Annotated in this window: 103 protein-coding genes, 5 tRNA genes and 1 pseudogene (2 of these 109 cut by a window edge); 38 read left to right on the forward strand and 71 right to left on the reverse strand. The window is 41.7% G+C overall.

All coding sequences use genetic code 11. The annotated features are described in order from the left end of the window. From ACGHVY_RS07545 to ACGHVY_RS07555, 3 genes are all read right to left on the reverse strand, one after another. A protein-coding gene (locus ACGHVY_RS07545; RefSeq protein ID WP_308747026.1) for a helix-turn-helix transcriptional regulator crosses the window boundary here: on the reverse strand, window positions 1-138 show its 5' end (the start). It extends 333 nt beyond the left edge of the window; 138 of the gene's 471 nt are visible here — the first part of the coding sequence; its start codon is at window positions 136-138; the stop codon falls past the left edge of the window. Between the two features lie 1,218 nt (window positions 139-1,356). Continuing rightward, the gene (gene holA, locus ACGHVY_RS07550; protein WP_390598180.1) at window positions 1,357-2,376 is read right to left on the reverse strand and encodes a DNA polymerase III subunit delta; all 1,020 of its coding nucleotides are present in this window, start codon (window positions 2,374-2,376) and stop codon (window positions 1,357-1,359) included. A 21-nt stretch (window positions 2,377-2,397) separates the two neighbouring features. Next, entirely contained in the window at window positions 2,398-3,174 is a 777-nt protein-coding gene (locus ACGHVY_RS07555; RefSeq protein WP_022137464.1) for an AMP nucleosidase, read from the reverse strand. Between the two features lie 62 nt (window positions 3,175-3,236). Between ACGHVY_RS07555 and ACGHVY_RS07560 the strand changes: the two genes are divergently transcribed. Then, window positions 3,237-3,686, forward strand: a complete 450-nt coding sequence (locus ACGHVY_RS07560; RefSeq protein ID WP_308747024.1) for a type I restriction enzyme HsdR N-terminal domain-containing protein — start codon at window positions 3,237-3,239, stop codon at window positions 3,684-3,686. Between the two features lie 162 nt (window positions 3,687-3,848). Here ACGHVY_RS07560 and ACGHVY_RS07565 read toward each other — a convergent pair whose 3' ends face one another. From ACGHVY_RS07565 to ACGHVY_RS07585, 5 genes are all read right to left on the reverse strand, one after another. Further along, the gene (locus tag ACGHVY_RS07565) at window positions 3,849-7,004 is read right to left on the reverse strand and encodes an efflux RND transporter permease subunit (protein ID WP_390598183.1); all 3,156 of its coding nucleotides are present in this window, start codon (window positions 7,002-7,004) and stop codon (window positions 3,849-3,851) included. A 47-nt stretch (window positions 7,005-7,051) separates the two neighbouring features. Next, entirely contained in the window at window positions 7,052-8,161 is a 1,110-nt protein-coding gene (locus tag ACGHVY_RS07570) for an efflux RND transporter periplasmic adaptor subunit (RefSeq protein WP_390598185.1), read from the reverse strand. 34 nt (window positions 8,162-8,195) lie between these two features. Further along, window positions 8,196-9,593 carry an efflux transporter outer membrane subunit gene (locus ACGHVY_RS07575; protein ID WP_390598187.1) on the reverse strand — a complete coding sequence of 466 codons (1,398 nt, stop codon included), beginning with the start codon at window positions 9,591-9,593 and terminating at the stop codon, window positions 8,196-8,198. Window positions 9,594-9,764: 171 nt separating this feature from the next. Beyond that, on the reverse strand, window positions 9,765-10,595 hold the full coding sequence (locus ACGHVY_RS07580; RefSeq protein WP_390598189.1) for a zinc ribbon domain-containing protein: 831 nt from the start codon (window positions 10,593-10,595) through the stop codon (window positions 9,765-9,767). 5 nt (window positions 10,596-10,600) lie between these two features. Next, window positions 10,601-11,695, reverse strand: coding sequence for a Nif3-like dinuclear metal center hexameric protein (locus ACGHVY_RS07585; RefSeq protein ID WP_390598190.1), 1,095 nt, complete (start codon window positions 11,693-11,695; stop codon window positions 10,601-10,603). A 108-nt stretch (window positions 11,696-11,803) separates the two neighbouring features. On the opposite strand from ACGHVY_RS07585, the gene ACGHVY_RS07590 reads away from it, so the two are divergent. Next, the gene (locus ACGHVY_RS07590; RefSeq protein ID WP_390598192.1) at window positions 11,804-12,217 is read left to right on the forward strand and encodes a DUF4891 domain-containing protein; all 414 of its coding nucleotides are present in this window, start codon (window positions 11,804-11,806) and stop codon (window positions 12,215-12,217) included. Between the two features lie 380 nt (window positions 12,218-12,597). Here the strand turns inward: ACGHVY_RS07590 and tnpC are convergent, their stop codons facing one another. From tnpC to ACGHVY_RS07620, 6 genes are all read right to left on the reverse strand, one after another. Next, window positions 12,598-14,187 (reverse strand): IS66 family transposase, encoded by a 1,590-nt coding sequence (gene tnpC, locus ACGHVY_RS07595; protein WP_195473342.1) that lies wholly within the window; start codon window positions 14,185-14,187, stop codon window positions 12,598-12,600. A gap of 73 nt (window positions 14,188-14,260) precedes the next feature. Next, on the reverse strand, window positions 14,261-14,629 hold the full coding sequence (gene tnpB, locus ACGHVY_RS07600) for an IS66 family insertion sequence element accessory protein TnpB (protein WP_167511782.1): 369 nt from the start codon (window positions 14,627-14,629) through the stop codon (window positions 14,261-14,263). After that, complete coding sequence (gene tnpA, locus ACGHVY_RS07605) at window positions 14,613-14,945, reverse strand: IS66 family insertion sequence element accessory protein TnpA (RefSeq protein ID WP_390597428.1); 333 nt, start codon at window positions 14,943-14,945, stop codon at window positions 14,613-14,615. The genes tnpB and tnpA overlap by 17 nt, the downstream gene beginning before the upstream one ends. A gap of 120 nt (window positions 14,946-15,065) precedes the next feature. Next, complete coding sequence (locus tag ACGHVY_RS07610) at window positions 15,066-15,344, reverse strand: hypothetical protein (RefSeq protein WP_308747069.1); 279 nt, start codon at window positions 15,342-15,344, stop codon at window positions 15,066-15,068. Further along, entirely contained in the window at window positions 15,341-16,135 is a 795-nt protein-coding gene (locus tag ACGHVY_RS07615; protein ID WP_308747070.1) for an ABC transporter permease, read from the reverse strand. Before ACGHVY_RS07615 ends, ACGHVY_RS07610 begins: the two co-directional genes overlap by 4 nt. 33 nt (window positions 16,136-16,168) lie before the next feature. Continuing rightward, window positions 16,169-16,789, reverse strand: a complete 621-nt coding sequence (locus ACGHVY_RS07620; protein WP_390598194.1) for an ATP-binding cassette domain-containing protein — start codon at window positions 16,787-16,789, stop codon at window positions 16,169-16,171. Window positions 16,790-16,875: 86 nt separating this feature from the next. On the opposite strand from ACGHVY_RS07620, the gene ACGHVY_RS07625 reads away from it, so the two are divergent. The 3 genes from ACGHVY_RS07625 to ACGHVY_RS07635 are packed head-to-tail and all read left to right on the forward strand — an operon-like array spanning window position 16,876 to window position 19,506. Beyond that, window positions 16,876-17,418 (forward strand): DUF2148 domain-containing protein, encoded by a 543-nt coding sequence (locus tag ACGHVY_RS07625; protein ID WP_308747072.1) that lies wholly within the window; start codon window positions 16,876-16,878, stop codon window positions 17,416-17,418. 58 nt (window positions 17,419-17,476) lie between these two features. Continuing rightward, window positions 17,477-18,592, forward strand: coding sequence for an agmatine deiminase family protein (locus ACGHVY_RS07630; RefSeq protein ID WP_390598196.1), 1,116 nt, complete (start codon window positions 17,477-17,479; stop codon window positions 18,590-18,592). Between the two features lie 29 nt (window positions 18,593-18,621). Beyond that, a complete protein-coding gene (locus tag ACGHVY_RS07635; RefSeq protein ID WP_308747074.1) occupies window positions 18,622-19,506 on the forward strand; it encodes a carbon-nitrogen hydrolase in 885 nt (294 codons plus the stop codon). A 94-nt stretch (window positions 19,507-19,600) separates the two neighbouring features. Here the strand turns inward: ACGHVY_RS07635 and ACGHVY_RS07640 are convergent, their stop codons facing one another. From ACGHVY_RS07640 to ACGHVY_RS07650, 3 genes are all read right to left on the reverse strand, one after another. Continuing rightward, the gene (locus ACGHVY_RS07640) at window positions 19,601-19,990 is read right to left on the reverse strand and encodes a GtrA family protein (protein WP_390598198.1); all 390 of its coding nucleotides are present in this window, start codon (window positions 19,988-19,990) and stop codon (window positions 19,601-19,603) included. Continuing rightward, window positions 19,987-21,750, reverse strand: coding sequence for an aspartate--tRNA ligase (gene aspS, locus ACGHVY_RS07645; protein WP_390598200.1), 1,764 nt, complete (start codon window positions 21,748-21,750; stop codon window positions 19,987-19,989). Before aspS ends, ACGHVY_RS07640 begins: the two co-directional genes overlap by 4 nt. Window positions 21,751-21,859: 109 nt before the next feature. After that, entirely contained in the window at window positions 21,860-22,885 is a 1,026-nt protein-coding gene (locus ACGHVY_RS07650; RefSeq protein ID WP_308747077.1) for a diacylglycerol kinase family lipid kinase, read from the reverse strand. Between the two features lie 221 nt (window positions 22,886-23,106). Here ACGHVY_RS07650 and spt point away from each other — a divergent pair, with 221 nt between their 5' ends. Next, window positions 23,107-24,291, forward strand: coding sequence for a serine palmitoyltransferase (gene spt / locus ACGHVY_RS07655; RefSeq protein ID WP_308747078.1), 1,185 nt, complete (start codon window positions 23,107-23,109; stop codon window positions 24,289-24,291). Window positions 24,292-24,384: 93 nt separating this feature from the next. On the opposite strand, the gene ACGHVY_RS07660 is transcribed toward spt, so the two are convergent. From ACGHVY_RS07660 to ACGHVY_RS07685, 6 genes are all read right to left on the reverse strand, one after another. Beyond that, window positions 24,385-24,741: a lipocalin family protein gene (locus ACGHVY_RS07660; protein ID WP_308747079.1), complete on the reverse strand. Its 357-nt coding sequence runs from the start codon at window positions 24,739-24,741 to the stop codon at window positions 24,385-24,387. A gap of 25 nt (window positions 24,742-24,766) precedes the next feature. Then, window positions 24,767-25,138 (reverse strand): hypothetical protein, encoded by a 372-nt coding sequence (locus ACGHVY_RS07665; RefSeq protein ID WP_390598202.1) that lies wholly within the window; start codon window positions 25,136-25,138, stop codon window positions 24,767-24,769. A gap of 102 nt (window positions 25,139-25,240) precedes the next feature. Further along, window positions 25,241-25,612, reverse strand: a complete 372-nt coding sequence (locus ACGHVY_RS07670) for an ABC transporter permease (protein WP_390599660.1) — start codon at window positions 25,610-25,612, stop codon at window positions 25,241-25,243. 188 nt (window positions 25,613-25,800) lie between these two features. Continuing rightward, window positions 25,801-25,875: transfer RNA gene (locus tag ACGHVY_RS07675), tRNA-Pro, on the reverse strand. A 35-nt stretch (window positions 25,876-25,910) separates the two neighbouring features. Beyond that, window positions 25,911-25,985 (reverse strand) — tRNA-Pro (locus ACGHVY_RS07680). Window positions 25,986-26,078: 93 nt separating this feature from the next. Then, on the reverse strand, window positions 26,079-26,852 hold the full coding sequence (locus ACGHVY_RS07685; RefSeq protein WP_390598204.1) for a class I SAM-dependent methyltransferase: 774 nt from the start codon (window positions 26,850-26,852) through the stop codon (window positions 26,079-26,081). A gap of 150 nt (window positions 26,853-27,002) precedes the next feature. On the opposite strand from ACGHVY_RS07685, the gene ACGHVY_RS07690 reads away from it, so the two are divergent. Continuing rightward, a complete protein-coding gene (locus ACGHVY_RS07690) occupies window positions 27,003-27,197 on the forward strand; it encodes a hypothetical protein (protein ID WP_308747295.1) in 195 nt (64 codons plus the stop codon). A gap of 36 nt (window positions 27,198-27,233) precedes the next feature. Here ACGHVY_RS07690 and ACGHVY_RS07695 read toward each other — a convergent pair whose 3' ends face one another. Then, window positions 27,234-27,944 (reverse strand): tRNA1(Val) (adenine(37)-N6)-methyltransferase, encoded by a 711-nt coding sequence (locus tag ACGHVY_RS07695; RefSeq protein WP_390598206.1) that lies wholly within the window; start codon window positions 27,942-27,944, stop codon window positions 27,234-27,236. A 217-nt stretch (window positions 27,945-28,161) separates the two neighbouring features. Between ACGHVY_RS07695 and lon the strand changes: the two genes are divergently transcribed. The 3 genes from lon to ACGHVY_RS07710 are packed head-to-tail and all read left to right on the forward strand — an operon-like array spanning window position 28,162 to window position 32,858. Then, window positions 28,162-30,630, forward strand: a complete 2,469-nt coding sequence (lon, locus tag ACGHVY_RS07700; protein ID WP_390598208.1) for an endopeptidase La — start codon at window positions 28,162-28,164, stop codon at window positions 30,628-30,630. Further along, window positions 30,627-31,757: a tRNA guanosine(34) transglycosylase Tgt gene (gene tgt / locus ACGHVY_RS07705; RefSeq protein ID WP_390598209.1), complete on the forward strand. Its 1,131-nt coding sequence runs from the start codon at window positions 30,627-30,629 to the stop codon at window positions 31,755-31,757. The genes lon and tgt overlap by 4 nt, the downstream gene beginning before the upstream one ends. A gap of 3 nt (window positions 31,758-31,760) precedes the next feature. Beyond that, entirely contained in the window at window positions 31,761-32,858 is a 1,098-nt protein-coding gene (locus ACGHVY_RS07710) for an LptF/LptG family permease (RefSeq protein WP_390598211.1), read from the forward strand. A gap of 161 nt (window positions 32,859-33,019) precedes the next feature. Here ACGHVY_RS07710 and ACGHVY_RS07715 read toward each other — a convergent pair whose 3' ends face one another. Further along, window positions 33,020-33,523 (reverse strand): thioredoxin family protein, encoded by a 504-nt coding sequence (locus ACGHVY_RS07715; protein ID WP_390598212.1) that lies wholly within the window; start codon window positions 33,521-33,523, stop codon window positions 33,020-33,022. A gap of 266 nt (window positions 33,524-33,789) precedes the next feature. Between ACGHVY_RS07715 and serB the strand changes: the two genes are divergently transcribed. Then, the gene (gene serB / locus ACGHVY_RS07720; protein ID WP_390598214.1) at window positions 33,790-35,019 is read left to right on the forward strand and encodes a phosphoserine phosphatase SerB; all 1,230 of its coding nucleotides are present in this window, start codon (window positions 33,790-33,792) and stop codon (window positions 35,017-35,019) included. Window positions 35,020-35,064: 45 nt separating this feature from the next. Beyond that, on the forward strand, window positions 35,065-36,324 hold the full coding sequence (locus ACGHVY_RS07725) for a DEAD/DEAH box helicase (protein ID WP_308747151.1): 1,260 nt from the start codon (window positions 35,065-35,067) through the stop codon (window positions 36,322-36,324). Between the two features lie 11 nt (window positions 36,325-36,335). On the opposite strand, the gene ACGHVY_RS07730 is transcribed toward ACGHVY_RS07725, so the two are convergent. The 3 genes from ACGHVY_RS07730 to rfbC are packed head-to-tail and all read right to left on the reverse strand — an operon-like array spanning window position 36,336 to window position 39,056. Further along, window positions 36,336-37,133, reverse strand: coding sequence for a DUF4738 domain-containing protein (locus tag ACGHVY_RS07730; RefSeq protein WP_390598216.1), 798 nt, complete (start codon window positions 37,131-37,133; stop codon window positions 36,336-36,338). 35 nt (window positions 37,134-37,168) lie between these two features. Next, a complete protein-coding gene (locus ACGHVY_RS07735; RefSeq protein ID WP_308747149.1) occupies window positions 37,169-38,482 on the reverse strand; it encodes a UDP-glucose/GDP-mannose dehydrogenase family protein in 1,314 nt (437 codons plus the stop codon). A 25-nt stretch (window positions 38,483-38,507) separates the two neighbouring features. Continuing rightward, the gene (gene rfbC / locus ACGHVY_RS07740) at window positions 38,508-39,056 is read right to left on the reverse strand and encodes a dTDP-4-dehydrorhamnose 3,5-epimerase (RefSeq protein WP_308747148.1); all 549 of its coding nucleotides are present in this window, start codon (window positions 39,054-39,056) and stop codon (window positions 38,508-38,510) included. Between the two features lie 90 nt (window positions 39,057-39,146). Here rfbC and ACGHVY_RS07745 point away from each other — a divergent pair, with 90 nt between their 5' ends. The 4 genes from ACGHVY_RS07745 to ACGHVY_RS07760 all read left to right on the forward strand — a co-directional run bounded on the left by ACGHVY_RS07745 (window position 39,147) and on the right by ACGHVY_RS07760 (window position 41,749). Then, window positions 39,147-40,229: an SPOR domain-containing protein gene (locus tag ACGHVY_RS07745; RefSeq protein ID WP_390598218.1), complete on the forward strand. Its 1,083-nt coding sequence runs from the start codon at window positions 39,147-39,149 to the stop codon at window positions 40,227-40,229. 17 nt (window positions 40,230-40,246) lie between these two features. Then, window positions 40,247-40,774 carry an FHA domain-containing protein gene (locus ACGHVY_RS07750; RefSeq protein WP_308747146.1) on the forward strand — a complete coding sequence of 176 codons (528 nt, stop codon included), beginning with the start codon at window positions 40,247-40,249 and terminating at the stop codon, window positions 40,772-40,774. Window positions 40,775-40,859: 85 nt separating this feature from the next. Continuing rightward, window positions 40,860-41,084 carry a DUF3791 domain-containing protein gene (locus ACGHVY_RS07755; protein WP_308747145.1) on the forward strand — a complete coding sequence of 75 codons (225 nt, stop codon included), beginning with the start codon at window positions 40,860-40,862 and terminating at the stop codon, window positions 41,082-41,084. Next, on the forward strand, window positions 41,081-41,749 hold the full coding sequence (locus ACGHVY_RS07760) for a DUF3990 domain-containing protein (RefSeq protein ID WP_390598220.1): 669 nt from the start codon (window positions 41,081-41,083) through the stop codon (window positions 41,747-41,749). Before ACGHVY_RS07755 ends, ACGHVY_RS07760 begins: the two co-directional genes overlap by 4 nt. Here ACGHVY_RS07760 and ACGHVY_RS07765 read toward each other — a convergent pair. Both ACGHVY_RS07765 and ACGHVY_RS07770 read right to left on the reverse strand, forming a co-directional pair. Further along, window positions 41,637-43,076, reverse strand: coding sequence for a tagaturonate reductase (locus tag ACGHVY_RS07765; RefSeq protein WP_390598222.1), 1,440 nt, complete (start codon window positions 43,074-43,076; stop codon window positions 41,637-41,639). The two genes, ACGHVY_RS07760 and ACGHVY_RS07765, sit on opposite strands and share 113 nt — an antisense overlap. Before the next feature lie 26 nt (window positions 43,077-43,102). Further along, on the reverse strand, window positions 43,103-44,170 hold the full coding sequence (locus ACGHVY_RS07770) for a substrate-binding domain-containing protein (RefSeq protein ID WP_308747142.1): 1,068 nt from the start codon (window positions 44,168-44,170) through the stop codon (window positions 43,103-43,105). Between the two features lie 198 nt (window positions 44,171-44,368). Between ACGHVY_RS07770 and uxaC the strand changes: the two genes are divergently transcribed. Continuing rightward, the gene (gene uxaC / locus ACGHVY_RS07775; protein WP_308747141.1) at window positions 44,369-45,775 is read left to right on the forward strand and encodes a glucuronate isomerase; all 1,407 of its coding nucleotides are present in this window, start codon (window positions 44,369-44,371) and stop codon (window positions 45,773-45,775) included. 345 nt (window positions 45,776-46,120) lie between these two features. On the opposite strand, the gene ACGHVY_RS07780 is transcribed toward uxaC, so the two are convergent. The 4 genes from ACGHVY_RS07780 to ACGHVY_RS07795 form a co-directional block, all read right to left on the reverse strand. Beyond that, a tRNA-Lys gene (locus tag ACGHVY_RS07780) sits at window positions 46,121-46,193 on the reverse strand. Window positions 46,194-46,226: 33 nt separating this feature from the next. Further along, window positions 46,227-46,299: transfer RNA gene (locus tag ACGHVY_RS07785), tRNA-Lys, on the reverse strand. A gap of 89 nt (window positions 46,300-46,388) precedes the next feature. Continuing rightward, entirely contained in the window at window positions 46,389-47,192 is an 804-nt protein-coding gene (locus ACGHVY_RS07790) for an MBL fold metallo-hydrolase (protein WP_390598224.1), read from the reverse strand. A gap of 82 nt (window positions 47,193-47,274) precedes the next feature. Continuing rightward, window positions 47,275-48,663: a peptide MFS transporter gene (locus ACGHVY_RS07795; protein ID WP_390598225.1), complete on the reverse strand. Its 1,389-nt coding sequence runs from the start codon at window positions 48,661-48,663 to the stop codon at window positions 47,275-47,277. Between the two features lie 99 nt (window positions 48,664-48,762). Here ACGHVY_RS07795 and ACGHVY_RS07800 point away from each other — a divergent pair, with 99 nt between their 5' ends. After that, window positions 48,763-49,185 carry a BT0820 family HAD-type phosphatase gene (locus ACGHVY_RS07800; RefSeq protein ID WP_390598226.1) on the forward strand — a complete coding sequence of 141 codons (423 nt, stop codon included), beginning with the start codon at window positions 48,763-48,765 and terminating at the stop codon, window positions 49,183-49,185. A 212-nt stretch (window positions 49,186-49,397) separates the two neighbouring features. On the opposite strand, the gene ACGHVY_RS07805 is transcribed toward ACGHVY_RS07800, so the two are convergent. Continuing rightward, a complete protein-coding gene (locus ACGHVY_RS07805; protein ID WP_308746891.1) occupies window positions 49,398-49,646 on the reverse strand; it encodes a DUF6965 family protein in 249 nt (82 codons plus the stop codon). Between the two features lie 169 nt (window positions 49,647-49,815). Here ACGHVY_RS07805 and ACGHVY_RS07810 point away from each other — a divergent pair, with 169 nt between their 5' ends. From ACGHVY_RS07810 to ACGHVY_RS07820, 3 genes are all read left to right on the forward strand, one after another. After that, window positions 49,816-50,265: a DoxX family protein gene (locus tag ACGHVY_RS07810; RefSeq protein WP_308746890.1), complete on the forward strand. Its 450-nt coding sequence runs from the start codon at window positions 49,816-49,818 to the stop codon at window positions 50,263-50,265. A 96-nt stretch (window positions 50,266-50,361) separates the two neighbouring features. Then, entirely contained in the window at window positions 50,362-50,913 is a 552-nt protein-coding gene (locus tag ACGHVY_RS07815) for a DUF3332 domain-containing protein (RefSeq protein ID WP_308746889.1), read from the forward strand. A 101-nt stretch (window positions 50,914-51,014) separates the two neighbouring features. Then, window positions 51,015-51,467, forward strand: a complete 453-nt coding sequence (locus ACGHVY_RS07820; protein ID WP_390598229.1) for a hypothetical protein — start codon at window positions 51,015-51,017, stop codon at window positions 51,465-51,467. On the opposite strand, the gene ACGHVY_RS07825 is transcribed toward ACGHVY_RS07820, so the two are convergent. Next, complete coding sequence (locus tag ACGHVY_RS07825) at window positions 51,421-53,730, reverse strand: BamA/TamA family outer membrane protein (protein ID WP_390598231.1); 2,310 nt, start codon at window positions 53,728-53,730, stop codon at window positions 51,421-51,423. The two genes, ACGHVY_RS07820 and ACGHVY_RS07825, sit on opposite strands and share 47 nt — an antisense overlap. A gap of 143 nt (window positions 53,731-53,873) precedes the next feature. Here ACGHVY_RS07825 and ACGHVY_RS07830 point away from each other — a divergent pair, with 143 nt between their 5' ends. Further along, on the forward strand, window positions 53,874-54,641 hold the full coding sequence (locus ACGHVY_RS07830; protein ID WP_308746886.1) for an RNA methyltransferase: 768 nt from the start codon (window positions 53,874-53,876) through the stop codon (window positions 54,639-54,641). Here ACGHVY_RS07830 and ACGHVY_RS07835 read toward each other — a convergent pair. The 5 genes from ACGHVY_RS07835 to ileS form a co-directional block, all read right to left on the reverse strand. Further along, window positions 54,592-54,969 (reverse strand): hypothetical protein, encoded by a 378-nt coding sequence (locus tag ACGHVY_RS07835; RefSeq protein WP_390598233.1) that lies wholly within the window; start codon window positions 54,967-54,969, stop codon window positions 54,592-54,594. The two genes, ACGHVY_RS07830 and ACGHVY_RS07835, sit on opposite strands and share 50 nt — an antisense overlap. Before the next feature lie 5 nt (window positions 54,970-54,974). Next, window positions 54,975-56,051, reverse strand: a complete 1,077-nt coding sequence (locus tag ACGHVY_RS07840) for a DUF4296 domain-containing protein (protein WP_308746884.1) — start codon at window positions 56,049-56,051, stop codon at window positions 54,975-54,977. Then, on the reverse strand, window positions 56,044-56,697 hold the full coding sequence (locus ACGHVY_RS07845; RefSeq protein WP_390598235.1) for a lipoprotein signal peptidase: 654 nt from the start codon (window positions 56,695-56,697) through the stop codon (window positions 56,044-56,046). The genes ACGHVY_RS07840 and ACGHVY_RS07845 overlap by 8 nt, the downstream gene beginning before the upstream one ends. A gap of 98 nt (window positions 56,698-56,795) precedes the next feature. Beyond that, on the reverse strand, window positions 56,796-57,176 hold the full coding sequence (locus ACGHVY_RS07850; protein WP_065538645.1) for a TraR/DksA C4-type zinc finger protein: 381 nt from the start codon (window positions 57,174-57,176) through the stop codon (window positions 56,796-56,798). Between the two features lie 35 nt (window positions 57,177-57,211). Continuing rightward, the gene (gene ileS, locus ACGHVY_RS07855; RefSeq protein ID WP_390598237.1) at window positions 57,212-60,700 is read right to left on the reverse strand and encodes an isoleucine--tRNA ligase; all 3,489 of its coding nucleotides are present in this window, start codon (window positions 60,698-60,700) and stop codon (window positions 57,212-57,214) included. Between the two features lie 212 nt (window positions 60,701-60,912). Between ileS and ACGHVY_RS07860 the strand changes: the two genes are divergently transcribed. From ACGHVY_RS07860 to ACGHVY_RS07880, 5 genes are all read left to right on the forward strand, one after another. Continuing rightward, on the forward strand, window positions 60,913-61,962 hold the full coding sequence (locus ACGHVY_RS07860) for a DUF2776 domain-containing protein (RefSeq protein ID WP_308746882.1): 1,050 nt from the start codon (window positions 60,913-60,915) through the stop codon (window positions 61,960-61,962). Between the two features lie 316 nt (window positions 61,963-62,278). Then, on the forward strand, window positions 62,279-62,518 hold the full coding sequence (locus tag ACGHVY_RS07865) for a DUF3791 domain-containing protein (RefSeq protein ID WP_390598239.1): 240 nt from the start codon (window positions 62,279-62,281) through the stop codon (window positions 62,516-62,518). Next, the gene (locus ACGHVY_RS07870) at window positions 62,515-63,006 is read left to right on the forward strand and encodes a DUF3990 domain-containing protein (protein WP_390598241.1); all 492 of its coding nucleotides are present in this window, start codon (window positions 62,515-62,517) and stop codon (window positions 63,004-63,006) included. Before ACGHVY_RS07865 ends, ACGHVY_RS07870 begins: the two co-directional genes overlap by 4 nt. Next, complete coding sequence (locus ACGHVY_RS07875) at window positions 62,981-63,229, forward strand: hypothetical protein (RefSeq protein WP_135999800.1); 249 nt, start codon at window positions 62,981-62,983, stop codon at window positions 63,227-63,229. The genes ACGHVY_RS07870 and ACGHVY_RS07875 overlap by 26 nt, the downstream gene beginning before the upstream one ends. A 342-nt stretch (window positions 63,230-63,571) precedes the next feature. Then, window positions 63,572-64,048 (forward strand): hypothetical protein, encoded by a 477-nt coding sequence (locus tag ACGHVY_RS07880; protein WP_390598242.1) that lies wholly within the window; start codon window positions 63,572-63,574, stop codon window positions 64,046-64,048. A gap of 719 nt (window positions 64,049-64,767) precedes the next feature. Here the strand turns inward: ACGHVY_RS07880 and xylE are convergent. The 4 genes from xylE to ACGHVY_RS07900 all read right to left on the reverse strand — a co-directional run bounded on the left by xylE (window position 64,768) and on the right by ACGHVY_RS07900 (window position 70,045). Continuing rightward, complete coding sequence (xylE, locus tag ACGHVY_RS07885; RefSeq protein ID WP_390598243.1) at window positions 64,768-66,222, reverse strand: D-xylose transporter XylE; 1,455 nt, start codon at window positions 66,220-66,222, stop codon at window positions 64,768-64,770. A 107-nt stretch (window positions 66,223-66,329) separates the two neighbouring features. Beyond that, window positions 66,330-67,646 carry a xylose isomerase gene (xylA, locus tag ACGHVY_RS07890; protein WP_308745271.1) on the reverse strand — a complete coding sequence of 439 codons (1,317 nt, stop codon included), beginning with the start codon at window positions 67,644-67,646 and terminating at the stop codon, window positions 66,330-66,332. A gap of 41 nt (window positions 67,647-67,687) precedes the next feature. After that, the gene (locus tag ACGHVY_RS07895) at window positions 67,688-69,211 is read right to left on the reverse strand and encodes a xylulokinase (RefSeq protein ID WP_390598244.1); all 1,524 of its coding nucleotides are present in this window, start codon (window positions 69,209-69,211) and stop codon (window positions 67,688-67,690) included. Window positions 69,212-69,313: 102 nt separating this feature from the next. Continuing rightward, the gene (locus tag ACGHVY_RS07900; protein ID WP_308745269.1) at window positions 69,314-70,045 is read right to left on the reverse strand and encodes an NrtR DNA-binding winged helix domain-containing protein; all 732 of its coding nucleotides are present in this window, start codon (window positions 70,043-70,045) and stop codon (window positions 69,314-69,316) included. A 342-nt stretch (window positions 70,046-70,387) separates the two neighbouring features. Between ACGHVY_RS07900 and thiD the strand changes: the two genes are divergently transcribed. Both thiD and fabD read left to right on the forward strand, forming a co-directional pair. Then, a complete protein-coding gene (gene thiD / locus ACGHVY_RS07905) occupies window positions 70,388-71,224 on the forward strand; it encodes a bifunctional hydroxymethylpyrimidine kinase/phosphomethylpyrimidine kinase (protein ID WP_390598245.1) in 837 nt (278 codons plus the stop codon). Window positions 71,225-71,274: 50 nt separating this feature from the next. Then, entirely contained in the window at window positions 71,275-72,162 is an 888-nt protein-coding gene (gene fabD / locus ACGHVY_RS07910; protein ID WP_308745267.1) for an ACP S-malonyltransferase, read from the forward strand. Between the two features lie 160 nt (window positions 72,163-72,322). Here the strand turns inward: fabD and ACGHVY_RS07915 are convergent, their stop codons facing one another. The 6 genes and pseudogenes from ACGHVY_RS07915 to ACGHVY_RS07940 form a co-directional block, all read right to left on the reverse strand. Then, window positions 72,323-72,568 carry an RNA-binding protein gene (locus ACGHVY_RS07915; protein WP_007755457.1) on the reverse strand — a complete coding sequence of 82 codons (246 nt, stop codon included), beginning with the start codon at window positions 72,566-72,568 and terminating at the stop codon, window positions 72,323-72,325. Between the two features lie 293 nt (window positions 72,569-72,861). Next, window positions 72,862-73,626, reverse strand: coding sequence for a LytR/AlgR family response regulator transcription factor (locus ACGHVY_RS07920; RefSeq protein WP_390599661.1), 765 nt, complete (start codon window positions 73,624-73,626; stop codon window positions 72,862-72,864). A gap of 168 nt (window positions 73,627-73,794) precedes the next feature. Further along, window positions 73,795-74,475 (reverse strand): annotated as a pseudogene (locus ACGHVY_RS07925) (histidine kinase); the annotation flags it as partial. Between the two features lie 23 nt (window positions 74,476-74,498). After that, window positions 74,499-75,395, reverse strand: coding sequence for a DUF6268 family outer membrane beta-barrel protein (locus ACGHVY_RS07930; RefSeq protein WP_390598248.1), 897 nt, complete (start codon window positions 75,393-75,395; stop codon window positions 74,499-74,501). A gap of 431 nt (window positions 75,396-75,826) precedes the next feature. Beyond that, on the reverse strand, window positions 75,827-77,329 hold the full coding sequence (locus ACGHVY_RS07935; RefSeq protein ID WP_308745263.1) for a glutamine synthetase family protein: 1,503 nt from the start codon (window positions 77,327-77,329) through the stop codon (window positions 75,827-75,829). A 180-nt stretch (window positions 77,330-77,509) separates the two neighbouring features. Further along, window positions 77,510-78,313, reverse strand: a complete 804-nt coding sequence (locus ACGHVY_RS07940; RefSeq protein ID WP_390598250.1) for a DUF4846 domain-containing protein — start codon at window positions 78,311-78,313, stop codon at window positions 77,510-77,512. Window positions 78,314-78,443: 130 nt separating this feature from the next. Between ACGHVY_RS07940 and ACGHVY_RS07945 the strand changes: the two genes are divergently transcribed. The 7 genes from ACGHVY_RS07945 to ACGHVY_RS07975 all read left to right on the forward strand — a co-directional run bounded on the left by ACGHVY_RS07945 (window position 78,444) and on the right by ACGHVY_RS07975 (window position 85,565). After that, window positions 78,444-78,980, forward strand: a complete 537-nt coding sequence (locus tag ACGHVY_RS07945) for a methylated-DNA--[protein]-cysteine S-methyltransferase (RefSeq protein ID WP_390598252.1) — start codon at window positions 78,444-78,446, stop codon at window positions 78,978-78,980. 265 nt (window positions 78,981-79,245) lie between these two features. Continuing rightward, window positions 79,246-79,755: an ECF transporter S component gene (locus tag ACGHVY_RS07950; RefSeq protein WP_390598253.1), complete on the forward strand. Its 510-nt coding sequence runs from the start codon at window positions 79,246-79,248 to the stop codon at window positions 79,753-79,755. A 16-nt stretch (window positions 79,756-79,771) separates the two neighbouring features. Beyond that, entirely contained in the window at window positions 79,772-80,707 is a 936-nt protein-coding gene (locus ACGHVY_RS07955) for a DUF362 domain-containing protein (RefSeq protein WP_390598255.1), read from the forward strand. Between the two features lie 7 nt (window positions 80,708-80,714). Beyond that, entirely contained in the window at window positions 80,715-82,268 is a 1,554-nt protein-coding gene (locus tag ACGHVY_RS07960) for a 4Fe-4S dicluster domain-containing protein (protein ID WP_390598257.1), read from the forward strand. A gap of 117 nt (window positions 82,269-82,385) precedes the next feature. Then, window positions 82,386-83,192, forward strand: a complete 807-nt coding sequence (locus ACGHVY_RS07965; RefSeq protein WP_308745257.1) for a patatin-like phospholipase family protein — start codon at window positions 82,386-82,388, stop codon at window positions 83,190-83,192. 51 nt (window positions 83,193-83,243) lie between these two features. Next, window positions 83,244-84,941: an alpha-amylase family glycosyl hydrolase gene (locus tag ACGHVY_RS07970; RefSeq protein WP_390598258.1), complete on the forward strand. Its 1,698-nt coding sequence runs from the start codon at window positions 83,244-83,246 to the stop codon at window positions 84,939-84,941. A gap of 135 nt (window positions 84,942-85,076) precedes the next feature. Continuing rightward, window positions 85,077-85,565, forward strand: a complete 489-nt coding sequence (locus ACGHVY_RS07975; protein ID WP_390598260.1) for a PepSY-like domain-containing protein — start codon at window positions 85,077-85,079, stop codon at window positions 85,563-85,565. A gap of 71 nt (window positions 85,566-85,636) precedes the next feature. On the opposite strand, the gene ACGHVY_RS07980 is transcribed toward ACGHVY_RS07975, so the two are convergent. The 6 genes from ACGHVY_RS07980 to ACGHVY_RS08005 form a co-directional block, all read right to left on the reverse strand. After that, window positions 85,637-87,649, reverse strand: coding sequence for an alpha amylase C-terminal domain-containing protein (locus ACGHVY_RS07980; RefSeq protein WP_308745254.1), 2,013 nt, complete (start codon window positions 87,647-87,649; stop codon window positions 85,637-85,639). A gap of 18 nt (window positions 87,650-87,667) precedes the next feature. Continuing rightward, window positions 87,668-88,114 (reverse strand): YhcH/YjgK/YiaL family protein, encoded by a 447-nt coding sequence (locus tag ACGHVY_RS07985; protein WP_308745253.1) that lies wholly within the window; start codon window positions 88,112-88,114, stop codon window positions 87,668-87,670. A 35-nt stretch (window positions 88,115-88,149) separates the two neighbouring features. Continuing rightward, the gene (locus tag ACGHVY_RS07990) at window positions 88,150-88,824 is read right to left on the reverse strand and encodes a DUF2461 domain-containing protein (RefSeq protein WP_308745252.1); all 675 of its coding nucleotides are present in this window, start codon (window positions 88,822-88,824) and stop codon (window positions 88,150-88,152) included. 277 nt (window positions 88,825-89,101) lie between these two features. Further along, window positions 89,102-89,698, reverse strand: a complete 597-nt coding sequence (locus ACGHVY_RS07995; RefSeq protein WP_308745251.1) for an aminotransferase class IV family protein — start codon at window positions 89,696-89,698, stop codon at window positions 89,102-89,104. Continuing rightward, window positions 89,682-90,683 carry an aminodeoxychorismate synthase component I gene (locus ACGHVY_RS08000; protein ID WP_308745250.1) on the reverse strand — a complete coding sequence of 334 codons (1,002 nt, stop codon included), beginning with the start codon at window positions 90,681-90,683 and terminating at the stop codon, window positions 89,682-89,684. The genes ACGHVY_RS07995 and ACGHVY_RS08000 overlap by 17 nt, the downstream gene beginning before the upstream one ends. 126 nt (window positions 90,684-90,809) lie before the next feature. Next, window positions 90,810-91,544: a hypothetical protein gene (locus ACGHVY_RS08005; protein ID WP_308745249.1), complete on the reverse strand. Its 735-nt coding sequence runs from the start codon at window positions 91,542-91,544 to the stop codon at window positions 90,810-90,812. A 287-nt stretch (window positions 91,545-91,831) separates the two neighbouring features. Between ACGHVY_RS08005 and ACGHVY_RS08010 the strand changes: the two genes are divergently transcribed. Beyond that, window positions 91,832-91,905: transfer RNA gene (locus ACGHVY_RS08010), tRNA-Arg, on the forward strand. Between the two features lie 49 nt (window positions 91,906-91,954). Here ACGHVY_RS08010 and ACGHVY_RS08015 read toward each other — a convergent pair. The 9 genes from ACGHVY_RS08015 to ACGHVY_RS08055 form a co-directional block, all read right to left on the reverse strand. Then, on the reverse strand, window positions 91,955-94,009 hold the full coding sequence (locus ACGHVY_RS08015; protein WP_390598264.1) for a glycoside hydrolase family 2 TIM barrel-domain containing protein: 2,055 nt from the start codon (window positions 94,007-94,009) through the stop codon (window positions 91,955-91,957). A 1-nt stretch (window position 94,010) separates the two neighbouring features. Next, complete coding sequence (locus ACGHVY_RS08020) at window positions 94,011-95,450, reverse strand: sulfatase (RefSeq protein WP_390598266.1); 1,440 nt, start codon at window positions 95,448-95,450, stop codon at window positions 94,011-94,013. Window positions 95,451-95,523: 73 nt separating this feature from the next. After that, window positions 95,524-97,338, reverse strand: coding sequence for a RagB/SusD family nutrient uptake outer membrane protein (locus ACGHVY_RS08025; protein ID WP_390598268.1), 1,815 nt, complete (start codon window positions 97,336-97,338; stop codon window positions 95,524-95,526). 28 nt (window positions 97,339-97,366) lie between these two features. Beyond that, complete coding sequence (locus ACGHVY_RS08030) at window positions 97,367-100,753, reverse strand: TonB-dependent receptor (RefSeq protein WP_390599662.1); 3,387 nt, start codon at window positions 100,751-100,753, stop codon at window positions 97,367-97,369. A gap of 133 nt (window positions 100,754-100,886) precedes the next feature. After that, complete coding sequence (locus ACGHVY_RS08035) at window positions 100,887-101,909, reverse strand: FecR family protein (protein WP_390598269.1); 1,023 nt, start codon at window positions 101,907-101,909, stop codon at window positions 100,887-100,889. A 78-nt stretch (window positions 101,910-101,987) separates the two neighbouring features. Then, window positions 101,988-102,575 carry an RNA polymerase sigma-70 factor gene (locus ACGHVY_RS08040; protein WP_390598271.1) on the reverse strand — a complete coding sequence of 196 codons (588 nt, stop codon included), beginning with the start codon at window positions 102,573-102,575 and terminating at the stop codon, window positions 101,988-101,990. A 99-nt stretch (window positions 102,576-102,674) separates the two neighbouring features. Then, the gene (locus tag ACGHVY_RS08045) at window positions 102,675-104,129 is read right to left on the reverse strand and encodes an AbgT family transporter (RefSeq protein ID WP_390598273.1); all 1,455 of its coding nucleotides are present in this window, start codon (window positions 104,127-104,129) and stop codon (window positions 102,675-102,677) included. Window positions 104,130-104,166: 37 nt separating this feature from the next. Next, complete coding sequence (locus ACGHVY_RS08050; protein WP_308745241.1) at window positions 104,167-104,895, reverse strand: DUF5932 domain-containing protein; 729 nt, start codon at window positions 104,893-104,895, stop codon at window positions 104,167-104,169. Between the two features lie 34 nt (window positions 104,896-104,929). Further along, window positions 104,930-109,243, reverse strand: coding sequence for a DUF5113 domain-containing protein (locus ACGHVY_RS08055; protein WP_390598275.1), 4,314 nt, complete (start codon window positions 109,241-109,243; stop codon window positions 104,930-104,932). A 181-nt stretch (window positions 109,244-109,424) separates the two neighbouring features. On the opposite strand from ACGHVY_RS08055, the gene ACGHVY_RS08060 reads away from it, so the two are divergent. Further along, window positions 109,425-110,363, forward strand: coding sequence for a ribose-phosphate pyrophosphokinase (locus ACGHVY_RS08060; protein ID WP_308745239.1), 939 nt, complete (start codon window positions 109,425-109,427; stop codon window positions 110,361-110,363). Between the two features lie 83 nt (window positions 110,364-110,446). Here the strand turns inward: ACGHVY_RS08060 and ACGHVY_RS08065 are convergent, their stop codons facing one another. The 5 genes from ACGHVY_RS08065 to ACGHVY_RS08085 form a co-directional block, all read right to left on the reverse strand. Continuing rightward, window positions 110,447-111,616, reverse strand: coding sequence for a phosphatidylinositol-4-phosphate 5-kinase (locus tag ACGHVY_RS08065; protein ID WP_308745238.1), 1,170 nt, complete (start codon window positions 111,614-111,616; stop codon window positions 110,447-110,449). Window positions 111,617-111,701: 85 nt separating this feature from the next. Further along, window positions 111,702-112,985: a M16 family metallopeptidase gene (locus ACGHVY_RS08070; RefSeq protein ID WP_390598277.1), complete on the reverse strand. Its 1,284-nt coding sequence runs from the start codon at window positions 112,983-112,985 to the stop codon at window positions 111,702-111,704. Between the two features lie 4 nt (window positions 112,986-112,989). Beyond that, window positions 112,990-113,742 carry a 3-deoxy-manno-octulosonate cytidylyltransferase gene (gene kdsB, locus ACGHVY_RS08075; protein ID WP_308745236.1) on the reverse strand — a complete coding sequence of 251 codons (753 nt, stop codon included), beginning with the start codon at window positions 113,740-113,742 and terminating at the stop codon, window positions 112,990-112,992. An 8-nt stretch (window positions 113,743-113,750) separates the two neighbouring features. Continuing rightward, window positions 113,751-114,119, reverse strand: coding sequence for a 2-amino-4-hydroxy-6-hydroxymethyldihydropteridine diphosphokinase (locus ACGHVY_RS08080; protein WP_390598279.1), 369 nt, complete (start codon window positions 114,117-114,119; stop codon window positions 113,751-113,753). A gap of 15 nt (window positions 114,120-114,134) precedes the next feature. Next, a protein-coding gene (locus tag ACGHVY_RS08085) for a transglycosylase domain-containing protein (protein WP_308745234.1) crosses the window boundary here: on the reverse strand, window positions 114,135-115,343 show its 3' portion. Its footprint extends 1,116 nt past the window's final position; the window shows 1,209 of its 2,325 coding nt (coding positions 1,117-2,325); the start codon falls outside the window, past its right edge; it ends in the stop codon at window positions 114,135-114,137.

Here is a 115,343-nt window from a genome sequence, read left to right on the forward strand (position 1 = left end):
TACTTCCAGACTCGGCTTATTCCTATCATTTAAAATATGAGAAAGAGTAGACTGCTGAACTCCAATTGTCTCAGCAAAAACTCTGGGGGGAACTTTTTCCCTCTCCATAATCATTCTAATTCTGTCTTTTATTTCCATACTGCCTTTATTGAGTTATAATTATATGTACCAAATGTTGATTTCACAAAAATACATATAAAGATTTTCATTATACAAAGGTAAATATTACAATTCACAAAAGCAAATTACAAATATAAAAATATGGATATTACAAAAGTATTCATAAATTCACTATTCTAATATCACGTCTATATAATAGATAAAACAGCATATTTTAAAACAATACCTTCAGTTTAACTAAAGTATATTAGATATTGATAATAAGCTAATTATACATGCATAATATTATATAAATACGAGCATTTACAAAAGTACCGAACATACAAACTACTAATTTATAGCAAAGAATCAAGCAAATCGCATATACATCTGATAATCATAGCAATAATATGTAATTAAATGAGTGTTAAACACTCTCCCACTACATTTATATCATGAAAATTATTTCTGTAAACTTATATTTACACATTTGTACTTATGTCGATCTTATTACATATGTATAGCATTTACATTAATACTAATCACAAGAGTATAATCATAAATACACAACTGTAAATTCAATAAGTTGCACCTGCAATAAAATAAAGGATAAACCTCATTATTTACGAATGTATTTCAAGATTTTATCAAATCATCTTTTACATTCCACTATAAAACTAAGAATCCTTGCGATATTTCCAGCCATTTACCCGATTCGCTGTTTTTTTTCAATTCCAGAAGACTCTTTTTACATATAATCATCTGTAATACAATAAATTATTGCATATTTTTCAATTATATTATTTAGTTGAAATAGAAAAATGAAGCTAATAGTCCTCTAATAATCCTAGAACTATCAAAATGATATTTTGAGATCACCATTAAAAAGAGAGTTTTCTACTTTATCACTAACAAATGGGAGTTATACTTACTATATCCGGCTCTACCAACCTTTTGGTAAAGAACTCAAATTTTTCAATGAAAAAGCGAATTCATCCAACTGAAAAATAACATTGTAAATAACGAAATGAAATTTTAATAAAAGAAATAAAGGCTACTGGAGGGGAAGCTATTAAAAGAGAATAAAGAAAAACAAGGAAAGAAATGCGGCTAATTTCTTGTTTGATTTTTTATTCAAAATATAAACGTATATTTCAGATAAAAGCTAGAAATCACACGAATATAAAAAAGGCATATACTCTATTCCATCTCTAGTAAAAGTATATGCCTTTTCATTATATCAGAAACTCGATTTTTCTAATGCAAAATATTAAACACCAATTCGCGGAGAATATCTCCATCTGTCATTGAACTGTTTTTTACTCCTTTTGATTTTGCGTCAGCATATCGTATTTCACCAACGATTTGCATCGTCTTTACTCCACTATATTTTCGCATAGCAGCTATGTAATCTTTAGCTTGCCAGGATGTCTTTAATCCCAGCATATTGGCAATTCCCTGCTCTGATTTATCAGGTGCATAATACGCCAGCATCAGGTTAGAATAAAAGCTGAATAACAGAGACAATGTCATCTGTATCGGATTCGTTTTCGGATTTTCTTCAAAATATTTTATTATCCTATTTGCCTTAAGAATATCCTTTTCTACAAGCGCACTCCGCAATTCAAAGTTATTATAATCCTTGCTTATACCGATATTCTTTTCTATTTGCTCAGGGGTTACACGTCGCTGACCAGCAGGCAAAGTGATAATCAGTTTTTCCAGTTCTCCAGTCAGGCGGCTTAAATCAGAACCTACAAAGTCAGCCAGCATAGCTGTCGCTTTAGGTTCCATATCCCCCCCTTTACGTTTCATATAAGACGAAATAAAAGCCGGCAACTGTGCATCTTTTATCTTTTTCGATTCGAACAACACACCTACTTTATCTATTTCGGCGGCCAACTTTTTTCTGCGGTCTAACGTACCGTGTTTATGACATATCACCAAAATAGTAGAGAGCAGCGGTTTCTGAAGATAGTAAGACAACTCCTCCATATTACGGATTGCCTGTGCTTCCTTTACCACTACCACCTGATGCTCAGACATCATCGGATAACGTTTCGCAGCATTTATAATAGTAGCTACATCTACATCAGCACCGTACACAACGGTCAGATTGAACTCCTTTTCCGTTTCGTTCAACACATTATCCGCAATGTAATCTGCGATCAGGTCGATATAGTACGATTCTTCCCCCATCAGATAATAGACAGGACGATACTGCTTCGCCCTCAACTCTTTGAGGATGTCATCACACGTCAATTCTTGTTTTGCCATATATATTTTTCAGACCGGGAGTTACCAGTCAAATTTCAAGTGTTTTACAGTTTTCTTTTCATCGATAATCATGCGCAAGGAAGCGATACCTATCTCCACATGCTCTTCTACGTAATTTCTAGTGACCAGATTATCGCTTTTATCCGTTTTCACTCCGTCAGGAGTCATCGGCTGGTCAGAAACCAAAAGTAACGCACCTGTAGGAATATGATTGGCAAAGCCACAACTAAACAAAGTAGCCGTTTCCATATCAACCGCCATGGCACGAGTCTTTTTCAGATATTCCTTGAATGTTTCGTCATGCTCCCAAATGCGTCGGTTGGTAGTATATACAGTACCTGTCCAGTAGTCACGCCCTTTGTCACGGATAGATGAAGAAACGGCACGTTGCAACATAAAAGCGGGTAATGCCGGGACTTCAGGCGGAAAATAGTCGTTGGAAGTTCCCTCACCACGAATAGCGGCAATAGGAAGAATCAAATCACCAAGCTGATTCTTCTTGTCGATGCCCCCGCATTTGCCAAGGAACAGACAAGCCTTCGGACGAATGGCACCCAGCAAATCCATAATAATTGCGGCATTAGGACTTCCCATACCGAAGTTAATCATTGTAATGCCTTCGGCAGTAGCAGAGATCATATTAGCGTCTCTACCCAATATCGGAACATCAAATTGATTGGCGAAAATCTCTACGTACTTGTTGAAGTTAGTCAACAGAATATACTCCCCAAAATCTTCCAGGTTACGTTTTGTGTAACGCGGCAGCCAATTAGCGACGATTTCTTCTTTTGTTTTCATAATTTCATTAAATTTGTGGTCCCAAATGAAGGAACCCATTATTTAACTTACAAAAATAATAAATGTTATCGTTAAACCTACCAGTATTCGACACTAAAATAAACGTACGAAACGGAAAAAATGTAATTTTCGACGTGATTCGCAAGCGATATGTCGCCCTTACCCCGGAAGAATGGGTACGGCAACACTTCGTTCACTTTCTTATTGCACATAAGGGATACCCGTCCGCACTCATTGCCAATGAAGTGATGGTAAAGTTGAACGGTACTACCAAAAGATGCGACACGGTACTTTACCGGAGAGATTTATCCGCCCGGATGATTGTGGAATACAAAGCTCCCCACATTGAAATCACACAAGCGGTCTTCAATCAGATTACCCGATACAATATGGTGTTGAAAGTAGACTATCTGATTGTCAGCAATGGGATGCAACACTATTGCTGCCGGATGGATTATGAAAATCAGAGTTATACTTTTCTGAAAGATATTCCTGATTACAATTCCCTATAATCATCCGTTTATCCCTCCCTCAAAACATACTTTATCCACAGTATAAAAATAGCGTCACTATCCGTCCAAGATAGTGACGCTATTTGCCTACTATAGTGACGCTATCCCGAACGGATAGCGTCACTATATCAACTGCTGTCCTGAATAGCCCTCAGGGCACTTTTACTCTTGCGTTACGATGTCTTTCTTCCCATTATCATCCACTTTCTTTTTGCTGAATCTCTCCTGCAATTTCTGCATCAATTCATAGAAGTTAGGAACATAAACCGTAGCCAACAGCGTATTCATTGCCATACCGAATACCACTGCGGCACCCAACGCAATACGACTCTCCGCACCTGCTCCGGTCGCAATCAATAAAGGCATCACTCCTAAGACGAAAGCAAAAGACGTCATCAGAATCGGACGTAGACGAACGTGTCCCGCTTCAAATGCCGCTTCACGGATAGAGTTACCTTCAGCACGGAAATCACGGGCAAACTCCACAATCAAGATACCGTTCTTTGCCGAAAGCGCAATGAGGAGAATAATACCGATCTGCGTATAAATACTCACCGGAGTCCCCATAACCCAACAACCGATCATCGCCCCCAACAATGCTACCGGCAATCCGATGACAGCCGCTACCGGACTCGTCCAACTTTCATATTGAGCCGCCAAAACCAGGAAAGCAACAATCAAAGCCATAATCAGGACGATGGTCGTTGTATTTCCCGCCTGCGTTTCCTGATAGGCGACAGAAGTCCATTCGTAACCAAATTCATCTCCCAGTTGCTCCTTAAACAGTGCTTCCACTTCCTGAATAGCCTGCCCGGTACTACTTCCGGGAGCTACATTACAAGTCAAAGCCGCAGTGGAATACATATTATACCGGTTAATCTGATCCTGCCCCAACTGCTCTTCCACTTTGGTAAAGGAAGAAAAAGGAACCATCTCTCCTGCCGAATTCGGCACACTCAACTTCAGCACGTCATCAATCACTCGCTGCGCCTGGTCGCGCGCCTCTATTTTCACCTGATAAATCCGTCCGAATTCCACAAAATCATTCACATATGCCGCTCCCATATAATATCCCAATGTAGAAAAGACATCATTCAGGGCAATTCCCATGAACTGGACTTTATCACGGTCTATATTGAGAAAATATTGTGGCACATTCGCCTGATACTGACTGGATATAGAGGCTAAAGCAGGCTTGCTGCGATAAGAAGCCAACAGAGCGTTGATAGCCTGTTGCATCTCCGTCGGTCCCAGATTTTTCCGGTCTTCCACTTGAAGTTGCAAACCGCCCGAAGCTCCCAAGCCGGGAATAGCCGGCGGAACCATCGCAAACACCTGCCCGCCTTGAATCGTCATATATGCTTCACCGTTGAAACGGTTGACAACGGCAGCAGCCGTATGCGCCTTCCCTTTCCTCTTACTCCAATTTTTCAATACAACAAAGTAGGTAGCCGAATTACTCTGTTCACCACCGCCCATAACGGAGAAACCGGAGATACCAATATAATTCTGTACCTCAGGATACGAATCAAGTATGGCGTTAATCTTATCGCCAACCGCCTGTGTACGTTCCAGACTGGCAGCAGGCGGCAACTGAACCGCAGCAATAAAATACCCGTCATCTTCATCGGGAACAAACGTAGAAGGCCAGTGCATAAAGAGCAGAACAGCAATAACTGACAAAATGGCATAAGACACAAAACTGAATCCCGGACGTTTGAGCAGCCACTTCACGATCCCGTCATACACCCCTTGCGTTTTATCATAAGCCTTATTGAACCCTCTGTATATGAAGAACTTGGAAGGCTTGCTCTTTTCAAGGAACAACGCACAAAGCGCAGGCGTCAACGTCAACGAATTAAAACCGCTCAATACAGTCGACGCAGCAATGGTCAACGCAAACTGCTTATACAACTGACCGGAAATGCCACTAATCAACATCGTAGGAATAAACACGGCAAGCAACACAAGCACTACCCCGACAATCGGACCCGTAATCTCTCCCATTGCCTTCGTCACCGCTTCACGAGGTGAATACTGTCCGGTTTCCAACAACCTCGAAGCATTCTCCACCACCACTATCGCATCATCCACCACAATGGCAACTGCCAAAATCAGTCCGAACAATGTCAGCGTATTGATAGAGAACCCGAATGCCGCCATCACAGCAAGCGTACCAATCAGAGAAACCGGAATGGTGAGACATGGAATAATAACCGCCCTCCAATTCTGAAGAAACAGAAAAATGACAAGCACCACCAGCAAAGTAGTCTCGAAGAACGTCACCATCACTTCATCAATAGACGCATGAATCACGTCCGTTGTATCCAATGTCACATTATAAGAGACTCCTGACGGAAAATTGGCAGCCAACTCTTCCATTTTGGCTTTCACTCCTTTTGAAACATCCAGAGAATTGGAACCCGGTTGCTGATAAATAGCGATAGCCGCCGTAGGTTTCCCATTCAGCCGGGACACCACACTATAAGAAGCAGACCCCAAATCAATCCGGGCGATATCCTTCAGGCGAAGCATCGCTCCGTCTTTCTCAGTCCGGATGATGATATTACCGAATTGTTCCGGTGACTTAAGCCGTCCCTGTACATTCAGACTATATTGAAACGCATTCTTATTATCCTGTCCGATAGGTTGCCCGATATATCCTGCGGAAACTTCCACATTCTGCGACTGGATGGCTTGATAGACCTGCTGCGGTGAAATATTGCGAATCCGCATGGCTTCGGGATCCAGCCAGACACGCATTGAGTAGTCCCCCGCTCCCATCACATTTACCGCGCCGACTCCCGGCACACGGGTCAACTGGTCGACAAGATTCAATTTAGCATAGTTTGTCAGATACAAGCTATTGTAGACAGAATCCTGCGAAGTCATCGTCAGAAACATAACAATATTCGAAGATTGTTTCTGCACAGTCACCCCCTGCACCACTACCGGTTCGGGAAGCGAAGATTGCGCGATACTTACCCTGTTCTGTACTTGCACGGTTGCCATGTCGATATCCGTACCGACAGCAAAAGTGATAGTCAGGGAGTACGCTCCCGACGAAGAAGAATTGGAAGACATATAGAGCATACCGTCTACACCATTCACTTGCTGTTCGATAGGAATACCTACCGTCTGAGCCACCGTTTCAGCATTTGCCCCCGGATAGACGGCAGATACCTGCACCGTCGGCGGTGTAATTTCCGGAAACTGCGCTACGGGCAATATATTTAGTGTCACCAGACCGGCCACCACAATGAGCAGGGCAAGCACTGTGGCAAAGATCGGTCGGTTTATAAAGAATTTAGAAAACATAAATCTATGAGTTTAGGATTAATACTTAAAATGAAAGGACTCCCCCTTTATGGTACAGGTTTTATCTTCATTCCGTCTCTGACTTTCATCAGAGCTTCCGTGACATACCGTTCTTGCGGAGAAATCCCGCTCAACACCTGACGCAAGGTATCCCCCATCAACTGCCCTATTTCGATATGGCGGTAATGAACTATATCCGAGTCATTTACAACATACAGATATTTACCCGACTGATCGGTCCCTATAGAAGCTTCCTTCACCAATACAGCCTTTTCAGCTTCTCCATAAGGAAGGGTAATGCTCACATACAATCCGCTTTTCAAAATACCTTTCGGGTTATCAAAATTGGCGCGCACCATCAAGGTTCCCGTACTCATATCTACATTCGGAGACAAATAATCCAATACGGCAGGATAAGACGTTGTTCCGTCTTTACCTAATTGTACCATAATCTTCTGCGGCAGATTCCTTGCCGATTGTCCATCATTCATCGCCATACCCAGCCACTGATTATCCGCTACATTAAAATACGCATACATTTGATTGTCCTTATAAATAGTGGCCAAGGTAACGGGCTGCAACGATCCGCCCACATAACTTCCTATGTCCACAGTCGACTTCGTGATAGTTCCGTCAAAAGGAGCGCGGACATAGCAGTATCCCAGATTCGTATGAGCCGTACTCAAAGCAGCTTCCGCATTATTCACTGCCGCAATGCCTTCTGTCACATTAGCTTCCGATTGAAGTAGCTGTATCTGACTTACCGCATCACTCTTTATAGCTTCCTTCATACGGCTATAATTACTGCGTGCATACTCCAGTTGTGCCCGGGCAGTCTGCAAATCCGCTTCCGCCTGTTCCACCTTATCCTTATATAAGGTAGGCTCGATGACAAACAGCAATTGTCCCTTCTTTACTCTCCCACCCGGAGTGTAGGAAATTGCCTGCAACGTACCGTTTACCCTCGCCACCAGGTTTACCGTCTGCTCCGTTGCCAGATAGCCCGGATAATCTTTCGTCAAAGTAATATCCTCTACTACTGGTTTGGTCACGCTAATTTCAGGAGCAGGCATCCCGCCCGTCGCTCCTACGCTCTTTTTCTCCTTGCATCCTGTCAATATCGGTAGCGCAAGAAAGATATACATCAGTTTTTTCATATCCGTTAGGTTATATTTTAATTATAGATTCTTTTTATTCTTGCCAGCCACCGCCCAGAGCTTTGTAAAGGGCTATGAGTTGCAACAACGAACTCCCTTCCGCCTGCACCAGTTGATTTTCATAAGACAACAGCGAACGTTGTGCGTCAAGCACATTCTGAAAAGGAGAAAGTCCTTGTTTATAAAGTTCCAAGGAAAATTTCAATGTCTCGACACCTTGATTGCGCACTTCTCTCAGCGCCACAATCCGCTTGATGGAATTTCGATAGGAATTCATTGCATTATCAGTTTCCTGCACAGCAGTCAGCACTGTCTGGTTAAATTGATTAATCGTTTCATCCAGTTGGGCTTTTGCCAGCCTTGTAGCGTTGACCAACTGCCCGCCGCTGAAAATCGTCCAACTCAACGCCGGAGCAATCTCATAAGTCATACTCTTACTTTTCACCAAGTCTTTTAAGTCACGGGCAGCATAGCCAAACGATCCTTTCAGAAAAACTTTCGGCAACCAGTCGGCCTTAGAGGCTCCGAGCAATGCCGCCTGCGCGTTTACATTCCGCTCCGCACTCCGTACATCGGGTCTTCGCAATAATAAATCGACAGGCATCCCCACTCCGATGGGTTCCATATAATCGGGTAATGTACCCGTTACCTCCAAGACTGGACGAATTTCCTGAGGATACATGCCTAACAAAACAGCCAACGTTGTAATATATTGATTGATACCTGCTTCCAGTTGCGGAATAGAAGCTCTCGTGCTATACAAAACGGACTTGGCTTGTGCGACATCCAATTTGGCGACAAGTCCGGTATTATAACGTACTTCCGTAATTTTCAACACTTTCTCCTGCGAATCGACATTCTTTTTCACCACTTCAAGTTGCTGCTGCAATTCCCGCAGGTTGATATAGGCTGAGGCTACTTCCGCTGCCATAGAAATCATCACTCCCGTATATTCTTCCTTACTTGCGGCAAAATTCTCCTTTTGCGCTTTCACCCGTTTGCGGATACTGCCGAAGATATCAATTTCCCAACTCATACTGAGCGAAGCATTGTAGTAATGCTCCGTAGACTGCGGCAAGGCACTGGTATTTCCGCTTGTCTCCTCACGAGTCCATCCGGCATTCATCCCGATGGAAGGAAAGAAGTTGCTGCGCTCCATCCAAAGATTGGCACGGGCGGCAGATATACGGTTGATAGCCATCGCAACAGAAAAATTACGGTCTACAGCCAGGGCAATCAAAGAATCCAGCTTGGTATCCCGGAAAGATTTCCACCAATGATCGTCCACCGGAAGCGTCTGTTGAAACACTTCTCCACTTTCTTCCCATTCGTTGGGAATAGCCGTTTTCAGATAACGGTTGGCAGTTTGTCCAACTGCAGACAGAGTTGAAAGAAACATAAGGAGCGATGTGCCCCACACTCGTATATTCATATCAGTTCAGGTTTTTATTAAAATGATATGATAACAACTAAAGGTTTAGTTTGTTTATTTCGGATAAGTACCGTACTTAAATCTGCATGACATACTTATATTAAGAAAGGAGCATAAAAAAAGCTCCGCCATAATGCGGAGCTTTGAAAAATATTGCGAAAATACAAACTCTTATTCTGCTGTTTTTCTTCTGATTGCTCTTTTGGTAGTTGGTGCCGGAGCTTCTTCCACCTTGTGTTCGAGCTGTACGCCAGCCAATTCCGGGTCAATCATGATACGTCCGCAATATTCGCAAACGATCACTTTCTTACGAGAGCGGATATCCAACTGTCTCTGAGGCGGAATCTTGTTAAAACATCCGCCACAAGCATCACGCTGTACGTACACGATACCCAGACCGTTGCGGGAGTTCTTACGGATACGTTTGAATGACTGCAACAGACGCGGCTCGATTTTAGTTTCCAAATCTTTGGCTTTGTCTCTCAGCTTCTCTTCTTCCTGCTTGGTTTCAGAGATAATTTCATCCAGTTCGCTCTTCTTCTGTTCGAGGTCTTTTTGTCTTTCGTTCAGAATCTGTTCGTTCTTCACCACTTCAGCCTCTTTCTCTTCTCTGTCCGCAGAGTATTCCTTGATTCTCTTCTCGCAAAGTTCGATTTCCAATGTCTGGAACTCGATTTCTTTTGTCAGGAAGTCATATTCACGGTTGTTGCGGACATTGTCTTGCTGTGACTTATATTTTTCAACCGAAGCTTTAGCCGTTTCAATCTCTACCTTCTTGCCGGAAATAGCTGTTCTAAGTTCATCTACTTCAGCCTTAATCTTGTCGATACGAGTACTCAAACCGGCAATCTCATCTTCAAGGTCTTGCACTTCCAACGGAAGTTCACCTCTCAATGTCTTGATCTCGTCAATCTTAGACAACATAGTTTGCAGTTGGAACAGTGTCTTCAACTTCTGCTCTACTGTCAACTCATTCGGATCTTTTTTTGCTTCTCTAGCCATTTTACTTATAAATATTTTATGGGATTCGTATTTATTTTACTCAATTGGAGCGCAAAATTAGGAAATAAATCCCGGATTATAGAATAAAAAATCTCTTTTGTATATTGTTCGCTTTCGTAATGACCGATTTCTGCCATCAGGATATCTTCTTCATGGCCGAAATAATCATGATATTTAATTTCACCCGTAATAAAAACATCCGCACCTGTCCGGATTGCCTGCGGAAGCAGGAAAGCCCCGGCACCGCCACATAATGCCACCTTCTGTATTTCTCTGCCTGTCAATTTGTTATGACGCACACAACCTACTTCAAAGGTTTTCTTGATGCGTTTCAGAAATCCGAGTTCCGTTTCCGGTTCGTCCAGCTCGCCTACAATTCCCGAACCTGCCTGTGTCCAGTCATTCTGCAACGGATACAAGTCGAATGCCGGTTCCTCATACGGGTGTACAGACAGTAATGTCTTGACAACTTCCACCTTCTTATATATAGGAAGAATGGTTTCGATTCTCACTTCATCTTCACGGTGCAGTTCTCCGACAGTTCCACAGAAAGGATGTGCTCCTTCGTTCGCCCGGAAAGTTCCCTCTCCTTTCAGATTATAACTGCATGAATCATAGTTACCTATGCTTCCGCATCCGGCTGCAAACAATGCTTCGCGTACAGCGTCTGCCTGTGCATTAGGAACAAAAGTCACTAATTTGACCAAGCTGTTCTCTTTCGGCTCGAGCACTTTCAAGTTCTTCAATCCTATTTTTTCGGCTATCTTATAGTTGACTCCACCCTGGGCATTATCAAGATTGGTATGTGCCGAATAAATTACAATATCATTCTTTATTGCTTTCAATATGCAGCGTTCCACATAATCCTTGCCTGTGATGGATTTATAACCTTTAAAAATGAGCGGATGATGCGATATAACGAGGTTGTACCCTAGCGCGATAGCTTCATCCAACACAGCTTCGGTAACGTCAAGACACAACAAAGCCCCTGTTGCTTCCGCTTCTGTCAATCCGATTTGCAGGCCGGCATTATCAAATCCGTCTTGCAATGGCAGAGGCGCGAATCGTTCAAGGGCGCTTACTATTTCCTTAATTTTCATTATTGGTAGAAAATTTGGTTGCAAAGATAAGAAAATAAAAGGGAACAACCGCTCATTGTCCCGCTTTTTTTAGTAAATTTGTCGCATATACTATAACAATTGAATACGATGAAAGCTATCCTGCCCTATTTTCTACTAGCCATCCTAATCGTCTCCTGTCAATCAAGAGCGAATAAAAACGGTGAGAAACAAGTTGCCGAAGGTATAAGCAACAATAACACGGAAGAGTGTATTGTGGATACAGTAAAAGCCACTGCTATCTTTTGGATAGACAAAACTGAGACGAAACACTGTAAGGAATGGGGCTTTCGCACCATTAAAGCAAAAGTGCTTGTCCATCAAAACGGAAAGGTTGATCTACAAGCCTTTGTCAAGAAGCAATCGCCGGACTTGGAGAAGTATATACGTCACCATCTCTCTAAATTTCAAGTCTCGGAGAAAATGCTGGAAGGCGGATATGTGCAACCGGGAGAACAGTTCGTACAGCTTCGTTGCTTGTATGAAAAACTCAAAGGAAAGTAAGTTGCCAGCGTTTCCTGCCATGGGAACTAGAGTTTCCCTAGTAGGAAACGCCAGTTTCCATAGATAGAAACTCCAGTTTCTCACCGCGGAAACTGGAGTTCCCAGCCTGGAAACGGGCGTTCCCGCGCAGGATACCGGCTCTTCGGATATAGCTCATGAACTTTATATCCGGTGAAAAGAAACTTTTATTTATACTGTGCCATCGGTATGTGTTGCAGATACCTTTATCTGCAACCTATCTGCAACAGTATCTGCAACGCTGTAAGCTATTATATGACAGAGTGTTATCTCTGTTTTGTTGTAAGCATCCGATAAAGTACACTATAAAAAATGGCTGTATCTCCTTTCCTGGTAAGCAGCCATCTATCGTTGTATCTCCATCATTCTTTATTCTTTTCCTTCCATTTGTGTGGCAACATTTGTAGCAGTTCCTCATAATTTGCCTTCTGCATATATGGCATTCTTGCTATAACGTCATTCAGATAAGTGCGCGGATTTACTTTATGCGCTTTGCACGTAGCCAGTAACGAACAGACGACACTCATGCTGACGGCCGCCTGATGGTCTCCACAGAACAAGTAGTTCTTTCTACCCAATGTGATTGGTCGGATGGCATTTTCCGCCAGATTGTTATCAATATGGATACGTCCATCCTGCAGATACCTCATCATATTCTCCCAGCGGGTATAGGCATAGGTTATCGCCTTTCCGGTCAGGCTGTTTGGGCTGTATTTTATCCCTTCTGTTTCCATCCATAGCTTCAAGGCATCCATAATAGGTCCAGCAAGTTCCTGACGTTTTCCCATTCGTTCATTTTCTGTAAGCTGCTTCTGGTCACAGTCATGTTCTATGCGATATAGAAGCTGTATTTCTTTTAAGGCATGTTCCGCCATCTGCCTGTTTTCAGCAAGTGCCTGCTCAAAATACCTGCGTATATGAGCCATGCAGTTAACAAGGCGCACATTCGGGTTGACCTTGAAAGCCGATTCGTAACCCTCAAAGCCGTCACATTGAAAATAACCCTTGAAGTTTTTAGCCAGTTGCCCTATCACCGTACCTGACCGTGATCCTTTGTCATAATGGAAAAGCACCAGTCGTTCGACTACTGCCCTGACCATCCACAAGTATTCCTTGTTGGTCTGATGTCCTGCCTTGTCCAGTACAGGTACGGTCGTTTCATCCCCCTGTATGTAGTCGGATTTCATGATTTCCTGCCTGAGTACCTCGTAAAGTGGCTTGAGAAGTTCAACCGCAGGCTTGAACCATCCGTCTATGGTACTTTCACTAGCTTTGAAGCCCAGGTGATGCAACTGTTTCACCTGGCGGTAGAAGGGAAGATGATACTCATATTTCTGCAGGAGTATCTCCGCCAAAAGTGTAGGTCCCGCTATTCCTTTGTATATAGGCAACAGCGGCATGGCGGCTATCTCCACTCCTTTTCTGCCGACCGGTGGAAGTGAAGTGTTGTCTTTAAGGGCATATTTGGGCCGTACAATCTCCTTTATATAAAGTTGTCCGGGCTTATGTTCCACCACACGGGTCACTTCCTCACCAATCTTCCTGTACAGTTCCAGGTCAATGTCTTCCGGCTCGATGATTACCCTTTCAAGTACGGGAAGACCTTCCATTATCCTGCGGTTATTCCGTTCCCGTTTCTTGCTCTCCACCGTTTCTTTTGTGATTGTCTGCACCGCTACTTCACGCGCTTTTTCCAGTTCAGCCGCGTTATCAGGAAGAAAGTCACCGAACAGGTCAGGCTGGTTGGAATCAAGAGACGGGAGTTTCTCTGACTTGTGACCGAAAAGCTGGCGGTTCAGCCATGCGACTTGAGCCGTCAGCTCATTGAGACGGTTCTGTAAGGATTCATTCTGCCGGGTAAGCCTGATAATGGTCTCAGCCTGGGATGCGTTCACCTGCTGCAGGGACTGCAGCATTGAGTTCATCTGTGAAAGCATCTCTTCCTGAGTCATAATCCGTTTCTTTTAATTACACTATAAATGTACAAAATATATCCCGGACAGACAAGGAATACGACATCTATTTTTATACAGTATATACATTTCGTTCCGCCCTCAGACGTCTCAAACGCTGCCCGGGAGATTCACGGATTCCTTCCACCATAATGACAAGATCGCGCCATTCCATCGGATAGCTGCGCGATTTCTCGTCATATTCGGGAATCTTGAAATGACCGGCTTCAAGGCGCTTGACATACATCACCAGACCGCCATCCTCGGCATGGAGAAGCTTCATCAATTTACGGCTGCTGCCAATGAAGATGAATACATCACCGTTCCTGACACTGCAGCCCATACGCTCGTGTACCACACCGCAGAGAGAACTGATACCCTTGCGCATATCAGTCCTGCCGGGGCAGAGAAAATACCGCATCGTATCATTCAGGCAGAACATGGCAACAGGCGTATTGGTTAATCAAACGGGAAGCGGCCTCTTCCATACCGGCACCCAAATGGGCACGGACACCATTAGGAAACAACAGGGTCATTCCGGAAACAGAAGAGGAGGAAGCAATACAGGGGGACTTCAGGCTGATGGGGGTTAAGACTGATTGGGGAGCAGATGTCTCGTGATCGGGAACACTGGAAGATTTACGTTTCCAATAATTGTACGTGGAGTAACTGACATGTTCACGTTGCAGAAATTTCAGAAGATTCAGACCGCTTAAACGATGCAGTTCCTGTAAAGAGGTAAATTGTTCTTTTGTCATAATGAAAATATGTTAGAAGTTCATGCAATATTGCACAGGCAAAGGTGCTATGAAAATATGATAGAGAAAACGGGTATTTTATCGGATGCTTACGTTTTGTTGCAGATGGCAGATCTTTTTTTATTTACCAAACTTTATAGAGGTTTTATTCTTGAGGGCATACCGTTCATCGACTACTCTGTCCGTAGGGAAAAAAGTGAAAATCAATCGCCATTCTCCTTCCCGATAGATAAATTTACGACCGCTTGCACCTTGAAGAATCGCCTTGTGCTTTTCCCGTAAAAAGGCTTCAAGATGTTCGGGCATCCCGCTACCCAATGCCGCAAATTCCACTGTAATAAAGAAATGCGGTATGGATATCCCGGCAACTTCCTGGAATATATGATCGATTATAGTCATTTCTTTGTTTCTTTCGATATTTCCAGGAGCTTCCCATATGCATCAAATGATTTTCGCGAGGCCAATGAAATGGTTATCATCAACGATAGCATGGATGCAGCGAATGTAATCACCATTATCATCATCTGATATTTAATGGCAACATTCGGAGTACTTCCGCCTAGAATCTGCCCAATCATTGTCCCCGGAAAAGCTACCAGTCCCATTACCGCAATATTGGCTATCAACGGACTGAATGATTTAATAATCGCCTGCCGGATAAACGGTGCCTGTGCTTCCTGTCTGGTTGCGCCGTTACCTAATAAATATCTATATAACTGTTGTTCACGTTTCAATCCGCTATAATAAGTATTCAAAGCGATAACATTGCTCGAAAGCATATTCCCCATCAAAATACCGAATATCGGAATAAAGTATTGGGCACTGAAAATATTATCCAGTTGAAGAACGACACCTATAAAATACAACCCCACCACCACGACACTACAAAGAAACCCGACGGAAATCGGAATCAGCAGAATACTGCGTTTTAACTGGGTACGTACCAAAGCCGTTTGTCCGGCTACGAATATCATAATAATCACCCAAAGGAAATTAATCCAGGGATTGTCCCACAAAAAAAGATATTTCAAATACATGCCGATGAAGAACAGTTGGATAATCATCCGCACTGTCCCAATCACGGCAGGTTTCAGTAATCCCGTCTTGAATTTCCATAGATAAAAGAACGGGATGGCAAGCAGAAGCAAGCCTATGGCCAAGTTATAATATGATATGTCAATCGTTCCCACGGTATGTATACTTACAATTCTAGCTGATTCGTGTTATAGTTCTATTACATAATGACATCCCGACGCAAAATCCTTGTCGTGAGACACTGCAAGTACGGCTGCTCCTTTTTCCGCCTGTCGCTGAAAAAAAGACACCACTTTATCTGTCGATCCGGCATCCAGTGCAGAGGTCGGTTCATCTATGATAATGAGAGGTTTATCAAGCATCGCAGCCACTGCAAGCATAATGCGTTGCCGCTGTCCGCCCGAAACCTCATTTACTCTTTTTGTATATAATTCATGTTCCAGTCCCAATTCGTCAAAGCAAGCGAAAAGCCTTTCTTCCGAGAAAGGAACCGAACGATTCACTTTCAACTCGAACGGCAGGGCAACCATCTCTTTCACCCATTCAAATGGCAATGCTAATTCTTGCGGAATCCACGCAATCTGACGCCGGACACTATCAATGGTGGATATGCCAAGTAATATTTCCCCCACTCGAATAGTCCCTTCTTTCAATGGTACGAATCCCATCACTGCATTCAGCAACGATGTTTTTCCGCAACCGGATTGTCCTACGATGCAGGCTGTTTCTCCCCGTTCCAGTTTCAGGTTGAAACCGGAGAAAAGCACTTCTGTCCCAAAGGTTATGCAGGCGTTATTGATATGTAACATGACGTTTTGAATTCTTTCTTTCCGGCAAAGGTACTATTTTCTTGAAAAACGTTATCTTTGCCCGACTAATTAATTCAAGAAAAGTTATGATACTGAACGAAAGAGACGCTCGCCATGAGCATATATTGCAGGTGGCACGTCAAATGATGACTGCCGCACGCACTGCTCCCAAGGGAAAAGGGATAGACATTATCGAAATGGTTTTAATCACTGACGAAGAGATTAAGCTATTGTCGGACACGATGGTAGCGATGGTGGAAGAACATGGAATGAAGTTTTTTCTACGTGATGCCGACAACATACTAAATGCCGAATGCGTTATATTAATAGGAACGCGCGAGCAAGCGCAGGGATTGAATTGCGGTCACTGCGGATTCGCAACTTGCGCCGGACGTACAGAAGGTGTCCCTTGCGCACTAAACAGCATTGATGTAGGTATCGCCATAGGTTCAGCCTGTGCCACGGCTGCCGATTTGCGTGTAGACACACGTGTGATGTTCTCTGCCGGACTGGCAGCCCAACGCCTGAACTGGCTGAAAGACTGCAAAATGGTAATGGCGATTCCGGTCAGCGCATCTTCCAAAAATCCGTTCTTCGACCGGAAGCCGAAACAGGAGAATAAAGATTAATACCGGTTGCCGGCGAATGAATAAACCGATTATATAAATAACTAAATAGAATAGTCTGATGGGAATTATGGTTGGACTGCCTAGTCCTAGTGGCTCGGAGAAAGATTTGCAATTGAATTTCGGTAAGAACATGACCGTACAAGTAGAAATGAGAGCTCCTCATTTGCCTGCCGAATGGCATATGCAAAGCGGCATACAATTGACATGGCCGCATGCCGGCACAGACTGGGCATATATGCTGGCAGAAGTACAAGAATGTTTCGTCAAGATAGCCAAAGAGATAGCGGAACGTGAGTTATTATTGATTGTCACTCCCGAACCTGAAGAAGTAAAGAAGCAGATAAGCGCTGTTGTCAATATGGATAACGTCCGCTTTCTGAAATGCGCTACCAATGACACATGGGCACGTGACCACGGAGCTATCACCATGATAGATACCGGTAATCCCTCGCTGCTTGATTTTACATTCAATGGCTGGGGATTGAAATTTGCATCCGAACTTGATGACAAAATCACTAAAAAAGCCGTAGAAGCCGGAGCCTTGAAGGGACAGTACATAGACTGCCTGGACTTTGTCCTTGAAGGCGGTTCCATAGAAAGCGATGGAATGGGAACTCTACTTACCACTTCCGAATGCCTGCTTTCTCCCAAGCGGAACGGAAAACTGAACCAGGTAGAGATAGAAGAATATCTGAAATCGACCTTCCATCTGCAAAAAGTTCTTTGGCTGGACCATGGCTATCTGGCGGGTGATGATACTGATAGTCATATTGACACTTTAGCACGTTTCTGTTCCACAGATACCATTGCTTACGTGAAGTGCACGGACGAAGCGGACGAACATTACGAAGCACTGCTTGCCATGGAAGAACAACTGAAAACATTCCGTACATTGGCAGGAGAGCCTTACCGGCTATTGGCCTTGCCCATGGCGGACAAGATAGAAGCAGATGGCGAGCGTCTGCCTGCCACATACGCTAATTTCCTGATTCTGAATGAGGCTGTCCTCTACCCGACTTATAATCAGCCGGAAAATGACAGGAGAGCCGGAGAAGTATTGCAACAAGCGTTTCCAAAACATCAAATAATCGGAATAGATTGTCGCGCTTTAATCAAGCAACATGGCTCTCTGCACTGCGTTACCATGCAATATCCGATGGGAGTTCTAAAATAATTAGGCATATTAAAAATAAATTATTCATCATGAGAAAGATAAAAGTCGGACTTATCCAACAATCCAACACTTCTGATATTCGGGTAAACCTGATGAACCTCGCTAAAAGCATAGAGGCTTGTGCCGCACATGGCGCGCAACTGATTGTGCTTCAAGAGTTACATAATTCACTTTATTTCTGCCAGACAGAAAACACAAACCTGTTCGACCTAGCCGAACCTATCCCCGGCCCTTCCACCGGATTCTATTCAGAACTGGCGGCAGCCAACAGAGTTGTTCTTGTGACCTCTCTTTTCGAGAAGCGTGCGCCCGGACTTTATCATAATACTGCCGTCGTTTTCGACCGCGACGGGAGCATTGCCGGCAAATACCGGAAAATGCATATTCCTGATGATCCCGCTTATTACGAGAAATTCTATTTTACTCCCGGAGATATAGGCTTTGAACCTATTCAGACCTCTTTGGGAAAGTTGGGCGTATTGGTATGCTGGGATCAATGGTATCCGGAAGCTGCCCGTTTAATGGCGCTAAAAGGTGCTGAACTATTAATCTACCCTACCGCCATCGGCTGGGAAAGCAGTGATACGGACGACGAGAAAGCACGCCAGCTCAATGCCTGGATTATCTCACAACGTGCCCATGCCGTTGCAAACGGACTCCCCGTCATCTCAGTCAACCGTGTAGGACACGAACCTGACCCGTCAGGACAAACCAATGGTATTTTATTTTGGGGAAACAGTTTCGTAGCAGGTCCGCAAGGGGAATTCCTGGCGCAAGCCGGAAACAACCGGCCGGAAAATATAGTAGTGGAGATTGACATGGAACGCTCGGAAAACGTACGCCGCTGGTGGCCGTTCCTGCGCGACCGCCGCATTGATGAATACGAAGGGCTGACTAAACGTTTTTTAGATTAGACTGAAAAGCGTACAGATATAAATAACAGAAAGGGCACAAAGTAAACTATAAATTTACACTCTGTGCCCTTTCTATATACTTTATTATTCTTTCTTATTGAAACGTCAGTTTCTTATTGGTCAGAAAATTTGCACCACCATAGATAAATAAGCCCAGGAATTGTGCCAGATATTCATTTACATCCAGTCCTTCCACCAATAAAATAAGGAATAGAAATTGTGCCGTATAGGCTAGACCGAAAGCAGAGCAAAAGAGCAGTATCTGTTTCCAGAGACTGTTCTTTTTATTTTCTACAGGGAATATCCAATATTTGCACCAGATAAAGTTATGAATCTGAGCGATCAGGTACGCTGTTATATTAGCCACCATATAGTCACCGTTGAATGACATCTCTCTCATCATTAACCATACAACCAATGCCATAATCAGGGCATTCATTGTACCGATTACTATAAAACGGAATATGCGTACAGATTCTTTCACTCTCCTTCTTTGATATCAACAATCAAATTCAGCTCGTCAAGTTGAGTCTGGTCAATTGCGGATGGCGCATCCAACATTACATCACGTCCGGAGTTATTCTTCGGGAATGCGATACAGTCGCGGATAGAATCCAGACCGGCAAATAAGGACACCCAACGATCAAGCCCATATGCCAAACCACCATGAGGAGGTGCACCATATTTAAAGGCATTCATCAGGAAGCCGAACTGTGCCTCTGCCTTCTCAGGAGTAAATCCCAAAATCTCGAACATCTTCGCCTGCAACTGTGCATCGTGGATACGGATAGAACCACCACCTACTTCAACACCGTTGACAACCATATCGTAAGCATCAGCGCGCACTGCTGCCGGATCAGTATCCAACAATGGAATATCTTCTTCCTTCGGATGCGTAAACGGATGATGCATAGCCATCAGGCGGCCTTCTTCTTCGCTCCATTCGAACATCGGGAAGTCGATAACCCAAAGGCAAACGAACTTATTCTTGTCACGCAAGCCTAATTGAGCTCCCATTTCCAAACGGAGTTCACAAAGCTGTTTACGTGTTTTCATCACATCATCGCCGGACAGAATCAGAATCAAGTCACCCGGTTTAGCACCAAATGCTTCCTTCATCTGCTGAAGAACTTCTTGTGTATAGAATTTATCCACACTTGATTTTACTGTACCGTCTGCTTCCACACGGGCATAAACCAACCCTTTTGCACCAATCTGAGGTTTCTTCACAAAGTCAGTCAAGGCATCCAGTTGCTTACGGGTGTAAGTTGCAGCGCCTTCTGCACAGATACCACCCACATAAGCAGCATTGTCGAATACGGAGAATCCGTGTCCTTTCATGATATCCATCAGTTCCACGAACTTCATGTCGAAACGCAAGTCCGGCTTGTCGCTACCATAATATTTCATGGCATCAGCCCAAGCCATACGCTGGAACGGTTCGGTCAGTTCTACCCCACGAAGAGTCTTGAACAGATGTTTTGCCATCCCTTCGAAAGTGGTGATAATATCTTCCTGCTCTACGAAACTCATTTCACAGTCAATCTGTGTAAATTCCGGCTGACGGTCGGCACGCAAATCCTCGTCACGGAAACATTTAGCAATCTGGAAATAGCGGTCGAAACCGGAAACCATCAATAATTGCTTTAAAGTCTGCGGTGACTGCGGAAGTGCATAGAATTGTCCCGGATTCATTCGGGACGGAACAACGAAGTCACGTGCACCTTCCGGGGTAGAACCGATCAGAACCGGTGTTTCTACTTCGATAAACCCAAGGCTGTCGAGATATTTGCGAACTTCGATTGTCATTTTGTGGCGCAGTTCCAAATTGGAGCGGACAGCGTTACGACGTAGATCCAGGTAACGGTATTTCATACGGATATCATCACCGCCATCTGTATTATCTTCGATCGTGAATGGTGGCGTCATAGCAGTGTTCAGTATGTTCAACTCGGAAACGATGATTTCAATATCTCCGGTAGGAATGTTGGCATTCTTACTGAAACGTTCGTTCACTGTTCCTGTGATTTGAATGACAAACTCACGCCCCAATTTATTGGCACGCTCACAAAGTTCTGCATTGATTTCTTCGTTAAAGACTAATTGAGTAATTCCGTAACGGTCGCGAAGGTCAACGAATGTCATCCCTCCCATTTTACGACTACGCTGTACCCAGCCGGACAGCGTTACTTGCTTGTTAGCATCAGAGATTCTCAGTTCTCCACAAGTGTGTGTTCTGAACATATATTTTTTTATTTAAACGATTATCACTCGCGTTTTTATTTTGGCTGAACCAAAACTCCGCAAAAGTACGCAATAATTTGTAATTCGTGATTAGTTATCCGTAATTTTCTCAGACTTTCTTTGTCAGCTTTTTCAATATTTTCTTGTTTCTGTCTGTTATATTGTCAACAATGGCTTCATTCATCAGTTTGATGCCATTCATATACTCTTGCGCTCTTTGAAGCACATTTGCCGCATCTTTTTCTGCAGCACGCGGCACTACTACACGCAATCCTCTTTGAATTAACTCAATATTTACATCGGCGTCCGTCTCCATGGGGTCACCGTCGAAATGCACCACGCCCGGAGTTGTCCGCCGAATACATAACTTCTTGCAACGGAAGGTCTTGATACGGCTATTCTGGTCGATTGTTTTATTAAATAACTGAAAAGCAAGCGAAGGTACATCCAAAACAGTAAACGGTTCTAATATGGTGACATCCAACAAACCATCCGTCAACGTGGCTTGCGGAGCAATATAAGCATTATTTCCATATTGTGACGCGTTTCCGCAGGCAATAAGAAAAGCCTTATATTTGGACACTCCGTTTTCAGTTTCCAGTTCGTAGGTTTCCGGCTGATACTTAAGACTTTCTTGCAGCGTTTTTTCCAAGTAAGTCAACAATCCCCGTTTACCGGCATGCGCAAATTTCAGACTGACAAAAGCATCAAATCCCACTCCGCAGGTACAGAAGAAATCTGTTCCGTTAATCTTACCATAATCTATTATATCCGTACATCCCGCGTTCAGCACTTCCAATGCTTTTTTCGGTTCCATAGGTATATGCAGATGCCGCGCCAGTCCATTGCCCGACCCACAAGGGATAATGCCCAATGCAGTATCAGTATGTACCAGCGAACGAGCTATTTCGTTGATTGTCCCGTCTCCACCGATAGCCACTGCCACGTCCGCTTTTTCTTTCGCAGCTTGGGCGGCTATCTCTACTGCATGACCGGCTCTCTCTGTATACACTACTTCCCAAGAGTATTTCGTCTTGTCTATTTTCTCATCCAGCAAGTTAAGAATCAATTCTTTACTTTGCGTTCCTGAAATAGGGTTGACGATGAATTTTATTTTTTTCATACTTTCGTTCATGCTATTCTTGTCGATTGTAGACGACAAAAGTAATATAAATATCTTAAATTTTAATCTATTAGAGGTTTCTAATCTCAAGCGAGCAACTTTTTTCTCTTAAAAAGAACAGATGAAAGCAAAAATTGTTATCTTTGCCCCCTGTTTTAAACACTTGTTAAGATAAAAGGATATTAGACCGTCAGCGAATGGTCTGAGTATATGAGTATTATAAATTATAATTCATGGGATTATTACAAGAGAAGTTAGCTAAATACGACCTGCCACAAAAATTTATGGCACAGGGCGTTTACCCATATTTCCGTGAGATAGAAGGAAAACAGGGTACAGAGGTAGAGATGGGCGGACACGAAGTATTGATGTTCGGTTCCAATGCATACACTGGCCTTACGGGAGATGAAAGAGTTATTGAAGCTGGTATTCAAGCCATGCATAAATATGGTTCCGGATGCGCAGGGTCGCGTTTCTTGAATGGTACGCTTGACCTGCATGTCCAACTGGAAAAAGAACTGGCTGCTTTCGTTGGCAAAGATGAAGCTCTGTGTTTCTCTACCGGTTTTACGGTAAATTCCGGAGTTATTCCTGCTTTGACAGACCGTAATGATTATATCATCTGCGATGACCGTGACCACGCATCCATCGTAGACGGCCGTCGTCTCTCTTTCTCCCAACAATTAAAATATAAGCACAACGACATGGCTGATCTGGAAAAGCAACTTCAAAAGTGCAATCCGGACTCAGTGAAGCTAATCATAGTGGACGGTGTGTTCTCTATGGAAGGTGACTTGGCAAACTTGCCCGAAATCGTACGCTTGAAGCATAAATACAATGCTACTATCATGGTGGACGAAGCTCATGGCTTAGGTGTATTCGGTAAACAAGGGCGCGGTGTTTGCGACCATTTCGGTCTGACTCACGAGGTTGACTTGATTATGGGTACTTTCAGTAAATCACTGGCTTCTATCGGTGGCTTTATTGCCGCTGATTCTTCAATCATCAACTGGCTGCGTCACAATGCGCGTACTTATATATTCAGCGCTTCCAATACTCCGGCTGCTACTGCATCTGCTTTGGAAGCTCTCCATATCATCCAAAACGAACCGGAAAGACTTGAGGCTCTATGGGAAGCTACCAACTATGCATTGAAACGTTTCCGTGAAGCCGGTTTTGAAATCGGTGCGACAGAATCACCTATCATTCCTCTTTATGTACGTGATACGGAAAAGACTTTCATGGTTACGAAATTAGCTTTTGATGAAGGTGTGTTCATCAATCCGGTTATTCCGCCGGCATGTGCTCCACAAGATACATTGGTGCGTGTGGCATTGATGGCTACTCATACAAAAGAGCAAATTGACAGTGCTGTAGAAAAGCTGACAAAAGCGTTCAAAGCCTTAGACCTTTTATAATCAGCATTTAGAATCCTAATAAAAAAAGCTATTTTCCTTTATCAAATCAGGAAAATAGCTTTTTTATTTATTAAATAAGGGTATACTCACATATTAATCACATTCTTTCTGTTTCGCATAGCGAATCTCCATTCCGCGATTATTCAAGACTAACGAATCAGCCATCAACTTTTTAATCTCCATTGTATCTATAAACTCAATAGTCTGTCCATTACCAATACTTTTCCCTGACAGAATCAGCTTATCGCCTTCTTGCTTCCAGTTTTCATAAACCAATGTAGCCATATTAACAGAAGATGCAGCACCACCCTCTTCTATCTTAATACCTTGCATTTGTCCTTCCATACCCGGTACAGGCTCTACCCATACACCTACAACTGAAGTAGAGTTACCGCTACATGCAACCAATAATCCCGTCAGCAAAATTGCCGCCAACATTTTCTTTTTCATAATTTCTGCGTTATTGTTAGATTAATTATTTATTCCGGCTTTTCTTTCCTATCACAATTACTTTTTGAGCGGTCGGTATAGTACTTGATCCGGGTTCTTCCTCTTCTTCTATATAATTCACTCTTACCGTATCTCCCAGTTCAAAACCAGCAATATCGTTCGGTTCCTGATCCATTGTACTAATAAAGAGAGTATCTCCTTGCGGAACAATTAGCATAAAGTTATTCATCGAAGCATCTCCCACAACTCCGGTTATTGTTTTTTCTTCTTCTGTTGGAGCAACAGGCAGACTGCCATCAGCCACTATCTCCCGCTCTGCCGCTTGCTTACTTTTTGATTGACATGCACTAAAACCAATCACAACAGCAAACAATAAAAAAACGTTCATTCTATTCATATACATTCTCTTATTTGAAAAAAATTGGAATAGTGCAAAGATAATTTTTTCCAATTGTCTTTTAAAGTAAAAACGGTGAAATCATTGCATTAATTTATAGACTCATTCAGTCTTTATTGTTTCCGAAGGATTGCTTAATGCTGTATGATACCCGTTAAAAACGACAGTGACAAAAGTTACAAACACAAGTATGACAATAGGTATTACAAACACATCTATCCCCCAAATTGCAGGATATACAAATTGTCCTCTCCAATATCTCATTAAAACAAACACTATCGGAACAGCTATCACATAAGCAAATAAGATATAAAGAAAAAATGGGCGGTTCAGCAATAACAGAATTTGCAATGAAGAGGCGCCGTGTACTTTCCGGATGACAATCTCCCTCTTTCGCTGTTCTACTGCATACCAGGTTATTCCAAAAACGCCAAAGAGAGTCAGAAATAAACTGATTATAGCGTGGAAGGCAATCTAATAAGAATATTCGGGTAGAAGTAATAATTTCGCCTGCCGGGAATAAGCTTCTGACAGCGTCCGACAATGGGGAAATAAATTGCAGTCAAACAAAGTGAATCAACCTATCATTTGTATAAAACAAAAAAGCTGAGACATAGTATGCATCAGCTTTTTATTTCTAAATTCCTTACTTAACATTTTCGTCGGGGTAGCGGGATTCGAACCCACGACCCCCTGCTCCCAAAGCAGGTGCGCTAACCGGACTGCGCTACACCCCGAAAAACTTTTAACTGAACTCCCTCTTTCTTTGTAGTCGGGGTAGCGGGATTCGAACCCACGACCCCCTGCTCCCAAAGCAGGTGCGCTAACCGGACTGCGCTACACCCCGCTACTTTTTTTGAAGGGTTGTTCTTTTCAAAAGCGGTGCAAAGATACGGAGTATTTTTTAATTAACAATAACTAAAGGGATGTTTTTTACTTATTATTTCTCAACAACCTGAATTTCACCCGTTTGCATCTCTACTTTTTTCTTTGCAGAAATCAGAAGCATCATGGGACGGCGAAGTTCATCTTTCATTTCCGGAATAGTATCCAACATTACTTCACTCGGTTGTGGCTCTATTAATTCACATATTTCAAATCCGGTTTGAAGAAGACCATTAATATAAGTAGTCAACGTTTTATGATACTTAAAAATTTCCTCACCTAAAAAGACAGCGACACGTTTGCCTTCTGCAAAATAACGATCTACCGGCCAATGAATACGTCTACCTTCCGAGTCATAACACCATTCTTGATTGCCGTAAGCAGTAAATATCGGATGCTCTACTGAAAATACAAACGAGCCTCCTTTAGTAAGACATTTGTTAATCTTTCGACATATATCTACAAAGGACTCAAGATAATGAAAAGTCAACGAACTGATTACAATATCATATGAATTTGGTCGATAATCGAAATCTTCAATAGCCACGCACTTATATTCTATCTGTGGAGAAGGATTTCTTTTCCGAGCTTCTTCCAGCATTTTCTCAGAAATATCAATTCCAGTTACGTGGTTGGCCCCGTGCTTTATTATGTAGATACAATGCCAACCAAATCCGCATCCTAGATCCAATACTCTTTTCCCAGTGAAATCTGGTAACATCTTCTGTAATATATGCCATTCTCCGGCACCTTGCAATCCTTCTACCGAACGAGTCATCTTAGAATATTGATTAAAGAAGCGACTATCATCATATTTATTTTCTTTCATAATCTAAATAATGGGAATTGTTATAGGGACAAAGATATATATTAATGCACTTATTGAGATCAATTAACTGAAAATATATTCTGGTAAAATGAACCATACTCCACTATTTTCTGTTTTCAAAGAAAGTAGGTATTAAAAAAGAAAAGTAATATGAAAACAGAAAAAACAAAAGAGACAAATGAAAAAGAAGTTCATTTGTTAGAACAAAAAGGATATGAAAGAATGGTGAATGAGATAATGCCGGTACAACAAGCGGAAGTTTATCGTAACCCAACCAAGAAAGTAGTGAAAGAAGCTGTAAAAGCACTAAATCCCGATACGAACAGTTTGGGTAGCAGAGGATGAATTCATCCTCTGCTTTTTATGATTCTTCCGGGTTACTCACATATTTAAATAATATTCCCGAGTTAATGCTACATACTCCTTACTATATTGGTGTCGGGCAACTTCCGTTAATAGTTCCTCCACAATGCATTCTTGATTAGCAAAAGAAAAGGTAATCAGAGTGCGTCTAGGGATACCACCGGGCTTGGTTATCACATTTAATTGTCGAACCGCCTGCATTCTCTTCGCAGAAGCTATCATCTTTACTCTATCAGCCACATCCGCCGGGATTACAATCGTGAAAGTTCCATCTTCTGCCAATAATCCGGCCACCCCCGCCAATAAATCTTCATAGGTCAAAGAATCATTATGTCTGGCCGAATTTCTCTGTTGATCCGGACACCCCAATGAATCTATGAAATACGGAGGATTAGAAACAATCACGTCAAATTTGGCCGAAGATTGATATTTCTTAAAATCAACCTGCACTACCTCTATCCGCTCCTTCCAAGAGGAACGAGCAACGTTTTCTCTGGCCTGCCCGGCAGCGGCTTCGTCAATTTCCAAAGCGACAATATTCGCATCCGGCAAACTACGTTGAGCCAACATTAATGCGACCAATCCCGTTCCTGTCCCAACATCCAAAATCCGATGTGCATTCCTGACAGAAGCCCACGCCCCTAAAAGCACTCCGTCTGTACCAACTTTCATAGCACACTTATCATGCCACACCGTAAACTGCTTAAATTGAAAATAAGGATTCGACATTTTATCCGCTTATTTTTAAATCTGTTTTTATTCTACTTTCTTACTGTAAACCGCCAAAAATAAATAATTATTATGGAATACTTCGTTTATCGCCCTATATTTTGGCATTGTTTTTGTGTTTTTATTCCAAACTGTGCTTTATTATTAGAGAGAATCAATTAACTTTGCAAACGATTTATGCATATTTGTATGACATAAACTAAATTAAAACGAAAAGATGAAAGAAAGATACTTATTGGAAGATGTAGGTGATAACAACGGTTTCTCGTTAATTACTGATTATGATGGTAACGATGAGAACGCATTCGATGTAAATATTAAATCTGGTGAAATTCTTCCGGTACTCCCCCTTCGTAATATGGTGTTGTTTCCCGGGGTATTCCTGCCTATCACAGTGGGGCGTAAGTCTTCCCTGAAGCTCATACGCGATGCCGAGAAAAAACATAAAGATATTGCGGTAGTATGTCAGAGATCAGCACATACGGAAGATCCTAAACTGGAAGATTTACATAACATCGGTACTGTGGGTCGTATTGTGCGGGTATTAGAAATGCCCGACCAAACAACAACTGTCATTCTTCAGGGAATGAAACGTTTGAATCTGAAAAGTATTACCGATACCCATCCTTATTTAAAAGGTGAAATTGAACTTTTGGAAGAAGAAGTTCCCAACAACAGCGATAAAGAATTCCAAGCTTTGGTAGAGACATGCAAGGATTTGACATTGCGTTATATCAAATCATCAGATACAATGCATCAGGATTCGGCATTTGCTATCAAGAATATTAATAACTCGATGTTCCTGGTTAACTTCATCTGCTCAAATCTGCCATTCAAGAAAGATGAAAAGATCGATTTGCTGAGCATCAACTCATTGCGTGAACGTACTTACCGCTTATTAGAAATTCTGAACCGTGAAGTACAGTTGGCTGAAATCAAAGCATCCATCCAGATGCGTGCCCGTGAAGACATTGACCAGCAGCAACGTGAATATTTCTTGCAACAACAAATTAAAACTATTCAGGATGAGTTAGGTGGCGGCGGCCAGGAGCAGGAAATAGAAGAAATGCGCCAGAAAGCAGAAAGCATGCGTTGGAATATGGAAGTCAAAGAAACTTTCATGAAGGAACTGGCGAAACTGGAACGTACTCATCCACAATCACCGGACTACAGTGTGCAGCTTAATTATCTGCAAACAATGTTGAACCTCCCGTGGGGCGTTTATACAACTGACAATCTGAATCTCAAAAATGCAGAAAAGACGTTGAATAAAGACCATTACGGATTGGAAAAAGTGAAAGAGCGCATTTTGGAACACTTGGCAGTATTGAAATTGAAGGATGATATGAAATCTCCGATCATCTGTTTATACGGTCCTCCGGGAGTTGGTAAGACATCCCTCGGAAAATCCATTGCGTCTGCACTCAAACGCAAATATGTACGTATGTCCTTAGGCGGCGTACATGATGAAGCAGAAATCCGTGGCCACCGCAAAACATATATAGGCGCTATGCCGGGACGAATCATCAAGAGCCTGATAAAAGCAGGTGCTTCCAATCCGGTATTTATTTTGGATGAAATAGATAAAGTCAGCGCCGACCGCCAGGGAGATCCCTCTTCTGCATTATTGGAAGTCCTCGACCCGGAACAGAATACGGCTTTCCATGACAACTTCCTGGATGTAGATTATGATCTTTCAAAAGTATTGTTTATTGCGACAGCCAATAATTTGAATACAATCCCCGGCCCATTGCTCGACCGTATGGAACTGATTGAGGTAAGCGGATATATCACTGAAGAAAAGGTTGAGATTGCGCGTAAACATTTGGTTCCGAAAGAGCTGGAAGCCAACGGACTTAAAAAAACGGATATCAAACTTCCTAAAGATACGCTGGAAGCCATTATCGAATCATATACCCGTGAGAGTGGCGTTCGTGAACTGGAAAAGAAAATCGGAAAAATTCTCCGCAAATCTGCTCGTCAATACGCAACCGACGGTTATTTTACCAAGACAGAAATCAAACCTGCCGATTTGTATGACTTCCTGGGAGCTCCGGAATATACACGTGACAAATATCAGGGAAATGAATATGCCGGCGTAGTTACCGGATTGGCATGGACGGCTGTAGGCGGTGAGATTCTTTTCGTTGAAACCAGTCTGAGTCGTGGCAAAGGCGGACGCCTTACCTTGACCGGTAACTTGGGAGATGTTATGAAAGAGTCTGCCATGCTGGCACTTGAATATATCAAAGCTCATGCTTCCATCCTAAATTTGAATGAAGAGATCTTTGACAACTGGAATATTCATATCCATGTACCCGAAGGAGCAATCCCCAAAGACGGCCCATCCGCAGGTATCACTATGGCTACTTCTTTGGCATCTGCGTTGACTCAACGAAAAGTGAAGGCCAATCTTGCCATGACAGGAGAAATCACACTTCGCGGCAAAGTACTTCCGGTCGGCGGCATCAAGGAGAAGATTCTAGCTGCCAAACGCGCCGGAATCAAAGAAATCATCATGAGTGCCGAAAACAAAAAGAACATAGATGAAATTCAGGATCTCTATTTGAAGGGATTGACTTTCCACTATGTAAACGACATAAAAGAAGTATTCGCCATCGCACTGACAAATGAAAAAGTTGCGGATGCCATCGATTTATCTGTAAAGAAAACCAGCCAGGAATGACATTTGACTTACAATATACAGACACCAAAAGTAATGCCCGTGCCGGTCTGATAACAACAGACCACGGGCAGATACAGACACCGATTTTCATGCCGGTAGGCACATTGGGCACTGTCAAGGGAGTACATCTGACAGAACTGAAAGAAGATATTCAGGCACAGATTATTCTGGGCAACACCTATCATCTCTATTTGCGCCCGGGACTGGACGTAATTGAGAAAGCAGGCGGCCTGCATCGCTTCAACGGTTTCGACCGTCCCATGCTGACTGACAGTGGCGGATTTCAAGTCTTCTCATTAGCCGGAATCCGGAAACTCCGTGAAGAAGGTGCCGAATTCCGTTCACACATTGACGGCAGTAAGCATATTTTCACCCCGGAAAAGGTGATGGATATAGAACGTACAATTGGTGCTGACATTATGATGGCCTTTGACGAATGCCCGCCGGGAGACTCGGATTATGCATATGCCAAAAAGTCATTGGGGTTGACACACAGATGGCTTGACCGCTGTATAAAACGTTTCAATGAAACTGAACCTAAATATGGTTACAACCAATCGCTTTTCCCAATCGTTCAAGGGTGCGTTTATACCGACTTGCGCAAGCAATCAGCCGAATTTGTAGCTTCTAAAGGTGCCGACGGCAATGCCATCGGCGGGTTGGCGGTAGGTGAGCCGGTCGATAAAATGTATGAAATGATAGAGGTTGTCAATGAGATTCTTCCCAAAGACAAACCTCGCTATCTGATGGGAGTCGGCACCCCCGTCAATATCCTTGAAGGAATCGAACGTGGAGTGGATATGTTCGACTGTGTAATGCCTACCCGGAACGGACGAAATGGCATGCTGTTCACCAAGGACGGCATCATCAATATGCGAAACAAAAAATGGGAAACGGACTTCTCTCCTATCGAAGCAGACGGTGCTTCTTGTGTAGACACATTATACAGCAAGGCCTATTTACGTCATCTTTTCCATGCGCAAGAACTATTGGCTATGCAAATCGCCTCTATACACAATCTGGCCTTCTATCTGTGGCTGGTAGGTGAAGCACGGAAACACATCATTGCAGGAGATTTCTCGACCTGGAAACCAATGATGGTCAAAAGAGTATCAACTAGACTATAAAGAATGAAAAGCAATCGATTTATAAAACGGCTGGACTGGTATATCATCAAGAAATTCTTGGGGACATACGTATTTGCTATTGCATTAATCATTTCTATCGCAGTGGTATTCGATTTCAACGAGAAGATGGACAAATTGATGGAACATGAAGCCCCATGGAGTAAAATCATTCTTGAATACTACATGAACTTTATCCCCTATTTTTCCAACCTGTTCAGTCCGTTGTTTGTATTTATTGCTGTTATTTTCTTTACTTCCAAACTTGCGGAGAATTCTGAAATCATCGCCATGTTCTCCACTGGTATGAGTTTCAAGAGAATGATGCGTCCTTACATGATTTCTGCTGCCATCATTGCATTGACAACATTCATGCTTAGCTCGTATGTAATACCCAAAGGAAGCGTGACACGACTAAACTTTGAGGACAGGTATATCAAACCCAAGAAACAGAATACAGCACGCAACGTACAGTTAGAAGTTGATAATGGAGTCATCGCATATATAGACAACTATAACAATGCGATGAAAACAGGAAACCGTTTTTCTTTGGATAAGTTTGTTGATAAAAAACTTGTTTCCCACTTGACCGCACGCCGCATTACTTATGACACGACTACCGTTCATAAATGGACTATCCATGATTATATGATACGCGAGTTGGACGGTCTAAAAGAAAAAATCACCAAGGGAGACCGGATTGATTCTATCATCAATATGGAACCTTCCGACTTCCTCATCATGAAGAATCAGCAGGAAATGTTGACCAGCCCTCAATTAAGTGACTACATTGAGAAACAAAAGCGAAGAGGATTTGCCAATATCAAAGAATTTGAGATTGAATATCACAAACGAATTGCCATGTCATTCGCCTCTTTCATTCTGACAATAATCGGAGTATCCCTTTCGTCGCGAAAAACGAAAGGCGGTATGGGACTTCATTTGGGCATCGGATTAGGGTTGAGTTTCTCTTACATCCTGTTCCAAACCATTACTTCCACCTTTGCCGTCAATGGAAACGTACCTCCTGCCATTGCTGTCTGGATTCCGAACATCCTTTATGCAGGTATCGCATTCTTCTTGTACCAGAAAGCACCTAAATAAGAAAAGATATATATAAAATAGAAAAACCGCCTATCTTGCTTAAAACAAGTATAGGCGGATTTTTTTGTTGTATCCATTTCCTCTTTTGTCTATTCTCCATGATTATTCACCCAGTGGTATAATCTAGAAAATTCCTCTTTCTCCTTACATTCCCAAGATTGTCAGCCAATCTTTTCCAGATAAGCAGAAAGATCTGCAGCAGAGATGTTTTTGGCTATAATTACACCATTTCCATCCAATAAATAGTTAGTGAAACCCCGGTTCAAACGGTATTTCTTAAATAACCCGGAGTCCTCGCCTTCTGTTTCCACGAAACAAGTGGGCGTAACTATTTGATCCTTACGAACGGTCTCCTTAAAAATTGACTGATATTCGTCAAATGAAATAGAAACCATTTCCACATTATGAGAAGAACGAAGCGCATTGCTCAAACTTACGTTTTGCATCCGGGATTGCGCGTCATAACTTGCCCAAAAACTCAACAACACATATCGCCCTTTCAAATTTCGCAACTTAAAGGTCGGTTGCTCTTCCGATGTAGATTCGATTTTAAAATCCGGGGCTACATCACCCTCACTCAAACCTCCGGTAGGTTTGTCTTTCTCAACGAAAGCGGTCAAGGAACAAATCAGTAATACAACAAAAATCCACTTTACATACTTCATGTAATTCGGTTTTAGTTAATACTATCCGGGACTGTCCTTAAACAGTGGTTTCTTCCCGAAACGTTGTCTTTTCAGGCATCAGGCGAAGAGGAATCCGCTGATTATCAGAGCCTTTATTTTTGAAACCGGTTGCAAAGGTAAGTAATTATTAAATTAACTTCCAAGCAAATAAGCAAAAATCTCACTTTTGGAGTATAACTTTTTATGTTATTTAGCATAAAAACGAACTTTTTTCTCTACTTTTGCAGGATAAAAGTCTATTTCATATGCAACCATCAAATACTGAATTGATTCTGATTCGAGTTACCGGTGAAGATCGCCCGGGACTGACCTCTTCTGTGACTGAAATACTAGCCAAATATGATGCTACCATCCTTGACATCGGTCAGGCAGATATTCATAATACATTGTCATTAGGTATTCTTTTTAAGAGTGAAGAAAGACATTCCGGTTTCATTATGAAGGAATTGTTGTTCAAAGCTTCTTCGCTGGGAGTCACCATCCGGTTTGAGCCGATTACTACAGAAAAATATGAAAATTGGGTAGGCATGCAGGGAAAGAACCGTTATATCCTGACTGTACTTGGCCGCAAACTTTCCGCACGTCAAATATCGGCGGCAACCAGCGTACTGGCAGAACAAGGCATGAATATCGACGCAATCAAACGTCTGACAGGCCGTATTCCTTTGGACGAATGCACTACAGATGCACGTACACGTGCCTGCATTGAATTCTCAGTGAGAGGTACTCCCAAAGACCGCATTGCCATGCAGGAAAGCCTGATGAAGTTGGCCAGCGAACTGGAAATGGACTTTTCTTTCCAACTGGATAATATGTACCGCCGCATGCGCCGTCTGATCTGTTTCGATATGGACTCTACATTGATCGAGACTGAAGTTATCGACGAATTGGCTATCCGTGCCGGTGTCGGCGACGAAGTGAAAGCTATCACAGAAAGTGCCATGCGTGGCGAAATAGACTTTACAGAGAGCTTTACCCGTCGTGTAGCCCTACTGAAAGGATTAGACGAATCCGTTATGCAAGAGATAGCTGAAAGCCTGCCTATCACAGAAGGAGTAGACAGGCTGATGTACGTACTGAAAAAATATGGTTACAAAATTGCCATTCTTTCCGGCGGATTCACTTATTTCGGGCAGCATCTTCAAAAGAAGTATGGTATAGATTACGTATATGCCAACGAACTGGAAATTATAGATGGAAAGCTGACCGGACGCTACTTGGGAGATGTTGTAGATGGCAAACGGAAAGCAGAACTGCTACGATTGATTGCACAAGTGGAAAAGGTCGACATTGCACAAACCATCGCTGTAGGTGATGGAGCCAATGACCTTCCGATGCTGGGGATTGCCGGACTGGGAATCGCTTTCCATGCAAAACCCAAGGTAGTGGCAAACGCCAAACAATCCATCAATACGATCGGGCTTGACGGAGTGCTCTATTTCCTTGGATTCAAAGATTCTTATTTGAATATGTAATTAGAGCGAAAAATAAATTATCTTTGCTGACAAATTAATAAAAGAATGAAGTTTTCCGAATTACAATTAAACGCAAATGTGCTTGAGGCGCTTGATGCCATGCGATTTGACGAGTGCACACCTATTCAGGAACAAGCAATCCCAATCATACTTGAAGGGAAAGATTTGATAGCAGTGGCACAAACGGGTACAGGCAAAACGGCAGCCTTCCTGCTTCCTATTTTAAATAAACTATCTGAAGGAAAACATCCTGAGGATGCTATCAATTGTGTCATTATGTCCCCTACCCGGGAATTGGCCCAGCAGATAGACCAGCAGATGGAAGGTTTTTCCTATTTTATGCCCGCATCGAGTGTTGCCGTATATGGCGGAAATGACGGCATCCTGTTTGAACAGCAGAAAAAAGGACTCACATTGGGAGCTGATGTTGTTATTGCCACTCCCGGACGCCTTCTCGCCCATTTAAGCCTTGGATATGTAGACCTTTCCAAGGTTTCTTATTTTATTCTGGACGAAGCAGACCGTATGCTCGACATGGGATTCTATGAAGATATTATGCAGATTGTGAAGTATTTGCCGAAAGAGCGACAGACTATCATGTTTTCTGCAACCATGCCTGCCAAAATACAACAACTTGCAAATACAATCCTTAATAATCCGTCAGAAATAAAGTTGGCCGTTTCAAGGCCTGCTGATAAAATTATCCAGGCTGCATATGTTTGCCATGAGAACCAAAAGTTAGGTATTATCCGTAGTCTTTTTATCGATGAAGTACCTGAACGTGTCATTGTCTTCGCATCTTCCAAAATCAAGGTCAAAGAAGTAGCTAAAGCTTTGAAGTCAATGAAGTTGAATGTAGGAGAAATGCATTCTGACCTCGAACAAGTACAACGGGAAGCAGTGATGCACGAGTTTAAAGCCGGTCGGATCAATATACTAGTAGCCACAGACATCGTTGCCCGCGGTATTGATATTGACGATATTCGTCTGGTTATCAACTTTGACGTCCCTCACGACAGCGAAGACTATGTTCATCGCATCGGACGTACGGCACGTGCCAACAACGACGGGGTAGCACTTACATTCATCAACGAAAGAGAACAGAGCAGCTTCAAAAGCATTGAGAATTTCCTGGAGAAAGAAATTTATAAAATTCCCATTCCCGCAGAGTTGGGAGAAGCACCGGAGTACAAGCCACGTTCTTTCAGCAAGAACAAGTATGGCAACAACTTTAAAAGAAAGAATTTCCGGGGAAAGAACAATGGCGGAAAAGGTAATAACCGCCCTTCTCCCAAACAGAGTTAAAACAAAATCCGCTATTTGGTTGAAGTTATAGTAAGTTTTCCTCCGAAGCTTACTTCCATATCTGCAATGCTATAGATTGAACTTTCCGGAATGGCTAAAACAGCTTGATAATGAAAACCATTCCGGTCTACTTTTACAAACTTCGTATCCGATAAAACAGCCTGCATCAGAAAATCTTCAGGAACTACCTGAGCAAACATCTGCTTGTTTATATCACTGGCAAATAAACTCTTCTTGCCCTCATAGACGCAGATATGCATCACATTATCGTAATACACATTATCCATGCTGATCCCGTCTTCGGAATAGGTCGTTTTGATAACCCTCATTTTAGAAGGGTTAATATAGACATAAGCACGATAGCGAGTACCATTATAGCTCACTACACTATCGCGTTGAGTTACTTCAGTATAAGTCGGGATGACTAATTCCCGACGAACAAATGACAGTGAATCATTCGGATCCTCAGATTTATGCAACTTAATTATGTTATCTGTTATGGAATGAAACCAGAATATATGTTCCGCTTGCTTATCAATCTTGTAATAAGTCGTATCATTGCCATACGTATAGAGAGTATCCCGTATAATCTTAAATGCAATCGGGGCACTTTGTGCGTCGGCATAGTAGATAGTATCCCCTTCCACACGCATCAACGGACTCTCAGTCTCATCGTCCAGCCAGATTCCCCGCAACAGCTCCTTAGCATTCGTATCCTCTTTCCCGTGTTCGGAAAAATATGGATTCTTATTGCTGCTACATGCTGCAGAAAAGACCATCATTAACGATATAGCCACATATTTCATCATCTGTCTTAGTTTTGTCTAAAGATACTCTTATTTTTTCATTTACCAATACAATGGTAAACGAATCCGAGCTCTTCCATTTCTTTTTTCTCGTATATATTACGTCCGTCCAGCACCACCTGCTGAGCCATTGTCTTTCTAATAACCGCCCATGAAGGCAAACGGAATTCTTTCCATTCGGTCACCAGCATTAAGGCATCAGCATCAAGCACTGCATCGTACATATCGCAAGCATAACAAATGCTGTCCCCAATCCGACGTTTACATTCCGGCACTGCTGCCGGATCGTATGCACGTACCTGACAACCGGCCTTCAATAATTTGTCAATCAAGACCAACGCCGGAGCCTCACGCATATCGTCTGTTTCCGGTTTAAATGCCAGCCCCCAAAGAGCGATTGTCTTACCTTTCAAATCACCATCAAAATGCTTCATTAGTTTTTCGAACAAGACACTCTTCTGCTGTTCGTTCACTTCTTCCACAGCACTAAGTACCCGCATTGTATATCCATTCTGCTCCGCAGTCTTAATGAGCGCTTTCACATCTTTCGGAAAACAAGAACCGCCATATCCGATTCCCGGATATAAGAATTTACGTCCGATACGTGTATCCGAACCGATTCCGCTACGCACCATATTTACATCGGCCCCAACTATCTCACAAAGATTTGCAATATCATTCATAAAGCTGATGCGGGTTGCCAGCATTGAGTTTGCCGCATATTTAGTCATTTCCGCAGATGGAATATCCATAAAAATCACACGGAAGTTATTCAATAAAAACGGCTTATATAATTTAGACATAAGTTTTTCCGCACGTACCGACTCTACTCCTACCACTACACGGTCCGGACTCATAAAGTCATTGATTGCATTTCCTTCTTTCAAGAATTCCGGATTGGAAGCAACATCAAACTCTATTTTCACTCCTCTCTTATCCAGTTCTTCCTGGATGACTTCACGCACCTTTTTTGCAGTTCCCACCGGAACCGTACTCTTGGTTACCACCAATTTATATTGCTTCATGTTTCGACCGATAGTACGGGCTACTTCCAATACATATTTCAGATCAGCGCTACCATCTTCATCCGGCGGTGTGCCAACAGCACTGAATACAACTTCCACATCGTCCAGACAACTCTCCAATGATGTAGTAAACTTCAATCTCTTTGCTTTCATATTACGGAGCACCATCTCTTCCAATCCATTCTCATAAATTGGGATGACACCTTTCTGCAAAGATTCTATTTTTTCACTATTAGTATCTACACAAGTTACATTCACGCCGATTTCAGCGAAACATGTACCACTTACCAAACCTACATATCCGGTTCCTACAATCGCTATTTTCATACTTACTATATTGTTTGTTTAGAAGTTATTCGAAATATACGGCATCTTTAAAGGCAGTACCCTCCTTATCCTTGGATGACAATAACATCTGCGACTCAGCCAGCGGCCAGTCTATTCCCAATGTTTCATCATTATATATAATAGAAGCTTCTGCCTGTGGAGTATACTTATTATCTACCTTATACATAAAAACAGCTTCTTCGCTTAATACGGCAAAGCCATGTGCAAAACCGCGGGGAATAAAAAACTGTCTCTTATTTTCCTCACTAAGCAATACGCATACATGTTTTCCGAATGTGGGTGATGATTTACGCAAATCAACGGCAACATCCAACACTTCCCCTTTAATGACACGAACCAATTTGGCCTGGCTATATTCACCTTTTTGATAATGCAATCCGCGTAATACGCCAAAAGAAGATTTCGACTCATTATCCTGTATAAAATTTACAGGTCCGATATTGGCTTCAAACTCCTCTTTTTTAAAAGCTTCCATAAAATAGCCACGTTCATCGGAGAATACTTTCGGCTCTATCAGCCACACTCCGTCTATTTCCGTCTGTATATAGTTCATCGTTAATAGTAATAAATAAAACGATGCAAAAGTAGTGAATTTTTCGTAGTTTTCTGGGATATATTCAATTTATCTCTTAATTTTGCAGACATGATTGAATTGGCACAACATATAGAGGTTTTATTACTGGAAAACGACTGTGTTATCGTTCCGGGATTTGGTGGTTTTGTAGCACATTATGCTCCTGCAACTCATGTAAAAGAAGAAAATCTTTTTTTACCTCCTACCCGTACTATCGGCTTTAATCCTCAATTAAAGTTGAACGACGGAGTATTGGTTCAATCCTATATGACAGCCTACGACACGAGTTTTGCTGATGCCAACCGTATTGTAGAAAAGGAAGTGAGCGAATTTATCGAACTTCTTCATGAAGAAGGTAAAGCGCATCTGGAAAATATTGGTGAGATTCATTATAACATTTACGGGAATTATGAGTTCGTTCCTTATGACTTTAAGATAACGACTCCTTCCCTCTATGGTTTGGATTCTTTTGAAATGCACGAACTTTCTACTCTGCAACAAAAAGAAAAGGTACTAGTACCTGCTAACCTGGAAAAAGAGAAAAAAACTTATGAAATTAGCATCAACCGTGCATTTCTTCGTAATGCCGCGGCCATGATTGCCGCTATCGTATTGTTTTTTGCCTTTTCAACTCCGGTAGAGAATACCGATGTTCAAAAGAACAATTATGCACAGTTATTGCCTGGTGAGCTTTTTGAGCAAATCGAAAAGCAATCGGTTGCAGTAACTCCTGTTCCTGTAAAGAACGACATTGCTGTTGCACAACAAACTAAAAAGTCTTCCGCTTCAAGCAAGACTTCATCTACTCCAAAGCTAACAGCGAATAAAGCACAAACATCAAGACCTATTGCTGTAAAAGAGGTAAAAGTTACCAAACAGGAAGCAACCCCTACTTTTACATCAGTTAAGCCACAAACCAATGTGAATCATCCTTACCATATTATAGTAGCAGGCGGAATTAGCCTTAAAGACGCAGAAGCTATGGCAAATCAATTGAACGCAAAAGGATTTGCAGAAGCAAAAGCCCTGAATACTGATGGTAAAGTGCGTGTCAGCATCCGTTCATTCGAAAACCGTGAAGAAGCTACCAAGCAGTTATTGGAGCTTAGAAAAAATGAAAACTACAAGAATGCCTGGTTACTGGCAAAATAAAATCCCCTATAAAAAGCATGAAACGAGTTCTTTGTCCCAAATGCGAGAATTACCTTTATTTTGATGAAACCAAATATAGCGAAGGTCAATCGCTTGTATTTGTTTGCGAACATTGTGGCAAACAGTTCAGTATCCGACTTGGTAAAAGCAAGGTAAAAGCCCTCAGAAAAGAGGAGAATCTGGAAAAGGAAGCCGAAGCACATAAGGAAGAATTCGGATATATCACAGTTATTGAGAACGTATTTGGGTTCAAACAAATACTCCCATTACAAGAAGGTGATAATATCATAGGACGCCGCTGTATAGGAACAAACATCAATACGCCTATTGAAAGTGGAGACATGAGTATGGATCGCCGCCACTGCATCATCAATATAAAACGCAATAAACAAGGAAAACTTGTTTATACATTACGTGATGCTCCCAGCCTGACAGGTACATTTCTGATGAATGAAATTCTCGGGGATAAGGATCGCATCCGCATTGAAGATGGTGCGATTGTGACTATTGGGGCTACAACGTTTATTTTGCACGCTGCTGAATAAATTCTCCTTTTTATTAAAAAACACCTAATACCCTTGCTAATTTATCCATTAATTTGTTTCTTTGTTAGTAAATCGAATAGAAGATATGGGACAAATTAATGATAATAAAATAAAGTATATCAATTACTGCATTGCTACTTTTGCAAAACAGTATGGAATATCTTTATTAGCAGCTTTCAACTATCTCGACCGATATGGCGGCTTAGCTTTTTTAGACGAATGTTATGAAGCAGAACATTTGTTATCAATAGAAGATGCTATAAACGATATAGCTATTATCTGCAAAAACAATGGAGGACAATTAGAATGATTTTATATCATGGAACCAATATAGATATTCAGTCAATAGACTTAGCTCAATGTATGCCATACAAAGATTTTGGGCAAGGCTTTTATTTGACTGATATAGAGCAACAGGCTAAGGAAATGGCTATTCGTAAATCCAAATTTGCTCCCAATACTTCTCCATACATCTTAAAATACGAGTTTGACGAACAACAACTAAGTAATGAGGAACTTCAAGTTAAAATATTCAAAGAAGTTTCTGAAGAATGGGCACAATTCATTGTTGCAAATAGATACAACCCCGACAATAATATTATTCATAATTACGATATAGTTATAGGACCTATAGCGGATGATGGTGTTGCCCTACAAATCGGACTTTTTAAAGATGGGGATATATTAATTTGGCTACATAGACAGAATGAGAAAAATAAAAAATGCAGAAATAGAGAATTTACACTTTTAACAATCATTAATCATCCATTTCAAGTAAGTAAACAAAAAAAGCGTTTTGATAGTTACATTCCCTATCAAAACGCTCCTTATATTTATCTACTTTCGTCTGTTTCCTTATCAATTACAAAATGCCTTTCACAGTCTCCAGCATACCTTTTTCCTGAATTGAATCCAAATCCGCTTTCACGGCCTCTGCCAATCCCGGAATATTATTCAAGTCTTCGCCCCAAATGAATTCTGCACCCAAAACACCTTCAGTAACTTTCTTCGTGCAACCAGTAGCCCAAAGGTCTTTCAGCAAATTCATAATTTCAGGAGCGTCATTCGGTATAATTTCAGCACCGTCTGCACGCACACCGCCCTTATAATAAGTTATGATAGCAGCCAAACCAAGTACTAATCCCTTAGGAAGTTCACCTTTACGTTCCAGATAAGTTTTCAATCCCGGAAGATCACGAGTTTCATATTTCGGGAATGAGTTCAGCATAATGCTTGTAACTGCATGGTCTACAAACGGATTGTTGAAACGTTCCAATACATCATTAGCAAATTTCTCCAATTCATCTTTCGGCAAGTTCAATGTTTCCATCAGTTCATCAAACATCACTTTATGGATATATTTGCCAATCACTTCATGCTGACAAGCATCACGAACGATATTCACACCGGAAAGGTAAGCTACCGGAGAAAGAACCGTATGAGGGCCATTCAACAGAGTAACTTTACGTTCATGGTAAGGAGCTTCCGAAGGAACGAACAATACATTCAAACCTGCCTTGTCAGCCGGGAATTCTTTAGCCACTTCCTGCGGAGCTTCGATTACCCACAGATGGAAAATTTCAGCCTGAACAACCAAGTTATCATCATATTGCAATTTTTCTTTGATAGCAGCAATATCCTTGCGCGGGAATCCCGGAACGATACGGTCTACCAATGTAGCATACACGCCACAAGCTTCTTCAAACCAAGTTTTGAATTCACTGCCCAGATTCCACAAATCAATATACTGATAAATAGTCTCTTTCAGTTTGTGACCATTCAGGAAAATAAGCTCGCAAGGGAAAATAATCAAACCTTTCGTTTTGTCACCATTGAATGTTTTAAAACGGTGATACAGCAATTGAGTCAATTTGCCCGGATAAGAAGAAGCTGGTGCGTCTTCAAGCTTGCAAGTCGGGTCAAAAGCGATACCGGCTTCCGTAGTATTCGAAATAACGAAACGCATTTCCGGTTGCTCTGCCAGCTTCATGAACTCGTCATTTTGAGAATAAGGATTTAATGCACGGCTGATTACATCAATCATTGTCAGACTGTTAACCACTTCTCCTTTATCCAATCCCTGGAGATTGACATGGTAAAGGTCATCCTGTGCATTCAGCATGTCGACCATACCTTTATCAATCGGTTGAACCACTACCACACTACTGTTAAAGTCTGTTTTCTGGTTCATGTTATAAATAATCCAATCTACGAATGCGCGTAAGAAATTACCTTCACCAAATTGGATAATACGCTCCGGACGTTGTGTTTTAGGAGCAGTTTCTTTGTTTAATGCTTTCATGTTAGTTGTAATTTATAAAGTTGATATTATACAAATTCAAAATAAAAATCAATATTCTCTTTAATCAATATGTCGATAGGCATATACTTTACGGAATCGACTGTCTTTTTAAATACTACGTGGTCACACAAGGCTTTCACCCCGCAATATCCTTGCAATCCGGGACGCTGCCCTATCAGATAATGCACATCACCCGATTTCAAAAGATCTACATTTGCTTTCAAAAGGTCATATCCTATCAACCCCTTCATACTACGTCCTGTGTGACGAAGATACTCCCCTAACTGATAGACTCTGGAATTAAAGACAACGCCGAGCACAGCTTTCGGATGCGCTTGAAAGAATTCATCCAATGTCTGCTGATTGTTTTCCTGGTTGGATTTATTGAGCACCACTTCATGAATCGTCAGATTGTTGTACTCTTCAGTTATATAACTCATAAAACCTTTCAAACGGCGTTGCATCTGTATTTCAGCAGGATTATCCTTATTATTGCTCAAAAACAGAACCAGCTCCTGTCCTTCTCCTACCGAATAATTGCGCATCAATATTTTAGCCGCAATATATCCACTTTTATACGAATCCTGTCCGATATATGTCAATGCATCCACCTCTTCCATATTAAAGTCGACAAAAGCATAAGCTATCTTATTCTCTTGTAGATAGGCTGTCAATGACAACGTTTCTTCCCGGAAATTCGGAGCAATCAAAACGGCGTCTACACTACTGTCCTTAATAGCACAACAAGCCTCTCGATAACTTTCCTCATCACCATGATGATAGCACAGATAATTCACACTCACATTGAAAGGACGCAACTCCTGCCGCGCACGTTCAATACCACCCACTACCGAATGCCAATAATCATGTTCTATATAATAAGGAATCAAACAAATGAAAGAATATTTCTTTTTAGCAGCCAATCCGATGGCAAATACGTTCGGTTGATAATGAATCTCATCCAGCACCTTTTGTACTTTAGCTTTACTCTTAGGAGACACGTCGCCGCGATTGTGCAATACCCTGTCAACTGTTCCGGCGGAAACACCGGCCATGCGGGCTATGTCTTTAATGGTATAGTTCTGGTCCTCCATAGTGCTAAAACTTAAATATTATAAATAATCGCTGCAAATATACGAATTATTTTGTTACTCCAAGTAAATTTTCTATTTTTGTGTTCGATAACGGTTAATAAAACTAAAACGAGATTTACACCTATTAGCTTTAAAATCAATACTATATAGGTATAAATACAGAAAGTAATAATTTTATATACTTAAAACACAGTAATAATGAAGAACTTCATGGACGAAAACTTCTTGTTGCAGACAGAAACTGCGCAAAAGTTGTATCACGAGCATGCGGCTAAGATGCCAATCATCGACTATCACTGTCACTTAATCCCACAAATGGTAGCTGACGACTACAAGTTTAAATCACTGACTGAGATCTGGTTGGGTGGTGACCACTACAAATGGCGCGCAATGCGTACCAATGGCGTAGACGAACGTTTCTGTACAGGAAAAGATACCACAGACTGGGAAAAGTTCGAGAAGTGGGCTGAAACCGTCCCTTATACATTCCGTAACCCGTTGTATCACTGGACTCACCTTGAGCTGAAAACAGCATTCGGCATCAATAAGATATTGAATCCGCAAACTGCACGCGAGATTTACGATGAATGTAACGAGAAACTTGCTCTGCCTGAATACTCGGCTCGTGGAATGATGCGCCGCTATCATGTAGAAACCGTTTGTACTACAGACGACCCGATTGATTCATTGGAATACCACATCAAAACACGCGAAAGCGGATTTGAAATCAAAATGTTGCCAACTTGGCGTCCTGATAAGGCTATGGCGGTAGAAGTCCCTGCTGATTTCCGTAGTTATGTAGAAAAGCTGGCAGAAGTTAGCGGTGTCACTATCTCCAATTTTGATGATATGATCGCTGCTTTGCGCAAACGTCACGACTTCTTCGCAGAACAAGGTTGCCGTTTGTCTGACCATGGTATTGAAGAATTCTACGCAGAAGATTACACTGATGCTGAAATCAAGGCCATATTCAATAAGGTATATGGCGGTACAGAATTGACTAAAGAAGAAATTCTGAAATTCAAATCAGCTATGCTCGTGATTTTCGGGGAAATGGATTGGGAAAAAGGGTGGACGCAGCAGTTCCACTATGGCGCTATCCGCAACAACAACACCAAGATGTTCAAATTGCTGGGCGCTGACACCGGATTCGACTCTATCGGTGAATTTACTACAGCCAAAGCAATGGCTAAATTCCTTGATCGCCTGAACACCAATGGTAAATTGACTAAAACAATCCTCTATAACCTGAACCCATGCGCAAACGAAGTGATTGCAACTATGTTGGGCAACTTCCAGGATGGTTCTATCCCGGGAAAAATTCAGTTTGGTTCCGGATGGTGGTTCCTCGATCAAAAGGATGGTATGGAAAAACAAATGAACGCCTTGTCTGTACTTGGTCTTCTAAGCCGTTTCGTAGGTATGCTGACAGACTCTCGTTCCTTCTTATCCTACCCGCGTCATGAATATTTCCGCCGTACATTATGCAACTTGGTAGGACGCGACGTAGAGAACGGAGAAATCCCAGCATCTGAAATGAAACGCGTAAACCAAATGATTGAAGATATCAGCTACAACAATGCTAAGAACTTCTTCAAGTTCTAACGGATAGTAGTTACACTATAAAAAATACCGCTACCAAAGTCGAATATGCTTTGAGTAGCGGTATTTTTTATGTTCTACTATTACCTTTCATCCCATTCCACAACCCAGGGTTTATCTTATGCATTAACAGTAGATTCACAACACGAACCACAACGCTGACAAATCCCCAAAGCAATGTTTCATTCAGCGTATAATATCTTTGACCTGAATAAATACCCAAATACAATATGGTAAACATAATACCAACGTAACAATAACAGGTATGTACTTTCTACTGCCCCCTTTTTTTATTATCATTCAAGTATTGATATACAAAAAAAGAGGCAATTAATTACCTCTTTTTTGTACACCCTCAGGGACTCGAACCCTGGACCCACTGATTAAGAGTCAGTTGCTCTACCAACTGAGCTAAGAGTGCAACATTAAATTTACGCTGCAACTTTGGAATTTGTACACCCTCAGGGATTCGAACCCTGGACCCACTGATTAAGAGTCAGTTGCTCTACCAACTGAGCTAAGAGTGCTTATTTCCTCGTTTGCGGTTGCAAAAGTAGGTCTTTTATTTTATTTGACCAAACAATAATGCAGCTTTTTTACTATATTTTTTTCAATTTTATTCGAACACATAAAGCTCGGAAGGCGTATTTCGCTTTAAAGCAAGCAGTTGCACATCTTTGCCAACAATAACCCCTTTGTTCTTTAATTTCCACTCTACAGTTTTAAAAGCCAATTCCGGATGATTATTGTCTTTACTCAAATGGCATAACCAAATATACCGCAAGTGCTCAGTAATATTTTCCGCTAGAAACTCAGCAGTGTCCGAATTACTCATGTGCCCGGTCTTACTTGTGATTCGTTCTTTCAAATATTGCGGATAAGGTCCCATTTGGAGCATTTCTTCATCATAGTTAGCTTCCAGAATCAGATAATGTGCTTTGCTTATATAATGAGCTGCCGTAGGGGTAATCTCCCCAAGGTCCGTCAAGAAAGAAAATATTTTGCCGTCTATCTCAATACAATATCCCACATTATCCGTACCATCATGCGGAACTTCGAAAGATTCGATACGGAAATCCTCTAAAATCATAGGTTCTTGTTTTTCTAGATAATGAACCGATGAACTGAGCTTCTCCGTCATGCAATAACTGCGGTTGATTCCTGCGTGAATACGTGCCGTTGTATAAACCGGGATATTCAATTTCTCACCCAAATGGCCTACAGCTTTGATATGGTCTGCATGGTCATGCGTAATAAATACGGCACGGATACTATCCATCAAGATATTAAAATCCTTCAGTGTTTTTTTTATAGCACGAATACCGATTCCAGCATCAATCAGTATTCCATAGGTCTCAGTGCCCAGATAATAACAGTTCCCGCTACTGCCACTCGCCAAGCTTATAAATTTTACTTTCATGTTTTACCTTCTTTATTAAAATGCAAAATGCCGTCAACTTTTACAGCAAAGTGACGGCAAATATACGTAAAAAAGAAGAGATTTACTGATAAGACTTCTTCTTTTTGTCGATGGATTCGGTGATTTTCGCAAATAATAGCAACGCTACGGCAGCAATCAGACCAATCGCAGCAAAGTAATACCATATATAATGGGCATTTCCGCTTGCAGCTTCCCATGCCGCACGTGTCTCAAACAAAGCCGGATCCGGACAATATTTAGTCAGCAAAATTCCCGCCAGTCCGAAACCGAAGATAGAAGAAAGAAAAGAATGTAAATGACTGAATCCTAAATACATTCCTTCTTCTCCTTTAGGAGCCTGCAAAGAGAAATATTCCAAATAACGCGGTGAAATGAAACACTCGGCAAGTGCCTGCACTACAATGCCTGCAACCATCATCAACGTAATATTACTTATTCCGGAAAACAGATCACTGCCGAGCAAGTTTCCACACGCCATCAGTAAGGCCGAAACAGGAATCAAAAACATCCCCACATTCATTGAAGTGATAGCACTGCGTTTTGCCATCAGGCGTGTGATAAAACTAACACAACATACCACTACAAAAGGATTCACATTGGCAATCCAGCCTGGTTTTGCCGTTTCACCAGCCATACGAATCACATACTTAGGCATCGTAGCATAAAGCTGCTGTTGCACCATCCAGAATCCTGTGACAATCAATATAAGAATCAACAAACGCCAGTTTGTTACAATCCTCATAAATCCCTGTCCTATTTCGCGAAGGCTTTTTCCTTCTCCCGCCGTATGGGTCGATTTATATAAAAAAACAACGGCAAGCAAAGCAATGACAGTCATTGTCCCTGAAAAATAGTTAATGTATATATACGCCTGTTCACCAATGACATTCCTCAAAGGATCGACAATCGTCTTACCGGTGAAAGCACCCATATTTACCATCATATAAAAAATGGAATAACCACGGGCACGAGTAGCTTCCGTTGTCTCCTTGGCTACAGAAGCGGAAATTATAGACTTGATGAAAGAACCGCCTACCATAAGAATAAATAAGACAGGCACAATCATCCAACGGGAATAGCTGTCGGGTAAACCATTAAACTGAGTCGTTGCACCATAACTTACCAACCCGGCAGCTTCCAATAAGGTAGGCAAAACTCCCAATCCCAAATATCCGACCGATAATAAGGAAAATGCTATAATCATTGATTTCCGGAAACCGATCTTATCGGCATAAGCACCGGAAAAAATAGGAAGCAGATACAACCCGCCGGAGAAAAGTCCGGAAATCATACTTGCTTCAAAATCATTAAAACCTAAAATAGAAGATAGATAAATAGTGAGAACGATAAAAACAGCATAATACGCCATACGTTCAAACAGTTCGACTGTGTTGCTGACCCAAAAAGCTCTCGTAAAGCCTTTAGCAGCACGCTGAGGGGAATTGTTCATGTATTTATAATTTTTATTAAAATGTTAATTCGGAACAAAGATACGTTTTTTTGGCTTACTGTCCGTATCTTTGTCTAAAATTAGGTATTAAAAAAAACTATGATTATAGCTGTTGATTTTGACGGAACGATTGTAGAGCATCGTTACCCGCGTATTGGTGAAGAAATTCCATTCGCAGTTGATACACTGAAGTTGTTGCAACAAGAAAAGCATCGTTTAATATTATGGAGTGTGCGCGAAGGCTCGCTTCTGGACGAAGCCGTCGAATGGTGCAAAGCCAGAGGCCTAGAGTTTTATGCAGTCAATAAGGATTATCCTGAGGAACAAAAAGACCATCAGGGCTTCTCCCGAAAGTTGAAAGCCGATATGTTCATAGACGACCGGAATCTGGGTGGGCTGCCGGACTGGGGAATTATCTATGAAATGATAAAAGAGAAAAAGACATTCGCAGACATATACAGCCAAAATGGTGAAGAAGAAAAGCCATCTCTGAAAAAGAAGAAAAGATGGTTGCCTTTTTAGGCACTCAAACAAATGTAAATTTTGCCTATATAGATTAAAAATGCGACTAAACAGTCGATTTTTGTGACTATTCGGTGTATATTTGCACACCCTTATTTCTCGTGACCTTATTAAAGACACGAGTATTATATGTTTATTTTGATTATTGTGCACTCTCATCAGGCGTGATGGAGTGCACATTTATTTATGAACAATGGCATCCGCCGTTCATACTACCCTTCCTTATTCTCCCATTTCTCCCGAAACTCCCATAATTGCTCGATAATAGGATAAAACGTTGGATTTTCCCAGTTTCTGTCAATCATTGCGCTCAAAGACTCCAAATACTGTTTACTGTCAATAATTGTAGTGCATTTATTAAGCTGATATTTTTCAGTCGGATAATTTTTCGTTTCAAGCATCTTTTTCGCCCAGTTCAGCAATTCCTGAACAGATTCGTTGTCATAAGTATGTTGTGCCATATCTATTCTATTTATTTTTTCGACAAAGATACAAAGTTTATTTATTCACGAATAAAGTTACTTATTTCTTTTCAATATCACACGACTCTATTTTATAATCATCATAGAACAAATTAAAGATATTTTATGTTTATATAAACAAAGATGAACTTTAAAAACAGAACAACTTATGATTTACAATTTTTTATTTCCCACAAAGCCCAATACAACAAAAGCATCTTTATTGCTGTTGGCAGTCCGGATAATCTTCGGTATATTATTAATGAACCATGGCATACAAAAATGGAGTAGTTTTCAGGAGTTATCGGCAGTCTTTCCCGACCCTTTAGGAATAGGAAGCCCCATATCTCTCGGACTAGCTATTTTTGGCGAACTGGTGTGTTCAATGGCATTCATCGTCGGATTCCTATACCGATTGGCAATGATTCCGATGATTTTTACAATGATTGTAGCTTTCTTTATAATTCATGCAAATGATGTATTTGCAGTTAAAGAGATGGCTCTCATTTATTTAGTCGTGTTTATAATCATGTACATCGCCGGTCCCGGTAAGTTTTCAATCGACCATATTATCGGGAACGAATTGCAGCGACGAAAATCTAAATCATATAAAAAGTAGGAATAATAACCTTGATTAATTTAAAAACATTATATTTGCATACATTTAAAAGAGAATATACAAACATTTTTTATTAATCAAAAAAAACATTTTGACATGAAAAGAGGGAAACTGTCTTTAGTCGCAGTAGTACTTAGCGGCAGCCTATTATTCAGTTCTTGTGTAGGTTCATTCGGTTTATTCAATCGCTTGTCTTCCTGGAACCAGTCTGTTGGAAACAAATTCGTGAATGAACTTGTATTTCTGGCTTTCAACATCATTCCGGTTTACGGTGTAGCTTATCTGGCTGATGCTTTAGTAATCAACTCTATTGAATTTTGGAGCGGCTCCAATCCGATGGCTAACGTAGGTGACGTGAAGAAAGTAAAAGGAGAAAACGGCAACTACATGGTGAAAACACTTGAGAATGGTTATTCTATCACTAAAGAAGGTGAAACTGCTTCGATGGATCTGATTTACAACAGAGAAGCCAATACCTGGAATGTTGTAGCAAACGGCGAAAGCACAGAACTGGTAAAAATGAACAATGACGGCACGGCTGATTTGTTCTTGCCAAACGGTGAAAAAATGAATGTTACACTGGATGCCCAAGGTATGATGGCAGCCCGTCAGGCAACAACAAGCAACCTTATGTTTGCCGCCCGTTAATAATTAATTCAAGAAAACAATAGTCAAGGAGATGAAACCTATCCAGATGAGTTTCATCTCCTTTTTCATTATCATTCCTGACTATAAATATATTTTACACTATGAATAAGCTACGTCTATTTATACTTTCATCCTTATTCTTCACATGCCTGTCATGCCGGCAACAAACCCCGCAAACCCAGATAGAGCAGGCAGCAATCGATTTTTGTGAAGCTTTTTATAACCTCAACTATCCGCTTGCCGAAGAATATAGCACGCCTTCTTCCCTATCCTATCTCAGTTTTCTGGCATCTAATGTCCGGCAAACTCACTTGAATCAATTAAAAACACAAGGAGCAGCCAAAGCCTCAGTCATCTCAAGTGAGATAGACGCCAACTCTGAAAGAGCAACGATTGTCTGCCAAATAAAAAATGCATATATCATAAATCCGATTAATGGAGAAATGAAACAGATAAGCGCCTTGAAAGATACGCTCGAATTAATAAGGAAATATAATAAATGGCTGGTCAGAAAGGATATCCCACTGCGAAATGGAAAGCAAAATCGCGACTAAACTTAGGATGGACAATAGGGAAATGCTCTTTTCTAGTTTTAAAAGCCGGATTAACCGCCTTCATACCCCCGTCAAAACGAAGGATAAAGAAATCCAAATCAAGCCGCAGTCCTAGTCCGTAGGCTACTGCTATCTGTTTATAGAACTTATCAAATTCGAAAACGCCCCCCGGCTGATTCGCATAACTCCTGATAGTCCAAATATTACCCGCATCAACAAATACCGCTCCCTGAAACTTCCAGAACAATTTACTCCGATATTCAATACTGGCATCCAGCTTGATATCTCCGGATTGATCCAACAGGTTCCCATTTCCAGCAAAAGAGCCCGGTCCCAAATCACGTACCGACCAGCCGCGGACACTATTAGCTCCGCCTGAAAAATATTGTTTCTCAAACGGGATCGTTTTCGCATTTCCGTAAGGAACTGCCACTCCTATACCTGCATGAAACGCAAATGAATTACGATAATCAATTCTTATATTTTTAGCAAAATCGAATTCTCCCTTGAGGTATTGGGCATAAGGAATACCCAGAATGGCATACTCGCCATTAGCATTCTTCCGGATGCCTGTCGCTTTTGACAAAGCATACATTACATTTCCGGCAGATTCAAAATTAAAACGGATAGAATATGAGTTGGCAGCGATTGTATTATTTACGATAGATCCGCCTACACTATTATAATTATAGCTATATCCCATATTTATAATCAACCGGTCCTGATAATTATACTGAAAAACCTGATTTTGTCCTTTATTAATATAATCCTCTCTGAATTTGTCGGAAATACGCGGCAAATAGAGGAAACCGATATTAATCAAATCGATACGATGTTGTATTCTCTGACGTTGAGTCCACTTGTAGCTCCAGTTAGCGGAAGCCATCGTACGCAGAAATTCAGGTCGCAACTGATAATTATACTGTAATCCGAACTCCGTAGTGGCCCGTATCTTCCGCTTAAAATCCGAAGAAAGAAAAGGGAACAGGAAATTGGGAAAATTGATACTCGTCTCTACTCCATATTCCGTATAGTTATTATTTGAATAACCCGCCTGAAGTCCGGAAATCACTTCATAAGCACCGCGGAATTTTATCATAAAAGTCTCCGACCCCCGAAAAAGATTCCGGTTCTGAAAAGAGACGGAAGCCGCTGCGCCCAAGTCACCGGCAGAATTTGTCCCCTCTACCTCGAAAGCCACGGATTTATGCTTACTTTTAGTCAGCATCACATAGCAGTCAAGCTTTGTCGAATCTCCTATCTGAGTCTCAACAAAACGGATAGTAGTATATTTCAATGCAGACAAACGTCCGAAACTGGAATACGTCTGCTGTACATCCCGTTCATTATACAAATCTCCAGGACCGAAACGAAGATTATCCGTAAGCACTTTGGGCCGCAGATAAAGTCTGTCTTTATAATAAATCGGATATCCTTTATAATGTACAGAGTCATTGACCTCCACACTGCTCATTGCAGAAGACTGCAACACATCATAATCCGTAATGAAATTAATTTTGTTAATCCAATACTGCTGATGCGCCTTTGCGGAATCACCCGCATGAACTTTATACGGCTGCAAATGTTGAGTTAAATCTACATTATAAGTATTACGAACCGTATCAGCGATATAGCCAATATAATCCTTATTAAATTTATAATAACCGTTCCGCAACAATCTGTCCGTGATACGCTGTCTGTCTGCATCCAATACATTGACATCAAAATACATCCCCTCTTTCAGCAAGCTCCTGGCAGAATCCCGTTTTAGGATACCGGCTATTTTAGGATCGGTTATATCATATTTAATAGACCGGACAATATATGGTTTTCCTGCCGTCACGTCATAATACAGTTTTATCTTTTTCTTCTTTATCTTCACCGAACGTTTCACCGTCGCTGCCATATACCCCATATTATGCACAGCTTTTGTAATTTCTTCCTCAGAACGTTGCGCTTCTTCCTCACTGTATATCACAGGAGCATCTCCTATTCTTCTCAGAAATTTGTTCCCCCATTTGGTAGAATCACGTCCCGAAAGGTTGTAGACATAAAGCTGTGTCTTTATCAGACTAAACCACTTGGCATTAGGATTCTGACGAACATACATACGTAAAGAAGAAGGGCGGATATTTTTCTGGTCCGTACGAATCTTGACTTCATCCAACAGATAAGAACCTTCCGGCACAAACTTGGTGGCAGTGCACGAAGCAAGTGACAGGACAGCAGCGGAAGCAATCAAAAAAAGAAAATTTCTCCTCATACGGTTGTTTACATCGATAGCATAAAAATGCGATTACAAAGATAAATTATATTTTCCGATGGGGAAAATAAATTAAGAAAAAGAGAGAAAAGTGAGGATAGATTGGAAATATCTTTATAGCTTTGCAAAAGAATATCAAATTTATGGCATCACTAAGTAAAAACAAAATAAAATATATCCACTCGCTGGAACAGAAGAAAATACGAAAGGAAGAACGGGTTTTTCTTGCTGAAGGCCCCAAACTGACAGGTGATTTACTTGAACATTTTCCTTGTCGTTTTTTGGCTGCCACTTCATTATGGCTTCAAAAACATCCGGATATTCATGCAAATGAAATCGTAGAAGTTTCTCAGGAAGATCTTTCCCGAGCCAGTCTGCTGAAAACTCCCCAGCAGGTACTTGCCGTTTTTGAACAACCCCAATATACTCTTGACCCGGAAGTTGCGCGCCACTCTCTTTGTCTGGCATTGGACGATGTTCAGGACCCGGGGAATTTAGGCACTATTGTCCGGTTGGCTGATTGGTTCGGCATCGAGCATATCATTTGCTCACAGAATACGGTAGACGTATATAACCCCAAAACAGTGCAAGCCACGATGGGCGGAATCGCACGGGTAAAGGTACATTATACTTCTCTTACTGATTTTATACGTTCACTTGGAGATGATATTCCTGTATTCGGCACTTTTCTGGATGGAGAGAATATGTACAAGCAACCATTATCCGCTACCGGACTGATTGTGATGGGAAACGAAGGTAACGGTATAGGAAAAGAAGTGGAAACGTTAATCAACCGGAAACTTTATATTCCCAACTACCCGCAAGGCCAGGAAACGTCCGAATCACTCAATGTAGCTATCGCTACCGCAGTAATCTGTGCCGAGTTCCGTCGACAGGCTGCATGGAAGTAAAATCAAAAGGATAAAACAAATAAGGCCATAAGGCTTCTCCTTTCTTTTCCATTTCACGAAGATACCTATTAAAATTATTCAGGTACAGATTACACTGATTACACGGTTTAAATGAGAAAACCGTATAATCCGCGTAATCCGTACCTGCAAGCTTATATTGATTTGCAGAAAGCAACACAATAACTCCCGGCATCCACTCCACAGACTCTATTTCTTCAGTCAATGAGAATATACTCCGAACAGTTCCTTCGTCATTTATCTCCACCACCTGTTGTTTCACAAATCCGACATCAGGTATCAGTAAATAATGAGATGCAAATCGTTTCATAATAACTAGCGAGGTTGATTTCTTTGCTGCTGCCGCTTACGTTGGTTCATCTGCCGCTCTCTTCTTTGTTCCAGTCTTTCCTGTTGGATATGCTGCTCAACTTCAATCTGTTCCGGTCTCTTCTCACGGTGAGTTCCCGTACGGCGGCGGTTCATTTCTTCCGGTGTCAGACGTTGGATATCCTCTTTATTTTCTTCTACCACTTTATGCAAAGAATCAGCTTTTTCCTTATCAGAAAGCTTCTTAAGAGAATCCACACGCAAGGCTTCTATCTTGTTCAGCGAATCGCGGACTGCAAAAGCAAGTGTATCTGTACAATGATAACGGGTCATCATAAAACGATCGGCCAGTAGTGCCCCCGCCTTCTCCTTATTTCCCACAGGATAATAAATGAATCCTCTTATCTCCTTCATCTGCCCCAATGTATCTGCAAACAAGCGTATCTGCCGAACACCCGGTTCGGTCACTGTTTCCCAATGATTGACAGTATCTTTCTCGTATATCACCTGCATTGCCATGGTAACAGACCTTAAAGAATCGGCAAGCATCGGTTTGAGGAAGTTATAACGCACTTCCCACACCAATGTATCCCGGTCTTTGTAATTAGAGTCGGTCGGCAAAGCAAATACATACTGATTATTCATCATTTCACCGGTCAGCCGCACCATGCGTTGCCACGGCCAAACGTCGATACTGTCACCGGATTTTGTCATCTTCGGCTTCTTGTCACGTTTGGCAATCAGGTCACCGACAAGTTCCTGCTCGTCTTTCAAACGTTTCCGCACCTTATCATAAATTTTCGACAGTACTTCTGTGTTACGTGTGTACCAGACCATAGATGAGTCGAACGCAGCTTGTGTAGTCCCATGCTTCTTGAAAACAGCATCGATATACAACGCTTTCTTATAGTTTTCGCTATAAGGCAGATTGTCTCCCATGGATCTTGCCAGATGATAATCATATAGCAGATTCTCCATCTTCGATTCCGAAATTACATCATTAGGTCTTTTCACTTTACATCCGGCTACTGCAAACGCAAGCATACAGACAAGACACAGATGAAACCGAAATTTATTATTCATGATTCGCACTTTCCTTTTTATCTTTATCCAATGAATGATAGGACTCATTCAGATATCTACTATAAAAGAGCAACAAAGCAATGATACCGCAACTAATGGCGGCATCCGCAAAATTAAAGATCGGGCTGAAGAATATAAAATGTTCCCCACCTACAAATGGCATCCACGTAGGCCAGTTCGTATCTATAATCGGAAAGTAAAACATATCCACCACTTTACCGTAAAACCAGGTGGAATATCCCCCACCCTCAGGCATAAACGTTGCAATCTGGGAATGTGTGCTTTCATTGAAAATAACTCCATAGAAAACACTGTCTATAATATTTCCCAATGCACCGGTCAGGATCAAAGCCACACAAACAATGTATCCGGTTTTAAAGCCTTTCTTCACTATTTTATAGAGATACCAGCCTATCAATGCCACTGCAACAATACGGAATGTGGTCAGGAATAATTTTCCGAAGATTTCCATACCGAAAGCCATACCGTTGTTTTCGGTGAAATAAATATAAAACCAGTCTGTCACACGATTACTTTGGTGCCAGTACATATGAGTCTTAATCCAGATTTTAATGACCTGGTCGATAATCAATACGGAAAAGATAACGAGAAGGGCAATTCTCCCCTTCGTGAATAGTTTCTTCATGTGTTCATTATAAATTAAGCATAACGAGCTACAAGTGCCGTGCGTAAACTTTGCGCAGCTACTTGTAGCTCGTCACTCGTAGCTTGTGTAGCTATCTATTATTTTTTACCACTGTTTTTTGCCTCAATACTCAAAGTGGCATGAGGAACAGCACGCAGACGCTCCGCCGGAATCAATTTACCGGTTTCACGGCAGATACCATACGTCTTGTTCTCGATACGTATCAAAGCTGCCTGCAACCCCTGGATAAACTTCAACTGGCGTTGTGCCAGGCGGGTTGTTTCTTCCTTGGAAAGCGTATTCGCTCCTTCTTCCAGCACCTTATATGTAGGAGATGTATCATCGGTATCATTACCATCCAATCCCATCAAACTCTTCTTCAACTGTTCATAGTCACGTTGCGCCAATTCCAGTTTCTCCATAATGATGGCACGGAATTCTTCAAGTTCCGCATCTGAGTATCTAGTCTTTTCTGCCATAATCTTACAATTTTAAGAGGTTAATCAATATAGTATTAGTCTTTTATCACATTCACGAACAGTGAGAAATCGTCAAAGCTAAGCTCTGTACCGTCTTTCACTTCATCAACAAGTTCCAAAGATGTGCCTAAAACCTGGTTACAAATATAAGTATTATATTCTTTTACCGCATCATCTGTTTGCGTATTTTTCGAGATTGTTATTTTTATTTTGTCTGTTATCTCGAAACCGCTTGATTTACGTATATTTTGAATACGGTTCACCAATTCACGGGCAATACCCTCACGACGCAATTCTTCGGTAACGGTAACCTCAAGTGCCACAGTCAACTTACCTTCATTGGCAACCAGCCATCCCGGAATATCTTCACTGAAAATTTCTACATCCGTCGCTTCGATGACCGCTTCCGCTCCATCCAGGTTCAACGTATATTTTCCGTTCTTTTCGAGTTCGGCGATTGCTTCCTGCGACATATCCGCAACAGCGGCAGCCACCGCCTTCATCTGTTTTCCAAACTTCGGACCGAGCTTCTTAAAGTCACATTTTACTTTCTTCACCAATACACCGGCAGCACCGTCAACAAAATTGACTTCTTTGACATTGACTTCATTCATAATCAAGTTCTTCACAGCTTCGATATGAGCTTTCTGCTCTTCATCTACCACCGGAACCATGATACACTGTAGTGGTTGGCGAACCTTGATATTCACTTTACGGCGCAATGCCAGTACCATAGAGGTCACATCCTGTGCCATCTGCATACGGGCTTCCAATTCCTTGTCTATCATCTCTTCCTGACATTCCGGGAATTTAGCCAGATGGACGGAAACCACATTATCACGTCCTGTTGCGGTAATCAAATCCGTATATAACCGGTCTGCATAGAACGGTGATATAGGAGACATCAATTTGGCAACTGTTTCGAGACAGGTGTACAGTGTCTGGTATGCAGACAATTTATCTTGTGTAAATTCACCGCCCCAAAAACGTTTACGATTCAGGCGAACATACCAGTTAGACAAATTATCATTCACAAAGTCGGAAATCAAACGACCTGCCTTTGTCGGTTCATATTCATTATAGCAAGTATCTACCTCTTTAATCAATGTATTCAGCACGGACAATATCCAACGGTCGATTTCCGGGCGTTCCGCCATCGGCACGTCAGCTTCCTTATATTCGAACCCGTCTACATTGGCATAAAGCGCGAAGAACGAATAGGTATTATATAAAGTACCGAAGAACTTACGGCGAACTTCTTCCACTCCTTCCACATCGAACTTCAAGTTATCCCACGGAGAAGAGTTAGTTATCATATACCAGCGCAACGGATCGGAACCGTACTTCTCAATCGTAGTGAACGGATCGACAGCGTTGTTCAAGCGCTTGGACATTTTATTACCGTTTTTGTCAAGCACCAGTCCGTTAGAAATAACAGCCTTGTATGACACACTGTCAAATACCATGGTAGCGATAGCGTGCAGCGTAAAGAACCATCCGCGTGTCTGGTCTACCCCTTCTGCGATAAAGTCGGCCGGGTATACCTGGCGATTATCCAGCAGTTCCTTATTCTCAAACGGATAATGAATCTGTGCATAAGGCATAGCACCCGAATCGAACCAAACATCGATCAAGTCAGATTCACGCTTCATCGGCTGACCGTCTTTCGATACCAATATAATATCGTCTACATAAGGACGGTGAAGGTCAATCTTATCATAGTTCTCCTCGGTATATTCGCACGGAACAAAACCTTTGTCTTTGTACGGGTTGGATTTCATAAATCCGGCAGCTACCGATTTTTCTATTTCATTATAAAGTTCTTCTACAGACTCGATACACTTTTCATCTGTATTATCTTCCGTGCGCCAAATTGGTAACGGAGTACCCCAATAACGGGAACGGCTCAGGTTCCAGTCATTCAGATTTTCCAACCACTTGCCAAAACGACCTGTTCCGGTAGATTCCGGTTTCCAGTTGATAGTCTTGTTCAGTTCCATCATCCGTTCCTTGCAAGCCGTAGAACGGATAAACCAGCTATCCAACGGATAGTAAAGTACCGGTTTGTCTGTACGCCAGCAATGCGGATAGTTGTGGACATGTTTCTCTATTTTGAAAGCCTTGTTGTCTGCTTTCATCATCATGGCAATGACAATATCCAGAGATTCGGCAGCCTGTGCAGCTTTCTCATCGTATTTGCCATCTACCATAAATTGAGGATCATAGGCATTTTTCACCCATGCGCCCTGATAGTCCTTATATTTGTCTACATCCACACATTCTTTGACGAAAGTCTCATCCAGTTCATCCAACAGATAGAATTTACCTGTCAGGTCTACCATCGGACGAGTCTCACCTTTCTTATTAATCATAAACAGTGACGGTATTCCTGCTGCACGCGCCACATTCGCGTCGTCCGCACCAAATGTCGGTGCAATGTGAACGATACCCGTACCATCTTCTGTAGTCACATAATCACCCGGTATTACACGGAAGGCTTTATCACTGGCTTTCCAAGTACCGTCTTCGGATACTTCAACCGGTTTCACCCAAGGAATCAGTTGCTCGTATTCCATACCAATCAGGTCGGTACCTTTATATTCGGCAATAACCTTGAATGGCACAAGTTTATCTCCGGCCTTGTAATCTTCCAGCTTCAGATCTGCCGCTTTCGGATTGAAGAGAGTACTCAATAAAGCCTTTGCCAAAACAACTGTAATCGGTTCTCCGGTATAAGCATTATAAGACTGTACGGCAACATAATCAATTTTCGGTCCTACACAAAGAGCCGTATTTGAAGGCAACGTCCACGGAGTGGTTGTCCATGCTATAAAATATGGAGTTCCCCACTCTGTCATTTCCGGTTTGGGGTTCTTCATCTTAAACTGGGCAACGGCTGTTGTATCCTTTACATCCCGATAACAACCCGGCTGGTTCAACTCGTGCGAGCTCAAACCTGTTCCGGCAGCCGGAGAATACGGCTGAATAGTATATCCTTTGTATAACAGTCCTTTTTTATGCAATTGTTTCAGCAACCACCACAATGTTTCAATATAGCGGTTGTCGTATGTGATATAAGGATGCTTCATATCCACCCAATATCCCATCCGGTGAGTCAGGTCTTCCCACTCTCTGGTGTATTTCATCACGTCCTTGCGGCAAGCGGCATTATAATCGGCAACAGAGATTTTCTTACCAATATCTTCCTTTGTGATACCTAATGCTTTTTCCACACTCAGTTCCACAGGCAGTCCGTGCGTATCCCATCCGGCTTTACGCTTCACCTGATAACCTTTCATCGTTTTGTAACGGCAGAAAATATCCTTAATCGTACGAGCCATTACATGGTGAATACCCGGCATACCGTTAGCCGAGGGTGGTCCTTCGAAAAACACAAACGAAGGGCAGCCATCACGTTCTGTCATACTCTTGGCGAAAACCTGGTTTTCGTCCCATTTCTTCAGCACATCTTTGTTCACCTGTGAAAGGTCAAACTGCGAATACTCAGTAAATCTCTTACTCATAGCTGTATCTACGATTTTACTATTTACAATTTACACTTTGAGGGGTATCCCCGTTTTTAAGGGTGCAAATTTACAAAAACATTTGTTTAGTTGAGCAAAAAGCAATGACTTTTAATCAGAATCATATGAAGTTAATGATTATAAACGGCTTATAGCCTAAACAAAACGGATATATCCTTGTTGTAGTGAAAAAACTAAAAGCACTTAACTTTATGAATTACGGTATTAGTATTTTATTCAGAGCAATCCCTTTGGCGATGGCACTTTTTTGCTTCGGATACGGGGCATTCATTTATGGTTACGGAGATGCAGGCAGCCGTGTTGTAGCAGGCCCTGTCGTATTTTCATTAGGTATGATATGTATTGCGCTGTTTTGTACGGCAGCCACCATTATCCGGCAAATCATACATACTTATAACCAGACGGCGAAATATGTTTTGCCCATCATAGGATATTTGGCAGCTACAATTACCATTATCAGTGGTATCTATATTTTCAGTAATGCCACTTCCACTTCTGCCTTCGTCGCAGGTCATGTGATTACAGGGGTAGGATTTATCACTACTTGTGTAGCTACTGCCGCCACTTCTTCCACTCGTTTTTCTTTGATTCCGGGCAATTCAAAAACGACAGGATATGAAGTTCCACAGGGAGCGTTCTCTGTAGGGCAAAGACGGGTATTAGTAATTATTGCAACCATTATTTCCCTTATCGCATGGATATGGGCTTTTATCTTATTAAGCAACAGCCATTCCCATCCCGCTTATTTTGTAGCAGGTCATGTAATGGTAGGTCTTGCATGTATTTGTACCAGTCTGATTGCGTTGGTAGCTACTATCGCACGTCAAATACGTAATGAATACCAGGAGAAGGAACGAAGCAAATGGCCGAAACTGGTGCTACTAATGGGCTCAATCTCTTTTATATGGGGAATATTTGTAATTTTCGCAGATTCAGGTAGCGCAAATGGTACCACGGGATATATTATGCTTGGCCTCGGTCTGGTTTGTTACAGCATTTCCAGCAAAGTAATCCTGTTAGCCAAAATATGGAGACAGGAATTTAAACTGGCCAACCGTATCCCCATGATTCCGATATTGACGGCATTAGCCTGCTTGTTTCTAGCTGCTTTCGTGTTTGAAGTTGCAACGGTACATGCTGATTATTTTATTCCGGCACGTGTTTTAACAGGATTAGGAGCAATCTGTTTCACCCTGTTTTCTATCGTTAGCATATTGGAAAGCGGTACTTCTTCGAGGTAAAAATATAGCGTCACTATGTGCCCCGGATAGTGACGCTATCCTAAGCATATAGTGACGCCATCGTGACAGGATAGCGTCACTATTTTTATTTCTTCAATCTGACCTCGTAGACATCGTTCCAGCGGTCTTCAAAATAAAAAAGCATTATACTTAAATCTTGAATCACATAGAAAAAACAGACCTACCTATATTGGATAATCTGCCATTTTTTTTGTTTTATGAAGTAATACTTCTATATTTGTGTATGCATAGAACTTATGCCAAGCATAGGAATACGTAAACAAAATAAAGTAGAATTTGCACAAATGGTAACAATATGGAACAACTTATAGAATTATCACCAACTGAAATTAAATTAGCTTTCGTTGCTTCTTGCATTGAAGGAACTGCACGTCGGCTCGGCAAATCCTATCAAGAAATATACGCTCGAATGAAGTCCGTAGGGATGATAGCAAATTATATTTTACCTAATTATGAAGTACTTCATACCGAAAGTCGTGAACATGTGACAGATAACATGATAGAGTGTTTAACTACATGGGAGAGTAGAAAATGAAAATAACTGTATATCATGGCGGAACAGAAGTAGTTATTAATCCCATCTGTGGTTTCGGATGCAAAAACCTTGATTTCGGACAGGGATTCTATGTTACAAACATTAAAGAGCAAGCCTTCAAATGGGCTATAGCTATATCGGCCAAGAGACAGGCTAAAGCATTAATTAACATGTATCAATTAGACCGTGACACGATTCTGAAAGAAGGACGCTGCAAAATATTTAAAGCCTACGATGCCGAATGGCTGGATTTTATAGTAAACAGCCGAAAAGGATTGAATCCGGCAGCTAATTACGATTATATCGAAGGCGGTGTAGCTAACGACCGTGTTATTGATACTGTAAATTTGTATATGACAGGATTGATGAGTGCAGATGTAGCTTTGCAACGTCTCGCTATGCATCAACCGAATAATCAAATTTGTCTGTTAAACCAAAAGTTAATTGATAAATACCTTAGTTATGATGGAACAGAATCTGCAGAATGACCCCGTAAAATCCCCTGTTATCCAAGAAATGATATTAAGTAACCGGATTGGCTGCATATCAGCCGAACTGGCAAAACGGCTGAATATTGCTCCCGAAAGAGCATTGGAATTATTTTATGAAAGTAAAACCTGCGCAGACTTACATAATAAAAATACAGGTCTCTATTTGTATGGCAATCTCTATATAGCTGATGAGTTTATAAGAGAACATGAATATAGATAAGATTTACATATAATTATATTTACAACCTTCCATAACAATATGTATTTCAGAAACAACTATTGCACTTTAACACCACACAATTTTCACACAGATTCTTGTGCTATTTAATTTGTGACTTCCGAAAATTATTGTAATTTTGCAACGCATAACATTTTATTCACAGAAGCAGTGAACCTGCTTCAACTCCAGTAGCAGGCATTTTTATGCCTGTTGCTGTCGTAGATACGCGGTTTCGTACCCCCGTGGGGAACGTTAATGCGTCCCCAGCTTCTGTGGAGTGTTATGCAACGGGAAAGGCGGAACCGTTTTTTTATTCCCGCCTATTTAAAAAACCGTTGTATCATGCATGAAGAACAAAGCAATGCACCTGTAAAAGTTGTTCGAAACAATCGGCAGGAAGCAGACTCTCCCAATCCGGAAGAAAAAGAGAAACTAAAACAGTTTTATTTAGCCCAATCACGTCGACTATGCCCTACCGTATCAGTCAATCGTTCGGAATCACAGCGCCTAGCGGCGTTACACCACAAAATCAAGCATTTCATCAAGGCGTTAACCAACCTCGACCGTCCATGGGAAAATGGAATGCCGGAGATGCAAAAGGCTTGTCTACATTTCCTGGCTTTACAAAATTCACCTCGTGCAGAATGCCAAAAGATATTTGAAGAATGGACGAAATGGTCGGACTTCCTGATAGCAGCTTCCTGCTATCGTGGTTTCGTCAGTCAAATATTGCAGGACTATCATCGCCAATTACATGACTTGGAAAAACTCTTGGGCGGCAAACCTACTGAATTAGTGGAGAATACCTCTGACCGTTAATACAGATTTGGTATCCATTCAATTATCCCGCTTTTTGTCACATAGCCTCAACAGACATAAAGCGGGAATTTGGGTAAAATTTTCTACATAGTGAAAAAGCATCTATCATACTTATACCACCAAAACAGGGCATCTATCATTAATAAAATCTCCGAATAAAGGCCGGACAGGCATAAAATAGCTTGTTTTTGTCGCAATGAACCTGTATAAATCCGGTCATTATACCTTAATAATCCAACTTTAATAGCGACAAGTTTATAGTCCACATATGTGTGATATATAGCCTGCATACGTGGGCTGTATGGTTTACATATGCGGGCTGTACAGCCTACATATGTGGGCTATAAAAAGACTACTATTCCAAATAGATTATTGAACTGTAAAATATGGGTTATCTTACTATAAAGTATGTATCCTTACGCCTTTAAATGGATATTCCCACCTGATACTAGACTAAAACAGATACGGTATAAGTATGATAGATACTTAATTTTTATGATAAAAGAATGATAGATACCTTTTTATGAACATATCTATCATACTTATTTTTCTGATAATAAAGATAATACAAAAATGAATGATAGTATGATAGATGTTTTTTCTCATTATGTAATACAAATGATTATGACACCATACCATTGGCATGATGTCATAATCTTGATAGAATCGTGCTGTCACACTGAAGCCCTGACGACACGATGAAATTACACTAACCTAATTTACTTATTTTTCTTCCAAAGCTTGCTCATATCTTCCAGTGTCTTGCCTTTCGTTTCGGGCACCCAACGCCAAACGAAGATTGCGGCAGCTACACAGATAATTCCATAAAGGCTATATGCGAACATCGGACTGAAATCGTACAATGCCGGAAAAGTGGAAGATATAATATAATTAAATATCCATTGGAAAGCTACAGCGATGGCAACTGCCTTGCCACGAATTGTATTCGGGAAGATTTCTGAAATCAATACCCAGCAAATCGGTCCCCATGACATCATAAAGAATGCGGCATATACGATAACCGAAACTACCGGGAAGATTCCCTTTATAGCCATGCTATCACACATTGCTACTGCAAATGCTCCTACTGCCATACCGATAGAACCGATAATCAATAGCGGTTTACGTCCGAAGCGGTCTACTGTAAAGATAGCAACCAATGTGAAGATGATGTTTACGATACCCATAATAACCGTTTGCATCATACCGCCACCTTCTGCGCCTGCATTTTCAAAAATGCGCGGAGCATAGTAAAGTACCGCATTAATGCCGATAGCCTGTTGGAATACGGAAAGAAGAATACCGATAACAATTACTGCCACTCCATAAGTAAAGAGTTTTTCTGTCTTTTCGTGGGCGGTAGCTTTGATATCATTAAGGATTTCCTGAGCTTTTGCTTTGCCATTAATTTTTTCCAAAATAGAAAAGGCTTTTTCTTCCTGTTGTACCAACACCAAATAACGGGGAGTTTTCGGCACGAAGAACAATAACAAACCAAAAAATGCAGCAGGAAAAGCTTCCGAACCAAACATATAGCGCCATCCTTCTTGTACAGTCCACATATCAGACTCGGAGCTTACCGATAAGACTCCGGCAGCATCTTTCAAGATGATAGGATTCTGATGGTCACCCATAATCAGGTAATTCACAAAGTACACCACCAGCATACCGAAGATAATGGCAAACTGGTTGCACGAAACAAGAGTTCCGCGAATATTGGAAGGGGCTATTTCCGCGATATACATCGGACAAACGGCAGATGCCAGCCCGACACCGATACCGCCTAAGACACGATACAGATTAAATGCAATCAGCAAGTCCATATTCGGCTTTCCGTATTCGAAAAACAAGACTTCAGGATAATAAGAACCTAATGCTGAAAGGAAAAAGAGTATGGCGGCAAGCCTCAACGAATTACGACGCCCCAGACGGGATGCGAATATGCCGGAGAGCGCACCACCAAGTACGCAACCTATCAATGCACTGGAAGAAGTGATTCCATGCATTACTTTGTTATATTGGAAATCGGAAGCCGAAAGGAAAAAAGCTTCCAAGCCTTTTTCTGCGCCGGAGATCACTGCCGTGTCGTAGCCGAAAAGCAGTCCCCCCAGGATAGCAACGGATGTGATGGAATACAAATAGAGTTTGCTTCCTTCGTTCGTTGTATTATTCATAGTTTTTATAAATTGGATAAGTAGTGTGTAGTAGTTGGATTAGATACAAAAGAAGGTGATAAAGCAGCAGTCCAACCACTGCTTTACCACCTTAATGTTAGATTCAATTAGCAATACATATTCAGAATTGCTTCATAAAGTTCTTGTTTACCGCTAGTCTGCTTCGGTTCACCGTTTGCTTTAGCATAAGCAACCACATCTTCCAAAGACAACTTGCCGTCTTCAAATTCCTTACCTTTACCGCCATCAAATGAAGCGTAACGGTCAGCTAGCATTTTCTTGTATGGAGATTCGTTCAACAGAGCTGCTGCACTTTCCAATGCACGCGCCATGGCGTCCATACCTGCAATGTGAGCGATGAAGATATCTTCCAAGTCGGTAGAGTTACGACGAGTCTTAGCATCGAAGTTTGTTCCACCGTTGCCCAATCCACCGTTGCGGATAATCTGCATCATAGCCTGAGTCAGTTCGTAGTTGTCAATCGGGAACTGGTCTGTATCCCAACCATTCTGATAGTCACCACGGTTAGCGTCGATAGACCCCAACATACCATTGTCTACTGCTACTGCCAGTTCGTGTTCGAAAGTATGACCTGCCAAAGTTGCATGGTTTACTTCAATATTCACTTTGAAATCTTTATCCAGACCATGAGCTTTCAAGAAGCCGATTACGGTTTCTGTGTCTACGTCATACTGATGTTTAGTCGGTTCCATCGGTTTCGGTTCAATCAGGAAAGTACCTTTGAAACCACGGGCACGGGCATAGTCGCGAGCGATAGTCAGCATTTGAGCGAGATGTTCTTTTTCACGTTTCTGGTCAGTGTTCAAAAGAGACATATAACCTTCACGTCCACCCCAAAACACATAATTCTGACCACCAAGTTCGATAGTAGCGTCAATAGCATTCTTAATCTGAACGGCAGCACGGGCTACAACGTCAAAATCAGGATTAGTAGCAGCACCGTTCATATAACGCGCATGACCGAATACATTGGCAGTACCCCATAACAGTTTGATACCTGTTTCAGCTTGTTTCTGCTTTGCGTAAGCTACGATTTCTTTCAGGTTGGCTTCGTATTCTTCAATGCTTGTACCTTCGGATACCAAGTCTACATCATGGAAACAGTAGTATTCGATACCCATTTTCTGCATGAATTCGAAACCTGCATCCATTTTATCTTTAGCAGCCTGAATAGCGTCTGCATTGCTATTCCAAGGGAATTGTTTTGTTCCGCCACCGAATTGGTCGCCGCCTTCTGCACACAACGTATGCCACCATGCCATAGAGAACCTCAACCAATCTTTCATCTTCTTACCGTTAATTACCTTTTCAGCATCGTAGTAACGGAATGCCATCGGGTTCTTACTATCTTTACCTTCGAACTTAATCTTTTCAATTCCCGGGAAAAATTCTTTTGTTGCCATAATTCTTTTTATTTTTAAATGGTTATTATTTATATTGTCAATTACTTATCTGAAGAAAAAAACGAAGCCGGTATTTTGCCTGCCATTGATTTTTCAAGGCGATATTTCCATTTAGCATATGCGTCCGCATATTCCTGACGTTTAGCCACATTGGGCTCAATCACATCCAGTTTGTCGAGTGTAGCAAATGCTTCATTATTGTCTTTGTAGATACCTGCGCCAATACCCGCACCTTTCGCAGCACCTACGGAACCGTCTGTATCATAAAGCTCGATAGTAGCTCCTGTCACTCCCGCCAAAGTATCACGGAAAATAGGACTCAAAAACATATTGGCATGTCCCGCATGAATCATCTTCACAGGAATCCCCATCTGTTCCATAATATCAATACCATATTTAAAGGAGAACACAATACCTTCCTGAGCCGCACGAATAATATGATGCTTGCCATGCATATTGAAGTCCAGCCCGCGAATACTGCAACCTATTTCCTTATTATTCAGCATACGTTCGGCACCGTTACCAAACGGCAGAATACTGATTCCCGCACTGCCGATAGGAGCTTTGGACGCCAATACATTCATTTCATTATAAGATATTCCTTCGGGAGCAATGTTCCGTTTTACCCACGAATTAAGAATGCCTGTTCCATTGATACAAAGCAATACTCCCAAACGGGTCTGATCTATTGAATGATTGACATGCGCAAAAGTATTGACACGTGATTGGGGGTCATAATTTACTTCGCCGTTTACTCCATAAACCACTCCCGATGTTCCTGCCGTAGAAGCTATCTCACCCGGATTAAACACATTCAAAGAAAGGGCATTATTAGGCTGGTCACCGGCACGGTATGTTATCGGAGTGCCTTCTTTCAAACCTAACTCTTTGGCTGTCGCAGCATTGACACGACCCTGCTCTGCAAAAGTAGGTTTAATATCCGCTATCAGCGACGAATCGAATCCGTAGTAATCCATTAGGAAATCAGCTACCCGGTTGTTCTTGAAATCCCAGAACATACCTTCCGAAAGTCCGGAAACTGTCGTACAGATTTCACCGCTCAGTTTCATGGCGATATAATCTCCCGGCAGCATTATTTTGTAAATCTGCTCATAGATGGCAGGTTCGTTTGCCTTAATCCATGCCAATTTGGACGCTGTAAAGTTACCCGGCGAGTTCAACAAGTGAGAAAGACATTTCTCCTCTCCGATTGTCTCAAATGCTTTCTGCCCGTAAGGCACAGCACGGGAATCACACCAAATAATGGCAGGACGCAACACGTGCTGATTCTTATCAACACATACCAATCCGTGCATCTGATAAGAGATACCAATAGCTTTAATCTCGGCAGCGCTTACGCCCGATTCAGTCATAATAGCCTGCGTAGCCAGCTTCAAGTTCTCCCACCAACTCTCCGGGTCTTGTTCTGCCCATCCAGGATTCACTGCGATAATATTCGCTTCCGTCTTCGGGAAAAATGCCGACGATACACATTTGCCTGTTTCAGCATTTACCAGGCTCGCTTTTACAGACGAGCTACCTATGTCATAGCCTAATAGAAACATAATTTTATTTACGATTTAACGATTTACTATTTACGATTTAAATGAACGGCTGTTTAGTACGAAAACTATATAAGGTATAGTTTTATAACATATAGCTTCTTCTTACCGTCTCACCTTATTATATATTTTCTTATCGAACTTATAATAACGGGCGGCACGATGAGCCACTCCCTGCTGCTTTTCTTCCAAAGGAACCACATATTCCATCATGGCTATTTTCTTATGGAAATTGCGCACATCCACTGCTTTGTCATATACTAACTCAAAAAGAGTTCTCAACTGTGCAGCCGTAAATTTACGCGGAAGCAGTTCGAATAATATGGAGGGATTGAACTCCACGAATTGGCGGATATAAGTCATCGCTTCGCGGATAATCAAGTTATGGTCGAAAGCCAGCGTTTTAACATCTCTCAGAGCAATCCAACAAGCCTGATGCTCATCCAGATTCTTATCCAGCGTACGGTCAATCTTCACCATTGACAAATAAGCGATAGTCACAATACGTTCCACCCTCGACTGCATGGCACGTTCCAGCCAACGTACATCTTTAGGATTGCTGGTTCTGTTCTTAGAGCCGAATGCTTTGAACTGCATCAGATTCACATTCTTAAGTCCTGTCAGTTCAAATAATACACGTTGCGCAGCTTCGTCTAAATCTTCATCCATATATATAAGGCTTCCGGGAAGTTTCATATCGTGATATACCTCGCCGTTTTCTTCACCTGCACGCTTTACAAGCAATACTTTCAATTGTTCTCCGTCAAAACCAATCACCACACAGTCTACTGATATGTGATTATTTGCCAAAGGGGTATTTTTCTGTATATTCTGCATATCCGTTTCTTTAAGACGATGCAAATATAGAGGGGAAATGCCACCAAAACAAAATTCACATATATGCTATAAAACATTGTTTTTCACACAAATACATATCATATATTATACAATATCAACACTTAGTGTTATCTTCTGATTTACAATATGTATTTTAGCTGTTTCGGGGGTGAGTAATTGTATAAAGTACAAAAAACTATATTTGCGCTTTATTATCAGTACTTTTCATATGAATTCCAGTGGACGGCAACAAAGGCACTTATTGTACTTTAGACGATATATCATTTTGTACCTTATCGTTTTTTATTCTATCTTTGTAGAGTAAATATTAAAAAAACTAAAATGGAATCTCATCCAGTCATTTTATCTATTGCCGGTTCCGATTGTTCGGGTGGTGCAGGTATCCAGGCAGATATAAAAACAATCTCGGCCTTAGGCGGATATGCGGCATCGGCTATCACCGCAGTTACCATACAAAACACTTTGGGAGTACGTGCCGTGCAGGCTATGTCCCCTGAAATTGTCCGCGGGCAAATAGAGGCTGTGATGGAAGACCTTCAGCCTGTCTCCATAAAAATAGGAATGGTGCATGATATTCAGACTGTACATGCCATTGCCGATTGCCTGCGAAAATACACACCGGAATATGTCGTGTATGACCCGGTGATGGTATCTACCAGCGGACGAAAACTGATGACGGACGAAACCATAGAAGAAATAAAAAAGGAGTTACTGCCACTTGCTACTTTAATTACGCCCAATATTGACGAAGCGACTGTACTCACAGGCAAAAGTATCCATAACATCCAGGAGATGCAGGAAGCAGCCAAAATATTGACGGAGAATTTCCATACAAGCGTTTTAGTAAAAGGCGGGCATCTGGAAGGAGATGTCATGTTCGACCTTCTGCACACAGCCGAATTTATATACCATATATATAAGGAGAAAAAAGTAGAAAGCAACAATCTGCACGGAACAGGCTGTACCCTCTCCTCCGCCATTGCTACCTGCCTGGCAAAAGGTTATCCCATACAGGACTCCATCCAGCATGCCAAGACTTATATCACCCAGGCTATCATTGCAGGAAAGGATTTGCACATCGGTCACGGCAACGGTCCGCTATGGCATTTTCCCGACTCCATTGCACAAATGTGTACATTTTGTGCGGTCGTATCATAAAAATACGTAACTTTGCACCCGCAATTAAAAATCAATTAAATAATAAAAATATGAAAGCATTTGTATTTCCCGGTCAAGGCGCCCAATTCGTGGGAATGGGTAAAGACCTGTATGAAAACTCAGCTTTAGCAAAAGAATTGTTTGAAAAAGCAAATGATATCCTCGGATATCGCATTACAGATATCATGTTCAACGGTACAGACGAAGACCTTCGTCAGACAAAAGTGACTCAACCTGCCGTATTCCTTCATTCTGTTATCTCTGCCCTTTGCATGGGCGACGACTTCCAGCCGGAAATGACAGCAGGACACTCCCTCGGTGAATTCTCTGCATTGGTAGCTGCCGGAGCCCTGAGCTTTGAAGATGGTTTGAAACTTGTTTACGCACGTGCAATGGCTATGCAGAAAGCTTGTGAGGCAACTCCTTCCACAATGGCTGCCATCATCGCATTGCCGGACGAAAAAGTAGAAGAAATCTGTACTTCTGTAAATGCGGAAGGTGAAGTTTGCGTACCTGCCAACTACAACTGTCCGGGACAAATCGTTATCTCAGGTTCCATACCGGGAATCGAAAAGGCTTGCGAACTGATGAAGGCTGCCGGAGCAAAACGTGCTCTTCCGTTGAAAGTGGGTGGTGCTTTCCACTCTCCGCTGATGGATCCTGCTAAAGTAGAATTGGAAGCTGCCATCAAGGCAACAGAAATTCATACTCCCAAATGTCCGGTATATCAGAATGTGGATGCTCTTCCTCATACTGACCCTGCAGAAATCAAGAAAAACCTGGTTGCCCAGTTGACTGCTTCCGTACGTTGGACTCAATCAGTGAAAAACATGGTTGCCGATGGTGCTACTGATTTCACAGAATGCGGCCCGGGTGCAGTGCTTCAAGGTCTGATTAAAAAGATAGACGGTACTGTCAGTGCTCATGGCATTGCATAAAAGTCAATAAATATACTATTTATTAGTTTACAGCGTGTTGGCAGAATTGCCAATACGCTTTTTTATGTTCGATCTTCATACCAAAGAAGGACTAAAAAGAAAACGGGCGTGCTAGTTTACCTAACACGCCCGTCTCTATTATCGGCTATATATTCCAGTCTTAGTTTCTTGGCAAAGCTTCTTTTACTACCATTGAACGACCTACATATTCAGCACCATTCAATTGTTTGATAGCATTGTTTGCTTCTGTATCATCCGGCATTTCGATAAACGCAAAACCTTTTGATCTTCTAGTCTCACGGTCTGTGATTAACTTTACTGAAGCAACTGTTCCATACTCTTCCATTACATTTCTCAAGTCTGATTCCTTAACATTATAGCTAAGATTTCCAATGTACAAATTCATAAAATACAAATATAAAAAATTAATAATTCAATAAGAAAGTTTTGGGAAGAGCTAAATTAGAAATGGATATGCTCAAATAAATGAGAAGATTCATGTAAAATAATCAAATCGCAATAAACCTCTTTATTGTTGTTGGTACAAAGGAAAGCATTATTTTCAGATATCGCACTATATCCTCTCCTTTTTCTTTTCATAAAACATCTTTTTTATGAAAATAGACCAATACTTAACGGAAATCCCCCTTATTGCCGGGTATTTCCTGTTACCGGAATTCTCCAAGCTAATCACCAAAACTATTCTTTCGGCAGATTCTTCATCACAAATTCTTCAAAAAAGAGTTTCTTATAACTTCCGCCTATAGCTATTTCATAAGACTTGATAAAAATATCATTCGTATCAAAAGAGTCAATCCGGGAGACATTGACAATATAAGACTTGTTCACCCGAAGAAATTGTCTACCGGGGAGTTGCTCGTGGATATTCTTTAAATTTATCTTAGTCACCACACGCTGGTCTTCCAACTGAAGAATCGAATAATCCTTCAACCCCTCAATAAAAAGGATATCACCGAAATTTATCCTGAAATAACGTCGCTCGGACTTGATGAAGATATATTCTTCCTGAATCTCCTCTACCCTTTCAAGTGTTTCCGGCAACAACAATTTATGATATGCAACGGCTTTATTGACCGCTTTCAGAAAACGGTTCATCTCTATGGGTTTTACCAGATAATCAATGGCACCCACATCGTAGCTATCAAGTGCGTATTCCGCATAGGCCGTTGTAAAAATGACCAATGTATCTTTAGGAATGCTCTGTGCAAACTCCAATCCGGTTATTCCCGGCATCTGAATATCGAGAAAGACCAAATCGACCGTATGTTCGTTCATAAAAGCGGATGCGGCAAGAGCATTATTAAAACTACCGGTCAATACCAATTGAGGAATCTGCTCCACCAATGTTTTCATTCCTTTACGAGCCATCGGCTCGTCATCGACAATAAGTGACTTTCTCCATATGCTTTCTTTTAAATGATAAGTACAAGTAAAAAGAAGCATCTCCTTTTCTACCCTTAATTCGACCCCAATATTTTTTTCCGCATCTATACTGTTCTGAATTGCATATTCGATGATTGGCATAAATAGTAAAGGCGGAATTTGCATATAAGTTACTTTGCTTTCCATTCGGACTTCATAATTAAAAGCCGGATTACATATTTTTTCCAATTCCAGATAGTCGGTCATAAATCGCATATCGTCACCTAACAATACTTTTTTATGTGCACTTTCATAGAGTTGATACCGAAGCAACCGGCTCAATTTAAAGATAAGTGCTGACGCTCTATCAGCATCTTCTAAAGAGAGAGTCCGGGCTTTATTCAACATTTTAGAAAGGAAATCTGGTTGTAATTGCTCTTTCAAATGGTTCAATTCGGTTTGAAGACCGCTATTCTCCAATTCATTCAGCCGATGATGATAAGATACCCAACGACGCAAGAAAATAGTGAAAGAGAAAGCAAAGAAGTAAAGAATAAGAGCAAGAGTATTCAATAATAGAAAAAAGAAAAATCTCGAATTGAGCGTTTTGATATTGTCGGGCATGGGATAATACTGTCCCATGACATAAACACCGATGAATAATAATATCAACATACATAAGACAAGAGAAATTGTAAAGCCGATATAGGCTTTATATCGTCCTTGAAACAGATATTCGGGAATCAGCCGGTAAGTATGTACGTTTATTATTCCCCAGAGTATAAACGAAAGCACCAAGTTCACACCTGTCACCGGATTCAGCCCTACACTGTTATCTTCGACAAATGTGCCTCTGAATACTAAAAAGGCAACTAATAAAAATATACCTATTTGTTTTAGTAATCTATATAAAGGTATCTTCACTGACATCAGGCGATAAAGTTACTACTTTTTTAGAATTGATACTTCATTCCCAACGAAACATATGCTGCCGGTTTAAAATAAGGGTCTGCGTCTTTCGACATATCTTTAAAGAAAGCTTTTAAAGTGCGAGTGGTGTAATAGGCTATCCGGCTGCATGACACACCGGCAGTAGCAGTCACGGAAAAAGAATTTCCGATATTGAACTCCGGCTGTAAACCTGCAATAATGAATTGTTGGGAAAACACAGCGTCTTTCCCTTCTCTTTCCAATAATGCCAGCGAACCGTTCATTTCCGCGACCACTTTCAGGTTCAGGTATTTATTCATTCTCATTCCTGCCGAAACTTCCATAGCATTGAGCATGGATACTTTTATCTGATAACGCCCTTCGGTGCTCCAATCAAAATAAATTGCCGGAAACAGCATCGGATAGCCAAAAGTGTTATTAATAGCCAGTCCGGCTCCTAAAGACAGATTGGGCTTAAACTGCCGGATAAAAACAACTCCCCCTTGCCCAAGGACATTTTTCAGTCTCACATCAGAAGTTGTATAAACTCCTGCGCCGATTGTAGTCAGCAACAACCATCTCTTGCTAATCGGACGAATGTTGGTCACACTCAACTGCGTATTTATGATTTGATCTACATCTATATAGGATTGGAGGTTTTTATTATTCAGAGCTGTATAGCTTGCTCCCGCTGAAATCATCCAGACCGTAGGCTGCTTTCTTTCATTCATTTTCTGCGAAACAGGTATATTGACGTTTCCTTCAACAAACCGCATATCTCCTCTCCCGCCTGTTTTCTGCCCTTCCTCATCTTTATATTGTGAAGAAGAGATATACCCAGTTTTAATAGTTACCTGTGCCCGTACATTTTCCGATAAAAATAAAAGCAAGACGAACACACTTAATAAAATAGATTTCATTCTTTTATCTGTTTTTTGAATTTGAATGAGGCAAAAATAGAGCATTGCCAATCTATGTTGGAAAATTGTAGACCAAACCCAATATCCAGTAGACAAAACGAATCATTTCTTCCTTCATGGACTGTTTTCTACTTTTTTCTTTTAACTTTGACCAAATAAGTATATTCATGAAACCAACGGAGTAATAATTAAATTCAGTTATAGGCTGGCTGAATAATACCCAAGATTTTTAGAGGTTAAATGCAATGTGATTGAAGCTATCAACCCAAAGGGACGGATTTTACTAAATGTAGAAGTCTCTTTATTCAATAAAGAAGATATGCTTGTGATGCAGGCAACTTTTGAATGGTTTATTTCCAAAATGTAAGATGAACAGAAAAGAGGCTGAACTCAATTTTTGAGACAGCCTCTTCATATAATCAGTTATTACATTATCCGCAGTGGAAATACTTATGAACCAAATCAAGCATCTCCTGCGGTTTTCCGTCCAAGTCCGCACGCAATGTCTTATCTTCATAGCTACGGAGTTTACGGATAATGCCGTCAATCATTGCCGGACTAAATACATTGTATTGTTCGAAAATAGCCCGTTGCTGTTCCAGGCAATCGGCCGACGCAACGCAGCTATCCGGTAATTGAGCCAATGTCTGCAACTTATCTTCGTTTTCTTTCTGGTGAATATTCACATTCACATACGTCTTTTCAGCCAGTTCCAGAGCATTCTCTATTTCAAAACCATGACGACAGGCAACAGCCAGTCCGGCAAGCAGTTGATACAAATCTGCCGAACCGTCCGGTGAGCGCATTTCCACTGTCTGCTTCTGAGTGGTATCAAAATGGCTTTCCGTTTCTAACGGATTCGCTAATGTACACATATCCTTCTTTGCAGCCCATCCCAAAGGTACACGTACTAATACGGAACGGTTACGGTCGCCCCAACAAACATTCGTAGGCGCTTCCTGATGCGGAACAAGACGGAAGTATGAAGTAGGATTCGTGTTTCCGAAGGCTGTGATTGAAGGTGCAAGCTCCATCATTCCGGCAATAGCCTTCCGGGCTGTTTCCGACAAAATGCCGTCTTTCAACATCTGATTCTTTCCATCCTGCATGATACGCATATGGACGTGCAAACCGGAACCCGCTTTACCTGCTGTTATCTTAGGAGCAAACGTAACATTATATCCATATTTGAATCCCAGGTTACGGATTACCCATTTGGCAATCATCAACTGGTCGGCAGCCTGTTCAACAGGAACCGGCAAAAACTCTATCTCATTCTGCTCATAGATATAGCCTTCCAAGGTAAAGTTACCCACTTCAGAGTGTCCATACTTAATTTGCCCGCCAGTCTGTGAGATATAAGACATACATTGTGTACGGAACTCATTGAATTTGGCATAAGGCCCCGATTCATGATAACCACGCTGGTCGGTTGCCTCAAACATACCTGTATCCGGTGCTATCACATAATATTCCAACTCACCCATTGCCTGAAACTCCATTCCCGTCACGTCCGTAAATGCTTTGCTAGCTTTATGAAGCGTATATTCCGGCGAGCTTTCCAATGGTTCTCCGTCCTTATTGAAAAAAGAACAAAGAATAGACAGCGTAGGTATTTCAGCAAACGGATCGACAAATGCCGTACTGAATCGGGGAATGACATACAGGTCGCTACTTCCCGCTTCGATAAAGGAGAAAAGGCTGGAACCGTCTACCCGTTCTCCACAGGTAAGGATAGCTTCCAGATAGGCTTGATTATTGATGACAAAATTTAAAGTTTTCAGACGACCGTCTCCCGCGGGATACATGAAATTGACCATGCGGATGTCGTTTTGCTGAATAAATGAAATAATGTCGGCTTTGGTAAATTCAGAAGCCGGCTTCTTAAGAAATGCCACCAATTTATTGGCATTCATTGATAACTCTTGATTCATGATCGGTTGTTTTTCGTTGTTGTATGATTAAAAAACGGTTTGTTAATCGCCAAAGATAACGAAAAGATAGAAAACCAAATAAAAAAGATTTAATTATTTCCTTACTACCTTTCATTTAAATCCGTCCGCCTACTTCATCTGTTTGCTTATTTTGCCTATTCGCTTATTTAGCCTGTTCGCCTACTTAAAGCGTTTTAAGTCTTTCTTCTCAAAAATCCATTCCGGCGTATATAATTTGCCGCTATCGGTTTCCGTCAATTCATACCAGGGAGAAAGGCTGCGGCTGACAGGATTTATAAGAATATGAATCTGCTGTGCAGGCATATAGCTTTGTGCCAACAGGAATACTTTCTTTTTCGTAGCCGGATGAACTGCGACATCTATTACAATGACAGCATGACCGGGAGAACCGCCTTTTATAAAAACATCACCGGGTTGCAAAGAAGTATAAGCCACAGTCTGAAGTTCCTTTGATAAAGAAGCCGTTCCGGCATACATAAAAACCATATCGAGATAATTGCGGAAAGTTTTATAGGAATAATCTGTCCCTTTGCCCGAAGCATACCACTGCACTTGATTACCGTTGACTTTTATACGGCTTCCTTCCGCCCATTTTTTATATTCGGCAGGAAAGCCGTTTGTGAAGTTGAATTTTATATCTCCATACCTCTTTTGCCCCCACAGATACTCCGCACGCAAACGCATCACAGCATCAGCACATTGCTGCAAGTCACGGTTGCCAATCTCCATATCTACTACAGCATAGGCAGCAGACTGGTTCGACTTTTCTTTTCCGTTGTAGAGCATCACTTTGCTGCCTTTCGGCAGCAAAGGCAGATTACGTAAATAGCCCGTAAACGAATTATCGGCACAAGATTCCCTGACATACCCTGCCGGTGGGATAATTCTTGAAGCAACCCTCTCTTGTCCCCGTAATTGCAGGATTGCGCAGAACAGTCCTATATATATTAGCAAATGCTTCATTTATAATATGTTTTATAGTTGTATCAAGACAAATATAAGTAATTACTCACCAAAACTGAGACAAAAAAGATATCATTTAAAAATGAAATGCTACTTTTGTAAAAGACACCACCTTATTATATATAACGTTATGCAATACATTTACAAATATCAGTCCCCTATTGGCGGAATAACAATCGCAAGTGACGGTAACTCCTTGACAGGTTTGTGGTTTGACGGGCAGAAATATTTTGCCGCTTCGTTGTCTCCTGAACACGAAGAAAAAGCATTGCCCGTATTCGAGCAAACCAAAGAATGGCTCGATTGCTATTTTAGTGGGAAGAACCCCGGCTTCATGCCTGAGATACACTTGGAAGGTACCCCTTTCCGTCTCTCCGTATGGAAAATATTAAAGGAAATCCCTTACGGCAAAATCATTACGTACAAGGATATTGCCAAAGAAATAGCCCGCCGGAACGGACTGCCGTCCATGTCGACGCAAGCGGTAGGCAATGCGGTGGGACACAATCCGATTAGCATTATCATTCCCTGCCACCGGGTTGTAAGTTGCAACGGCAGCCTGACAGGATATGCAGGCGGTATTTCTAAAAAGATAGAATTACTCACTCTCGAACAGGCAGATATGACAAACCTGTTCGTACCAAAGAAAGGGACGGCATCCAAATAGTTCAAAAATCTGTTTCGTGCTTTGAAGCTAAAAGTTTCACGCCTTGAAACACTTTGTTTCACACCGAGAAACCATTCGTTTCACACCGGGAAACAAAGTGTTTCACACCGAGAAACAAAATGTTTCAAATGGGTCTGAAACTTTTCTGTCCTATTTTTAAGAAAATAAGCAAATAGTTCTTTTCCCGGATTAAACCTTTTTAATAGAGGAAAGTCTAATTTTTAAGATATTATCGTTCTATTAAATACAAAAGTTATCAACGAAAATGGAAACATCTGCCAAGCTCTACTCGCTGAATTACAGCAATGTAAAAACTTACTTGTTCGCTCTGCTGTTTATTGCAGGCAACATCGCACTTCCACAACTATGTCATCTTACACCTTACGGTGGCCCTACCCTGCTGCCTATCTATTTTTTCACATTGGTTGCAGGCTATAAGTATGGATTCCGCGTAGGATTATTGACTGCGATTCTTTCTCCCGTCATTAACCATCTGTTGTTTGTCATGCCTTCGGAAGCGGCGCTTCCGGTTATACTGATAAAATCCACTTTGCTCGCCGGAGCTTCCGCTCTCGCCGCACGAACACTGAAATCTGTCTCTTTATTGAGCGTTCTTGGTGTCGTACTCTCCTATCAGATCATAGGCACTGCTTTCGAATGGACGATTCTCGGTAATTTCCATGCAGCGGTACAAGATTTCCGTATCGGTATTCCGGGAATGTTGATTCAGTGGTTTGGTGGTTATGCCCTGTTAAAAGCGATTGCAAAACTCTAAACTCAAAATAGAAATAATGGATAGAAGGGACTTTTTAAAAACAGTAGCTATAACCGGCGCTGCTCTGACTATACAACGGTCGGAAGCTATGGAGATATTAACTCAGACTATCAATAAAGCAAACGGAGCCAATCCTGACCTGGTAGCCGTCATGGGTGGAGAGCCGGAAGCCATGTTCCGCCGTGCCATAAGCGAACTGGGGGGTATGAAGCAATTCGTCAAACCGGGACAGAAAGTGGTCGTGAAGCCTAATATCGGCTGGGACAAAGTGCCGGAACTGGCAGGAAATACGAATCCGAAATTAGTGGCGGAAATCGTGAAGCAATGTTTTGCCGCCGGAGCAAAAGAAGTGACCGTATTCGACCATACTTGCGACGACTGGCAGAAATGCTACAAAAACAGCGGTATCGAAGCCGCAGCAAAAGATGCCGGAGCAAAGGTGATGCCTGCACATCTGGAGTCTTATTACAAACCGGTAGATCTCCCAAACGGCAAGAAGATGAAGAAAGCAAAAGTACACGAAGCAATCTTGAACTGCGACGTATGGATCAATGTTCCTATCCTGAAAAACCATGGCGGAGCCAATCTGACTATCTCCATGAAAAACCATATGGGAATTGTATGGGATCGCGGATTCTTCCACCAAAATGACTTGCAACAGTGTATTGCCGATATCTGTACCTTGCAAAAGAAGGCCGTGCTGAACGTTGTAGACGCTTACCGGATTATGAAGACCAACGGTCCTCGCGGGCGTTCTGCTTCGGATGTCGTTTTAGCGAAGGGATTGTTTATCTCACCGGATATTGTAGCAGTGGACACAGCCGCCGCCAAATTCTTCAACCAAGTGCGTGAGATGCCGTTGGATACAGTCGGGCATCTAGCCAAAGGAGAAGCATTGAAAGTAGGAACCATGAATATTGACAAATTAAATGTCAAGCGAATTAAGATGTAAATCAACCATGTTAAGAAGGCTACGTATTGGAATATCAGTACTCTTTTTTGTACTGATTACTTTCTTTTTTCTCGATTTCGCAGAAATATTACCTAACAGTTTTCATCGGCTGGCACACTTGCAGTTTGTTCCAGCCGTGCTTTCACTAAGTATAGGTATCTTATTATTTCTCATTATATTAACGCTTTTATTCGGGCGCATATATTGTTCGATAATCTGCCCTATGGGAATTTTGCAGGACGTCATTGCACGCCTGTCAAAATCAACAAGGAAAAAGAAAAAAAGGTATAGTTACAGTCCCGCCAAAAATAGTTTGCGCTGGAGTGTGTTCGGAGTAACTGTCATCGCTTTTCTATGTGGATTTACGTTTATCGTCGGATTGCTTGACCCATACAGCGCATACGGTCGGATTGCAGTGCATGTATTCAAGCCGGTATATATGCTGGGAAACAATCTATTGGAATCTACTTTTTCCAAGTTCGACAATTATACATTTTATCAGGTAGATACTTCTGTTCTAAGTATTTCATCCCTTCTCATTGCACTCATCACGCTTGTAGCCATTTTTATAATGGCATGGAAACACGGGCGAACCTGGTGTAACACAATTTGTCCCGTAGGAACAGTATTAGGATTATTAAGCCGTTTCTCATTGTTCAAAGTCCGTATTGACTCCGACAGGTGTAACGGCTGCGGGCTCTGCGCTACCAAATGCAAGGCTGCGTGCATCAACAGCAAAGAACATGCCGTTGATTATAGCCGTTGCGTAGATTGCTTCGACTGCCTGGGGGCTTGCAAACAAAAGGCATTGGTCTACAATCCTTCTTTAAAGAAACGGCAGTCAGGTTCGGGAAAAGATTCGGAAGCACCTCTCTCCCCAAATACCGATTCAGCCAAACGTCGTTTTCTCATTGCAGGACTACTTACTGCCGGAGCAGCTCCGAAACTTCTTTCACAAGCCAAAGAGTCCGTTGCGAGCCTGGAAGGTAAAAAAGCATATAAAAAGGAGAATCCGATTACTCCGCCGGGATCTGTCAGCCGCGAACATTTTCAGCAGCAATGTACATCGTGCCACCTTTGTGTCAGCAAATGCCCGTCACATGTACTGAAACCGGCTTTTATGGAGTATGGATTGGCAGGAATGATGCAGCCCACTGTCAGCTTTGAAAAAGGATTCTGCAATTTTGATTGTACTGTTTGCGGAGACGTCTGCCCTAACGGAGCTATTCTTCCGATAAGCGTAGAACAGAAACATCTTACTCAAATGGGATATGTGGTCTTTATCAAAGAAAATTGTATTGTCCATACAGACGGAACCAGTTGCGGAGCCTGTTCCGAGCACTGCCCCACGCAAGCAGTCGCAATGGTGCCCTACAAAGACGGGCTTACGATTCCTCATGTAAACAAAGAAATTTGCGTAGGCTGTGGCGGATGCGAATATGTTTGCCCCGCCCGTCCGTTCCGCGCTATCTACATTGAAGGCAATCCGGTACAAAAGGAAGCAAAACCATTCAAAGAAAGCGAAGAACACAAGGTTGAAATAGACGATTTCGGATTCTGACCGATGGAGCGCCGGAACAAAGTTTCCGGCCGGCACAGTAAAAACTATCCATTATATTCCTTCTACTTTCAATAAATTCACTAAATTCGTGGCGAATTAAAGAAAGAAACAAAACTCATGGAGGTATATACGAACAATTGGACGAACCGGAAGTATCAGATAGGCTATGCTCTAAGTGGAGGATTTATTAAAGGATTCGCTCATTTGGGCGTAATGCAGGCTCTCTTAGAGCATGACATCAAACCGGATATCATCTCCGGAGTTAGCGCCGGAGCTCTTGCGGGAGTCTTCTACGCAGACGGTAATGAACCTCACCAAGTGCTGGACTACTTCTCCGGACATAAATTTCAGGATCTGACCAAACTGGTAATCCCCAAGAAAGGGTTATTTGACCTTTGCGAATTTATTGATTTTCTCCGCACCAATGTAAAAGCCAAGAATCTGGAAGAACTCCAGATTCCCTTAATCATCACGGCAACCGACCTTGACCACGGACGTATGGTACATTTTCACCGTGGCTCGATTGCCGAACGGGTAGCTGCTTCGTGTTGTATGCCTGTCATGTTCGCGCCGGTCAACATTGAAGGGACAAACTACGTAGACGGTGGATTGATGATGAACCTTCCGGTTTCCACTCTCCGCAGGATATGCGACAAGGTGGTAGCAATCAACGTGAGCCCGATTATGGCAGAGGATTATAAAATGAATATTGTCAGCATTGCCATGCGCTCATTTCATTTTATGTTCCGTGCCAACACTTTTCCCGAGAGGGAAAAATGTGATTTACTGATTGAACCTTACAACTTGTACGGATATAGTAACACGGAACTGGAAAAAGCGGAAGAAATCTTTGAGCAAGGTTATAATATAGCCAACGGAGTGCTGAGCCAATTGCTGGAAGAAAAAGGCAAAATATGGAAATAGTCACTACTCTTTGAAAAGAATAATGAATACGAATATTAAAATCTACTCGATATGAATGACGAAAAGAAAATAATCATCTATCAGGTATTCACCCGCCTGTTTGGAAATAATAACAACCATTGTGTCTATAATGGAGACATAACGACCAATGGTTGTGGTAAAATGGCCGATTTCACTCTGAAGGCACTTGGAGAAATCAAAAAGCTGGGCAGTACGCATATTTGGTATACAGGTATTATCGAGCATGCCACTCAAACGGATTATCGCCGATATAACATCAGCCCGGATCATCCTGCTATCGTAAAAGGTAAAGCCGGATCGCCATATGCCATCAAAGATTATTATGATGTTGACCCGGATTTGGCAAACGATGTGCCGGGACGTATGAAGGAGTTTGAGAACTTGGTGCATCGTACCCATCGTGCCGGATTGAAAGTCATCATAGACTTCGTACCTAATCATGTAGCGCGCCAATATCATTCGGACGCGCAACCGGACGGCACTACGGAACTGGGAGCCAATGATGATTCAAGTCTATCTTTCAGCCCTTACAATAATTTCTACTATATCCCGCAAGCGGAACTCCATGCACAGTTTGACATGAAAGACGGCGCGGCAGAACCTTATCGGGAGTTTCCGGCCAAAGCGACAGGCAATAATCGCTTTGATGCTACCCCTAATATCACCGACTGGTATGAAACAGTCAAATTGAACTATGGAGTAGATTATCAGAATGGTGGTACATGCCATTTCTCTCCGACTCCGGACACATGGATAAAAATGTTGGATATCCTTCTCTTCTGGGCATCTAAAAAGATTGATGGTTTCCGTTGCGATATGGCCGAAATGGTTCCCGTAGAGTTTTGGGAATGGGCTATTCCGCAAGTAAAAGAGGCTTATCCTGAAATTCTTTTCATTGCAGAGGTCTACAATCCGAATGAATACCGCAATTATCTGATGCGTGGTAAATTTGATTATTTGTATGATAAAGTAGGCTTATATGATACATTACGTAATGTAGCATGCGGATATGAATCTGCCGCTGCTATCACGCATTGCTGGCAAAGCCTGAACGGAATTGAGAAAAGAATGCTTAACTTCCTCGAAAATCACGATGAGCAACGTATCGCTTCTGATTTCTTCGCCGGCAATCCACGCAAAGGTATTCCTGCACTCATTGTCTCGGCATGTATGAACACGAATCCCATGATGATTTATTTCGGCCAGGAATTTGGAGAAATAGGAATGGACAGTGAAGGATTCAGCGGAAGAGACGGAAGGACAACCATATTTGACTATTGGAGTGTTGACACGATCCGCCGATGGCGTAACGGTGGCAAATTCGACGGTAATATGCTTACTGAAGACCATAAACGGCTCTATGACATTTATCAGAAAGTGCTGACGCTTTGCAACAAGGAAGCGGCAATCACCAAAGGGGTATTCTTCGATTTAATGTATGCCAACATCAATGGCTGGCGCTTCAACGAACGTAAGCAATATACCTTTATGCGGAAATATAAAAATGAGTTATTATTCTTCGTTGTCAATTTCGACAGTCAACCGGTGGATGTGGCAATCAACGTACCTTCGCATGCTTTCGACTTCTTGCAGATTCCTCAAACGGAATCTTGCGAGGCTATAGACCTGATGACTGGCACAAAAGAAACAATCTGCTTATTGCCCTATAAACCGACTGATGTATCAGTCGGAGCCTACAACGGGAAAATTCTGAAGATTACTTTTTAAGTAAAAGACTTGGATTCATATATTCCATTATAACCCGGCCCCTCATAATGGCCGGGTTATTTTATGTATATCGCTCAAACAAATATTCTCAAAGGCTGTTTTAGTAGATAAATAATCCTCTTAAACTCAAAACTTATGAAGAATATTAATATTGGAGCATTCTTACTGCTTTTGCTGTTGTCCATGTCTGCTTTCGCAGGCACCCCTCCCGGCAATGTACAGGGGAGTTTCAAGAAAATGTATCCGACAGCAAATGGTACAGCCTGGTCACAGGACGGCGGATATTATTGCGCGAACTTTGTAATGAACGGATTTACCAAGAATGTATGGTTCAATACACAGGGGCAATGGGCAATGACACAGACCGACCTTGTCAGCCTCGACCGACTCTCACCAACTGTTTACAATGCATTTGTATCCGGCTCTTACGCAAGCTGGGTGGTGGACGATGTCACTATGGTAGAATTTCCTAAATGGCAAGCCATTATAGTGATTAAGGTGGGACAAGATAATGTAGACATCAAATATCAGTTGTTTTACACCCCACAAGGGGTACTGCTGAAAACACGTAATGTCAGCTATATGCATGACATACTTGGTCCGGGTACATTCTTAAGCAACTAGGAAATATATAAAAAGAAAACCCTCGCAAATCATTGAATATCTGCGAGGGTTCTTTATTCTAAAACAAGAAATTATTTCTTCTTTCTAAGCACTACGGCAGTACGTGCAGGGATATAGAGTTTGAGCCACTCTTTCTTTGCCTGTTTGTACAATGGGTCGGTAATCGTAAAATGAACCACAGAGTCATCCGTCAAACCGTGTCCACCAAATGCCACATTGTCTGTATTCAGTATTACTTCATATGCTCCCGGCTCTACCAGAAAACCATAATCAGTAAACGACTGTTTCGGGTTGAAGTTGAAAACGAATATCAAATCTTTACGGCCATATGCCAATACCTGATCCCCGTCATTATGCCATATTTCCTGAACCGGTGTTGCCTGGAAGTCTTTTACGCTCTTGATTACTTTCAGCATTTCTGCGTCAAAGTCGCCCAAATAGTGATAAGTCAGATTCTTATTATCCACCAGATTCCATTGGCGACGGGCATATTTACAAGACCATCCATTGCCCTCACGCGGGAAGTCAATCCATTCAGGATGACCGAATTCATTTCCCATGAAGTTCAGATAACCGCCATTAATGGTAGAAGCCGTCAGCAAACGAATCATCTTGTGTAGAGCAATACCCCGGTTAACGATGTAATTTTCATCTCCCTTTTGCATATGCCAATACATATCAGCATCAATCAGACGGAAGATAATTGTCTTATCTCCTACCAATGCCTGATCGTGACTTTCTGCATAGGATATGGTCTTTTCATCTTGACGACGATTGGTTACTTCCCAAAACATACTGGAAGGTTTCCAATCCTCGTCAATCTTTTCTTTGATTGTTTTAATCCAGTAGTCAGGAATATTCATGGCCATACGATAATCGAACCCGTAGCCTCCGTCTTCCACTTTGGCAGCCAGCCCCGGCATACCGGAAACTTCTTCCGCGATGGTTATTGCCCTCGGATTTACCTGATGAATCACTTCATTAGCCAATGTCAGGTAACAAATTGCATTATCGTCCTGACGACCGTTGAAGTAATCTCCATAATTACAGAAAGCCTCACCCAATCCATGACTGTAATATAACATAGACGTTACTCCGTCAAAACGGAATCCGTCGAACTTATATTCTTCCAACCAATATTTGCAGTTGGACAACAGAAAATGAACCACTTCATTCTTACCATAATCAAAACAAAGAGAATCCCAAGCCGGATGTTCGCGACGACCGCCCGGATAAAAATACTGGTTCGGATCACCGGCAAAGTTTCCCAATCCTTCCACTTCGTTCTTTACAGCGTGTGAATGAACGATGTCCATAATCACAGCAATTCCCATCTCATGAGCAGTGTCAATCAATGCTTTCAGTTCATCGGGTGTCCCGAAACGGGAAGAAGCAGCGAAGAAACTGGATACATGATATCCGAAACTTCCATAATAAGGATGTTCCTGAATAGCCATAATCTGGATACAGTTATATCCTTCTTTAGCGATACGCGGAAGTACTTTTTCGCGGAATTCATTATACGTTCCGACCTTTTCCTCTTGCTGGGCCATTCCGATATGACACTCGTAAATCAGCAAAGGATTAGTGCTGGGCTTAAATGTTTTCTTCTTGAATTTATAGGGTTTCTCCGGAGCCCAGACTTGCGTACTGAATATTTTAGTCTGTTCATCCTGAACTACACGTGTAGCCCAAGCGGGGATACGCTCACCTTGACCGCCATCCCAATATACATTCAGTTTGTACAGGTCTTCATGATGGATGGCATCGGCAGGCAGGTTGATTTCCCAAATCCCGTTCTTTTGTTTTTTCAACTTGTAGGCCGCTTTTTCTTCCCAGTTATTGAACGTACCTACCATATATATATGTGTAGCGTTCGGTGCCCATTCACGGAAAGTCCATCCCTTATCGGTACGATGCAGTCCGAAATAAAGATAGCCTGATGCAAAGTCCGAAAGAGTCTGTTTTCCCTTATTGGTCAGTTCGGCTTCCTTGTCCAGTACAAACTGGTGACGACCTGCAATAGCATCGGCAAAAGGTTCCAGCCAAGGATCATTTTTGATAAGATTAAGTGTCTTTTCCATATCAGAATCGAATTTAGATTATGCTTTTACTTTTACTATTACTTTCTTCACACCATCCGGGGTAATGCCGGGAGCATGTCCGTCCTGAGGAAAGAAGATAGCAAACATTCCCGGTTTCACGGCAACGTAAGTCTCAGCCAATCCTTCAAAAAAAGTAATATCCTTTTCTGCATTATAAGGAGCATCTGCAGGAACGCAGTCTTTAGCAGCAGTATAACCCATAATTTCTGTTCCGGACAACGGAATCTGAATATCTATAAATTCATTATGTGTTTCCAGTCTGGCCTCTTCTTTGGTCTTCGGCTTAGTTTGTGCAATATTCACCAACAGTTCCTTTCCTTTCAATTCTGTCTTCCCGATTTCCATGGCTTGGAGGTCATGAGATTTCAGAAACTCAATAGCTTGTGCAAATAAAGGATTTAAAGACGCATATTTCTCCAGGTTTTCTAAAGTATCTACTACCATATAAGTTCAATTTTAAAGTTTATATTTCAGGTATATTATTCAAAATCATCAATCGTGTAATTAATAAAATCGGCAAACCGCTTGAACTGGCGGAACGCTTTGTCTATCTGCTCCAATGCATCCGGTTGAGTAAAGAAGCTGTCAGGCACATTATAGGAACACACATATTCCTTGCATTTCAGATAATCAATGTACTTGAAGTCTTTCGGGAAACCTTTAGGAGCTGTCTTCAGGAAATCCTCACCTATCACGGGAAAGTATTTCTTAAATTCCGGGTCTTCCACAATAGAAACAAATTCTTCTATATTATCATAAATAGATTGCCGGACGGCTTTCAAGATGTTAGAAGGCAGACACAAGCTTCCTCCGGCAAGCATGGAGCCATCCGGTTGCAGATGTACATAATATCCGCAATGATCGGACTTCTTGCCTTTTGCATTGATATAACCACCGAAATGTATCTTATAAGGTGTTTTATCCGTAGAGAAACGGGTATCCCGATAAATACGATAGGTACAGTCTTTTGGTTGGATTCCCCGAATTGTTTCATCAAACAGAGAAATACGGGCAATCACTGTTGCCAAAAAATTGTCGAACTCAGCACGGGCTATCTCATATTCTGCCTTATGCTCATTAAACCACTCACGATTATTATTCGCGGAAAGATCTTTTAAAAACTGAAAGATAACAGGTATGTTCATCTTTATCATTTTCTATTATTATCCCACAAACGTACAAATTTTATTTCATATAAACTACAAAAGGGAACAAAAGGGCATAAAAAAAAGCATCGGCCTGGTAAACCGATGCTCTAACACATTTATCAAAAAAACAGACTCTTCTGTCTCTGACGTACTTTAGCTTTCACAAGTGAAGTACAATCTCTTTAATTAATCTTATATCTAATACTATGAAAAACACATAAATATAACAGTACAAAAGAGACTTTTGTTCAGCAATTCTCTGTATATTTCAGTTAATTATGGTTTATAGAATTAAATGTTTATCATCAATGGGCAGTATGATACGCTCCCAGTCAATCATTGCATTGAATAACATGAGCTTAGAATATTCTCCTAAATGTGCCTGCGGAATATCTTTCTCTACAATGATTTTCTTATCCAAAAGCTCGGCACGTTTTGTACCTTGAAGTAACGGATGAGAAGGTGTACACCATGTCTTTCCGTCATAAAGCGCCACATTGGCAATAGAAGTATCTGTCAGATAACCGTCTTTCACTATTAAGACATCATCCGCCGTTTTTCTTTGAGCATACAAGATGTTCAAATCTTCCCGATTCGTACTTTTATAAGTATAGTCAATAGTATCTGACGCAACCAGGCATAAGGAAGAAACTTTCCGCATCTGATAAGGTGCGTAGGTAATTTCCTCTATTTCTCTGCCATACACAATCCGGCATTTATGAATTCCCATCAATGATTGCGGAAAGACAAACTCCCGCAAATCAAGCGGAATAGTGCCTTTCCAGAAGGCTGCACGGGTTCTGTTAAAACGTTCTGTATGATAGTCAAGATTGTAAATCTCTCCATCCTCTATCCGGATAGTCTCAATAAATAGGCACATATACTTTTTGTTTCATTTCATTATATTCGCTTTCCACATCACTTTGACAGGTGATTCCACCGCCACTCTTAAAATAAAGTCTATCTCCTTCCTGTTCTACAAAACGTATCATAACGGCACTATCCAGATTTTCACCGTCAAAATATCCCATAATACCTGTATAAAATCCTCTGTGATAGGTTTCTGCCTCCTTAATTATCTGCATTGTTTTTTTCTTTGGAGCGCCTGTTATAGAACCTGCGGGTAATAACCTGAAAATAATATCGCCCAAGTGCTCTTGATAATCATTCGGCAGAACTCCCTGAATTTCCGAACTTGTCTGAAGGATAGAACCTTGATTAGTCTGCAATGTGTCAATATACCGATAGCGGGATACCGACACTTTATTGGCAACCATACTTAAATCATTACGTATCAGATCTACAATAGTAGCATGTTCTGCCGCTTCTTTCGGGTCATTCATCAATAATTGAGCAGCATTGGGAATTGAAGCATCAATAGTCCCCTTCATCGGATGTGAGGAAATTCTCCCCTGACGGATTCTGACAAATATTTCAGGAGAAAATACTGTAAATGAATCTTTGAGCCATAACTTATAGATTGCTTTTGAACGAGAATAAATGTCTTTCAGAGTAAGATTGGTTTCTATCGGAGTACGGCAAGTCAAATTAGTGAGAAAGCTGTTTCCTGCGAAAATATTTCTTTGAACAATATTGAATGACTGCCGGTAAACTTCAAAAGACTCGGGTAATGATTGCCAATGAATATACTTTTCTTTAAATAAAGCTCCCTCGTTGCTTCTATCCGGCACTAATTGATTCGTAAATCCATTTAAGTTATAGATTAATTCTGTAGAATCTACAGATGAAACATCCTCTACGTAAGAAGCATCTTGTAGATAGTTAATAATAAAGATAAAAGGGCAACGGGTTACCCCAAAATCATTCATCCGCTTGACAGCCTGTTCCTTGGTATATAAATGCATAAAAAATCCTTCTGTTTTAGGAATGGCAAAAGTACATAAAAAAAGTACGGATTAGAAAAAACATAATAAAAAAGGGTTGCCAAATGTGTCTATCGGCAACCCTTTATATTCTCTATAATACTCAAATTACTTCATTGCAGCTTTCACTTGAGGAAGCATTTTCTTCACGTTTTCGTTTTCCGGTGATACTTTGGCAGCTTCTTCCAGATAATCTACTGCTTCTTTAAATCTGGCGTCAGCTTTTTCTTTTTCTGCTGCATATTTATCAGCATCAGAATTTGCCAAAGGAGCAGCTTTCTTCAATATATTAGCTCCGTCATTATAACAAAGAACTCCCAAGCTATACAAAGCATTCGTCTTATAAGTCTTGTGGTTCAAAGGAATTACTTTCTTAAAACAATTTTCTGCTTCCTCTGCTTTGCCGGCTTTCTGAGCAGCAAGTCCAGCTTTCAAATAATGAAGACCATAATTTTTCACCATTGTCTTATTATTCGGGTCAACTTTTAATCCTTCTTCCAGTGTAGCTACATATTCATCAGTCTTCTTCAGAGCATCTAAAGCCAAAGCTTTACGGGCATACGCATTTCCCGTGTTGAATTTCTTTTGGATTGCAATATCAAAGAAAGTAACAGCTTCTGCATATTTCTTTACTTCATCAGCAGCTATACCACAGTAATAAGCTGTTGCAGAATCTTGATTATTAGTCTGTTTCAAATATTCACTAAACTTAGCATACGCTACAGGATAATTTTTAGCATTGAATGCATCATTTCCTTCTTTTTTAATTTGGTTAGGATCGGTTTGCGCAAAAAGGTTGGTTACTGTAATACAAAATGCAAATAAAAAAATAAATTTCTTCATAACTTTATGTGTTTTTTAGTTGTTTATCGTCCAAAAGTAAGCCTTATAATACAAAAACACAACCCTATTTAAGTTTTTTGAGCTTTTTGAAAGCTATATAACGTTAGTTATTCTTCGTAAAAACTATGATTCACCATTTCATCCATACTACAACATATAAATGAACAAAATATTATACTTGCATAAATTACTGATTCAGAGCTATGAAGAAGAATATGAATAAAAAAGTGCCGAAAAGTTTTTGAAATTTCATAAAAAGCACTACCTTTGCATCCGCAAATAAGGATGGTTCCGTAGCTCAGCTGGATAGAGCAACGCCCTTCTAAGGCGTGGGTCAAGCGTTCGAATCGCTTCGGAATCACTTAAAGAGGTTGATTATTTATAATAATCAACCTCTTTTTTATTTGGAATCAGTTGGAGAACCTGCACCAAAAGCTATCACTCAAAGGCAACTTCTTACTAGTAGAAATCACTTTTATTTCATTCTCACCTAGTTGCAATTCTACATTTTTCCATTCCATGATAGCGTACTGGTCTGCTTTCGCCCTACCATAGCTTTTGCCGTTTACAAACAATTCAGCTTCGAATTGATTCGTGAAAGCAGTAATTGTTTGCAGGCGTTGAGAGCGTACAATATTGCGTTTGCCTACTAAATAAAGCATTGGTTCTTCCCGGTTCCAGTTGGCTTTATAAAAATAGAAAGCGTCTTTGCGGACCTTCCGGTCAAAAGTAACCAAACCCTTGTCATTAATACCCGGGCGATCGCCTTCCGTACGATGTGCAGCGCCAAAATCAAACATATTCCATACGAAGCTTCCCCATACATATGGACGGGAAAAAATCACTTTCCAGTTTTCAATATGGTAATAAGTTTGCCAATTCTCCGGATGCCACCAACTGGTAGGTATAGTCTTGGTTAATGAATCCTGCTGATGATAGATGCTGGCACCTGCACCATATTCGCTTATAGCGATACAGATCTCCGGGTGTTTTTTATGCATACTATCCAACCATTTGCCTAAATCTGCGGGAGTACCACCATACCATCCGTCATAACGGTTCCATGCGATAGCATCCGTTATGAAATTCAGATCTCCCATTTGATTACTTGCAGAGGTAGTAGACCGTGTCGCATCTTCTTGATGAGCCAGCATATTCAATTCTTTTATATATTCTACCGGGTTATCCCCAAATTCAGTCAATTCATTAAAGAGTCCCCATACACAAATAGAAGGATGGTTATAATGTTGACGGATCAGTTCCTTAAGTTGCTCTTTTCCATTAGCACGGAAGGCAGGCAAATCCACAAAGCCCTTATCATTGTATCCACCAGGACCGACAAAAGGAATTTCAGCCCATACAATGATACCGTTTTTATCCATCAGGTCATAGAAATAGGTAGCTTGAGGATAATGCGCCAAACGTACCGCATTCACTCCCATCTCCAGCATTAATGCCACATCCTCATCATGATGCTGAGTTCGTAAGGCATTTCCGACTTCACTCCTATCCTGATGGCGGCAAACACCATGAAGAGGTAAATGTTTTCCATTCAAGAAAAAACCTTTATCAGGGTCTATCCGGTAAAAACGAAGTCCCAAAGGTTGTGTTATACAATCCACTATTTTACCACCTCGGGAAAGAGAGATTTCCGCCTGATAAAGAAAAGGATCCTGACGGCCATTCCACAAATGAGGTTGATTTATTTCAAATACAAGTTCCTGTTGGATAGTTGAGATAGCAGGAAGGGTTACTTGCTTTATTTCTTCTTTCATAACCTTTTTCCCATCCAAAAGACGGATATTAAGTTCCACTTCCTGATTAGTAGTATTCCCGTTTGATAATTCAACAAGTGCACGTACTTTCGCATACTTATGACTCACACTATCCTGTATCAAACGCACTCCGGGAGAAGCATAATCCAAAGGAGAAATACACGTTCCGTCAGTGATCAATAAATGTACATCCCGGTAGATTCCGCCATAAATATTAAAGTCACCGACTAAAGGCATGATATCCAGTTGTTCCCCATTATTCACTCGTACTAATATAGAGTTCTCTTTTCCATATTCAACCTTTCCGGTAATTTCAAAAATAAAAGCTCCATATCCTCCACGATGCTCACCTATATGACGATGATTGATAAATACATCAGCGACATTATTCACTCCCTCGAAACGAATAAAAAGACGTTTGCCTCTCCATTCGGGACGAACAAATAGTTTCTTTTCATAATTACCAATACCCCGTTTATAGTCTATTTTCCCGGATAAAGCATCCTGCGCATTCCAGGTATGGGGCAAATCAACTCTTACTTCTGTTCCCTTTTGCACCTGATGCGAAAACCGGAATTTCCAATTATCATTTAACAGGATATCCTGCCGTTGCGCAAACGTAGACATACTACCAAGCACAAATAAAACAACCGGCAACAAACGGACGGAGAATAAAAAACATGTTCTCATACTATTTCTTTATTGATGTTTTCTTTACTTTGATAAAAGAAGATAACGATTCAACTTTATCCTTATACTTCTTCTCATTTACCCGATTCTTATTTTCTGCTTTATCAATCCGGTGGTCAAACAGCATGCCAGCTTTCTTCACATCCCCTTTCATCCATTCGGCATAACTATATCGCTGGTCAACAGCATTATCTCCACCCTCCCATTGAATATAAACTTCATCTTTAGTCTTAGCTTTCAGGTTTCTGAAAACTCCGGCAAAACTTTGCCCGCTCAGTTGCTTACCAGGCACAGGAAGTTTGCAGAGCTCGCATAGAGTCGGGTATAAATCAACAAATTCCACCATGGATTTTGTCTTTCCCTTTTTCATTCCCGGCACACGGATAATCAGCGGAACATGAGTGGAAGTATTCATCAGATTATGCTTTCCCACAAAATCATGTTCGCCCAAGTTCCATCCATGATCTCCCAGCAGAACAACAATCGTATTCTCCGATAATCCCAATTCATCCAACGCATCCAAGACCTTTCCTATTTGCGCATCCACATAACTCAAACAAGCATAATATCCATGCTTCACTTCTCGCTGGAAGTCAATATCGCTCGTATCCGTAACCCGTGCATAAGCATATATTTCAGTCGAATTACGAACCTGTTCGGGTAATCCTTCAGGTCTGAAACGATTGGCAGCCAAAGGAATCTCTTCACGCTTATATAAATCCCAATATTTCTTCGGAGCATTGAATGGCAAATGAGGTTTCCAAAAACCGCAAGCCAGGAAAAAAGGCTTGCCTATATCTTTCATACGTTTCAAGTCACGAATAGCCCGGTTTGCCAGTTTGCCATCATCATAGGCAGTGTCAGGCACATCTGCAGACTCACAAAAAGGTCCGCGCATCGTTTTCGGATTAATAGTCTTTCCAGATTCCGAATTCATCCAAAGTTCCCATTTGTTATATTCCGCCCAATACACGTCATACCCGTCCGGATGATTTCGATAAGGCGGCTCGCTCCATGAATCTGCATGGTCACTCATATGATGAAATACTTTTCCATCCGAAACGGTATGATAGCCATTCTGTGTAAACCATCCTGAAACAGGTATTGCCTCGGGACAATCTTTGCTGGCATAAGCCGAGAAACTGATAAAGCGGTTCGGGTATTGGGGATATACCCCCGTCAATAAACTGGCACGGGACGCTCCGCTCACAGGTATATTACAATATGCATTCTGAAATAAGACACCACTTGCAGCCAAACGGTCCATATTGGGTGTCTTTACTTCCTTCACTCCATAACACCCCAACTCAGGACGCATATCATCGGCCATTATGAAAAGCACATTCATTTGGGATATATTCTGTTGCGCCCGCATCATAGAAGAGAAACAACAAGCCGTTCCGCAAAGAAGCGTGTATTTTACCGGGATTCTATTCTTCATTTTACACTTTAAATTTTAAAGACCTGCAATATACTAAAATATCACAGGTCTTGTATATATTATTAACTTAATATTACTTAGTCCATACCGGATTTTGTTCCAAATTCGTATTCAGAGCCAATTGCTTCAAGGGCAACGGATACAAATAATAATGTTCCTGCCATCCAAGCGGAGCATCGTAGAAATAAACATAACCATCATCAGCACCTATGCCGCCTGTCACTTTCAGTTTCTTAGCTGAAGCTTCTGTCACATAAACGCCTAATGGTTGTTTATTGACATACTCCCCTTTCTTCCATCTGCGCAAGTCATCCAAACGAAAACCTTCGCCCATCAACTCCACACGTCTCTCCCTACGCACTTCCCACAATAGAGCAGGAACAGAAGGATCACGAGCCGTATCAAAATCATCATCAATATCATCCACAATCATCTTAGCAACGCCGGCTCTTGAACGAAGTTTATTGATTGACCTGTCAGCGGCAGGCTGGTCAAGTTTACCCAGTTCGCACATAGCTTCGGCATAGTTCACCATCACTTCACCTACACGAAACAATGGAGCATCTGTTGTATTTACACCATTGGCATTGGTCGCCACCGTATGAGTATTATAATATTTCCAAACCCAAAATCCCATTTGAGAAGCATTCCATCCCTGTCCCCAATTCATATTTTTAAAGTGCGGCTGTCCCTGGACTGTAAATCCTTTAAAGTTGGAAGACGGCAAACGATGATAAGTCTCACCGGAAATCGTAGCCATAAGATCGATAAATTCCCTATCTTCCTCATTATCCGTATATTGCCATTCAGATGTACTCGGTCCTTTGTCCTTCTTTACCATATACGGGGGACATATTGTCAAATACAAACGATAATCGCGGTCACGGAACTGTCCGTAGATATTCTTGTCACCTCCATAATTGCTTGTTGTCGTACTGACAGGCCGTCCGTCCTTACACAAATAACTGTCTACCGCATCTTTTGTAGCTTCAATATAAGATTCACCGGTACGCACCATACGAGTCAGGCCATGCATCAATTGTCCGGTTTCATAGGCTTTATACAAAAGAATTCCTGTCACACCATCCAATGTTTCCGAATTAAACAATTCATCATATTGAGGATGGATATCCGGATACTTCTCTATCACGTCTCCGGCAGCACGGGCACATTCTTTTAAATAAGTATCCGCGTCCGACATACCATGATATTTTCTCCAAGTACCTTCAAATAAGGCAAAACGGGAAATTAGAGCCTTCACTACATACATATTAATTGTATTTTTCCCATCGACCAGAATATCACTGCCGATATGTTTTTCCGCATACTTCAGATTAGAAAGAATATTGGAAGCCACCAAATCACGGCTATCCCGTTTTCCATAGAGTTCCGGGCTCTCTTCCGTCAGAGCATGTTCTACCCAGGGAATATCACCAAATTTGGAAAGCATCTGAAAATACTTATAAGAACGGAAGAAATATCCCACACTTCTCCAGTGCTCCTTTTCGGTTTCATTCATCTCCGAATTATCAATATTGTCAAGCATCAAGTTGACACGACGAATATAATCATAATCCCAATCTTTGGATTCATCCGTAGCTTTTGCCTTTCCATAAGCCCATTGTCCTTCATATCCCGCCAATCCTTTTATCATATTATCCGATTCGAAATCGCCACGGAATATTTCATCCGTCTGTCCCGTATCATACGTATATCCGAAAAACACATTATACAGTCCCCATGCATACGTTTTAAAATTATCATTAGTCGTGAAGACTGAACCTTCTGTTTGCTGTCCCTTCGGATAAACTTCCAAGAACTCGTCGTTCAAGCAAGATGACACCAACAAACAAAGACTAACGCTTACACATAGTATATATTTACTCATAATAATTACTCTTTAAGTTGTGATACAATCAGAATGAAACGTTTATACCAAACGAATACTGTCTCATATACGGATAAGTAAAGCCGCGCTGTCCCAAATCATCCGTAACAGAACGTTCCGGATCGAGTCCCTTCGGAAGATGGTCGAATGTATAAAGATTCTCACCGCTAAAGAACACTGCCAGGTTATTAATCCCAATCTTATTTATCCACTTGGACGGGAAATTATAAGAAAGCGTTATATTGCGAATACTCAAATATGATCCGTCTTGTAAATAACGAGTCTGAACACGTGTATTGGCGGCAGTATTTCCGGCAGCTTTCTCATAAATACGCGGGAAGTAGCTATCCGTATGCTCCGGGGTCCAATAATTCAATTGTGAGTCATAGACAGTAGTCCAGGCATCGTAGTGCGGATAGAACAAGTCATTCATAACCCATAAATCCCGTTTGCCTACTCCCTGCAATAGGAAAGACAGTGAGAATCCGTTCCAACTGGCACTTCCATGGATACCATACTGATAACGACGGGTGCTATTACCTATAATCTTGCGGTCGCCCGGGTCTTTCGTTGTACTCGTACCACTATTGATGATATCATTCCCATCCAAGTCCTTATACAATATATCTCCCGGGTTCGGATTATATTCTTCTACCTTAGCAATGCCCGGTTTCAGTTTTCCACTCTCATCGAAATCATCCACAGTGTACAAGCGGTCGGTCACATATCCCCAAATTTCACCCAATTCCATTCCTACACGATAAGTATCCTTATCATTCTTATCTTTACCGAACAAACCTGTTTCATTGTTGTATTTAGTAATCTTAGTCTTAGCGTCATAAAGATTGAATCCCAGGTTATATTTCACTTTTCCTATCCGGTCATTCCAATCTACAGAGATTTCCCAACCTTTGGAACGAAGGTCAGCCGTATTCTGTAAAGGAGCACTTGCACCTAATACACTCGGAAGTTCAGCTCCCGGAGCAAGCATACCCTTTGTATCTCTGCGATACCAGTCGAACACCATATTCAGCCTGTTATCCAATAGTCCCAAGTCAAAACCAAAATCAATGGTCGTCACCTTTTCCCAGGTAAAGCTATTGCTCACCAAAGAAGCTGGTTTCAGAGTAGTCACTTTGATACCGGAGACGGTCCAGTAAGCCTGTTCGGCATCCATTCCGGGAATATATGCATAAGGAGTGATACTCTGATTACCAATATTACCCCAGGAACCACGCAACTTCAGGTTAGACAAAACAGTGTTCAGCGGTTGCATAAATGCTTCTTCACTGATACGCCATCCGGCAGAAACCGAAGGGAAGAAACCAAAACGGCTGTTCTTCGGGAATTTGGAAGAACCGTCATAACGTCCGTTCGTTTCAAGCAAATACTTGCCGGCGAACGAATAGTTGATACGATAGAACAGACCTCTTACTGTATAACGCTCGAATTTATCCTTAGCAAAATAATCCCCCGTCGCTTGTGAAATAGAAGGCAAATCCTCATTAATCATGTTCATGCGCGACATTTCAGCATACCGGTAATCACTACTTTCCTGATTGAAACCTCCCATTACAGTAACATCATGCTTGCCCCACGAATTATTATAATTAGCATAAAAGTTCAATGCATTATAATCAGTAATACCATTGGAATATTCGTACTTGGAATTTGCTGTAGAAACTTCTTTTACAAAGTTACCACCATGGGCATAATAGAATTTCTTATCAAACTTCGTTTTCTCGTTGCTCAAATGATTGAATGTATATTCACCTATCAACTTCACATTCTTCATAGGAGTAATCGTCACTTTTCCGAAAATACGAAGATTATTCTTTTGAATGGTTGTCGGATATGCCAGATTAATCAAATTACGGGGAGTATTAATCGGTAAATCTTCACCGTCAATATTCATTGTTCCGGTAGGAAAATAAGAAGGAAATGCTACCGCTGCTCCCCATATGCCATATCCACCGGAAGTTTCAGGTAATGAAGAGTTAGAGTTCGTATATTTTATATCCAGTTCAGGAGTAATCCACGAGAACACATCTGAACGAAGATAAGAAGAAACATTATATCGTTTATATGTATCCTTATCCGACTTCAAGACACCATTCTCATTTACCATACCGAAAGAGAAACGATAAGAAATATCTTTCGTACCACCGCCTACCGAGATATTGTGAGTTTGCTGGAAGCCTGTCTCCATCATATCATCAAAAAGATTTGTTTCCGCCAAGCTATACCGGAGTCCGCCTACCATCGCATAACCGTCCGGATAAGCAGACGGATTGGCATTATACTCCTTCAATAAATCCAGCCAGGTATCCACATTCTGCCCGCTTTGATAATTGATTGTTCCCATATCTTTATAAGCTTGTACCGTTTGAAGCGGAGTAGCCTTATGTGGCATATTGGCAGGTCTGCTAAATGAGAAGTTATTTGAATAATTGATAGAAAGCTTAGTGGCGTCCGAGCCTTTCTTGGTAGTAATAAGAATCACACCAAACGCTGCACGAGCCCCATAAATAGCAGAAGAGGCTGCATCTTTCAGAACCGTTACCGATTCGATATCGTTCGGATCGAGCATATTAATATCCATCTCCACGTTATCCACCAGCACCAGCGGTTTTCCATTCTTATCCAAGCTATTGACACCGCGGATATTGAAACTCATTTCTTCACCGGGTCTTCCTGAATTACCGGTAATCTGCAAACCGGGCATCACCCCTTTCAAAGCATCACTAACGGAAACTACCGGACGGTCACCCAATACATCATCCATCTTCACACTACTAACTGCGCCTGTCAGGTTTGCCTTCTTTTGCACACCGTAACCGACAACCACTACTTCGTCTATCAAACGGGTATCTTCTTTCAGGGTAACATTCAAAGGACGCTGGCTTTTCACTACCACTTCTTGAGTAGCATATCCGATATAAGAAACAGACAGACGATCATTCAAGGTAACCATCAATGAGAAATTACCATCCATATCCGTAATCGTACCTTCGGTAGAATTCAGCACTTTCACATTCGCGCCAATCACTCCCTCCCCCGCTGGATCGGTAATCTGACCTTTCAAAAGAAATGATTTACCTTGTTCATTCCGAGGAGTCACTGCATGGAACATGATTACTCTGCTTCCGTTCACTTCATAACTGACATTCATACCTGTCAGTAACTGCCCCATTACATCATTGATTGTACCATTACTTATATCTACAGAAACCTTTCGACTCAAATCAATATCATTATTGCGAATCAGGAAAGAAAAATTTCCGGACTTCTTTATGACTTCAATGGCTTCTTTTAAAGTTACGTTATCTACTTTTACATTGAATCTCTTGCTTTGTTCCTGCGCTGACAACTGGTAGCCAGCCAAAACGTTTCCGACAGACAAAAGCAGAAGCATTAATAATATCTTCTTTACTATTAATCTCATATTTTTCACTATTAAAGGTTAACTAATATCTTTCTATATATCGACGAACCGCCCGTATATCTACCGGTCATGTTCCCAATCATATACTATATTTTCTTTTATTTTACCTCCTTTTTTTATCCGTTATAAAGATTGTGTCGCCACTCACTTTCCATGTATATTGCTTTTCAACGTTGATTTCTTCCAATATATCATCGATACTCTGATTGCTGTTGAAGCATCCTGAGAAATGTTCCTCACCCAGACGTTCACTCTCAATTCTAATCTTCACCTGGAATTTACGTTCCAGTCGATGCGCAATATCCTCAAACGAGACATTCTCAAAGGTCAAGCCACCGTCCAGCCAGTCGCAGGCGGTACTTGCATTTGATTTCATCTTTTCCATACGTCCCGTATTCTTTTTATACAAAGCCTGTTCGCTAGGGAATAACTTCATCTCAGAACCGGACAAAGCGGATAAATTGACACGACCTTCCAACAGTGATACCATCACATAGTCATCGTCATCATAAGCACGGACATTGAACACAGTTCCCACTACCCGCACTTGCACACCATTCGTATTAACGAAGAAAGGAATTTTCTCATTTTTTGCCACCTTAAAATATCCTTCACCATCTAAAGTGACATCACGTCCACGAATGCCGAATCCCCGATAATAGCGCAAAACAGAACCTGCATTCAAAGAAACTTCCGTTCCATCGGGAAGCACAATATTCGTCCGCGAACCGGCAGGCACCTTAATTTCATAAGGAGAATCCGCTTTTGTATATACTTCCGTTAGATTTTCAGTATAAGTGTACCAAAAATAATTGCAACCTAACAACAAAATAATTGCGGCAGCCACCTTCAGCCAAACAGGGATCAACTTTCGTGTTCGGGTAGTTTTCACTTCAGAAGCGGCAATTTCTTCTTTTATATGTGATAGATTAATATCTTCATCCTTTGCAAATGCGGGAACAGAAGAGACAGCCCATACGGCAGACATTTCCCGGAAAGTATTGGTAGCATCCTCATTGGACGCCAAAAAGGCAAGTAGATTTTCTTTTTCTTCCTCCGTACAACTACCGGACAGATAATTGCTGATCCGTAATTCCAACTCCTCTATATCATAAAACTTATTCATAAAGCGTATTTTTTCTATGGGTGTATATAACTAGATACGCAAAAGAAAAAAATACGTTTAAAAGAAATGCGATTTTTTTTAGAGAAACATCAAAATTGCTATCATATATGGTGTACCAAGTGATTCGCGCAGCTTAGTCAATGCAATTTTCATCTGTACTCTAACAGTCGCGACATTGATATTCTGCTCCTCTGCGATTTCACTGTACGATTTTCCTTCATACAGGCTTGCTTTAAATATAGCACGGCATCTGGCAGGAAGTTCTTCCACCTTCTTCATAATGATTGTGTTCATTTCGCTATGTTCCAAAGCCTGCAGAGGATTATCAGAAGAAAGAATATGATTTTCAAGAAAAGCCCATATTTCCTCCATCTGTTCCGTCATCTGTTTCTCATTAAAATAAGAAGAACGAAGATAGCTGATACTTGCATTCTGAATGGCACGCCTCAAATACGGAAGCACCGGATGAGTAATATGATGACGATTCTGCCAAAAAGCGACAAAGACATCATTCACTATTTCTCCTGCCACACGCTTGTCATGTACATAATAAACAGCTATTGCACACAAGTACAGATAGTACGTATGATAGATTTTATCAAATGCCTTAATATTACCATGATTTAATTGTTCTATTAGCTTTTCAGAGACTTCCGGTAAATTCATTCGTTGTTTTTCTTAAAAGAACGATTACAAATATAGGAAATAATTCAGAAATAAAAAATTCCGGCTGATAAAACCGGAACTTTGCCATCCATCTTTGTATTATAGCCCTACCGGTATCTTCAGTAAATACCAGACGATAAACAATAACGTCCAGGCAAACAAGATAGCCAGTGAATATCTCCAGGTATATTTAAGTAATGTACCATACGTTATCTGTTTATCATACTGCCGCATATAAGTCAGCACCAAAGGCATATAAAATAAGAAAGGAGTAATGGCATTTGTCGAGCTATCTCCGATACGGAAAGCACATTGCGCTACGTCCGGTGAGATTCCCATCTGCGCAAACATAGGAATAAAGATGAAAGACATAAAAGCCCATTTGGAAGTAGCAGATACCATAATCAGATTAATAAATGCCGTAAACAGGATAAACAAGACCAAAGCCGTCAATGGAGCCGGCTCAAAAGAAGAAAGTAACTCGGCACCCATTATGGCAAGACATTTGTCCAAATGAGAATACTCAAAACAGGCGAACATCTGAGCGGCAAAGAAAGCAATTACGAAATAGACGCCTAGAAGTTTCATGGGCTGTGTCAACCCTTCAATCACATCATTGTCCGTGCGATAACGACCGGAACTAAAGCCATACGCCATCCCCGTAATGCCCGCTCCCAAAGAGAGAAGGAACAAGATACCGGCAATGAAAGGTGAATGCATCAGACCGCCGTTCACACCACGCAAAATGCCATAAGAGGAAAAAGTAAGCCATAAAACAAGGACTACATAAATAGCTGCTACAATGATAGAAATCATAATTGCACGCCTCTCTTTACGCGATAGAGGACGATAACCTTCCACTTTTACACTTCCTTCATATTTACCTAACCTGGGAAGAAGCCATTTCTGGGTCACCCAATAAACAATGGCAGTAATTACTACCGTCGAAGCACTCATAAAGAAGTAATTGCAAAGAGGTTCCGTATTACCCTGGTAGCCTGTTTGAGCCAACGCAGCTTCCTGTGTGGTATGAGCCAATAGCGGATCCATCGTACTCAACACAATATTGGCACTATACCCGCACGCCACGGAGACATAAGCCGTCACAATTCCCGCAATCGGATGAAGTCCCACCCACTGAAACAACATGGCGGCAATAGGCAGCAAGATAATATATCCACCGTCACCAATAGTATTCGACAACAATCCGAGAACAATCACCCACAAGATAATTTTCCTCTTCTCCTTACGGTTACCCACCCCCATACGGATACATGCATCAATAAAACCTGAGTGCTGAGCAACTCCTAATCCGAACATGGCAATAATCACCATGCCCAACGGAGCAAATCCCGTAAAGTTCTTAATAGCGTTCCTCAACCACCAGCGGATTCCTTCCGGACTCAGCAAGCTTTGTACACGAATATCTTCGCCGGTCTGCGGCAATGTCACCTTCAATCCATAGATATCACATATCCATGAAAGAAAGACCACTGCCATTGTCAGCAGCATGAACATCGTAGCAGGATGGGGCATGCGCCATTTTGTCTTCATCGCTTTTCAGGTTTATTCTTCGTCAGTTTCCCTTTGTCTATTCCTCGTCGGCTTCCAAATTATCCAAATCAATAATACGTAATTCCAATGCACGGACAGCCAATCGGGTAGCATTCACTCCCACCCGTTCTCCATTTGGGAAAAGACGTCCGATAAGGTCATTTTGCCTTTTTTCCAATGATTTCACGCCGAAGGGCATACCTTTCAGATTCGCAATCATCTCTTTCGTATATCCCAATGCCAGATGGCGGAGAAAACGCTCGTCATATTCGTCGATATCATAACTGATTACCGCTTCCTGACGCTTCGCATCATTGGCAACCGACTTTTTGAAACGCTCTACAATCTTTTCCAAAATCGGATAGTTGAAAACCAGTTTCTTACCATCCATCACAGCCTGTACATCTGTTTTGGTCAATAATTCTCCTGTCTTGAGGATAATTCCGTCGGCACCGGCATTCAGTACATCCACCCACAACTTCTCATTCAGAATTTCACCGGTGAAAATCAGTACACGGACATCTTTATAGCGTTTAAATATATTCCGGCAAATATCCACCCCGATAGTAGTAGAACCACCCAGTCCTAAATCCAGCAATACCAAATCAGGGAGTTGTGCCTCCATTAACGGCCAAAATTCGCTCTCAGTCATGGCAGTGCCAATCACTTCCGCATTCGGTATTTCGTGGCGGAATATCTCTTCTGTACCTTTTAACTCCAGTTTTACATCCTCTACAATAATAACTTTAAACTTCTGTTCTTCCATTTCCTTATCTAATAACTTTTAGGTGTTTTCTTTTTTATCTGCGCGGAACAGTGAAATAAACCGTGAATCCTCCACCCGCAGCAGGCTCGGCATTAATGCGACATCCCCTGCGTCCCGCAAATTCGTCATGGTCACGGATAATCTGCTTGCATACCAGGTATTCCGTACCGCGCAACTCCCCTTTTTCACCGGAAGTCATGCGTGCCAGATTCGGGTAAAACAATTGGTTCAACTCCTCTACACTCTTCTCACGTCTCTTATCCGTAAAGAGAAAACGAATATACTCATCATCCCTGCGAGCCTGCAAACGAAGCACACCGTCTTCACGAACCGTCAACGCTTCGTCAATCAGATTTTCCAACAAAAAACGCAACTGATTCACATCTCCTATTACTCTTGCCTCCACCGGCTCCATCTCCAACTCTATCCTCTCCGTCCGGTTCTTCATTACCTTCCTGAAATATTTTCCGGCAGCATCAAAAAGCTCCTGCACCGGAATCACCGTCCGCCGGAAAGTAACCTCTTCCAACTGACGGGAAGCACACGAACTCAAGATAGTGAAGATACCCTTATAATATTCTATCAATTCCGTCATAGTATCCACCGCTTCGCGCTCTTCCTTTTCCGAAAGATTCTGTACGTTCAGCCGTCCTACAATCTGTTTGATTTTATTCGGATAATAAATCGTCTCATGTTTAATCGTAGACAAACAGTTGTCGAGCACCATATTCTGTACATGCAACATACTATCTTCCCAAGAAGCCCGGCGCGTCTCTTCGTGTGCCGACTCAATATCCCGGTATTTCGTAGCCAACTTCACTACTGCGTTAAATACTACAATAGCCACATAACGAGCCACCAACTCAAACAGCAAACGGTCTGTTTCCTGCTCCGAACCTTCCCTACGCTCCAAATACAACACACCGACACATTGATGTTCTCCCCCCGCTTCCACTCTCAATGGGATAGCCAGAAGATGTTGATTGGCAAGATACTCACCGGAATCAAAACACAGCTGCACCATTTCCGGCATTTCCTGTCCGGGACGCGAAGCATATTCCAACCGATGCGTCGTTTCATTATATACCGCGATTCCCATCCGGTCAATTGCCAGCAATTCATTCACGGAACCGAACGCTTCATCCACAATACGCTGCGGTATTTCCTTGAGTGTACTTTCCTCACGTTGAAGCGCTTCCGCATCCTCCTGTTCCTGAGGCCTGACTAAAGATGCCGCAAATACCTTCTGATTTATTTCGAGCACCTGCTCAAGATTCAACCGGTTCTGCAACCGCTTCCTCATATACAAAAAATAATACCCGACCAAAGAAACAACCAGCAAGACAAAGCACAAGATAATTCCTACCGTCTTATTGGTGTTCGAACGTTCCAACTGTCTGCAGTATGCTTCCAATGTCTGGTCTTCTCCCTGCAACTTATACAAATCCGTAAAAGCCGAATTATTATAACTGTATGCATCCAGTTGTTTCAAGGCCAAAAAAGCAACCGCTGCTTCATTTCTTATGTCCAGAATCACATGATAATCCGAATCAAACAATTCGTTCCACCAACTGATTTCAGCAGGTATTCCCGTACCTACAAGTTTCATATAACGATGCGGACGTCCGGGACGCGCATATTTCTCATAATGCTCGTTCAGCAACAACATGGCAGAATCCACATATTGCAAAGCAAGCTCGTAATTCTCATCTACATTGGCAAAATACGCTGCATTGGCATAGTCCGACGCAGCATCCAGCAAATCCTCATAAATAGAGTCCGTAGCTACCACTATCGAATCTTCCCCCTGCAACGTAGGCTGAATCGGATCATGCTGGCAAGATACCATTCCCATAGGAAGCAACAGGCAAAGCAATATCCCGAGCACCTTACGCACTCCCAAAGGCAAACGGAAATAAAAACGGCTTCCCTTTCCTAGTTCACTTTCCACATTAAAAGTACACACCCGGAACAGTTCATTGGTTTTCTTATATTTCTCAATGATTCCCTTACAATTCATCAATCCGAAACCACTGCCTTTATTTTCTTTTAATTCTTCCGGATTCTCCGCATTCTTGATGCCAATCACACGCGAGTCATATACTTTCTCACCTATGATACACGCCACATCTTCTTCCGAAATTCCTCTTCCGTTATCTTCCACAGAAATCTCCACATATGTATCCGTAGTATGTGCATAAACTTTAATAATACCTCCTTCCGGAGTATATTTACGGGCATTCTCCGCCAGCGTATTAATCATAAACAGAGTCAGTGCCCGGTCTGCTTTCACCATAACGGCGGTCGGCTCAATCTCCAGCGTCTGCTTTTTCATCTCAAAGGAACGCCGTCCTTTTCCCAGCAACTCAAACAGTTCGTCAAGGCTGAACGTTTCGATATTCAAGCTCAGCGTTCCCTGCTTCATCTTAATCCATAGAGCCAGGATATCATTATACTCATTAATCGTAGTGACCAATTCGTCAATATACTGATATTTCTCCTTCTTTATCTTTTCATCATCAATATATCCTTTCTCCGTGAGCTTGTGCACCTCGTTCAAAATACGGTCGATATAAGGATTGATACCATTGACAATAGCCATACAAGCTTTCTTTATCAGATTCTGACGCTTATTTCCCGCAATGTGCTGCTCATAGATATACCGTTGTTTTTCCAACTTCATCCGTTCGTCACTCAATGCTTCCACCATCTGTTCATTGTCGACCGCCCAAATAATATAAGGTTCCAACACATGCACCAAAGCCTTTTCATCGCGATTCAGCCGATGCATAGGAACAAGCGCCGCTTTGCCCTCTTCGGGGATATCCAGTCTCATCCGCCCTTTCCCGAACAATTGGTCTATCCCTTCCTGAATCAACGGAACATTCATCGGAATAGAAGAAGTAATATCCCGGCAAAGTCCCAGAATCTGTTGCAAACGTTCCACGTCAACCTGATTTCTTATTTTGGAACGCTTATTGAAAAACCACCAAAGAATAACCACCAGCACCAACCCGACAATCACCAAAAAAAGAACAAGTGTCATCTGCCGTGAACCGGCTTCCAGTGAGACATAACGACTTTCCAACTCCTTGTCCTGACGGGTAAAATTCAGAATATCCAAGTATATATTCCGGTTGTAATCAGATGCATACTTCATTCCCAAACCTGCATACGACACACTCAGTTGTTCCCGGATCCTCGAAATCCATTCGGGGACAGTCTTTACGTTCTCCTGCATAATCCACGGTACACCCGTGTAAGTCGTATCCCCTTCGGCAAACGTATATAACTTATCCAATGTATCCGTCTCGTTATGATAATAGAGCATATGATGTCGGTTTACACAATTTAATGCTTTCGTCAATGTATCCAGCGCTTCCGAATACCGGCCATGTACATTCAGATACTTTCCGATAGACACATAAGCCCCGGCAATCTGATACAAATCATTATATTCGCGGAATTTTTCGAGCGCAAGTTGTGCCAGGCGTAAAGGTAAAAGTGAATCTATCGGAAAGTCAAACTGTTCTAACGCATGTGTCCGTCTTGTTTGAAAAAAATCGAAGTTATTGGAAGAAATCATTAGGTTGGCAAGCCCCTGCAGACCATTTCCCTCAAAATAAGGATGATTGCTCCGAACAGCCATCCGCCACGTATAATAAAGATGATCGAACTCACGGAGTTTTCTATCTTCCGGTTTGTCAGCTTCCACCAAAGAAGCCGAACCCTTAATATAATGATAATAAAGCAACTGGTTCGTGTCTGCCAACGCTTCATCTTCCGGTATCCGATTGAGCGAGGCAACCGCTTCCTGCCGTTGCTGAAGATAATAGTAATAAATGGAAGAAACGATGAAGAACTCCGTAAAAGCATAATCCAGGCGAAGCTTCTCATGCCTGTCGGCGAACAAGTCACTTTCCTCACGGATACGCTTCATACGCTTCAACGCACTGTTCCGGTAATCATAAAATTCTTTGTTCATTGCCGTTCGCTGGCAAATTTTCATCAGCCCGATGTCGGCAATCAGGAGTTCGAGTTCGTTTTTAGTCAGTTTGTACACCTCTTTGTGCAAGGCTTCGGCACGATCGAAATCCATGTTCATATAAGCCCAGAATCCCAGGTTATTTGAAGCTTCAGCTTTCCCCGATTTATAGAAGTTTACCTGACGATAAGCCTGTTCAGCATATCTATAGGAAGAATCAAGATTCCGGTAACGAAAAGCATACGCTTTCCCGTTCAGTGAATCAATCAGACGCACTTCTTTGGTCGGCACCATATCAGTGCACGAAAAGAAAGAGGTGAACAACACTACACCTATTATATATAAAGGAAAGCGTGAACTCATTTTATTATCGGATAATTAACAACGGATAATGGATATTCTCCATTATTTATTGCAAATCTACAAATATTTCCGATAAGATTGGAGAGAAAAATATTTTTTATACAATAAGTCCTTCTAAATAATAAGAGAAATTCCTACCTTTGCAGGCAAATTAACAAATAGGTAAAACATCTATTATAAAATGAGCGAAAAAGCACCCTTTATGGTATTCTCGGGAACGAACTCGAGATATCTTGCAGAAAAAATCTGCGCAAGCCTGAATTGCCCTTTGGGAAATATGAACATAACCCATTTTGCCGATGGTGAATTTGCGGTTTCATACGAGGAGTCAATTCGTGGCGCACACGTATTCCTGGTTCAATCCACTTTCCCAAACTCAGACAACTTAATGGAACTTCTCCTGATGATTGACGCTGCAAAGCGTGCATCTGCAAAGAGCGTTGTTGCCGTAATCCCTTATTTCGGATGGGCCCGTCAGGACAGAAAAGACAAACCACGTGTATCCATCGGAGCTAAGTTGGTAGCCGACCTGCTTTCTGTTGCAGGTATCGACCGACTGATTACCATGGATTTGCATGCAGACCAGATTCAGGGATTCTTCAATATCCCGGTAGATCACCTGTATGCATCAGCAGTGTTCCTCCCCTACATCCAGTCATTGCAATTGGAAGAACTGGTGATTGCCACACCGGACGTAGGTGGTTCAAAACGTGCCAGCACTTTCTCCAAATACCTTGGTGTGCCATTGGTACTCTGTAACAAATCACGCGAGAAAGCGAATGAAGTTGCTTCCATGCAAATCATTGGTGATGTAAAAGGCAAGAATGTTGTCTTGGTTGACGATATTGTAGACACAGCAGGAACAATCACCAAAGCTGCCAACATCATGATGGAAGCCGGTGCAGCATCTGTACGTGCCATTGCCAGCCACTGTGTGATGTCCGATCCGGCATCTTTCCGTGTACAAGAGTCCGGTCTGACGGAAATGGTATTTACCGACAGTATCCCTTACACTAAGAAATGCGCGAAAGTAAAACAGTTGAGTATTGCCGACATGTTTGCTGAAACAATCAAACGCGTTATGAATAACGAATCTATCAGTTCACAATACATAATCTAAGCGAACAAATTTCGTTAATAAAAAAACGGTGAACAAGTCTTGCATAGCGCAACTTGTTCACCGTTTTCTTTACTTTATATCTTTTATTGCAGTCTTCCTAATTTATAGGTTCCTTTCTTGATGACCTTTCCGTCCTTATCAGTCTCTACAAAAGGACCGTCCTTCTTTCCTTGTTTGAAAAATCCGTCAAAGCGGTTGCCATCTTTGTCGACCTGCACCCCCTGCCCCTCTTCCAATCCATCAACAAAACCACCTTTATATTGCATACCTGCGACAGTCTTTAAAGTACCTTGACCATTCGGACGGTTGTCCTTCCAGTCACCTTCATAAACATCACCATTGCTCCATTTGTAGACACCCTTTCCGTCACGCCTGTTATTTTTCCAGTCACCTTCGTACACAGCTCCATTCGCCCAGGTAAAAGTACCTTTGCCATCTTGCATACCGTCTTTGAAATTTCCCACGTATTTGTCACCGTTGGCATGATAATAAACACCTTCGCCGGTACGTTCGCCTAAAAGATAAGACCCTTCATAACGGTCGCCCGTATGGAAGAAGTACGTACCTTTGCCATGTTGGATATCATCCGCCCAGTCACCCTCGTATTTATCTCCGTTGGTATACTCAAATACCCCCTTGCCGTGGCGGACATCATCTTTCCAGTCACCTTCATACTTACAGCCATCATCCCAGTTCATGGTACCTTTACCGTTTTTCTTGTCGTTCTTCCAATGACCCGTATATTTTGCTCCATTCGCCCAAGTATAAGTACCTTTACCTTCACGTTTATCATTCTCCCAGTTACCTACATACAAGTCGCCATTATGATAATACATTGTACCTTCACCATGCTGATAGTCCTGAAACCACATACCGTCATAACGGTTATTATTCATGAAATAATAAATACCTTTTCCATGCTGCTGGTCTTGAAACCATTGCCCTTCGTATTTTTCTCCGTCGGGAAACAGATAGATACCGTAACCTTCACGTTTTCCCTTTATATATTCTCCTTCATAGACATCACCGTTTTTAAAGACCGTCTTTCCTTTTCCATTCGGCTTGCGTCCTTTCATTTCACCTGTATAGACGCTACCATCCTTAAAAGTATAGTTGCCAATCTTTATATCAGTAGAGAATGTATCCTTTATTTTTCCGAAAAATCCGCCTTTTTTTCCTTCATTTTCTTGTGCCATTGCTCCCGCTTGTGTAAGGAGAGCCAATAAAAGTGTAGTATATAGATATTTCCTCATTTATTTTAGTAGTTACTCTTTTTAGATTTACAATTTGGACAAAGATACAATTTCTCTCCCATAAATCCCCCTACCGGAAAGCAAATTATGACAACTTTTTACCTGCGATGACCTCTTTTAATGTCTCTTTGCACAAATAACGCTGTGCCAAATCCTGTATTTCCGCAGGTGTAATCTCATTTACCGCATGCAGAGAACGTGAGAAATAATCATCATCCAAACCGGAAGTAGCAATAAATATCCATGCGTCCGAGAGTGAGAAAGGCGACTCGTAGCTACGGCACATCTCACCCAACATATAGTTACGCACCATCGTCAGTTCCTCAACCGACACCTGTTCCTGATGTAACCGGTCTATCTCGTGATACACTTCCTGTATCAAAGGCTCCACATATTCATTATCCGTTTCCGTCGAAACAATCAACACCCCACTATCCGGATAAAACATGATACCAGCCGAAATACCATAAGTATACCCCTTTTCTTCGCGGATATTAGACATCAGACGGCTACCGAAATAACCGCCGAACAAAGTCATCAGCACCCGCAGTTTCGGATAATCCGGATGTTCACGAGTGACAGTGGTACATCCCATTTTCACCGCACTCTGCATAGCATCTTCACGCTCTGTAAAAATCCTCTTTTCGGGAACGGCAGCAAAAGGAAAACTTACTTTCGGCATCTGTAATTGATGCTGTCCGAACGGAACTCCGAAAGTATCCGTTACCCGACAGATAATATCTTCCGTCACCTTGCCGGAAAGAAAAATAGAGCAATTGCCCGAATGATAATACCTCTCATAGAAATCACGAAGAACATCCGGAGTAATGGTATGGTAATCCCCCTCCATTACTATTTTTCCACATGGATGATGTTCCCCGTAAAGAGACTTCAACAGACTGCGATGCGCCAGGAAATCTACTTTGGATGTATTAACCAGATACTGTTGGATATTCGTATCCAAGATAGTCCGCAGTTCTTTTTCAGGAAAGAGTGGTTCTTTAATCATGGATTCCACTACTTCTAACGTTCTCGCCAAATACTTATTCAGCGAATAAACCGTAATATAAGCATACTCCGAAGAGCTGGACAGTTCAAGCCACGAGCCATAATAATCCAGTTTCCCGGCAATGGTAGCTGCCGTATATTTCACAGTACCTTCGCGAAGCATCCGGTTGGTAAACAAAGCTTGCAGTTTCTGCGACTGCTGCCAACGACCTCCGGCAAAAAGTATGTCCATACGTACCACATCCTGCTCACCGGCATTGATAACGGTCAGCGGAATACCATTCGGCAAAGAAGTCCGAACAGGAGTAAGTACCCGGAAATTTTTCAGAGTTTGTATTTCAGGCTGTATCGTTCGATTCATAAGATTATCCCCTGTTCTTCAAAAATTCCTCTGCACGTTCCAAGTCCTGAGGAGTGTCAATTCCAATCGTTTCCACATCACTGATACCGACCTTTATCTTGTATCCGTTTTCCAGCCAGCGAAGCTGTTCCAATGATTCGGCTATTTCAAGAGAAGATTGCGGCAGATCGGTAATCTCTTTCAACACCTCCGTGCGATAAGCATACAAACCGATATGTTTATAATAAGTATGTCCTTTCAGCCAATCCTGTTTTTCAGCATTACGTTGATAAGGGATAATAGAACGGCTGAAGTAAAGTGCGTTCCAGTTTGTATTGACTACCACTTTCGGTGAATTCACATTTTCGAGTACGGCAAACGGTTCATCGGCAGTGAAAGGTTTCACCAATGTAGCAATTTGCGTAGTCGGGTCTTCAAAACAAACTTTTACAGCATTCAACTGCGAAGGCTGGACAAAAGGCTCGTCTCCCTGTATATTGACTACGACATCAAAATCACCACCAATCTTGGTACAGGCTTCGTAACAACGGTCCGTACCGCTTTTATGATGGACAGAAGTCATAACTACCTTACCGCCGAAAGCTTTTACTGCCGCTTCAATCCGCTCATCGTCAGTGGCTACATAAGCATCATCCAAGACACCTGCTACTTGTTCATATACACGTTGTATCACTGTTTTCCCACCCAGGATAGCCAACGGTTTCGCTGGGAAACGCGTGGATGCATAACGAGCAGGTATTATTCCGAGAAATTTCATATCTGAATCTATTTTAATTCTTCTAATCCCTTCAAGATATACTCCCTTTTCAGGTCTTCGGGTTTCAGCACCCGGTCGTCAAAAGTAAGCAAATCAATATCCAGGCAAACTTTTTCTTCTTTCTTATCTCCCGGACGACGGCCGGCAGACTGTTCGATCGCTTTCAGTTCCTTCCTCACTTTCTCTTCCTCTGCTTCGGAAAAGAACTGCGCTACCTGATTGGAAAACAACGCCGGACTTTTGAAAAACAAAGGTTGTGTTTCCTGCTCGGACGTGAAGCGAATGGAAGGAAACAAATCCGCTAACTTTTGCCGTGCAAAAAGCAGATTTTCCTTCCGGTTATAGTTACTTCCAATACAGATGATACACTTATGCATGATTGGAAACGAAGATTAGTTAAACAAATCATCCAATCCAATTTCTTCCACTTCACCATTTGAAGTTTCCGAACCGGCACAAGGATCAAATCCCTCAGGAAGTTTAAATTTTTCTTGCTGGTCATATCCCAAAGTCGGATCATCATATACTTTCTTCATATAGATTGCCCAAATAGGCAGTGCGGCAGCAGCTCCCTGACCATATGTCATTCTACCGAAGTGGATATCGCGTTCATCCCCCCCTACCCAACAGCCGGATACCAGCGAAGGCGTGAATCCCATAAACCAAGCATCGGAATTGTCATTGGTCGTTCCTGTCTTTCCACCCATATCAGCAATGATACCATAGCGACGCACACGTCCGCCCGTTCCTTCATTGATAACGGCACGAAGCATAACAAGCATTTTGTAGGCACTCGAAACACTGATCACTTCTTCCATTTGGGGTGCAAATGTAGAAATCACATTCCCGTCACTGTCTTCGATACGAGTGACAAATAACGGAGCTACACGAATCCCCTTATTGGCAAAAGCAGTATAAGCACTCACCATTTCGCCGACAGAAATTTCACAAGGACCGAGACAAAGAGAAACAACCGGATCGATAGCTTTATTACGTACACCAAAACTATGAATCAGTCTCACCAAATTATATGGATTCAGCTTACCCATCAAGTAAGCAGAAATCCAGTTATCGGAATTAGCCAATCCCCATTTCAAAGTTACCATTTCTCCATAACGCTTGTTGTTGGCATTACGTGGTGACCATGGAGTTCCGTTTTCATCAATCAATGTCTGCTCTACGTGACGCACCAAGTCGCAAGGAGAGAAATTATTCTCCATAGCCAAAGTGTACAAATAAGGTTTGATAGTAGATCCCACCTGACGGCGTCCTACCATAGCCATATCATACTGGAAATACACATAATTCGGTCCTCCCACATAAGCCTTCACATGTCCGTTCATCGGGTCCATTGACATAAATCCTGTACGCAGGAAAGACTTGTAATAACGGATGGAATCCATCGGGCTCATAATCGTATCCTTATCCCCTTTCCATGAAAAGACAGTCATCTCTTCCGGTTTGTCGAATGCTTTCCGAATCTCCTGTTCCGAAGCTCCCGCTTCCTTCATCAAACGGTAACGGTCAGTCTGCTTCATTGCCTTAGTCAGTAATTCTTCCACCCGTTTCTCCGGCAACGATCTTGCATAAGGAGCATTCTT

It is taken from the genome of Bacteroides sp. f07, from assembly GCF_042854785.1.
Taxonomy (GTDB): domain Bacteria; phylum Bacteroidota; class Bacteroidia; order Bacteroidales; family Bacteroidaceae; genus Bacteroides.

Coding starts and splice junctions, on each gene's coding strand:
- ACGHVY_RS08065 (WP_308745238.1), bottom strand. CDS start 111,616: ATGAGGAAATATCTATATACTACACTTTTATTGGCTCTCCTTACACAA.
- rfbC (WP_308747148.1), bottom strand. CDS start 39,056: ATGAACTATATACAGACGGAAATAGACGGAGTGTGGCTGATAGAGCCG.
- ACGHVY_RS08040 (WP_390598271.1), bottom strand. CDS start 102,575: ATGAATTTACCGGAAGTCTCTGAAAAGCTAATAGAACAATTAAATCAT.
- ACGHVY_RS07940 (WP_390598250.1), bottom strand. CDS start 78,313: ATGAAGCATTTGCTAATATATATAGGACTGTTCTGCGCAATCCTGCAA.
- ACGHVY_RS07935 (WP_308745263.1), bottom strand. CDS start 77,329: ATGAATCAAGAGTTATCAATGAATGCCAATAAATTGGTGGCATTTCTT.
- ACGHVY_RS07985 (WP_308745253.1), bottom strand. CDS start 88,114: ATGGTAGTAGATACTTTAGAAAACCTGGAGAAATATGCGTCTTTAAAT.
- ACGHVY_RS07665 (WP_390598202.1), bottom strand. CDS start 25,138: ATGAATAGAATGAACGTTTTTTTATTGTTTGCTGTTGTGATTGGTTTT.
- ACGHVY_RS07575 (WP_390598187.1), bottom strand. CDS start 9,593: ATGAATATACGAGTGTGGGGCACATCGCTCCTTATGTTTCTTTCAACT.
- ACGHVY_RS08035 (WP_390598269.1), bottom strand. CDS start 101,909: ATGAATAAGTTTTATGATATAGAGGAGTTGGAATTACGGATCAGCAAT.
- ACGHVY_RS07755 (WP_308747145.1), top strand. CDS start 40,860: ATGGGACAAATTAATGATAATAAAATAAAGTATATCAATTACTGCATT.
- ACGHVY_RS07880 (WP_390598242.1), top strand. CDS start 63,572: ATGCATGAAGAACAAAGCAATGCACCTGTAAAAGTTGTTCGAAACAAT.
- ACGHVY_RS08070 (WP_390598277.1), bottom strand. CDS start 112,985: ATGAATCGAACGATACAGCCTGAAATACAAACTCTGAAAAATTTCCGG.
- ACGHVY_RS07960 (WP_390598257.1), top strand. CDS start 80,715: ATGTTAAGAAGGCTACGTATTGGAATATCAGTACTCTTTTTTGTACTG.
- ACGHVY_RS07750 (WP_308747146.1), top strand. CDS start 40,247: ATGAAACGAGTTCTTTGTCCCAAATGCGAGAATTACCTTTATTTTGAT.
- ACGHVY_RS07625 (WP_308747072.1), top strand. CDS start 16,876: ATGATACTGAACGAAAGAGACGCTCGCCATGAGCATATATTGCAGGTG.
- ACGHVY_RS07715 (WP_390598212.1), bottom strand. CDS start 33,523: ATGAAGTATGTAAAGTGGATTTTTGTTGTATTACTGATTTGTTCCTTG.
- ACGHVY_RS08020 (WP_390598266.1), bottom strand. CDS start 95,450: ATGAAGAATAGAATCCCGGTAAAATACACGCTTCTTTGCGGAACGGCT.
- ACGHVY_RS07900 (WP_308745269.1), bottom strand. CDS start 70,045: ATGCAGAATATACAGAAAAATACCCCTTTGGCAAATAATCACATATCA.
- aspS (WP_390598200.1), bottom strand. CDS start 21,750: ATGTTCAGAACACACACTTGTGGAGAACTGAGAATCTCTGATGCTAAC.
- ACGHVY_RS08000 (WP_308745250.1), bottom strand. CDS start 90,683: ATGCATTTATATACCAAGGAACAGGCTGTCAAGCGGATGAATGATTTT.
- ACGHVY_RS07860 (WP_308746882.1), top strand. CDS start 60,913: ATGAATTACGGTATTAGTATTTTATTCAGAGCAATCCCTTTGGCGATG.
- ACGHVY_RS07710 (WP_390598211.1), top strand. CDS start 31,761: ATGAAAAGCAATCGATTTATAAAACGGCTGGACTGGTATATCATCAAG.
- ACGHVY_RS07790 (WP_390598224.1), bottom strand. CDS start 47,192: ATGAAAGTAAAATTTATAAGCTTGGCGAGTGGCAGTAGCGGGAACTGT.
- xylA (WP_308745271.1), bottom strand. CDS start 67,646: ATGGCAACAAAAGAATTTTTCCCGGGAATTGAAAAGATTAAGTTCGAA.
- ACGHVY_RS07630 (WP_390598196.1), top strand. CDS start 17,477: ATGGGAATTATGGTTGGACTGCCTAGTCCTAGTGGCTCGGAGAAAGAT.
- ACGHVY_RS07830 (WP_308746886.1), top strand. CDS start 53,874: ATGGCATCACTAAGTAAAAACAAAATAAAATATATCCACTCGCTGGAA.
- tnpC (WP_195473342.1), bottom strand. CDS start 14,187: ATGACTCAGGAAGAGATGCTTTCACAGATGAACTCAATGCTGCAGTCC.
- thiD (WP_390598245.1), top strand. CDS start 70,388: ATGGAATCTCATCCAGTCATTTTATCTATTGCCGGTTCCGATTGTTCG.
- ACGHVY_RS07930 (WP_390598248.1), bottom strand. CDS start 75,395: ATGAAATCTATTTTATTAAGTGTGTTCGTCTTGCTTTTATTTTTATCG.
- ACGHVY_RS07980 (WP_308745254.1), bottom strand. CDS start 87,649: ATGGAAAAGACACTTAATCTTATCAAAAATGATCCTTGGCTGGAACCT.
- ACGHVY_RS07815 (WP_308746889.1), top strand. CDS start 50,362: ATGAAAAGAGGGAAACTGTCTTTAGTCGCAGTAGTACTTAGCGGCAGC.
- ACGHVY_RS08060 (WP_308745239.1), top strand. CDS start 109,425: ATGAGCGAAAAAGCACCCTTTATGGTATTCTCGGGAACGAACTCGAGA.
- ACGHVY_RS07895 (WP_390598244.1), bottom strand. CDS start 69,211: ATGTTTCTATTAGGCTATGACATAGGTAGCTCGTCTGTAAAAGCGAGC.
- ACGHVY_RS07995 (WP_308745251.1), bottom strand. CDS start 89,698: ATGTGCCTATTTATTGAGACTATCCGGATAGAGGATGGAGAGATTTAC.
- ACGHVY_RS07770 (WP_308747142.1), bottom strand. CDS start 44,170: ATGGAGGACCAGAACTATACCATTAAAGACATAGCCCGCATGGCCGGT.
- ileS (WP_390598237.1), bottom strand. CDS start 60,700: ATGAGTAAGAGATTTACTGAGTATTCGCAGTTTGACCTTTCACAGGTG.
- ACGHVY_RS08050 (WP_308745241.1), bottom strand. CDS start 104,895: ATGGAAGAACAGAAGTTTAAAGTTATTATTGTAGAGGATGTAAAACTG.
- ACGHVY_RS07850 (WP_065538645.1), bottom strand. CDS start 57,176: ATGGCAGAAAAGACTAGATACTCAGATGCGGAACTTGAAGAATTCCGT.
- ACGHVY_RS07920 (WP_390599661.1), bottom strand. CDS start 73,626: ATGCTTCTTTTTACTTGTACTTATCATTTAAAAGAAAGCATATGGAGA.
- ACGHVY_RS07825 (WP_390598231.1), bottom strand. CDS start 53,730: ATGAGGAGAAATTTTCTTTTTTTGATTGCTTCCGCTGCTGTCCTGTCA.
- ACGHVY_RS08030 (WP_390599662.1), bottom strand. CDS start 100,753: ATGCTTCTGCTTTTGTCTGTCGGAAACGTTTTGGCTGGCTACCAGTTG.
- ACGHVY_RS07955 (WP_390598255.1), top strand. CDS start 79,772: ATGGATAGAAGGGACTTTTTAAAAACAGTAGCTATAACCGGCGCTGCT.
- ACGHVY_RS07810 (WP_308746890.1), top strand. CDS start 49,816: ATGATTTACAATTTTTTATTTCCCACAAAGCCCAATACAACAAAAGCA.
- ACGHVY_RS07765 (WP_390598222.1), bottom strand. CDS start 43,076: ATGAAAGCATTAAACAAAGAAACTGCTCCTAAAACACAACGTCCGGAG.
- ACGHVY_RS07565 (WP_390598183.1), bottom strand. CDS start 7,004: ATGTTTTCTAAATTCTTTATAAACCGACCGATCTTTGCCACAGTGCTT.
- fabD (WP_308745267.1), top strand. CDS start 71,275: ATGAAAGCATTTGTATTTCCCGGTCAAGGCGCCCAATTCGTGGGAATG.
- ACGHVY_RS07870 (WP_390598241.1), top strand. CDS start 62,515: ATGAAAATAACTGTATATCATGGCGGAACAGAAGTAGTTATTAATCCC.
- ACGHVY_RS08005 (WP_308745249.1), bottom strand. CDS start 91,544: ATGAAGAAATTTATTTTTTTATTTGCATTTTGTATTACAGTAACCAAC.
- uxaC (WP_308747141.1), top strand. CDS start 44,369: ATGAAGAACTTCATGGACGAAAACTTCTTGTTGCAGACAGAAACTGCG.
- ACGHVY_RS07620 (WP_390598194.1), bottom strand. CDS start 16,789: ATGTTACATATCAATAACGCCTGCATAACCTTTGGGACAGAAGTGCTT.
- tnpA (WP_390597428.1), bottom strand. CDS start 14,945: ATGACAAAAGAACAATTTACCTCTTTACAGGAACTGCATCGTTTAAGC.
- ACGHVY_RS07835 (WP_390598233.1), bottom strand. CDS start 54,969: ATGAAACGATTTGCATCTCATTATTTACTGATACCTGATGTCGGATTT.
- ACGHVY_RS07875 (WP_135999800.1), top strand. CDS start 62,981: ATGATGGAACAGAATCTGCAGAATGACCCCGTAAAATCCCCTGTTATC.
- kdsB (WP_308745236.1), bottom strand. CDS start 113,742: ATGAAATTTCTCGGAATAATACCTGCTCGTTATGCATCCACGCGTTTC.
- ACGHVY_RS07650 (WP_308747077.1), bottom strand. CDS start 22,885: ATGAACGAAAGTATGAAAAAAATAAAATTCATCGTCAACCCTATTTCA.
- ACGHVY_RS07760 (WP_390598220.1), top strand. CDS start 41,081: ATGATTTTATATCATGGAACCAATATAGATATTCAGTCAATAGACTTA.
- ACGHVY_RS07845 (WP_390598235.1), bottom strand. CDS start 56,697: ATGAAGAAACTATTCACGAAGGGGAGAATTGCCCTTCTCGTTATCTTT.
- ACGHVY_RS07610 (WP_308747069.1), bottom strand. CDS start 15,344: ATGACTATAATCGATCATATATTCCAGGAAGTTGCCGGGATATCCATA.
- ACGHVY_RS07635 (WP_308747074.1), top strand. CDS start 18,622: ATGAGAAAGATAAAAGTCGGACTTATCCAACAATCCAACACTTCTGAT.
- ACGHVY_RS07735 (WP_308747149.1), bottom strand. CDS start 38,482: ATGAAAATAGCGATTGTAGGAACCGGATATGTAGGTTTGGTAAGTGGT.
- ACGHVY_RS07795 (WP_390598225.1), bottom strand. CDS start 48,663: ATGAACAATTCCCCTCAGCGTGCTGCTAAAGGCTTTACGAGAGCTTTT.
- ACGHVY_RS07820 (WP_390598229.1), top strand. CDS start 51,015: ATGAATAAGCTACGTCTATTTATACTTTCATCCTTATTCTTCACATGC.
- ACGHVY_RS07840 (WP_308746884.1), bottom strand. CDS start 56,051: ATGAATAATAAATTTCGGTTTCATCTGTGTCTTGTCTGTATGCTTGCG.
- ACGHVY_RS08080 (WP_390598279.1), bottom strand. CDS start 114,119: ATGCATAAGTGTATCATCTGTATTGGAAGTAACTATAACCGGAAGGAA.
- ACGHVY_RS07965 (WP_308745257.1), top strand. CDS start 82,386: ATGGAGGTATATACGAACAATTGGACGAACCGGAAGTATCAGATAGGC.
- ACGHVY_RS07690 (WP_308747295.1), top strand. CDS start 27,003: ATGAAAACAGAAAAAACAAAAGAGACAAATGAAAAAGAAGTTCATTTG.
- ACGHVY_RS07950 (WP_390598253.1), top strand. CDS start 79,246: ATGGAAACATCTGCCAAGCTCTACTCGCTGAATTACAGCAATGTAAAA.
- ACGHVY_RS08055 (WP_390598275.1), bottom strand. CDS start 109,243: ATGAGTTCACGCTTTCCTTTATATATAATAGGTGTAGTGTTGTTCACC.
- ACGHVY_RS07660 (WP_308747079.1), bottom strand. CDS start 24,741: ATGAAAAAGAAAATGTTGGCGGCAATTTTGCTGACGGGATTATTGGTT.
- ACGHVY_RS07570 (WP_390598185.1), bottom strand. CDS start 8,161: ATGAAAAAACTGATGTATATCTTTCTTGCGCTACCGATATTGACAGGA.
- tnpB (WP_167511782.1), bottom strand. CDS start 14,629: ATGTTCTGCCTGAATGATACGATGCGGTATTTTCTCTGCCCCGGCAGG.
- ACGHVY_RS07685 (WP_390598204.1), bottom strand. CDS start 26,852: ATGAAAGAAAATAAATATGATGATAGTCGCTTCTTTAATCAATATTCT.
- ACGHVY_RS07970 (WP_390598258.1), top strand. CDS start 83,244: ATGAATGACGAAAAGAAAATAATCATCTATCAGGTATTCACCCGCCTG.
- xylE (WP_390598243.1), bottom strand. CDS start 66,222: ATGAATAATACAACGAACGAAGGAAGCAAACTCTATTTGTATTCCATC.
- ACGHVY_RS07865 (WP_390598239.1), top strand. CDS start 62,279: ATGGAACAACTTATAGAATTATCACCAACTGAAATTAAATTAGCTTTC.
- ACGHVY_RS07730 (WP_390598216.1), bottom strand. CDS start 37,133: ATGATGAAATATGTGGCTATATCGTTAATGATGGTCTTTTCTGCAGCA.
- ACGHVY_RS08015 (WP_390598264.1), bottom strand. CDS start 94,009: ATGAGAACATGTTTTTTATTCTCCGTCCGTTTGTTGCCGGTTGTTTTA.
- ACGHVY_RS07580 (WP_390598189.1), bottom strand. CDS start 10,595: ATGGCTAGAGAAGCAAAAAAAGATCCGAATGAGTTGACAGTAGAGCAG.
- ACGHVY_RS07915 (WP_007755457.1), bottom strand. CDS start 72,568: ATGAATTTGTACATTGGAAATCTTAGCTATAATGTTAAGGAATCAGAC.
- ACGHVY_RS07560 (WP_308747024.1), top strand. CDS start 3,237: ATGTTATCGTTAAACCTACCAGTATTCGACACTAAAATAAACGTACGA.
- ACGHVY_RS07745 (WP_390598218.1), top strand. CDS start 39,147: ATGATTGAATTGGCACAACATATAGAGGTTTTATTACTGGAAAACGAC.
- spt (WP_308747078.1), top strand. CDS start 23,107: ATGGGATTATTACAAGAGAAGTTAGCTAAATACGACCTGCCACAAAAA.
- ACGHVY_RS07945 (WP_390598252.1), top strand. CDS start 78,444: ATGCAATACATTTACAAATATCAGTCCCCTATTGGCGGAATAACAATC.
- holA (WP_390598180.1), bottom strand. CDS start 2,376: ATGGCAAAACAAGAATTGACGTGTGATGACATCCTCAAAGAGTTGAGG.
- ACGHVY_RS07555 (WP_022137464.1), bottom strand. CDS start 3,174: ATGAAAACAAAAGAAGAAATCGTCGCTAATTGGCTGCCGCGTTACACA.
- ACGHVY_RS07725 (WP_308747151.1), top strand. CDS start 35,065: ATGAAGTTTTCCGAATTACAATTAAACGCAAATGTGCTTGAGGCGCTT.
- tgt (WP_390598209.1), top strand. CDS start 30,627: ATGACATTTGACTTACAATATACAGACACCAAAAGTAATGCCCGTGCC.
- ACGHVY_RS07590 (WP_390598192.1), top strand. CDS start 11,804: ATGAAAGCTATCCTGCCCTATTTTCTACTAGCCATCCTAATCGTCTCC.
- ACGHVY_RS07585 (WP_390598190.1), bottom strand. CDS start 11,695: ATGAAAATTAAGGAAATAGTAAGCGCCCTTGAACGATTCGCGCCTCTG.
- ACGHVY_RS08025 (WP_390598268.1), bottom strand. CDS start 97,338: ATGAGTAAATATATACTATGTGTAAGCGTTAGTCTTTGTTTGTTGGTG.
- ACGHVY_RS07975 (WP_390598260.1), top strand. CDS start 85,077: ATGAAGAATATTAATATTGGAGCATTCTTACTGCTTTTGCTGTTGTCC.
- lon (WP_390598208.1), top strand. CDS start 28,162: ATGAAAGAAAGATACTTATTGGAAGATGTAGGTGATAACAACGGTTTC.
- ACGHVY_RS07990 (WP_308745252.1), bottom strand. CDS start 88,824: ATGATAAAGATGAACATACCTGTTATCTTTCAGTTTTTAAAAGATCTT.
- ACGHVY_RS07805 (WP_308746891.1), bottom strand. CDS start 49,646: ATGGCACAACATACTTATGACAACGAATCTGTTCAGGAATTGCTGAAC.
- ACGHVY_RS07800 (WP_390598226.1), top strand. CDS start 48,763: ATGATTATAGCTGTTGATTTTGACGGAACGATTGTAGAGCATCGTTAC.
- serB (WP_390598214.1), top strand. CDS start 33,790: ATGCAACCATCAAATACTGAATTGATTCTGATTCGAGTTACCGGTGAA.
- ACGHVY_RS07695 (WP_390598206.1), bottom strand. CDS start 27,944: ATGTCGAATCCTTATTTTCAATTTAAGCAGTTTACGGTGTGGCATGAT.
- ACGHVY_RS08045 (WP_390598273.1), bottom strand. CDS start 104,129: ATGAAGACAAAATGGCGCATGCCCCATCCTGCTACGATGTTCATGCTG.